At 44.6% G+C, this 115,343-nt stretch carries 93 protein-coding genes, 5 tRNA genes and 1 pseudogene (1 of these 99 running past the window's edge); 27 read left to right on the forward strand and 72 right to left on the reverse strand.

Going from position 1 to position 115,343, the window contains the following annotated elements; genetic code table 11:
* From A8C56_RS15725 to A8C56_RS15840, 23 genes are all read right to left on the reverse strand, one after another.
* Positions 1-76 carry the 5' portion of a RagB/SusD family nutrient uptake outer membrane protein gene (locus A8C56_RS15725; protein ID WP_169818789.1) on the reverse strand. The gene continues 1,448 nt to the left of window position 1, outside the view, so 76 of the gene's 1,524 nt are visible here — the first part of the coding sequence; it begins with the start codon at positions 74-76; the stop codon falls past the left edge of the window.
* A gap of 55 nt (positions 77-131) precedes the next feature.
* On the reverse strand, positions 132-3,434 hold the full coding sequence (locus A8C56_RS15730; RefSeq protein ID WP_084490240.1) for a SusC/RagA family TonB-linked outer membrane protein: 3,303 nt from the start codon (positions 3,432-3,434) through the stop codon (positions 132-134).
* Between the two features lie 207 nt (positions 3,435-3,641).
* A complete protein-coding gene (locus tag A8C56_RS15735) occupies positions 3,642-4,682 on the reverse strand; it encodes a FecR family protein (RefSeq protein WP_067758003.1) in 1,041 nt (346 codons plus the stop codon).
* A 76-nt stretch (positions 4,683-4,758) separates the two neighbouring features.
* The gene (locus A8C56_RS15740) at positions 4,759-5,352 is read right to left on the reverse strand and encodes an RNA polymerase sigma-70 factor (RefSeq protein ID WP_067758005.1); all 594 of its coding nucleotides are present in this window, start codon (positions 5,350-5,352) and stop codon (positions 4,759-4,761) included.
* 85 nt (positions 5,353-5,437) lie between these two features.
* A complete protein-coding gene (locus tag A8C56_RS15745; protein ID WP_067758008.1) occupies positions 5,438-6,862 on the reverse strand; it encodes an alpha-L-fucosidase in 1,425 nt (474 codons plus the stop codon).
* A gap of 282 nt (positions 6,863-7,144) precedes the next feature.
* A complete protein-coding gene (locus tag A8C56_RS15750) occupies positions 7,145-8,290 on the reverse strand; it encodes a PDDEXK nuclease domain-containing protein (RefSeq protein WP_067758011.1) in 1,146 nt (381 codons plus the stop codon).
* Positions 8,291-8,331: 41 nt separating this feature from the next.
* Positions 8,332-9,702, reverse strand: a complete 1,371-nt coding sequence (locus A8C56_RS15755; protein WP_067758014.1) for a polysaccharide lyase 6 family protein — start codon at positions 9,700-9,702, stop codon at positions 8,332-8,334.
* A gap of 54 nt (positions 9,703-9,756) precedes the next feature.
* Positions 9,757-10,599 (reverse strand): hypothetical protein, encoded by an 843-nt coding sequence (locus A8C56_RS15760; RefSeq protein WP_179946944.1) that lies wholly within the window; start codon positions 10,597-10,599, stop codon positions 9,757-9,759.
* 65 nt (positions 10,600-10,664) lie between these two features.
* Positions 10,665-11,864, reverse strand: a complete 1,200-nt coding sequence (locus A8C56_RS15765; RefSeq protein WP_067758019.1) for a glycoside hydrolase family 88 protein — start codon at positions 11,862-11,864, stop codon at positions 10,665-10,667.
* Between the two features lie 4 nt (positions 11,865-11,868).
* Entirely contained in the window at positions 11,869-13,743 is a 1,875-nt protein-coding gene (locus A8C56_RS15770) for an alpha-L-fucosidase (RefSeq protein WP_084490241.1), read from the reverse strand.
* A complete protein-coding gene (locus tag A8C56_RS15775) occupies positions 13,740-14,921 on the reverse strand; it encodes an alginate lyase family protein (protein WP_067758025.1) in 1,182 nt (393 codons plus the stop codon). Before A8C56_RS15775 ends, A8C56_RS15770 begins: the two co-directional genes overlap by 4 nt.
* A gap of 3 nt (positions 14,922-14,924) precedes the next feature.
* On the reverse strand, positions 14,925-17,069 hold the full coding sequence (locus tag A8C56_RS15780; RefSeq protein ID WP_067758027.1) for a glycoside hydrolase family 31 protein: 2,145 nt from the start codon (positions 17,067-17,069) through the stop codon (positions 14,925-14,927).
* A gap of 295 nt (positions 17,070-17,364) precedes the next feature.
* On the reverse strand, positions 17,365-19,932 hold the full coding sequence (locus A8C56_RS15785; RefSeq protein WP_067758030.1) for a glycoside hydrolase family 95 protein: 2,568 nt from the start codon (positions 19,930-19,932) through the stop codon (positions 17,365-17,367).
* 344 nt (positions 19,933-20,276) lie between these two features.
* Positions 20,277-22,754 carry a glycoside hydrolase family 2 protein gene (locus A8C56_RS15790; RefSeq protein WP_067758033.1) on the reverse strand — a complete coding sequence of 826 codons (2,478 nt, stop codon included), beginning with the start codon at positions 22,752-22,754 and terminating at the stop codon, positions 20,277-20,279.
* Positions 22,755-22,785: 31 nt separating this feature from the next.
* Positions 22,786-23,583 carry a hypothetical protein gene (locus A8C56_RS15795; protein WP_157098007.1) on the reverse strand — a complete coding sequence of 266 codons (798 nt, stop codon included), beginning with the start codon at positions 23,581-23,583 and terminating at the stop codon, positions 22,786-22,788.
* Positions 23,584-23,677: 94 nt separating this feature from the next.
* The gene (locus A8C56_RS15800; protein ID WP_067762149.1) at positions 23,678-25,252 is read right to left on the reverse strand and encodes a RagB/SusD family nutrient uptake outer membrane protein; all 1,575 of its coding nucleotides are present in this window, start codon (positions 25,250-25,252) and stop codon (positions 23,678-23,680) included.
* 10 nt (positions 25,253-25,262) lie between these two features.
* Entirely contained in the window at positions 25,263-28,400 is a 3,138-nt protein-coding gene (locus tag A8C56_RS15805; RefSeq protein WP_067758039.1) for a SusC/RagA family TonB-linked outer membrane protein, read from the reverse strand.
* A gap of 1,008 nt (positions 28,401-29,408) precedes the next feature.
* Entirely contained in the window at positions 29,409-30,275 is an 867-nt protein-coding gene (locus A8C56_RS15810; RefSeq protein ID WP_067758042.1) for an AraC family transcriptional regulator, read from the reverse strand.
* A 318-nt stretch (positions 30,276-30,593) separates the two neighbouring features.
* A complete protein-coding gene (locus A8C56_RS15820) occupies positions 30,594-33,320 on the reverse strand; it encodes a M14 family metallopeptidase (protein ID WP_245645529.1) in 2,727 nt (908 codons plus the stop codon).
* Positions 33,321-33,350: 30 nt separating this feature from the next.
* Positions 33,351-34,832 carry a RagB/SusD family nutrient uptake outer membrane protein gene (locus A8C56_RS15825; protein ID WP_067758051.1) on the reverse strand — a complete coding sequence of 494 codons (1,482 nt, stop codon included), beginning with the start codon at positions 34,830-34,832 and terminating at the stop codon, positions 33,351-33,353.
* 19 nt (positions 34,833-34,851) lie between these two features.
* On the reverse strand, positions 34,852-38,214 hold the full coding sequence (locus A8C56_RS15830; protein WP_169818790.1) for a TonB-dependent receptor: 3,363 nt from the start codon (positions 38,212-38,214) through the stop codon (positions 34,852-34,854).
* A gap of 382 nt (positions 38,215-38,596) precedes the next feature.
* A complete protein-coding gene (locus tag A8C56_RS15835) occupies positions 38,597-39,799 on the reverse strand; it encodes a FecR family protein (protein WP_067758054.1) in 1,203 nt (400 codons plus the stop codon).
* A gap of 57 nt (positions 39,800-39,856) precedes the next feature.
* Positions 39,857-40,447, reverse strand: a complete 591-nt coding sequence (locus A8C56_RS15840; RefSeq protein ID WP_067758057.1) for an RNA polymerase sigma-70 factor — start codon at positions 40,445-40,447, stop codon at positions 39,857-39,859.
* 325 nt (positions 40,448-40,772) lie between these two features.
* On the opposite strand from A8C56_RS15840, the gene dnaX reads away from it, so the two are divergent.
* From dnaX to A8C56_RS15855, 3 genes are all read left to right on the forward strand, one after another.
* Complete coding sequence (dnaX, locus tag A8C56_RS25100; RefSeq protein WP_067758059.1) at positions 40,773-41,912, forward strand: DNA polymerase III subunit gamma/tau; 1,140 nt, start codon at positions 40,773-40,775, stop codon at positions 41,910-41,912.
* 86 nt (positions 41,913-41,998) lie between these two features.
* Positions 41,999-42,547 carry a hypothetical protein gene (locus A8C56_RS25105; RefSeq protein ID WP_245645531.1) on the forward strand — a complete coding sequence of 183 codons (549 nt, stop codon included), beginning with the start codon at positions 41,999-42,001 and terminating at the stop codon, positions 42,545-42,547.
* A gap of 75 nt (positions 42,548-42,622) precedes the next feature.
* On the forward strand, positions 42,623-43,345 hold the full coding sequence (locus A8C56_RS15855; protein ID WP_084490244.1) for a DsbA family oxidoreductase: 723 nt from the start codon (positions 42,623-42,625) through the stop codon (positions 43,343-43,345).
* A gap of 93 nt (positions 43,346-43,438) precedes the next feature.
* Here A8C56_RS15855 and A8C56_RS15860 read toward each other — a convergent pair whose 3' ends face one another.
* The gene (locus A8C56_RS15860; protein WP_008585537.1) at positions 43,439-43,660 is read right to left on the reverse strand and encodes a DUF2795 domain-containing protein; all 222 of its coding nucleotides are present in this window, start codon (positions 43,658-43,660) and stop codon (positions 43,439-43,441) included.
* 202 nt (positions 43,661-43,862) lie between these two features.
* Here A8C56_RS15860 and A8C56_RS15865 point away from each other — a divergent pair, with 202 nt between their 5' ends.
* Entirely contained in the window at positions 43,863-44,513 is a 651-nt protein-coding gene (locus A8C56_RS15865; RefSeq protein ID WP_067758065.1) for an ABC transporter ATP-binding protein, read from the forward strand.
* Positions 44,514-44,565: 52 nt separating this feature from the next.
* Here the strand turns inward: A8C56_RS15865 and A8C56_RS15870 are convergent, their stop codons facing one another.
* From A8C56_RS15870 to A8C56_RS15890, 5 genes are all read right to left on the reverse strand, one after another.
* The gene (locus tag A8C56_RS15870; protein WP_157098008.1) at positions 44,566-44,976 is read right to left on the reverse strand and encodes a hypothetical protein; all 411 of its coding nucleotides are present in this window, start codon (positions 44,974-44,976) and stop codon (positions 44,566-44,568) included.
* A gap of 136 nt (positions 44,977-45,112) precedes the next feature.
* On the reverse strand, positions 45,113-45,670 hold the full coding sequence (locus A8C56_RS15875; protein ID WP_067758070.1) for a cob(I)yrinic acid a,c-diamide adenosyltransferase: 558 nt from the start codon (positions 45,668-45,670) through the stop codon (positions 45,113-45,115).
* A 56-nt stretch (positions 45,671-45,726) separates the two neighbouring features.
* Positions 45,727-46,434, reverse strand: a complete 708-nt coding sequence (locus A8C56_RS15880) for an ABC transporter ATP-binding protein (RefSeq protein ID WP_317041075.1) — start codon at positions 46,432-46,434, stop codon at positions 45,727-45,729.
* Positions 46,435-46,725, reverse strand: a complete 291-nt coding sequence (gene gatC, locus A8C56_RS15885; protein WP_067758073.1) for an Asp-tRNA(Asn)/Glu-tRNA(Gln) amidotransferase subunit GatC — start codon at positions 46,723-46,725, stop codon at positions 46,435-46,437.
* Positions 46,726-46,817: 92 nt separating this feature from the next.
* Complete coding sequence (locus tag A8C56_RS15890; RefSeq protein ID WP_067758075.1) at positions 46,818-47,900, reverse strand: anhydro-N-acetylmuramic acid kinase; 1,083 nt, start codon at positions 47,898-47,900, stop codon at positions 46,818-46,820.
* Between the two features lie 181 nt (positions 47,901-48,081).
* On the opposite strand from A8C56_RS15890, the gene upp reads away from it, so the two are divergent.
* From upp to A8C56_RS15905, 3 genes are all read left to right on the forward strand, one after another.
* Positions 48,082-48,732, forward strand: a complete 651-nt coding sequence (upp, locus tag A8C56_RS15895) for a uracil phosphoribosyltransferase (protein WP_067758077.1) — start codon at positions 48,082-48,084, stop codon at positions 48,730-48,732.
* Between the two features lie 100 nt (positions 48,733-48,832).
* Positions 48,833-50,173 carry an NADP-specific glutamate dehydrogenase gene (gdhA, locus tag A8C56_RS15900; RefSeq protein ID WP_067758081.1) on the forward strand — a complete coding sequence of 447 codons (1,341 nt, stop codon included), beginning with the start codon at positions 48,833-48,835 and terminating at the stop codon, positions 50,171-50,173.
* A 107-nt stretch (positions 50,174-50,280) separates the two neighbouring features.
* The gene (locus A8C56_RS15905; RefSeq protein WP_067758084.1) at positions 50,281-50,979 is read left to right on the forward strand and encodes an SAM-dependent methyltransferase; all 699 of its coding nucleotides are present in this window, start codon (positions 50,281-50,283) and stop codon (positions 50,977-50,979) included.
* On the opposite strand, the gene A8C56_RS15910 is transcribed toward A8C56_RS15905, so the two are convergent.
* A complete protein-coding gene (locus A8C56_RS15910) occupies positions 50,968-51,405 on the reverse strand; it encodes a hypothetical protein (protein ID WP_179946945.1) in 438 nt (145 codons plus the stop codon). The two genes, A8C56_RS15905 and A8C56_RS15910, sit on opposite strands and share 12 nt — an antisense overlap.
* 306 nt (positions 51,406-51,711) lie before the next feature.
* Here A8C56_RS15910 and A8C56_RS15915 point away from each other — a divergent pair, with 306 nt between their 5' ends.
* From A8C56_RS15915 to A8C56_RS15935, 5 genes are all read left to right on the forward strand, one after another.
* Positions 51,712-52,422 (forward strand): GNAT family N-acetyltransferase, encoded by a 711-nt coding sequence (locus tag A8C56_RS15915; protein WP_067758087.1) that lies wholly within the window; start codon positions 51,712-51,714, stop codon positions 52,420-52,422.
* A gap of 22 nt (positions 52,423-52,444) precedes the next feature.
* Positions 52,445-53,647 (forward strand): argininosuccinate synthase, encoded by a 1,203-nt coding sequence (gene argG / locus A8C56_RS15920; RefSeq protein ID WP_067758090.1) that lies wholly within the window; start codon positions 52,445-52,447, stop codon positions 53,645-53,647.
* Complete coding sequence (locus A8C56_RS15925) at positions 53,631-53,984, forward strand: cupin domain-containing protein (RefSeq protein WP_067758092.1); 354 nt, start codon at positions 53,631-53,633, stop codon at positions 53,982-53,984. The genes argG and A8C56_RS15925 overlap by 17 nt, the downstream gene beginning before the upstream one ends.
* A gap of 62 nt (positions 53,985-54,046) precedes the next feature.
* Positions 54,047-55,030, forward strand: a complete 984-nt coding sequence (gene argC / locus A8C56_RS15930) for an N-acetyl-gamma-glutamyl-phosphate reductase (RefSeq protein ID WP_067758094.1) — start codon at positions 54,047-54,049, stop codon at positions 55,028-55,030.
* 82 nt (positions 55,031-55,112) lie between these two features.
* Positions 55,113-55,709 (forward strand): hypothetical protein, encoded by a 597-nt coding sequence (locus tag A8C56_RS15935; protein ID WP_067758097.1) that lies wholly within the window; start codon positions 55,113-55,115, stop codon positions 55,707-55,709.
* Positions 55,710-55,774: 65 nt separating this feature from the next.
* Here A8C56_RS15935 and A8C56_RS15940 read toward each other — a convergent pair whose 3' ends face one another.
* The 7 genes from A8C56_RS15940 to A8C56_RS15970 all read right to left on the reverse strand — a co-directional run bounded on the left by A8C56_RS15940 (position 55,775) and on the right by A8C56_RS15970 (position 62,092).
* Positions 55,775-56,236: an RES family NAD+ phosphorylase gene (locus tag A8C56_RS15940; protein ID WP_067758100.1), complete on the reverse strand. Its 462-nt coding sequence runs from the start codon at positions 56,234-56,236 to the stop codon at positions 55,775-55,777.
* Positions 56,237-56,239: 3 nt separating this feature from the next.
* A complete protein-coding gene (locus A8C56_RS15945; protein ID WP_067758103.1) occupies positions 56,240-56,644 on the reverse strand; it encodes an antitoxin Xre-like helix-turn-helix domain-containing protein in 405 nt (134 codons plus the stop codon).
* 101 nt (positions 56,645-56,745) lie between these two features.
* Positions 56,746-57,474, reverse strand: a complete 729-nt coding sequence (locus A8C56_RS15950) for a hypothetical protein (RefSeq protein WP_084490245.1) — start codon at positions 57,472-57,474, stop codon at positions 56,746-56,748.
* Positions 57,475-57,520: 46 nt separating this feature from the next.
* Entirely contained in the window at positions 57,521-58,513 is a 993-nt protein-coding gene (gene mgrA, locus A8C56_RS15955) for an L-glyceraldehyde 3-phosphate reductase (RefSeq protein WP_067758106.1), read from the reverse strand.
* Positions 58,514-58,646: 133 nt separating this feature from the next.
* Positions 58,647-60,017 (reverse strand): D-alanyl-D-alanine carboxypeptidase/D-alanyl-D-alanine endopeptidase, encoded by a 1,371-nt coding sequence (gene dacB, locus A8C56_RS15960; RefSeq protein WP_067762160.1) that lies wholly within the window; start codon positions 60,015-60,017, stop codon positions 58,647-58,649.
* A 96-nt stretch (positions 60,018-60,113) separates the two neighbouring features.
* Positions 60,114-61,067, reverse strand: a complete 954-nt coding sequence (locus A8C56_RS15965; protein ID WP_067762162.1) for a hypothetical protein — start codon at positions 61,065-61,067, stop codon at positions 60,114-60,116.
* 44 nt (positions 61,068-61,111) lie between these two features.
* Entirely contained in the window at positions 61,112-62,092 is a 981-nt protein-coding gene (locus A8C56_RS15970; protein ID WP_067758109.1) for a long-chain-fatty-acid--protein ligase, read from the reverse strand.
* 83 nt (positions 62,093-62,175) lie between these two features.
* On the opposite strand from A8C56_RS15970, the gene A8C56_RS15975 reads away from it, so the two are divergent.
* From A8C56_RS15975 to A8C56_RS15990, 4 genes are all read left to right on the forward strand, one after another.
* Positions 62,176-63,045: a UbiA prenyltransferase family protein gene (locus tag A8C56_RS15975; RefSeq protein WP_067758112.1), complete on the forward strand. Its 870-nt coding sequence runs from the start codon at positions 62,176-62,178 to the stop codon at positions 63,043-63,045.
* 31 nt (positions 63,046-63,076) lie between these two features.
* Positions 63,077-63,349, forward strand: a complete 273-nt coding sequence (locus A8C56_RS15980; protein WP_067758125.1) for a hypothetical protein — start codon at positions 63,077-63,079, stop codon at positions 63,347-63,349.
* A gap of 16 nt (positions 63,350-63,365) precedes the next feature.
* Positions 63,366-64,166, forward strand: a complete 801-nt coding sequence (locus A8C56_RS15985) for a 5'-nucleotidase, lipoprotein e(P4) family (protein WP_067758128.1) — start codon at positions 63,366-63,368, stop codon at positions 64,164-64,166.
* 96 nt (positions 64,167-64,262) lie between these two features.
* On the forward strand, positions 64,263-65,015 hold the full coding sequence (locus tag A8C56_RS15990; protein ID WP_067758131.1) for a pyridoxine 5'-phosphate synthase: 753 nt from the start codon (positions 64,263-64,265) through the stop codon (positions 65,013-65,015).
* 507 nt (positions 65,016-65,522) lie between these two features.
* On the opposite strand, the gene A8C56_RS15995 is transcribed toward A8C56_RS15990, so the two are convergent.
* From A8C56_RS15995 to rpoB, 19 genes and pseudogenes are all read right to left on the reverse strand, one after another.
* Positions 65,523-65,966: a nuclear transport factor 2 family protein gene (locus tag A8C56_RS15995; RefSeq protein ID WP_245645533.1), complete on the reverse strand. Its 444-nt coding sequence runs from the start codon at positions 65,964-65,966 to the stop codon at positions 65,523-65,525.
* Positions 65,963-66,447 (reverse strand): annotated as a pseudogene (locus tag A8C56_RS25535) (SRPBCC family protein). Before A8C56_RS25535 ends, A8C56_RS15995 begins: the two are co-directional and overlap by 4 nt.
* A gap of 2 nt (positions 66,448-66,449) precedes the next feature.
* On the reverse strand, positions 66,450-66,809 hold the full coding sequence (locus A8C56_RS16005; protein WP_218917193.1) for an ArsR/SmtB family transcription factor: 360 nt from the start codon (positions 66,807-66,809) through the stop codon (positions 66,450-66,452).
* A gap of 61 nt (positions 66,810-66,870) precedes the next feature.
* The gene (locus tag A8C56_RS16010) at positions 66,871-67,122 is read right to left on the reverse strand and encodes a hypothetical protein (RefSeq protein ID WP_157098009.1); all 252 of its coding nucleotides are present in this window, start codon (positions 67,120-67,122) and stop codon (positions 66,871-66,873) included.
* Positions 67,123-67,688: 566 nt separating this feature from the next.
* A complete protein-coding gene (locus tag A8C56_RS16015; RefSeq protein ID WP_084490444.1) occupies positions 67,689-68,216 on the reverse strand; it encodes a hypothetical protein in 528 nt (175 codons plus the stop codon).
* 10 nt (positions 68,217-68,226) lie between these two features.
* Positions 68,227-69,747 carry an APC family permease gene (locus A8C56_RS16020; RefSeq protein WP_067758137.1) on the reverse strand — a complete coding sequence of 507 codons (1,521 nt, stop codon included), beginning with the start codon at positions 69,745-69,747 and terminating at the stop codon, positions 68,227-68,229.
* Between the two features lie 214 nt (positions 69,748-69,961).
* Positions 69,962-70,570, reverse strand: a complete 609-nt coding sequence (locus A8C56_RS16025; protein ID WP_067758139.1) for an OmpH family outer membrane protein — start codon at positions 70,568-70,570, stop codon at positions 69,962-69,964.
* Positions 70,571-70,723: 153 nt separating this feature from the next.
* The gene (gene nusG, locus A8C56_RS16030) at positions 70,724-71,317 is read right to left on the reverse strand and encodes a transcription termination/antitermination protein NusG (protein WP_067758142.1); all 594 of its coding nucleotides are present in this window, start codon (positions 71,315-71,317) and stop codon (positions 70,724-70,726) included.
* A gap of 5 nt (positions 71,318-71,322) precedes the next feature.
* Positions 71,323-71,520: a preprotein translocase subunit SecE gene (secE, locus tag A8C56_RS16035; RefSeq protein WP_067758145.1), complete on the reverse strand. Its 198-nt coding sequence runs from the start codon at positions 71,518-71,520 to the stop codon at positions 71,323-71,325.
* 95 nt (positions 71,521-71,615) lie between these two features.
* Positions 71,616-71,686 (reverse strand) — tRNA-Trp (locus A8C56_RS16040).
* Positions 71,687-72,043: 357 nt separating this feature from the next.
* Positions 72,044-73,231, reverse strand: coding sequence for an elongation factor Tu (gene tuf / locus A8C56_RS16045; protein WP_067758148.1), 1,188 nt, complete (start codon positions 73,229-73,231; stop codon positions 72,044-72,046).
* Between the two features lie 125 nt (positions 73,232-73,356).
* Positions 73,357-73,428: transfer RNA gene (locus tag A8C56_RS16050), tRNA-Thr, on the reverse strand.
* Positions 73,429-73,500: 72 nt separating this feature from the next.
* Positions 73,501-73,573 (reverse strand) — tRNA-Gly (locus A8C56_RS16055).
* A gap of 134 nt (positions 73,574-73,707) precedes the next feature.
* Positions 73,708-73,790 (reverse strand) — tRNA-Tyr (locus A8C56_RS16060).
* Between the two features lie 78 nt (positions 73,791-73,868).
* Positions 73,869-73,941: transfer RNA gene (locus A8C56_RS16065), tRNA-Thr, on the reverse strand.
* A gap of 182 nt (positions 73,942-74,123) precedes the next feature.
* A complete protein-coding gene (locus A8C56_RS16070) occupies positions 74,124-74,858 on the reverse strand; it encodes a class I SAM-dependent methyltransferase (protein ID WP_067758151.1) in 735 nt (244 codons plus the stop codon).
* A 10-nt stretch (positions 74,859-74,868) separates the two neighbouring features.
* Complete coding sequence (locus tag A8C56_RS16075; RefSeq protein ID WP_157098010.1) at positions 74,869-75,591, reverse strand: hypothetical protein; 723 nt, start codon at positions 75,589-75,591, stop codon at positions 74,869-74,871.
* A 115-nt stretch (positions 75,592-75,706) separates the two neighbouring features.
* A complete protein-coding gene (gene rpoC / locus A8C56_RS16080) occupies positions 75,707-80,002 on the reverse strand; it encodes a DNA-directed RNA polymerase subunit beta' (protein ID WP_067758158.1) in 4,296 nt (1,431 codons plus the stop codon).
* Positions 80,003-80,152: 150 nt separating this feature from the next.
* Positions 80,153-83,956: a DNA-directed RNA polymerase subunit beta gene (gene rpoB / locus A8C56_RS16085; RefSeq protein WP_067758161.1), complete on the reverse strand. Its 3,804-nt coding sequence runs from the start codon at positions 83,954-83,956 to the stop codon at positions 80,153-80,155.
* Between the two features lie 397 nt (positions 83,957-84,353).
* On the opposite strand from rpoB, the gene A8C56_RS16090 reads away from it, so the two are divergent.
* The 4 genes from A8C56_RS16090 (at position 84,354) to A8C56_RS16105 (ending at position 90,857) form a co-directional block, all read left to right on the forward strand.
* The gene (locus A8C56_RS16090; protein WP_067758164.1) at positions 84,354-85,313 is read left to right on the forward strand and encodes a helix-hairpin-helix domain-containing protein; all 960 of its coding nucleotides are present in this window, start codon (positions 84,354-84,356) and stop codon (positions 85,311-85,313) included.
* Between the two features lie 84 nt (positions 85,314-85,397).
* Positions 85,398-86,891: a DUF3375 domain-containing protein gene (locus A8C56_RS16095; protein ID WP_245645539.1), complete on the forward strand. Its 1,494-nt coding sequence runs from the start codon at positions 85,398-85,400 to the stop codon at positions 86,889-86,891.
* A gap of 14 nt (positions 86,892-86,905) precedes the next feature.
* Positions 86,906-87,496, forward strand: coding sequence for a DUF4194 domain-containing protein (locus A8C56_RS16100; RefSeq protein WP_067758170.1), 591 nt, complete (start codon positions 86,906-86,908; stop codon positions 87,494-87,496).
* The gene (locus A8C56_RS16105) at positions 87,468-90,857 is read left to right on the forward strand and encodes an ATP-binding protein (protein WP_067758173.1); all 3,390 of its coding nucleotides are present in this window, start codon (positions 87,468-87,470) and stop codon (positions 90,855-90,857) included. The genes A8C56_RS16100 and A8C56_RS16105 overlap by 29 nt, the downstream gene beginning before the upstream one ends.
* A 250-nt stretch (positions 90,858-91,107) precedes the next feature.
* On the opposite strand, the gene rplL is transcribed toward A8C56_RS16105, so the two are convergent.
* The 5 genes from rplL to A8C56_RS16130 form a co-directional block, all read right to left on the reverse strand.
* Positions 91,108-91,485, reverse strand: a complete 378-nt coding sequence (rplL, locus tag A8C56_RS16110; RefSeq protein ID WP_067758176.1) for a 50S ribosomal protein L7/L12 — start codon at positions 91,483-91,485, stop codon at positions 91,108-91,110.
* Between the two features lie 152 nt (positions 91,486-91,637).
* On the reverse strand, positions 91,638-92,165 hold the full coding sequence (gene rplJ, locus A8C56_RS16115) for a 50S ribosomal protein L10 (protein ID WP_067758179.1): 528 nt from the start codon (positions 92,163-92,165) through the stop codon (positions 91,638-91,640).
* Positions 92,166-92,215: 50 nt separating this feature from the next.
* Positions 92,216-92,911, reverse strand: coding sequence for a 50S ribosomal protein L1 (rplA, locus tag A8C56_RS16120; RefSeq protein WP_067758182.1), 696 nt, complete (start codon positions 92,909-92,911; stop codon positions 92,216-92,218).
* 30 nt (positions 92,912-92,941) lie between these two features.
* On the reverse strand, positions 92,942-93,385 hold the full coding sequence (gene rplK, locus A8C56_RS16125; protein ID WP_067758185.1) for a 50S ribosomal protein L11: 444 nt from the start codon (positions 93,383-93,385) through the stop codon (positions 92,942-92,944).
* 298 nt (positions 93,386-93,683) lie between these two features.
* A complete protein-coding gene (locus A8C56_RS16130; RefSeq protein WP_067758188.1) occupies positions 93,684-95,501 on the reverse strand; it encodes an ABC transporter ATP-binding protein in 1,818 nt (605 codons plus the stop codon).
* A gap of 136 nt (positions 95,502-95,637) precedes the next feature.
* Between A8C56_RS16130 and A8C56_RS16135 the strand changes: the two genes are divergently transcribed.
* The 3 genes from A8C56_RS16135 to A8C56_RS16145 all read left to right on the forward strand — a co-directional run bounded on the left by A8C56_RS16135 (position 95,638) and on the right by A8C56_RS16145 (position 98,875).
* A complete protein-coding gene (locus A8C56_RS16135) occupies positions 95,638-96,504 on the forward strand; it encodes a glycosyltransferase family 17 protein (protein WP_067758191.1) in 867 nt (288 codons plus the stop codon).
* A gap of 288 nt (positions 96,505-96,792) precedes the next feature.
* Positions 96,793-97,842 carry a CgeB family protein gene (locus A8C56_RS16140; protein WP_067758195.1) on the forward strand — a complete coding sequence of 350 codons (1,050 nt, stop codon included), beginning with the start codon at positions 96,793-96,795 and terminating at the stop codon, positions 97,840-97,842.
* A gap of 172 nt (positions 97,843-98,014) precedes the next feature.
* Positions 98,015-98,875: a glycosyltransferase gene (locus A8C56_RS16145; RefSeq protein WP_067758198.1), complete on the forward strand. Its 861-nt coding sequence runs from the start codon at positions 98,015-98,017 to the stop codon at positions 98,873-98,875.
* Between the two features lie 10 nt (positions 98,876-98,885).
* Here A8C56_RS16145 and A8C56_RS16150 read toward each other — a convergent pair whose 3' ends face one another.
* From A8C56_RS16150 to A8C56_RS16165, 4 genes are all read right to left on the reverse strand, one after another.
* On the reverse strand, positions 98,886-99,998 hold the full coding sequence (locus tag A8C56_RS16150; RefSeq protein WP_067758201.1) for a glycosyltransferase WbsX family protein: 1,113 nt from the start codon (positions 99,996-99,998) through the stop codon (positions 98,886-98,888).
* A gap of 177 nt (positions 99,999-100,175) precedes the next feature.
* Positions 100,176-102,398, reverse strand: a complete 2,223-nt coding sequence (locus tag A8C56_RS16155; protein WP_067758204.1) for a glycosyltransferase — start codon at positions 102,396-102,398, stop codon at positions 100,176-100,178.
* 108 nt (positions 102,399-102,506) lie between these two features.
* Positions 102,507-103,475, reverse strand: coding sequence for a glycosyltransferase (locus A8C56_RS16160; RefSeq protein WP_067758207.1), 969 nt, complete (start codon positions 103,473-103,475; stop codon positions 102,507-102,509).
* Between the two features lie 6 nt (positions 103,476-103,481).
* Entirely contained in the window at positions 103,482-104,282 is an 801-nt protein-coding gene (locus tag A8C56_RS16165) for a glycosyltransferase family 2 protein (protein ID WP_067758210.1), read from the reverse strand.
* A gap of 291 nt (positions 104,283-104,573) precedes the next feature.
* On the opposite strand from A8C56_RS16165, the gene A8C56_RS16170 reads away from it, so the two are divergent.
* Both A8C56_RS16170 and A8C56_RS16175 read left to right on the forward strand, forming a co-directional pair.
* Positions 104,574-105,443: a cupin-like domain-containing protein gene (locus A8C56_RS16170; protein ID WP_067758213.1), complete on the forward strand. Its 870-nt coding sequence runs from the start codon at positions 104,574-104,576 to the stop codon at positions 105,441-105,443.
* Positions 105,444-105,734: 291 nt separating this feature from the next.
* Positions 105,735-106,862, forward strand: coding sequence for a cysteine desulfurase family protein (locus A8C56_RS16175; RefSeq protein ID WP_067758216.1), 1,128 nt, complete (start codon positions 105,735-105,737; stop codon positions 106,860-106,862).
* 33 nt (positions 106,863-106,895) lie between these two features.
* On the opposite strand, the gene A8C56_RS16180 is transcribed toward A8C56_RS16175, so the two are convergent.
* The 5 genes from A8C56_RS16180 to A8C56_RS16200 all read right to left on the reverse strand — a co-directional run bounded on the left by A8C56_RS16180 (position 106,896) and on the right by A8C56_RS16200 (position 113,032).
* Positions 106,896-107,369: a hypothetical protein gene (locus A8C56_RS16180; protein WP_067758219.1), complete on the reverse strand. Its 474-nt coding sequence runs from the start codon at positions 107,367-107,369 to the stop codon at positions 106,896-106,898.
* 175 nt (positions 107,370-107,544) lie between these two features.
* Positions 107,545-108,153 (reverse strand): dihydrofolate reductase family protein, encoded by a 609-nt coding sequence (locus A8C56_RS16185; protein ID WP_067758222.1) that lies wholly within the window; start codon positions 108,151-108,153, stop codon positions 107,545-107,547.
* Positions 108,154-108,262: 109 nt separating this feature from the next.
* Positions 108,263-109,138: an alpha/beta fold hydrolase gene (locus A8C56_RS16190; protein WP_067758224.1), complete on the reverse strand. Its 876-nt coding sequence runs from the start codon at positions 109,136-109,138 to the stop codon at positions 108,263-108,265.
* Positions 109,139-109,428: 290 nt separating this feature from the next.
* On the reverse strand, positions 109,429-111,210 hold the full coding sequence (locus A8C56_RS16195; protein WP_245645541.1) for an ABC transporter ATP-binding protein: 1,782 nt from the start codon (positions 111,208-111,210) through the stop codon (positions 109,429-109,431).
* 274 nt (positions 111,211-111,484) lie between these two features.
* The gene (locus A8C56_RS16200) at positions 111,485-113,032 is read right to left on the reverse strand and encodes a YifB family Mg chelatase-like AAA ATPase (RefSeq protein ID WP_067758230.1); all 1,548 of its coding nucleotides are present in this window, start codon (positions 113,030-113,032) and stop codon (positions 111,485-111,487) included.
* 166 nt (positions 113,033-113,198) lie between these two features.
* Between A8C56_RS16200 and A8C56_RS16205 the strand changes: the two genes are divergently transcribed.
* Positions 113,199-113,618: a DUF5684 domain-containing protein gene (locus A8C56_RS16205; protein ID WP_067758233.1), complete on the forward strand. Its 420-nt coding sequence runs from the start codon at positions 113,199-113,201 to the stop codon at positions 113,616-113,618.
* Positions 113,619-113,685: 67 nt separating this feature from the next.
* Here A8C56_RS16205 and A8C56_RS16210 read toward each other — a convergent pair whose 3' ends face one another.
* Both A8C56_RS16210 and A8C56_RS24520 read right to left on the reverse strand, forming a co-directional pair.
* The gene (locus A8C56_RS16210; RefSeq protein ID WP_084490246.1) at positions 113,686-114,126 is read right to left on the reverse strand and encodes a tail fiber domain-containing protein; all 441 of its coding nucleotides are present in this window, start codon (positions 114,124-114,126) and stop codon (positions 113,686-113,688) included.
* A 75-nt stretch (positions 114,127-114,201) separates the two neighbouring features.
* Positions 114,202-114,489: a hypothetical protein gene (locus A8C56_RS24520; protein WP_157098011.1), complete on the reverse strand. Its 288-nt coding sequence runs from the start codon at positions 114,487-114,489 to the stop codon at positions 114,202-114,204.
* Between the two features lie 285 nt (positions 114,490-114,774).
* Between A8C56_RS24520 and A8C56_RS16220 the strand changes: the two genes are divergently transcribed.
* Complete coding sequence (locus A8C56_RS16220) at positions 114,775-115,254, forward strand: GNAT family N-acetyltransferase (protein WP_067758241.1); 480 nt, start codon at positions 114,775-114,777, stop codon at positions 115,252-115,254.
* Positions 115,255-115,343: the final 89 nt, after the last annotated feature.

A 115,343-nucleotide genomic window follows, 5' to 3' on the forward strand; every position in this document is an offset into this window, starting at 1 on the left:
AAACTTCATTGGTAATTTTATCGGTAGGTTGTTTGTTGAGAAATTCATCCTTATTGCAACTACAGTAAGCAAACAACAGACAGCAGATTATAAATCGAATGCAACTATTTTTTATAAACATAAAACTTCATTTAAAAGGTGGCCTTTATTCCAAATGTATATACGCTTGCCTGCGGATAAATGGCAAAGCGCCCGCTTGTATTATCAGTAATTACCCGTTCCGGGTCTCCGATAAATCTGGAAAAGGTTAAAACATTATCACCGGAAAAATAAACCCTTAAATTCTGAACTTTTATCTTTTTCAGCAGCCCCGTATTAAAGTTATAGCCCAGCGCCACGTTCTTCAGTCTTAAGTAGGAAGCATCCTGCAGCCAGAAAGAGGAAGCCGCCGTAACAGGCAAATACTGGTCTACATACATACCCGGCAGCTGGTTGGTGGGGTGCTCCGGCGTCCAGCGATCACGCCAGAAAGTGGGCGGGGGCGACCATTGGCGGAACGCGCCATAGCCCCATTGATCCGTATATACTTTAATACCCTCTACGCCCTGGAAAAATACGGTAAGATCAAATCCTTTATACGCAAGCCCTATATTAAACCCATAATTAAATTCAGGATACTGACCAGGTATGACCACACGGTCATACGCATCCACTTTTCCATCGGGTGTGCCATCCGGGCCGCTTACATCTGCATAGATCAGGTCACCGGGTTTGGGCGTGTACTGCTGCTTTGGTGAAGCATCGATCTGCTCCTGGTTTTGAAAAACGCCAATCCACTGCCACATATACCAGGAGTTCCAGGGCAACCCTTCCCTTCTTAATTTATTATTCTGTATCTCTTCCGCACCCAGTTTGGTCACCTTATTTTTATAGGTGTAATAATTACCGCCAACGGAAAGCTCCACTTCTCCAAATTTCTGGCGGTAGGTCAAACTAAACTCTGACCCCTTGTTTTGCATACTGCCCGAATTAATGGTAGGAGCCGTCATACCCACAAAAGCCGGTACCTGCGCCGCACGCAGGATGTCGCTCGTATTCTTTATAAAATAATCATAGGTACCTGAAAGCCTGTTATTGAATAATGAAAAATCAAGACCAATGCCTGCAGCAGTTGTGGTTTCCCAGGAAATATCTGCATCGGCCAATGCCCTGCTCACCACTCCTGTTGTTACTTTATCGTAAACATAGGTGCCATAATCCAGCAGGTTCTGATAAGGATAGTTCCCAATGTTCTGGTTTCCTAACCGGCCCCAGGAACCCCGCAATTTTAAATCACTGATCCAGCTGATGCCTTTCATAAACTGCTCCTGTGAAATACGCCAGCCTGCGGAAACAGAAGGGAACAGCCCCCAGCGCCGGCCGGTACGGAACCGGGAGGAGCCATCATCCCTGATGCTGAGCTCTAATAAATAGCGGTTATCATAGGCATAATTCACACGGCCAAAAAACGATTGTAACGCCCATTCATAATCGTAACCATTTGTCGTTTGAGCATCAGTGCCCCCGGCATTCAGGGATAATAATTTATCTGATGGAAAATCTCTTCTAAAACCGGCCAGCTGCTCATACCGGAAATTTTCCTGACTGTATCCTCCAAGCAAAGTCAGGTGATGAACGCCGTTAAATACCCGGTCATAGTTGAGCGTGGAATAAAAGGTGTAATGCACATCTTCTTCCTGCGTTTTTGTTAAGGTAATATAGGTACCCAGGTAATTTTGTTGCGGGTTATATACCCCATTGGCATCGGGCTGGAACAGGTAGGTTGGCAGGGGAATGTTCTGGCGGGTCTGCTTATCCGTATTATAGGTTACACCGCCTTTTACCTGGGCTTTTAGCCCTTTGGCAATATTTACATCCACATAGCTGATCGCAGATATGCCGTATGCCTTATTATAGTCCTTACTGGTTTGCATTACCGCATAAGCGTTCTGGTTGGTTGTTTCAAAATCATATGCTTTACTGGTTACGTGCCCGCTGCCATCCGGCAAATAAGGGCTCCATAAAGGATGCTGTGCATAAATGCTCAGGATCAGGTTTTCCGAATTACTATAGGGGTCCATCCGGTCGCCCTGCATAAAACTCAGGTTGCTTCCGAAGGTTACCACGCGGCTCATCTGCGTTCTAAAATTGAAAAGGGCGTTATATTTCTTATAGCCCGTTTTTATAAGAATACCATCCTGGTTTAAATAGCCTAATCCGAAGTTGTATGTGGTTTTTCCTTCTCCCCCGTTTACACTGAGAAAGTGTTGCTGCATGGGAGCATTTTTAAACATCAGCTTTGTCCAGTCTGTATTCGGGTATTGCGGTGAGCCGTTTCCATTCCGGTAAGCATCGATCTGTTCCTGTGAATACAGCTTACTGGTATTTTGCCCCGTACGGTTGATCCCTTCATTGCTCAGCTCCATAAACTCTACGGAGTTCCAGATCAATTTTGGCACGCCTAACGGTTTCTGAATACCCCAGTTGTACGAATAATCAACATTCAGCCGGCCCTTTGAACCCGCCTTAGTCGTTATCAATATTACCCCGTTAGCCGCCTGAACGCCGTATATAGCCGCTGAAGCCGCATCTTTCAATACGGAGATATTCTCAATCATATTGGGATTGATATTTGTGAGCGATCCCTGTATGCCATCGATCAGCACCAGCGGGTTATTGCCGGCCTCGCTAAAAGTTCCCACACCATGAATCTGTATAGAAGCATTCTCCATACCCGGCTGTGCCGAATTCTGCACCACCTGAAGCCCCGGCACCTTGCCCTGCAACAGCAGGGCCGTATTAGCGGCCGGTCTTTTCACCAGTTCCGGCCCTGCAATAGTAGACACGGCCCCTGTAAGATTTACCTTTTTCTGTGTGCCATATCCCACTACAACCACTTCATCCATCTTTTTATCTGAGCGTTCCAGCACAATATCTGAAGCAAGCCCTTTTACAGCTACCTCCCTGGTCACATACCCAACGCTGGAAAAAACCAGCACAGCTTCTTCATCTTTTACCCGGATGGTAAAATTGCCGCTATTATCAGATACGGTACCATTGGTGGTGCCCTTCTCTACAATATTGACCCCAGCTATAGCGGCACCCAGATCGTCTGTGATATGCCCTTTAACGGAAATGCTGGCCGTGCCCGGATTGGTGCCAATGATCACAATCAGATTGTCCGGCATCATTTTATAGGAATACCCGGTTTGATCCAGTAATTGCTGCATCACATAACCGATGGATGCGTCCCGGGCCAGGATATCAATTTTCCGGCTGCTCAGGGCAACACTATCGCTGTATACAAACCGGTAGGAATACCGGCCCTCAATTTCCTCTAATATGGAAAGGAGCGATGTATTATTACGGCTTAAATTTATTTTCTCCTGTGAATAAGTATTGATGGCTATTGCCTGGCTGCTGCTGAACAGGATAATAAAAACGATAAGTTTCATTACCAGTATACATTTGATGAATAATTGCAGCCCATTACATATGGCGGGGCAATCCTTAATTTTCATACATTTGTAATAATTAAAGTGATGGTATAATTGCCGTTGGAGACAATGATGACTGTCCTTTTTAACAGGCGGAAAATGTTGCGAGCATTTTTCGCCTTTTTCTTTTATCCTTTTTAGCCGCTCATTTTTTATAGTTTTGATTTATTGAAATAATTGCACTTTGCCGCCTTCAATTTTATAGTTGATGCCGGCGGCCAGTTTAAACGTTTCCAGTATGGCTTCCAGGCTTTCCTGCCTGAAGCTTCCGCTCAACCTGCGATCCAGTAATGCCGAATCCCTGATGATCACTTCGCTGTTATAACAACGCTCAAGCTCCCGGGCAATATCCCTTAATTTCATCTGTTTAAAGATCAGCCTGTTTTTTATCCATGCTGTTTCGGGCAAGGCATCCTGCGTGGAATCCTGTATAATTTTTATAACCGCTATTTCAGGAGCCCCTTCTTCAGCTCCGGATGACTGAGGGTACTGCTCATTTTTGACCAGGAGCTTTTCCATTGGCTTTAACCGTATCTTTTCACCGGTTCCCTTTTTCAGGAACACATCCACAATCCCGGTCAGCAACGTAGTTTCCGAAATTCCCTCACCGGGATAGGAGCGCACATTAAACGAGGTACCTACTGCCCTTACATCCGCGGTTGCGGTATGTACTATAAAAGGATGTTGTTTGTCTTTAGCCACCTCAAAATAAGCTTCACCGGTAAGGAATACGGATCGGGTCTTTTCTCCAAAAGAATGATCATAAGTAAGCCGGGTAGCGGCATTGATCCATACGCGGCTTCCATCCGGCAGGGTAATGGTGGTTTTAGACCCTTTTTCAGTAGCTATTTCATTTAAAGAACTGCTTTCCTTTGTTCTGCCTGCTGAATACCAAATGCCCAACACACCCATCCCCAGTAATAATAAAACAGCGGCAGCCACCAACAGGCGCTTTAACACGTGCACCCGTTTCTTAACAGGCGCAGCAAAGATCCTTTCGTTCAGCCGCTTCAGCGCATCATTTACCTCCCGGTGATCCTGTTTATTAAAAAGCGGCTGATCTTCTGACAAAGACTGCAATCTTTTTAATATGGAAGCATACAGCGGCGTATCAGCAACGGCATCATTGAGCTCCTTTAATTCCAGAAGTGATATTTCTCCACCTTCTTTCTTTCTTACCAATTCAATAAACCGTGACTTTTCCATAAAGCATGCGCTTAACAGTAAAGAGTACCCAATAACCGGGAACCCTTAGTCTGTTTCCATTTTTTTTGAAAAATTTTTATTTTACTTTTTTGCGTGCCCGATATGGCTCCGCGTGCTCCGGCATCAACTGCTCCAGGAAGTCTATAATCCTGCTATAAGCAAGCGTCATATGCGCTTCTACCGTTTTTACGGATATTTCCAGCAACTGTGCCACATCCTTATACTTTAAGCCGTCCTCTTTTACCAAACGGAAAACAAGGCGGCATTTGTAAGGGAGCTCATTAATGACAGATTGTAGCTGTTGCAACTGTTCCCGGGCAATAAAAGAAAGCTCGGGGTTTGTTGCATCAAGGGTAATCCGCTCCAGGTCTTCATTTGCAACGGGCGCTGTTCTATTTCTTTTATTGACATACCGGATGGCATTATTTTTTATGGAGCTGTACAGGTAATGGCCGATGTTACCTACGGCGCTAAGGCTGCGCCGGTTGTTCCAGATAGAGAAAAAGAGATCCTGTACCAGATCCCCCGCGGCTTCCCGGTCGCCCACAATCGTTGTTACATAGGCCAGAAGACCCGGAGAAAAATACCGGTATAGCTGTTCAAACGATTCATGATGATCCCGTTCCGCCATATTGATCACCCACTCACTGATCTTTGTTTTCATATTCATGGCACTATGAATTACGGATCATTGTTTGTTTTTAATGCAGGGGGCGTCTTCCTGTGGTGGTCATTCCTGCTTTTAGAATATACTATTAATCGAGCGCCCCGGTTTTCATTTTCCCGGAACCTTTTATATTCACATTCCTTACTTTTCCTTTTACCTGCAACTGAATGAATGTAGCGATTTTGTCCGGTGCATCCTTAGGCAGGTCAATAATGATATTTCCTCCCTGGTTTACGGCTTTTAATGGCTGGGCGGTTGCGATGAGCCGGGCATCAACAACTTTATTCGCAAGCGCCGGCACCACCAGCTTTCCATTTGCAGGCCAGTCAAACACAAACAGGTTCAGCAGGGTGTTATTGCCCGCTTCCTTCATGGTGCAGCGCCCCCAGGAAAGATCCTGCAGGGGGCTGGCTTTGGTAGCATAAATACCGGCGCTGTTCACTTTCATCCATGCGCCTATTTCTCTTAACCGGTCAATACTTTCCTGTGGCACAGAACCATCTTCTTTTGGCCCGATGTTCAACAAATAATTACCGCCTTTGGAGGCAATATCCACCAGGTTATGGATCAGGGTTTCGGCAGACTTCCAGTTATGATCCCAGCTTTTATAGCCCCAACTGCTGTTCATGGTCATACAGGTTTCCCAGTCGGTGCCATCCAGTTCCGCCTGTGTGGGTACTTTCTGCTCCGGTGTTTTGGTATCTCCCGGAAAATTGGGGCGCTTCAGCCGGTCGTTGGTAATAATATCGGGCTGCAGCTTCAGTACGTCTTTCAGTTTTTGTGCGGCTGCATCGGTCATATTCGTAGGGGTATCCCACCACAATACCGCTATATCGCCATAATTGCTCAGCAGCTCCTTTACCTGTGGCACAGACACTTCGTCAATATACTGATCAAAGGTCTTTGTTTCCTGCGCCGGGTCCCAATGGCCGTTATGCGCTTTGGTATAGGCGTCTATTTTTGCAGAATCAGGATTCGGCCACCCTTCCCGCATTTCCTTACGCGCTGCGGCGCCACCGGGGTTGTTCCAGTCCTGGGCCTGCGAGTAATAGAAACCCAGCTTCATACCGTACTTTCTGCAGGCATCTGCCAGGGGCTTTATCAGGTCTTTTCCATAAGCGGTAGCATCCACCACGTTCCATTTGCTGGCGCCGGATTTAAACAATGCAAAACCATCATGGTGCTTGGAGGTAATGATAATATATTTCATACCAGCCTCTTTCGCCATCTTCACCCATGCATCAGGATCGTAGTTTACCGGGTTGAATGTTTTTGCACGCTCCTGGTATTCTGCAACCGGTATTTTACAGCGGTTCATGATCCATTCTGCTCCTCCCCTGGCTTGCTGGTGCCCATGATATACACCGGCCCATTGCGCGTATACCCCCCAGTGAATAAACATTCCAAAACGGGCTGCCCGCCACCATTGCATGCGGGCATCTTTATCAGGAGCCTGGCCTTTTACAATACCTGCCAGCAGGCACAACAGGGCAAACGTAAAAATTCTTTTCATTAGTTCTTTAGAGTTTTTATTGAATATTATTTGTTTTTATTTTTATGTTACCAGCTGCGGTTGCCCTGCTCATCACTTCTTGTGTCACTCACTTCAGCTTCCGGTAATTCTATTCGTCAGATACACAACAACACCGGCTGCTTTATCAGATCATTTGTTATTATAGAACGCACCTACGGCGCTCAAAAATTATTCATCCCGGGTGCTACCCTTATTCTGCCCCTGCTGGGGCGTTGGTATATGGAGCATTTTCATCGCGTATCGATGTGAAATGCTTATACTTTACTCATTATTCTGTTCAAATTTTTTCAATTCATATTCTATTTCTTCTGCGCTTGGCAGGGCTCGCTGTATTTCTTCTGCCAGTTCAGTATAACGGTATGAGCTTACACCAATGGGTTTATTTATGTCTTTTAATGCAAATTCCACATCATAATTATCTTTGTTCTTACATAATAAAATGCCAATCGTGGGATTGTCTGCAGCATCCTTTATCAATTCATTGATAGCAGAAATGTAATAATTGAGCTTACCGATAAATTCGGGTTCAAATCCTTTTGTTTTCAGCTCAATGATAATGTAACATTTTAACCTGGTGTGATAAAAAAGCAGGTCGGTACGATATTCCTTCTTGCCGATTTTGAGCAGGTATTGCCTTCCCATATACGCAAAACCTTTTCCAAGCTCAAGCAAAAAGCGGGAGATGTGATCCACCAGGCTTTTTTCCAGGTCGGCTTCACGTACTTTTTCAGAAAGCTGTAAAAACTCAAAATTATACGGGTCTTTCAGCAATTCGTTGGCAAGGTCGCCCTGTGCCTGGGGTAAGGTTGTTGTAAAATTAGAAACAGCTTTGCCCTGCCGCTGATACAGGTTTATCTCCATCTGGTATTCAAGCACCGACCTGCTCCAGTTATTTTCTATGGTTTTGTTAACGTAAAACAGGGCTTCAGATACGTTTTTTATCTTTTGAATAATTAGTATGTGATGTCCCCAGGGAATAAGTGCTAATTGCGAAACAAGTTGCTGCGCTATTGCATCTTCAGGTTTTTCAAATGATCCAACAGCTTGTTGGACAATTACACTTTCATTCTTCTTAAATATTCCAACAACCTGTTGGAATACTTTAGTCTGTTGAAAATCAACATCTTTATAAAACAGATAGAAATTTCTGATATTGAATAAATTTGTTTTTGACCATCCACCCATATCAGGAAATTCTGCCTGTAAATCTTTGCTTAACTGGCTAATGAAACCGCTCCCCCAGTTTGATCTTTCCTGTTTTTCAACAATTTGCCTGCCCAAATCCCAATAGAGCAAAATGAGCTGGCTGTTTACTACCAAAACTGCTTTTATACGGCTGTTTTTTATCTGTTGTTTCAGATCCTTAAGCCAGTTTCCGTATCCTGAAAGTTGTATTTTGTCTTCCATCTTTCAATATAGATAAAAATCCTCAAAACAGTTTGAGGAAACTATTTTACCAAAGCGCCTGCTTCATCTGCTGTCAGTGCATGTGCCAGCACTTTTTCATTACTGTACTGATCGGCTCCGATATCCCATTTACCGCTCCGGGCCTGCCCGTCCATATCTACTGTTACCACAGCATAAGCAGCCGTTCCGGCACCTATGGCAGGGCTTCCTTTATCCAAACGGCTGATGCCTTTTGCATCTCTGATCAACTTTGGGTCCTGTTCAATAAAACCCGATGCCGGCATGTCTCCACCCTTTGCATCCGCAACGATATTATTTTTCCAGACCGGGTTGCTATAAGGGCCCGAAATATGCGCAGCAACACCGCCGCCCTGTATAATATTGCCGGCTATTATTACAGCAGTGGCACCGATGCCGTTTTTCCGGGATGTCTGCTCTATATTCTTTTTGTTGTTCACCAGGGTATTAAACGCAATCAGCACACGGTCCGGCCGGTCGTGCGCTATCAATGGTGCGCCATCAGCCACCTCGCCGTCTCCGTTACCAATCACAATGGCCGGGTTACAGTTCTCAAAATAATTACTAAAGACAACATGATCATCTCCAAAAATGCGAAGCCCGGGTGTATTGAAAAAACAGTTACCATATACTGCGCATTTATTTCCATGCCGCAACGTAAACTGTGCCGGGCAGTCGCGGATGGTGTTGTAGCGCAGCACAACACCGGAAGCCTTTACAGAGATCAGTTCCGTTTCCCCGGCGCATTTTTCAAAAAGATTATACTCTACAATACTGTTGCTTGCAGAAAGGCTGAAACCGCTGAGGCCAAACTGCAATGTCTCGGCGCCGTTTGCGCCACCCTGATCCGGAAAATTATAGAAATAATTGTGATGGATATGCAGGCGCTCAGCAATCTGGCTCCCTTCTCCCCTTATAGCCAGCATACGCCCCATATTGTTTTTATTTTGAAATGTATTATAGTCGATTTCATGATCATTCCCCGCAATGGTAAGATACTCCCCATTACCCGGCGTTTCAAAAATGTTATGTGTCCAGCGGCAGAAACGGGTTCCTGCGGCAGAACGTGCATGAGAAGCAGCGTGGGTAAACCGGAAGCCTTTGATCACTACATACGCAGCAGTACCAACCAGGTTAAAGCCACCCTTGCCAGTAATAACGGCATCACCCACTGTTTCCGACCGGATCATGACAGGATGCTCTCTGGTGCCTGAGCAGCCGATCTTTATATCCTCATTAGCAGTATAGGTTCCATTCTTTACAATAATGACCGCGCCCGGCCGTGCTTTATTAATGGCCTTTTGCAGTGCTTCCACCGAAGAAACCGTGACCGGCATTGCCGTCAAAGCGGCAGCAAAATGGACGAATAAAACGGTAAAAAAGTAGTTGATCATCTATTCCTGTTATGCATTTTAACCAGATCCACAGTTCCCGTTTGCAAAAAATGTTTAATCATGCGCCACACCGGGATTGGGATTGCTGTTCTTTTCATATATTTTAAAATCTGCAAGCCACAAAGACTCGTTTTTGAGCAGCGGACTTTGGCCTGCCGGGGTTTGATCAAGCTTTCCGCCGGCCAGGCTCCTGTAAATGCCATATTTGTTGCGGATATAAGAGCTGCCAATACGCCACATATCAATATTATTGTCTTTAAAATTGACCAATACTTTGTCATCACGTACGCGGGTAATCTTACAGGAATAGTAGCCATTATGCGTATAATGAATTTCTTCCTGAACCTGCACCCATTCATCTTCAAAATCAGCCAGCGGAATATTGTCCACTATAGTTCCTTTTCCTGTATTGGCTCCGTCTACTGTATGAATGATCTGTATTCTTTTATTACTTCCATTACTGTTGGCGCGCGGTGTAATGGTAATAACCGGGCTTCCGTTATCAGGGCCATCCTGGGCCTTTAATTGATGAATATGACAAAAACTGCCGGTGGGCTGAAAGCCTTTGGGCAACTTAAACTTCCATTCCAAACGTTGCCACTCATCCCAGTTGCCCTGTATCTTGGCCCATTCGGTATTATTGGTAGCCGATTTCATTTCATTGCGCTGGCGGTCTACCGTTTTTGTATTACAGCGGTCGCCATCAATCACCGGGCTATTTATTTCACTATTCTTTTTGCCTGCCAGGGCTGCATCCGCGGGCATAGCAGTTGTAAGGGTATAGCCATCGGAAACGGGTTCGGGAGGCCCCTGCTCAAACAACTTATTACTTTTGCAGGATAAAAAAAGCAGCACCGGCGCCAGGGTTGCTGAAATAATATTTTTGAGCTCTTTCATCTGTTTGTTTCTTATTGTTTTTGCAGCACCCCTTAACACTCCGGAAGGAACCTGCCAGTACATTGTTAGTTAAACAGGCGCTTTTTGTTATTTATCTTTTGCAGCCGCAGCAAGGCTTCCAAGTAATAGTAATCCGCATAGCTTAGTGGCACATCCACTTCACTGTTGAATGGCTTTGACCCGGTGCTGTGCAGTAAAAGAAAACCGTAATCTTTACCAACCGGTGCCCTGTAATGATTAGTAAGGTTTGTAAGTATCTTTGTTGCAATAGCCTTATAAGAATCACCTTTTTTACTATATGTGCTCAGCTCCAGCAACCCCGAGGCAATTACGGCTGCGGCTGATGCATCCCGTGGTTCATCAGGAATACCTGGTGCATTAAAGTCCCAATAGGGCACAAGGTCAGCCGGCAGGTTCGGGTGCTTTAAAATAAAGCCGGCAATATTTTCTGCCATTTTCAGATACTTCGGGTCTTTTGTTTCCCGGTAGCACATCGTATAGCCGTACAGCCCCCATGCCTGGCCCCGCGCCCACGCGGAAGCATCAGAATAGCCCTGATGAGTCGTTCTTTTAATAACCTTACCCGTTGCTGAATCATAATCCACTACATGAAAGGAGCTGTAATCTTTCCGGAAATGATTCTCCATCGTTTTATTGGCATGGCTGACGGCAATATTGTAATAGGTTTTATCGCCCGTGAGCTTTGAAGCTTCAAACAACAGTTCCAGGTTGAGCATATTATCAATGATTACCGGATAATCCCATTTCTGTTTATTATGATCCCAGGAACGGATGACACCTGCGGTTTTATTGAACCGGGTGCTCAATGTTTTAGCAGACTGAATCAATACTTCCTTGTAATGCGCATCATTTGTGAGCCGGTAACCATTCCCCACACTGCAATACACCTTAAAGCCCATGTCATGCGTGCGCCCGTTCCATTGCTCTTTTTCTATATTTGCTGTAAACTGCTCTGCCTGTTTTTTCCATTCTGCGTTTTGAGAATACTCATACAAATACCATAATTCTCCCGGAAAGAAGCCGCTGGTCCAATCGCCCGATTTCACTAATTTCAACCGGTTGTTCTCTATGGTTCTTGGAGACACCAGCTCCCCTGATCCGTCTTTGGCTTTGTCAATTTCTGCCAGCATTACTTTTGTTTGTTGCTCTGCACCCCGGAACACTGCGGGAATATTGAGTTGCTGCGCCTGTATGGCGCCCGTGAATACCCATGTGGCTGCTATAGCAAATATCCTGTTCTTCATCTTCCTATTTTTTTATGAGTTGTAGTTCCAGCGGGCGCATCAGCTCCTGCCCTGAAATGGCCACAGGTTGCATCAATAACTGATGAACGCCGGGTTTTAATATTATCGTTCCCAGTTCCCGGTCTTCAATCTGCTCTCCTTTTATTGTTGGCTCAATCTTTTCTGTAGCCAGCAGCTTACCATCCAGCAATATGCTACAGGTACCACCGGTATTGGTGTCCCTGATCCTCTTCAGTACCACACGGTATGCTGCTGCCGTTTCATTTCTAAAATTCCAGTCAATGGTCTGCGTTGCAGACTTCCATCCACTTACATAATAGCGGTTGGTCTTTCCATCACCAAATCCAAACCCTTTTCCATTCAGCGTGGCATCAAAAGCCAGCATCCGGGTCAGCGGAATATTGGGCGCCAGGTAACGGACGGCGTCAAACTTTTCGGGTATTGCCAGCTCTAACACCACTACTGTGTTTATGGTGTCCGGCGCTGTTCCGGGAAGTTCAATAACCACATCTTTTTTATCAGAACGGCTTATTTTTAAAGACTTCGACCGATCCGTTAACAGGTAAGCGCTTTTACAGGCAGACAACACCCCACCCACATGCAATTTTCCATCGGTGGGATAATTAAACACATGCAGGTATAATTTTCCGGGCCTGGCGGTACTGACGCCCCAGCTTTGAAGCGGCAGCGGAGTGGCTTTTGTTCCATAAATGCTTTCGCCGTTTTTTTGCATCCAGTTACCAATACCTTTTAAGATCACCTCATCTTCAGGAGCCATTTCACCATTACCCATGGGTCCTACATTCATAAGCAGGTTGCCTCCCTTAGCCGCTGCGCTTGCCAGCAGCCTTATAAAATGACCAACAGGCTTGTGCGAATGATCAAATTTACTATAGCCATAGCTTTCATTGGTAGTAGGAATCGCTTCCCAGTCGCCTGTAACCGGGTAAAATTCCGCGGGACGATCGGCTGTGTTCTGATAATCACCAAAGTTATTCCCTGCACTCCTGGCCAGCCGGCCGTTTACCACCACATCCGGATCGGCCTTGCGGATCGCTTCCAGGATGCGGATATTTTCAGATAACGGGATCTTATGCGGCGTATCGAACCATAAAATGTCCGGGTGATATTTTTGAATCAATTCCAGTATCTGGGGAATGGCTTTTTCATCAATATAACGCTGTACCTTCTTCAGCAATTCCGGGTGCAGGTTATACCAGTTCGTCCCGCCATATAGCTGAAGATCACCACCCGGATTTTTATATTCCCAGTCATTGCCCGGGGCGTTGGGATCCTCCCAGTCAAAAGCATGTGAATAATAGAAGCCGAATTTAATGCCCTGTTTTTTACAGGCTTCCCGCAGCTCTGCCGTCGGGTCGCGCTTGAAGGGAGTTTGAGCCGTAATATTAAAATCAGAAACCGTTGAGGGATACATGGCAAAACCATCATGATGCTTTGCAGTAATAATGAAATAGCGCATACCTGCATTTTTTGCAGCAGAGATCCATTCACTGGCATTAAATTGCACCGGGTTAAACTGATGCGCCAGTTCTAGGTATTCCTTACGTGTAATTTTTTCCTTACGCATCAGGTGCTCCGCGTAGCCCTTTACTTCCATTCCTTTCCATTCGCCACCGGGCAGGGAGTAAATGCCCCAATGTACAAACATTCCAAATTTTGCATCGCGCCACCATTGCAACCGCTGATCCCGGTCTTTCATGGAGGCCGTCCACCAGCCGTTGACAGCATTGGCTATTGCAGCAGCATCACGCGCTGCACCTTCTTTATTGAACATTTCCTGATCCTCATCGCCCTTCACCTGCGCCGAGGCTGTCAATAATCCGATACAACAAAAAACAAATACCGCTATCTTTTTCATTCTTCCATCCATATTAAAGGGTTGCGTACCGGCAAATTGCGGATCACTTCTTCCACATCAGGGAAATGTTTCAGTTTTACCCAGGTATTTAACCATTGCCGATTCTTATACGCAGCTGCCCCAAAGATCAGGGACGGCTGTGCCACCGGCCATTCTTCCCAGTACATCACATCTTTTCTGAACGGCCATTTTGATTTATCCCGGATATAGGGATACATATATGCAATCCCTTTTTTTACGGAGCGCCCATCCGGTGTCTGATACTCCCAAAGATCCTCTTCTTTCGTAGACAGGATCTGGCAGAGCGTTGCCATAGCGTCCAGGTTGAACAAGGAATAGCCGTAAGGTTTCGTCCTTGCCAGCTCTTTGGGAAAACCGCCATCAGCGGCCATCTGAGCCGGCAGTAAAACGGTTTTATACCGGTTGCTGCAAAAATCCATTAATTTCTGATTCCCTGTAAATTTTGCAAAACAGGCTACCTGCATCGCCCAGCAGGTACCATGGTTATTGGCAGCATTCATTTCATCTTTACCGTATTGATGAGTGGTGACCCATTGCAGGTACTGTGCAAACCAGTTTTTGATCTGTTGTAATGCCTGCTGATCCATTGCCGGTGCTGACTGCATAATGTATAAACCCTGCGCTACTTCCATTAACTGGATCGCATCAATAATACCAATGCCCCGCCCCGTGGCCCGGCCCTTGATCGCCTGCGCATAGAGCAGGTTGGGATGCATCAGCGTAGCCGTATCCACAAACCAGGCGCAGGCATGCTCCATAGCCTTCTTTACGTATATCTCTTTTTTTGTGATCCGCCAGGCAGCAGCAAGCGTGCCCACAATACGGCTGAAACGGATCATGGCCTGCCGGTGCGCTACAAAATTATCCGGGTTGCTCATTCCGTCTTTTTGAATATACGGACTATCCACGCTTACAGGGTTGGGCCACCAGTAATCGCCTTCGCTGTAAAAATCGTGCCTACCACCAGCGCTGCGCAAACAATGGGAAGCAGTAACGGTAACCGGTGGTTCCCGCAACGCTTTCTCTGCTTCCGCAAGCACCGTTTTACCCAACACTTTTACGGCTGTTTTATAAGCAGCCGGCTGTCCTGTGGCGCTTTCCTGTGCCACCGCGCTAACCGTCATTAAAAGCAACGCTATTGTTATTACTGACTTCATCGGCTATTTGTTATCCGTCATAAAACGGAAGGTTATTTTATTATACGATTGTACTGCTTTGTTATGGGGCGCTTCTACCATTCCCTTTAGCTGCCCGTTGGCCTCTTTTGCTACAGTTACGGTGCGCCAGTCAAAGCGCCCTTTTTCGTAATCCATCGTTACGCCATCATCATCATACAATTTATAAGAACCCGGTTTTGTTCCATACACCCGAATTTCCAGGTCAACCTGCTCCCCTTTCTTTGGTGCATGCAGCATAGGCGCCATCATAGGAATGATGGCCCCGTCTTTTACATAAACGGGAATTTTTTCAATTCCCGGTGTTGCCGTAATGACTTCCCCGTTACCGGCATAGGCACCGGTATAGAAGTCGTACCAGTTTCCTTTTGGCAAAATGACCTTACGGTTCTGCTGACCGGCAAACAAAGGTGCTACCAGCAAATATTCACCCGCCATATACTGGTCTTTTACTTCTTTTGAAACAGCTTCCAGATAAGGATTTTCTTCCAGGTTAGCTTTAACCGAACCGGTGGCTGTGCTTTCAAAGCCAGGCTCCAGGCTCATGCCCCTGAAAACCGGTGTGCCCTCAAAATGATATTTTGCAAATTCTGAATACCAGTAAGGCATCATGCGCATGCGCAATAATGCCAGCTCTTTTATGGGCACTGCAACATCTGCATAAGACCAGGGTTTAGTACCGCTGGACCACGCGTTGATCATGGCCATGGGAGAAAAGATGACCGTTTGAAAACGGCGGATCCATTCTTCCGATGTTTTGGAAGCCCGCACTTCGGGTGTCCATAAAACACCAATATAGCCGCTGTTGATCAGCGCGGTTATAAAATCTTCATGGTTGTAATAGTCGTCATACAGCACATAGGGATAGCTGTTGGCGCCGGCGTTCGATGCTCTTACCAATCCATAGGTACGTTCATTTTTTTTCGCAAACAGTTCCAGGCTGTAACGCATGGCCAGCACCCCATAGGTCTGGCGCATCTGCTCAGCGCTTAAGCCGGAGGGGAATGTGGCCACATCCGGCCACAGGTAATAATCATAGCCATCCACCTCATCAATCTTATAACCACTTACGCCAATATCCACCTGGTCTTTTTTCATCTGGCCAAAGAAGATCCGTCGGGCTTCCGGCAGGGTGAAGTCCGGCACTTCTCCCGTCCATACTGTATGAGAACCGGTGTAAGGGGTTATCTGTTTATAAAACGATGCCTGTTTTGAAATATAGGGATTCATCCAGAGGTTCAGCCGGATGTCCTTGCCGAGCATTTTTTTTACAAAGCCAGCCGGGTCGGGATAACGTTTTTTATCCCACTCAAAAGTTCCGGGATAGGCGCGGCTTTGCCATCCGGGCTCCAGCCCTATAAAATCCAGCGGGTATCCTTTTAGCCGGAAAGAATCTGCTTCGGCAGCCACTTCATCAGCAGTAAATAACGATCTGACGCGCTGGGTAAAACCCAGCCCCCAGCGGGGCGGCAAGGCACCACCGCCATTAAACAGGTTATAACGCCGTATTGCATCTAATGGAGTTGGCCCAGCAAATACATATACTTCTGTGCCGGCAGCAGGCACCTGTATCTCTACCGCATCCGAATAAGGACGGGCGCTCCAGGATTTATCCGTATTCCTGTCTTTTTCAACCGGTGGGTTATGGCTGTCCTTTCTTACTCCTGTACCTATATATACAGTAAGGTATCTGGCGGCATTGATCAGCACGCCATAACCCGCAGAAGAAACATAAAAAGGCACGGGCGCATGGGTTCGCCCATTATCCTTTCCCCCATAATGGTCCACATGCAATTGCAGGATCTTACCCCGCTGGTGCACGGTCTGGAAATTCAATCCTAAACCAAATACCTGTTCTTCTTTTTGTAACGGGAAACGCAGGTTGGTCTTCCCATCGCTTACTGTAGCCGAAACAGCTACCTGTGGAAACGGGAACGGCTGATCGCCCATTTTTTGTAAAGCAGCGATGGAAGGAGCGCTGCCGGCGGCTTTTAGCAGATTGTATGCTTCCGGCTGCCCCGCCACTCCTTTCCATACACCCGGCGCTACCTGTTGCCAGGTAAGCCCCTGTGCGGCTGCTCTATTTAACACAACGAGTAGAAAAAGCGTCAGAATTCCTTTATAAACCATAGTTAAACCCGTGTTTTATAGTGAAGAGTCAATAGTGACCGGTGAGTACTTTTTGACTATTAGCTATCAATGTCGTTTCCTTTGGAGGCCGAATATCTCCCGCTGGCGGGAGTCCCCGCAGGGGGAAGGGTGGATTTCCTCCCTCCGGCCTCCGGCCACCCCCTCTAAGAGGGGGACAATTGCCAGGCCTTCACTAAACGAAAAAAATAGTATACGCCCTATGCACCTGCCAAAGTAGAACTTTACATATGTCGCTTAAGGAAACGACATTGTATTAGCTATTCCCAATTCACTTTTACAGCGGAATGACCGTATATTGCTTTCCTTTTTCAGTTTTAAAATCGATAGTGTATCCTTTATCCGGATTCACCTGCTGCAACACCTTCTTTGCCCTATTATCATAGGGTGTTTTACCATAACCGATCAGCAGTGCATTGCTCACTGTTCCGGACGCGTTTTCCGATTGTACTTCCAGCACTTTTACCGGTTGTAATGTGCGCAAACGGCAAACACCGCCTTTTTCGGAATAGATGGTTGCTTTGCTTAACCTGCCATTGTCCCAGTTAATAGCTACTGTAAAATTCCCGCGGGCTTTTATACCACTGATGACTCCTTTTTTCCAAACAGAAGGCAATGCCGGCAGCAGGAACAAATAACCTTCATGGCTTTGCAGCAGCATCTCCGTCATGCCTGCGGTTGCGCCAAAATTTCCGTCAATCTGAAAAGGCGGATGCGCATCGAATAAATTCGGATAAGTGCCGCCTCCGCTCATCGTTTCCCTCTTTTCACGGGGATCGATATAGGTAAATGCATCACTCAGGATCTTATAGGCATGCTCACCATCATGCAGGCGGGCCCACCAGTTGATCTTCCAGGCCATTGACCAGCCGGTGCTTACATCACCACGAAAGATCAGGGATTGTTTTGCGGCAGCAGCCAGCTCTGGCTCCTGGCTTAAGGTAATCTGGCTGCCCGGGTACAATCCGAATAAATGAGACAAATGCCGGTGCTGATCTTTGGGATCGTCCCAGTCTTTGAACCACTCCTGTAATTGTCCGTACCGGCCAATACGAAAAGGATATAGCTGCGCTTTTGCTTTTAAAAGCGCCTGTGCAAATGCAGCATCTGTTTTTAACAGGGCAGCGGCTTTTATTACGTCAGTAAACAGCTCCCGTATTATGGACATGTCCATAGTGGAAGCCATTGAAAGCTCATGCTCCTGCCCGTTGATCTTAAACACATTTTCAGGGGAAGAGGAAGGATTGGTAACCAGGTACCCGGTTGCGGGGTCTTTTACCAGCCAGTGCAATAAGAACTGTGCAGCGCCTTTCATTAACGGGTAAGCGGTATCCCGTAAGAATCGTTCATTCCCGGAATACAGGTAATGCTCCCATAAATGCGTGCTGAACCAGCCTGCGGCCATGGGCCAGCAGGACCAGCGTGCCTTGGCTGAAGGATCATTCCATCCCTGCCCGCCGGGCGGTGAGGTCTTTGCCCAGATATCGGAGTTATGATGCGCTACCCAGCCTTCATTAATGCCATAGTTCTCTTTTGCGGTTACAGCGCCGTTTACAGCCAGTTCTTTTATAAAATCAAATAACGGCTGATGGCATTCCGGTAAATTGGTGTTCTCTGCCAGCCAGTAGTTCATTTCCGTATTGATGTTGGTAGTGTAATTGCTGCCCCAGGGTGGCTGTACCTGGTCGTTCCAGATACCCTGTAAATTGGTGGGACGGGAACCGGGCCGGGAGGCTGCGATCATCAGGTAGCGGCCATACTGGTAGTACAGGGTTTGCAGGCCAAAATCATCCGGCGCTTTTGCAAATAATTTCAGGCGTTCATTGGTAGGTAGCCCGGCATTGACAGCATCTGAGGAAATACTGAAATCAACACGGCTGAATAATTGCCGGTAATCTTTTACATGCTGCTGTTTTAATAAATCAAATGGTTTTTGAATAACGGTGTTCATAATGGCCGTTGCTGCTGTATGCGGATCTTTTCCATCCCTGCCGGGAGAACGGTTAAAGCCGTTGAAGCTGGTGGCATTGGTTACATAAAAAGTTACGCTGTTTGCCTTATTAATGATGAGCTGTTCCTGTTCACTTTTTACGGTTCCTCTTTCAGCAATTACCTTTAACTGTACTTCAAAATTTGTTCCCTCGCCATCCCAGTTGTTATAGACAACCTGCTGCGGCTCATACACCCTGTTAGCAACGAACTTTGGGGCCTTGCCTTTTAGCAGCAGCCCGTTTTGCCCGTAAGCGGAAACCTTGTATTTTAATTTGCTGCTAAGCGATGCATCCAGACTGATGGCATTTTTTCTATCGGCGGTAATACGGATGATCATTGCCTTATCCGGATAGCTGATAAACGTTTCCCGTTGATAGCGCACACCGTTTAGTTCATAAGACACTGTTGCCACAGCTGTGTTCAGATCCAGATCCCGGTAATATACCCTGGCAATGGTATCGCTGCTGTGAATGTTCAGCCACAGATCGGCCATTGGAAGATACCTTGCTGAATAAGGGCCCTGCATCTTTTTCCATACACGGGTAGCGCTGTCATATAAACCCTGAAAGATCAGCTTCCTTACATCGGCAAGAATTGCCGGCCCGCCCGGTGTATTGCCGGGGTTGGGAGCGCCCGACCAAAGGGTATTATCATTCAGTTGGAAGCGCTCTTTTATCACTCCTCCAAAAACCATAGCTCCTGTTTTGCCGTTACCCAACGGTAAGGCTTCTTCCCATATTGAAGCCGGCTTTGTGTACCATAACTTCAGATCATGCAATGGGTGTGGCTTTTGAGCGCTTGTCACAAGCGCTGTAAGCGATAGAAATAATATAAAAAACAATCTACAATTCATCTACATAAATTAAACACAAAGTCGTATCTGGCTAAAGTTTATTTTCCACTTTTGTCTTAAGACAAAAGTGGAGCAAAAAGTCAAGTCCGCCGAAAGGCGAATCCCCCCTTATCCTTTAAAATTACAAACCGGGCTATTCACCGGCGGTACCGGTAAAATCTGCGTTTCAGCCTTTGTTCCGCCTTCTGCGGAACGCCATTCCACTTGATTTTACCTTTCGCTGTCCGGCGGACACTCTTCTGAGCAAAAACCGTTTCACTAATTCCGTCATCTTTCTTAATAAACTTCTTCCCATCCATCTTGCTCTGAAGAATGTTCATTAAGATAACAAAGTGGCTTCCAATCTATAGATCCAAAAATACCACCGGAAGCTGATCTGCTTTAGCGCTGGCCACTGAACTGCCGCCATTGGTCTTTATACGAATGATGGCCCGGCCATTGTACAACTGTACCCGCCTTGAGCCGGAAGAAGTGCCCAGGTCATCCAGTAAGATGCCATCGCCTGTAATGCCAAGCCGGATCCAGCCGGCTGCATCCAGGCACTGCACCTGTTTTGCATCATATACTTTAGCCTCAATAGTGGCTATACCATTCTCTTCTTTTATCTTTTCCAGCTTTACCTGTGCCGGTTTCCCCCATTGCTCCGTTTGATAAGTAAAACGGATCGTATCCCGGACTGTTTGCTTTCCTTCGCGTGCAATTACATAAGCCGTATTCGCACCTTTTTTGAAAACTACGTTCCAGCGCAAACCCGCTGCCGGGAAGTCCTGGCTGTTCCTTTTTTTAATACCAAAGGAGCTGCCGTTTAGAAATAACTCTGCTTCTCTGCAATTGGAATAGACCTTTATCATTTTCTCTTCTCCCTCCTTACCCCAGCGTACCGGCCAGGAGTGCCCGTAAATATGCGCCATTGGCTTTTTTGTCCAGTAAGACTGAAATACATAATAGGCCTCCTTCTTTGTAAGATCACGCGCTACCACGCCTTTCTGGTTCATATAGGGGATCGGGTTATCCGGTCTTACCGGGGTAGAAAAATCCTTAAAGACCCATTGTGCCGATCCTGTTAACCAGGGCATAGTTTCCTGCTCTTTTAAATGCCAGTCAATCAGGTTACAAATATAGGTCTCGCTCCAGTCACCGTCTTTTGAAGCACGCGCGGCGCCACCATATAAAGAAGCGTCGCCGGCGCGCTCATCCGCAGTACCGGTAGCTTTAATGTTCTGTAAGGATTTATCAGGATTTTCTGAATGACGCCCCTCATGACTGTCGCCTCCCCACTCCACATGCAAAAAATGATCGACTTTGTCAAACTCTGATTTTGAAACTTCTTTGTACTCCGTATAAATACCCCTGTACCAGCCTGCCCAGATAGAGGGTGAATAAACGTCTACAATATCCTTACAAAAATCGCAGCGGCGGATGGCCGTTTTACGGGAAGGATCCAGTGTATGCGCCAGGCTGTTCAGCTCTTTCATATAGGTGCGGATCTTTTCCTGGTCAACCCCGATAGCCGTCGGAGCCGGAAAATCGCCAGGCCAGTCATTTTCATTCCCCAATCCCCAGATAATAACGGAAGGATGATTATAATGCTGCTCTATCATATTCCGCAGCATGCGCTTGCCCTGCTCCTGGTATACAGCGCCGCCCAGGCCACCGCGGCACCAGGGGATCTCTTCCCAAACGAGTATACCCAGGCTATCACATAAATTTAAAATAATGCGCGATTGCTGGTAATGCGCCAGCCGGATAAAATTAACGCCCATCTCTTTTATAGCGATCATTTCCTGCCGCATCAATTCTTCGGTCATAGCTGCGGCCAGTCCGGCATGATCTTCATGCCGGTGGGTACCTCTTAACAGCAACCGTTTTCCATTTAAAAGAAAAGGGCCTTTTTTTACAAATTCAAAATTGCGGAAACCTATACGGGAGCGGCTGGTATGTGCACCTGCTGTGGTAGTTACCGTTGCCTCTACCGTATATAATACAGGTTGCTCCGGGCTCCATAGCTGCGGATTCCTGACGATAAGAGTGGCGGCTTCCACATCCCTGCCGGTCAGTTGCAGTGCTTTTTGTGTTTTCTGTACTTCCCTGCCTGACGGGTCTACCAGGCGTACCAGTAATTGTGCACCGGGCAATTTACCGGGATCTGAAAGCCGCAGCTTTATATTTACCGAACCGGAACGGCCATTGGCTGCCACTACCGGGGTTGCAAATAACTGGTCAATATATAAAGCCGGTTCATACACCAGGTTCACATAGCGGTACAGGCCGCCATACAGGTTAAAATCCGACAGGTTGGAAGGCATCATTTCCAGGTCGCGCGAATTATCACAGCGGATGACAACCGGCACCTTTCCTTTAAACCGTTTTACAAGACTGTCATCTTGCCGGAAGATATTTACTGCATCCGTAATATCTGCTGTCCATTCATCATAACCGCCAACATGGGTGCCCACCTTTGTTGTATAAACATATACTTCTGTTTTCTGCCCGGCTCCTTCAAAATGCAGGATCGTTCGGCCGTTCTTATAAGGGTTGCTGATCTTCAGCTGTGCCCGGTACCACATAGGCCCCTGGTAATAGTTTACATCAGGATCCACAGCATCTCGCTCATTGGCACAATGAGGGAGGATTACTTTTGTCCATAGAGGTACTGATTCAGGATCGCCCTGCTTCACCGGCCTTACGGCTTCCCATACGCCGCCCAGGTCCTGCCTCAGGAATTCCCAGTTACTGATCAGCCGGGTGGATTGCTGGGCGGATGCCCGCTGCGAAAAAATTTCTAAAAAAAATACTGCAATAAAATAGAAAACTCTTTTCAACACTGCTATTTAACCTGATTAAACGTTCCTGTTATCTTGAAGGGTACAAAGCCGCTCCGTATACGTGCACCACTCCGTTGGTAGCTATATAGCCGATAGACCTGCTGCTGGTACGATCATTAAATACGATGGGGGCAATATCTGCATTATTCTGAATATGCAGCGTAAATTTTCCTTCAGGATCAAACCCGTTGCCGCCTGCCACGTTAAACCCGGGCAGCTTGGGATCCCAGTACCCCAGCATTGATTCTTTTGTTGCTTTACTATTAGACGGCAATATCGATTGTATGGTTTTATTCTCTGCATTCAGATCGTAATAGTTAAATACCCCCTCACCGATCAGATACAGGAAAAAGTTCTTTACCGTTTCCCTGGAATAATCTTCCCATTTGGTGGCGGGATGTGTTTGAGGCAGCCCTGTGGCCGGATTGATGATGGGGTTACCATTATCGTCATGGTCCAATATCTGGAAAGTAAAAAACAATCCTTTATCCATTACACCGGAAGTATTAAAGCCGCGTACCGCATCATTGTGCAGGAATATAAAGGTTCTCCCCGGCTTTTCATATTCTGAAAGATCAAACCCGCAATAATCCAGTCCTTTTTTCATCCACCGGAATACGGTATCTGTGGGCGCGTCCGGTGTGCCATCTGCCCGGCTCAGTAAAAATTCCTTGGCGGTCATGTTAATATTGGGATCAATTGTTTGCTTATGATAATCATAATTCTTTTGCAGGCTTAGTCCAAGCAGCTTTTTACAGCCTGGTAAAAAAGTTGCAACAGCTGCAAGCACCAGAATGCTGTTGATGATGAATTTGCACTTTTTCATTCCTATATTTTTTTGTTTTGCCCGCCGCGGCGGGTGATTATTTTTTTTCAATGGCCAGGCAGGGTTCCTGCACAACCGTTTCTGAAATTTATTTTTATCCGCCATAGCCCGGGTTCTGTACCAGTTGCCTGTTTGCATTCATGACACTCCGGTTGATCGGCCATAAAATTTTTCTCGGATCACCAAAACCGGTAGCATCGGTGGCAGCAGATCCCGCTTCTATTTGCCTTCTTTTCAGTATGGGATCCATTATTTTTACCACATTGCCTGTACGTACCAGGTCAAACCATCTTTTACCTTCACCTACCAGCTCCAACTGGCGTTCCTTCAGGATAGCATCGGCCATTGCAGCCTGGCCGGTAACCGGTGCGCTGTCTGCCTCGTAAGCAGGAAGGCCCGCTCTTACCCGAACAAAATTCAGGTATTTCAGCGCATCGGCCGGATTGCCTGTAGCATTCAATGCTTCTGCATATAAAAGATAGATATCCGCCAGCCTGTACATGGGTAAATACACAGGCGCCTCTTTAAAATAGTACGTTGCCAGCTCTGCCGCAGTGGATGCCTTGGTGGGATTGACCGGAGAAGCATACCATTTAACAAACCGGTCGCGATAGGATGCGGTTGGATCATTGTTTCTTGAATACGGATCAATGGTCTGTTTCGGGCGAATATCCACCTCCGCAGGCGCTGCTACCGTTTGTGGTATCACCCAGTTATTATACAGATCAGCGTCCATAACAATCGGTTTGTTATTAGCCGTCCATGAAGTAACCATACAGGCACAATCATTTTTAAGAAAATCCCAGTGAATGCTCCATATAGACTCAATGCTGGTATTGGGTGCTGTGAACAGGCTTTTCCAGGTGGCCTGCGGCTGAAGGTTCGCCCCGCTTGCTCCTGCATATAGGGCGCCGGTAGGGCCTTTAGCTTTAAACAGGTTGTTGATCCAAACGATGGCGTTGGCATAATCATGCTTCCACATATACACGTCTGCAAGTATGGCGCATATGGCTCCCTCACCCAATGTCCATACAGAAGGTGTCTGATTTTTTACAACCAGTGAATAGGCATTGGTAAGATCCGGTATAATCAGCTCATCGATCAGCTTATCTGCAGCCACCCTGGGTTTTTCCAGTGTATCGGTTAAACTCTCCATTGGAGTGGTCCAAACAGGCGCATCGCCCCATACCCTTACAATATAAAAATAGCAGATGGCGCGCATGGCATAACTTTCGGCCAGCGCTTTATTCATGACATCCTGCGTAACCTTGCTATCGGTAATTGCAGCACCCGGAATGTATTTGATATTGGCGTTTGCTCTTCCTATAACTGTATATAAGCCTGACCAGTCGGAAAATTCATTATCGGTTGTTAATGAATTCATCGCCAGTTCTGTAGTTGTAATTGTTGTATAACTTAAAAAACGGTCAAAATTATCAGAGCGGTAATCCCCCCAGTACAATGCTCTTTCCTTGTATTGTGCTTCGCCAATCATTTGCTGTTGAAACCCTGCATACATGCCTGCCACAGCCGCATTTACATCGTAAAGGGTTTTGTAAAATTTACTCTGGGCTACCTGCGACTGGGGCGATACGTCCAAAAATTTATTACAACCGCTGCATACGGTAATGATACACAAAATTATGATGCTATAATTCAGTTTTTTCATGTTGCTCATTTTAAAAATTAACATTGATTCCAAATCCATATTCCCGCCTTTTAGGGTACTTGCCATTATCATAACCCGGCTGCAGTACATTGGATGCGCTGAATTCGGGATCATACCCCCTGTAATTGGTCCAGGTAAGCAGGTTCGTACCATACACATAAACCGTTGCCCCCTTCAGGAATACTTTCCGGGTAATGCCCGGCGAGAACATATAAGAAAGGCGCAGACTGGACAGCCTGATGAAAGAGCCATCCTCAATGAACAAACTGTTGGCATCTTTTTTCTCATTTCCCCTGTTTTTATATTCGGGGTAATAAGGGTACTTGGCTATATCGCCAGGCTGCCTCCATACATTGTAAGTCATTTCCGGGCTTCCGGCGCCGGTATTGGAGGGATAGCTTTGTGCATACAGCAATGCATTATACACATGGGAACCAAAAGAGGCATTGACCAGGAACGACAAAGAGAATTGCCGGTAGGTAAGGTTGTTGAGAATACCCAGGTAAAATTTCGGCTGTGCATTGGCCAGTATCTGCCGGTCGCGGTCATCTATCAGGCTGTCTTTATTCAGATTCTGCCAGATAACATCGCCACCGCGCAGTTTCCCTCCCGGATCGTACATGCTGTGCACGGTTCCGGTGTAACGCTGCCCATTGAAGGTGTATACCGGTAATCCGTTTTCATACAGGGGTTTTCCATCATCGCCCAACACCACTGTAAGCGGCTCCCAGTTATCATTGTAGGCGTTGGACTCGTTCCATTGATACACGCCAAGGTTTTTCCAGCCATAGAAATTACCGATTTTTCCTCCTTCTTCAATGTACCATTTGTTGGCCACAATAAACGGCGTGCCATCGCCCAGCTTTTTAATGATGCTCTTTTCAAAAGAAATATTTCCTCCTATTTCCCAGGTAACGCCCCTGTTGCTGTTTTTTGCGAGGATGGGCGTACCTTTTACAGAAAACTCAAGCCCGCGGTTCTCCAGTGTGCCAAGGTTGACCATCACATTATCAAAACCCGTTTCTCCGGGAAGGTCTTTTTGATACAGCAGATCCTTTGTAGTTTTTATATAGTAGTCTGTTGTAAAGGTTAACCTGCCGCGGAAAAAGGTCAGATCCAACCCGGCATCCTGCTGAATGGTGGTTTCCCAGTGTACCCGTGCATTTCCGAATGTAGGTGTGGTATAAGCGCCTCCCACGCCCGCATAACTTCCGCCGGTAAACGTAACCTTATTGAGGTAATCGTTTGAACCGATGCGGTCGTTACCTACCTGGCCGGTACCGATCCTGAAGCGGCCATCCGTTAATACATTTTTTGCCCAGTTCATAAACGGCTCATCGGAAAAACGCCATCCGCCTGAAGCGGAATAGAAGTTACCGTACCTGGATTCATTACCAAAGCGCGAAGAACCGTCTCTACGGAAAATACCTGCAAGTGTATACTTCCCTTTATAACTATAGTTGGCTCTTGCAAATAAACTTGCGCCGGCGTTGAGATCTGCATCCGTATAAGTTTGTGAAGCGGTAAGATAGGAAGGCTGGGTAATAAATATTTCTTCACTGACAACATTGGCATATTCAGAGTGCGCTCTGTCGTAACGGGTTTTATCTGCACTAACGCCCAGTACTGCCTGCAAGTTATGGGCACCGCCAAAGGTTTTATTGTAATTCAAAAATGACTGGTACTCCCACGAAAATGTTTTTTGCATATCATTGGAACCATTGTTCTGGTCTTTATTGGCCGAAACATAGCGCGGTGAGAAAAACAGGTTCTGGCTGTTATTCAGCATAGCGTTAAAGGTGTTTGTAAATAACAGGTCTTTGGTGATCCGGTATTGCAATGAATTGCTGAATTGTATGGAGAACCGGTCTGTTTTATTGGTTTCAAGCAGGGCGTTTGCCAATGGGTTGCGCTTGGAACCAACATAGCTGGTCAGTGAACCATCCGGATAATAGATCAGCGAATACGCCGGCCGGTCAAATGCAACGGCTACCGTTCTTGCGATCGGTATTTCATTACCGGTCTGGTACATCATGGAAATATTACTCACATATTTAAATTTGGGAGAAGCCTGGTATTCTATATTGCTCCTTACCTGCACCCGTTTTATATAGCTGTTTGGTATGATCGACTTATCATTAAGGTAGTTCACCCCGGTGTAATAGTTCAGCCCTTTTTGCCCGCCACTTACGCCCAGGTTGATCTGCTGCCTGTCTCCAAGGTTACCCAGCAGCAGTTCCTGCAGGTCATTATCCGAGTTAAAACCGGGGTTCAGTGAATCAATATTCCCTCCGGTACTGCCAGTAGGGTTTTTTTGCTGCACTCTCCTGAATTCACGAACCTGGGCTGCATTGTTCTGTGGCAGCTTGTGCGCAAGCTTTCCAAAAATGCGGGAATAGTTCAGGTCAATCCGCGCCTTGCCTTCTTTACCTCTTTTAGTAGTAATAATGATAACCCCATTAGCTGCCCGTGCGCCGTAAATGGCTGCCGAAGCCGCATCTTTTAAAACTTCAATCTTATCAATATCCATGGGATTGATGCTGGCTCCATCCGGGGTAATCACACCGTCAACAAGATATAAGGGACCGTTACCGCTGTTAAGCGTTGATGCACCGCGGATCTGGATGGTACCTTCGGCACCTGGTGCGCCACCACCATCATTGGTTACCAAAACACCCGCGGCCTGCCCCTGCAATGCATCAAATAAATTGACGGGCTGCCGCTCTTCAATATTTTTAGAAGTGATAGAGGAAATGGCGCCTGTAACATCCCGCTTTTTCTGTGTTCCGTACCCGATAACCACTACATCATCCAGGTCTGAAACTGATTCTGATAACGTAACATCCATTGTGGCGCGACCGTTCACTGGTTCTTCTTTTTCAATATACCCTACCGCAGAGAAAGTGAGCACTGCTGATGTTCCCTTTACCTGCAGGGAGAAATGCCCCATGGAGTCAGTTGTGGTTCCGGTGCTGGTTCCCTTCAGGATAACAGAGACTCCGGACAAGGGGGTGCCTTTGGCATTCAAAACCAATCCTTTTACCTGAGTTACCTGGGCATACAAGCCTGTAAACCCGAGGCATTGTAAAAGAAACAGGATACATACTCGTAAAAAGCAGTTACGTGCTTTGGGCAAAATTACAATCATTTAATAATTTTTTTGTTGGTTCAATCGTTAATACTATATGCAATATGAGAAACTTTTAAGGCCAAAGAGTACCACTTTTTGGCCCAGGATTCAATGATCTTACCATCTTACTACAACGTTTTCATAATATCGGGTGAAGGCTTTGATCAGTTCGCAACTAAAAAAATTCGGGAATCTTTATTCCTTCACCCTGCAGGAAGTACATTGATTCAAAATAAATCGTGATCATTATTTGGGGCTGATCAAAAAGTTGTTACTTGGCGTTTTCAATTTGCCGCCCAAAAGTTCAGATGAGGCAATGACAAGTGTTCTTTCCCATTCAGCGCCCTCTAAGGTATATTTATTATCTCCCGGCTGGTCTGAAGTTTCAGGCAGGCAGGTATAGCTAATAATTGCTCTTACTATAATTTATAATTGGCAGCGGAAACACGGCCCCTCAGGCTTCCGCTGCCAATGACAGATGTGTTATTATTTTGAAAATCAATCTTTCTTTTTGTCATGCCGCTCCGATAGTTCGGAATTGTTTCGGCATCTATTGATCGCTCACCTGGACCCTGAAACAAAAACCAGACCCCGGTACAAGTCCGGGATGACATCTTCAGGGTGGCTATAAGAAGGATTGTCATTGCCCCATTAGATTTTGTTTTAAAAAATGGAAAACTCAACATGAGGATAAAGTATAATTGATCTTCAAAACCTATTCCCTATAGCGGGTCTGTACAAGGGCCAGGCAATGCAACCATTTTTCCGGCAGGCGATGAGTTGATCAATGTCGTCTTTGGAGCTCCTGGTTACTATGATGTAATCTGTGTGGTGACCATGAGCGACCATTCTCAGGTCACTTATGCACTTCCCGTAACGGTTACAGAAGAATAAAGGATGCACATCGCAAACGGGCTTCTGTAACAAAAAAGGCTGAACCGGCATTTGCAGTTCAGCCTTTATTTTATAATACAATCAGGAACGATTGGCGGCCTGGTAAAACAGTGATGAAAGCACTTTTGAAACTCAGGTCAGAAACGCCCGTTTATAAGCCTGCGGGCTGCGGCCGGTAATACCTTTAAAATATTTATGGAAGCTGGTGAAGTTATTAAACCCGCTTTCAAAGCACAATCGTTTAAGACAGGTATTGGTTTCTATCAGTAATTTGCAGGCATGCCCTACTCTTAATTCAGTAAGAAATTGTGAGTAGGTCTTATTGGTTCTTGACTTAAAATACCGACAAAAGGAATTGGGGCTGATGTTGGCAACTTCTGCGATTTCCTCCAGCGTTATCTTACGTTTAAAATGTTTTACAGAATAGTCAAAAATGGTCTGGATCCGTTCGTTTTCATCAGAATAAACATCCGGTTTAAAGCCTACAGACGACAGTTGCCTGCAGCATTTTTCTTCAGCAATGATTGTCAGCGCCTCAAACATCAGCAAAATGCGCAGGCTGCCTTCTGCCTCAGAAAGCCGCTCTAATATTGCTCCTACCTTTGCACGCGCTCCTCCTTCTATTTGTAATCCGCGCTTTGCACGTTCCAGTGTATCTTTTATACCCAGGTTTTCCGGCAGATCCAAAAAACCGGCTCCCAGAAAATTCTCCGGAAAATGCGCAACCCGTACATCAGTAATGCTGTCCGTATTTTCTTCAAAAAAAGGATCTGCAAACTTCCAGTAATGAGGAAGATTCGAGCCTACAAGCACCACATCTCCGGCCTGGAATTTTGAAATACTGTCGCCAATAAACTGGGTTCCCTCTCCGCTCCTGAAATAAATCAGTTCCAGTTCTGCATGAAAATGCCAATGATTATTAATATACGGTTCGGAGTCCTTTCTCATGCTAAAAGACCTTTGAGGACCAGGAGCAACTTTAAGTAACTGCGGTTTCATATGACATTATTTTTTCAAACAAACGCTATTTAACAGGCAATAACGTAAAATTATTGTGAACCTTTTTCCCCGAAAAATAAATCTACGCAAACGTTTTCATAATTTTTTAAAAGCGGCTGTTTTCTTACCCCCTGCCCCCGATGTTTTTTCTTTGATTACATACTGGCTGACAGCAGCAGGTTATAAATCCGTCAATTTAAAATCAGGGTATTCTTCATTGGCTGCCGGGCTTTATTAAAAAGAGCCTGCTAAAGCTGGCAGGCTCCCGTTGTCATTGTATTTGTTGAGGAAGATAATCAGATCAGCGCGCTGTTCTTGTTATTGATACAGCTCGTTAAATAACATTTTGAAAGTGCCGTGCGCCTGTCCCCGAAAAGTAATTTCAGGACCAAAAGCATAAAATACACCTTTATTCACTGTTGCTTTAAACGCAGCAATGCCTCCTTTTAAATAAGACTGCCCCCAGGCCCAGCCGCTTCTCAGCGCATCCTTTGCAGCATCAAACGATGCTATTACCTCAATATCATCTGCAGGCGCCCCTAATTTAAAAACAGGACTGTTGTTAAATACAATATCTGTTGTGGACGGCAACCCGTAATTTGCCGGGGATCCTGTATTGATATTGACTTCCAGTATACTGGTAGGAATATAATATTCATCCCCTTTTAAGGAAACGGTTTTTCCTCCTTTATTGGTTTTTACCAGTGCATTGGTTACGGGAAGTTTTAAATGATAGGCAAGCGCTGTATTATTACCGGTTGTAATGATCTTGCCCCCTTTTTCTAAAAAGGCCTTTACCTGCGGAAGCGATTTCTCCAGCGTAAAACTACCCAGCATTTTCTGGTATTCCTGCGGCACCCGATCCGGCTTTGGGCCCGTTCTGCGCCGGGTTGCAGCCGTTGTATCCGCAGCAGGCAGCCCGTCATTCATAAAGAGTATGACATCGTATTTGTCTTTCAGGTTTCCTGCATCAATATCCTGCGGGTAGATCACCGTAAAGGAATAGTGAAATTGCTCCAGCAGCCAGCGCGTCCAGCCAGAAGGTATAGAGCCGCCATAATAATCAAATAAGGCTATACGGGCTTTGTTTATTTTTTCCTTATTGCCGGGAACAGCGGAAGCTGCCATTATGGGAACACCTAAAGCAGTATTACCGGTCTTCAATACAGCAAACCCTTTCGCCGGAATATAAAAGGACCCGGCGGGTAATCCCTGTATGGCATCTTTTACACGAAATACATCAACTCCTGCTTTTAAAAGATCATTGACCAGGATGAACGAATTATTTACAGCTGCGCTCAGCAGGAAGCCGTCTCCGGAAGCAGGTATCACTGATGCCGGAGGTGTTTGTAGGTTGCCATAAGGTACCTGTTCAAACGGCCCTGAAAAATCTTCCATAATACGGTCAAACTGTATGCCCATTTGAAAAGCCAACGTCCACCCCGTTACATCATAAGGCCGGATGGGAGGACCGCCGGGGTATTGAAAATCATTGGGGTAATTCTGCGGCTCAAACATGTCCAGCACATGCGGCCGGAATGCCTGGTTCGTTTTAACAATATAAGATCCTTCAGGGTAGGATTTTCCTGCTACGCTGAATGCACCGGTTGAGCGAAATACCTTAAGCCCTGATTGCAACAAGGCATTTATGAACCGGACGGCTGTAGGAAAATCTGGCTGGTCTGCAGGAATAATATACCCCCGCGGGTCTCTCAATTCCTTTGCTTTTATATACTGATCAAAGTAGCTGACCGGCAAACTCCGCTCACCCCAGCCCGATACATTGTCTTTAGCTCTTCCTGATTTCCTATCCCGTTCATAGGCTGCCAGCAACGTATCAATTTTATACGACTGTACCGTCCAGGTATCTTCAGATCCTTTTTTTATGGAGTTCCGGCCCATCTGGTAAATGTTATACAGCAGTTTATCCTTCATCCGCGCGGCATAATCCAATACCCCGTAATTTAACGACATGGAATAATCAATCGACTTTTGAAAGGTCCAGGCCTGGGGCATTACAGGAAAGGGAGTAGCATTGTCCGGCAAAAGGCGTTTCGGCACCAGGGGAATAGCAGAAGGCGTAGGATTACCAATAATTTCAGTTAACAGGCCGATCATGTTATGGTAATAAGGCGCAGTGCGCAAACCTCCATCCCACCATCCGTTGAATGAAGAGCCTTCCAGCCGGGTATACCCGGGTTTGTTTTCCACGTTTAACCGGTTGATCATTGAGGCCGCCACCCCGTCTATCTGGGTCATCAGCAACGGGTCATAATCATAATTGAACGGCGCACGATACGGCGGGCCTGCAATCACAGATCCTGCAGGACCGGATTGATGATGGTTATAAATGATCTGCGGCATCCATTCCAGGTAATGCTGACGTGTAATATTTTGCGTTTCCTTCATGTTCATCATATAGAAATCGCGGTTATTATCATGACCAATGTATTTATTATACACCCGCGGAATCAGCATATTTCTTTTGGAGGAATCCTTTTCCTGCATATACCAGTTGGCTACCAGCTCCTGCCCGTCGGGGTTTACCTCCGACAAAAGGATGATCACATGATCCAGAATATGCTTCATCTCCGCGTCATTGCGCGTCAGCAGCTCATAATACAGCTGGATCAATTGCTGCGAACCCACTGTTTCCGTAGCATGCAGCCCGCCATCTATCCACACTACCGCCTTCCCCTTTTGCGCCAGCGCTGCCGCTTCCGAAGCACTTATCTCTGCCCTTGCCAGCTTTTGTGAAATCTGCCGGTATGCTTCCAGATGTTTCAAATTCTCCGGTGAAGAAACAATCATCATATATTGCGTTCTCCCCTCTTCTGTTTTACCAATCTCTGTAATCAACGCCCTCTCTGACTGTTTGGTAACCAGCTGAAAGTATTTTTCCGTTTGGCTATAATTAGCCAAACGGTAATTATCCCCTATATTAAAACCAAAAAACTCTTTGGGTGACGTGATCTTTTGCGCAACGGTATTCAGCACAAAAACAGTCAGCAAAAGAAAAGATAATAAAGTCTTCTTTGTCATCATAATTGATTTAATAATTTTAAAAGTAAAATTTTAAAGACCCCTGTTGTAAAGAGCTTCACTGTTGGGGATCGGCCATATATAATTGCTGGTGCCCGGAGCTACTGCGGCCACCGGTGACCCACCACTGGGTGTTTTTGCCGGAACAGGCTTCTGAAGCCGCATCAGATCTGCATTACGGATCCCCTCGCCAAAAAATTCAATATGCCTTTCGGTAATAATTTTATCGATCAGCTCCTGTTTATTACCGGCAGTAATAGTGGTGGCATTGTCTGATCTGTTGCGCACTGCGTTCAGCAATGCCAGCGCTTTATTATCCACGCCGTTGAGGTTGGCCAGGGCTTCTGCTAAATTGAGCAATACCTCGGCGTACCTGATCACCGGAATAAAATCAATATAAGGGGAGCTCAGCCGGTATTTTACACACCACAGCCGCCCGGTGTTAGGCCCGGAGGGCGTTCTGAATACAAAGGACCGCCTTTTGTCATCCGCGCTCCAGGAAGGTTCATTTACTACCCCGTTCTCAAACAAATAAAAGTCGCCGGTACCGGAAGTGCCCAGACCGGTGGCATTTGTTCCATCCGGCAGATAGGCATTGCCCAGGGATGTTCCCGGAACATCAGTGGCACTGAAAGGCATTGAAAATACTGATTCGGCAGAAGTGTACGGCGCTTTAAAAACAGCAGTTATGTCTGCCGCCAATGCATTTGCCACGCCTGAAGGTGCTGCAAACGGTGCACTGGCAGAAACAATTTTATTGGCCTCATACACCACGCTGTCGTATTTTCCCATGCTTAAATATACATTGGTTTTTGCTGCAATTGCTGTGTTCTTATGGGCACGCGTTGTATTGAGCAGTGCGGTGCTGTATTGATCCGGGAGGTTTTGCTCAGCGAAATTCAGATCGCTGATCACCTGATTATATACCTGCGCTACTGAGCTCCTTGCAAGGTTATAATCAGCCAGTCCCCTGTTGGCCGTAAGCCGGAGCGGCAAGGCAGGGCTTGCTCCCGCGTTTTTCGTATAAGGGTCTGCATACAACTGCAGGAGATAATAATAAGCCAGCGCCCGTAAAAATCTTGCTTCTGCAACATAATTTTTACCCGTTTCATCACCCACTACAGCATTGCCCTGCTTTTCCATGCCCTCAATAAAAACATTACATCCGTTAATGACCTGATACCCCTGTTCCCATACATTGGCCACATCTGCCGTGGCAGGATCTACGATCATCTGATAAGAGAGCGCCCCACGGGTAGGATTCAGATTGGTTGCAATAAAATCGCCGGCCCTTGCTTCACTATAATACAGATACCCGCTCCCCCAGAAGCCCCCCTGCTTATAGGTGGCATACAATCCATTTACCTGATTGGAAATCCGGTCCGGGGTTTCAAATGCCGACAGATCGGAGATCAGGGTGGTGGGTAAAGGGTTCAGTTTTTCGTTTTTATTACAAGCGGCTGCTGACACAATGAGTGCTACAACCAGGAATATATTGATCTGTTTCTTTTTCATACAATTCTTTATTAACGGTTTAGAAACCTACCTGTACGCCAACAGCATAGGTGCGCGCATTAGGTGTCATATTTTTATCAAACCCCTGGGTGGCTGTAGCATTACCGGAACTGGTAACCTCCGGATCAGCCCCGGGATAGGGCGTAACAATAGCTAAATTCTGCCCGCTTACATAAAGCCGGATGCTTGAGAATTTAATCGGGTCTAACCATTTGCGCGGAAGATTGTAGCCGATGGAAAGGTTTTTTAAGCGGGCATAGTCACTCTTGTAAACATTACAGGTTAAGGGCGTTGAATATCCCCAGGAAGTTATATCACCATCTACTACTTTCGGAACATCTGTAATGTCGCCGGGCTTTTGCCACCTGTTCAGCACTTTAACCGAGTTGTTCTGAAACCGCATATCCATCAGAGACGCCTGGGTGGCATAATACATATAACCACCCAACTGGTAAGTAATTAAAAAATCAATATCAAAATTTTTAAACCGGAAGGTGTTGGAAAATCCACCAAAAAATTTTGGATTTGTATTTTTGTAAACCACGCCATCCTGTGTTGTAGATACCGGCGGTGCCTCTGATCCGTCTTCATATTCCCATTGGTAACCACCTGAAGCAGGTACCACCTGCTGGTAAAAAACCTTTTTGCCACTGCCATCTAAAAAGATCCTTCTTCCGGTTGCCGGATCCACACCAGCAGTACGGATAGCATAGATCATCCCTACCGGATAACCGGGCAAAGACGCTGAAATGACCCCGGCCCCCGCATCAATAAGCAAACTGGGCACGCCGGGCGCCAGCGCGGTTACTTCGTTTTTATTATAGGAAATATTAAGATTACTGTTCCAGGTCAGGTTTTCTGACTGTATCAGTTTTCCGTTAAGCGAAAGCTCCAGCCCCTGGTTATACATAGATCCAATATTGGATAGCACAGCATTGATCTGGTCGCCCGGAAGCCCTGCAGACGACGGAACCGGAACACTGAAGATCAACCCGTCTATATTATTCTTGTAATAAGACAGGTCTATCATAAACCGGTTATCCAGCAATCCTATATTAAGCCCTATATCCAGCTTCTTACTGGTTTCCCATTTAAGATCCTGATTGCCGGCAGAAGCATAATACAGACCGGGTGCCGTTCCATATAAAATGGCATTATAGGTAGCCAGTGAGGCAAAATCGCCGATCCCGGCAATATTTCCTACTTTACCATAGCTGGCATTCAGTTTTAAATTGCTGATCACCTTTGAAATTCCGGTATTTTCCCAAAACTGCTCCCGGTCAATCTGCCAGGCGCCGGAAAATCCCCAAAAATTGCCATCCTTATTATTAGCTCCTAATACCGAGGTTTCATCTCTCCTGAAATTTGCCGATAAATAATATTTTTTCCCGTAATTGTATTGCAACCTGGAAAACATAGATATCAGGTAATTATAAAAAACACGGTCTGTAGTATTGGAAATAGCTACATTACTAAAACCACCCTGCAGGTTGGAATAGAACGGGTCAGACTGGTTGCTTCTTGTTAACCCAAAACCATCTCCTTTAAAGGTTTGCTCCTCCTCTCCCAGTAACAGGTCAAAATTATGTTCATTAAAATCACGGTTCAGGTTTAAGGTGTTCGTCCATATAGTAGTTTCTCTTTTGGCCGATACGCCTGTAGCACTGCCTTTTGCACTTTGCCCCTCATTGGTACGCGGATCAAAATAGCGTTCTGTGCGGCTGTACATATTATTGATACCATATAAGGATTTAAAGGTTATCCATGAAACCGGCCTGATCTCTACATAGTTGCTGGATTGAATAAAGATATTGGAAGTATTGTCATCATTATAACTGAGGGTTACAACCGGGTTGGTATATCCAAGCCGGGCTGTAGCTGTAAGGTGGCCCTGGTTGTCCATTATACCAATATTCGGTCCCACCACATTAAAGGAACCATCACGGTTATAGGGCCCTACAATAGGAGCCGAAATAAAGCCGAGGCGGTACGCAATAGAATTAGCCGAAGTAGAACTTACACCTTGCCCTGTTGATAATATGGCTGAAGTATAGTTAGACCCGAAGTTGGTTTTGGAACCCAGCTTTAACCAGTTATTTACCTTATGCTCTATATTGTAGTCCAGCGATTTCCTGTTAAAATCATTGCCCCGGACAATCCCGTCACGGTCATTATAACCCGCCGAGAAATAATAGGTGGTCTTATCATTTGCTCCCGAAATGCTGACACTGTGGTTCTGAAACCTGCCGGTGCGGAAAATATAATCGTACCAGCGGGTGTCTACTACCTTTCCGTCAGGCCCTATGGATGTTCCGTAATAATTTTTATCAGGATCATACGTACCGGCATTTTTCAGTCCTTCGTTTTTAATTTCCAGGTATTGTTCTGCATTGAGCACTTCTGCCAGACGGGCCGCTTTATTGATGCCAAAAGAAGCATTATAAAATACTTTCGCCCTGCCGCGCTTTCCTGATTTTGTAGTTACAAATACCACCCCGTTTGCCGCACGGCTGCCGTAGATGCTTGTTGCAGCAGCATCTTTTGCAATATCAATGCTTTCAATATCATCCGGTGAAATGGAAGACAACGGGTTATTGGTGGCGTTTCCCCCCACATTGATATCATCTGTATACATCGGTACTCCATCTACTACGATCAGCGGATAAGAGCTCAGCGACAGGGAATTAACTCCCCTGATCCTGAATACAGGCGCTGCATTGGCTACCCCCTCACTTGACGTCATGCTTACCCCGGTGGCACGTCCGTTTAATGCAGCATCAAAGCTCAGTACCGGTTTGTCTGCCACTTCATCACCTTTCACATTAGCTATACTACCCGTAACTTCTGACCTGCGCATCGTACCATAACCAATGACTACGACCTGATCCATTTCTCCGGCCTTTGCTCTTAAAACAACGTGGAGCCGCCGTTGACCGTTTACATTCACCTCTCTTTCTTCATAACCCACAGAGCTGAAGATCAACGTTGCATTTTCAGGAGCATTAATACTGAATGCTCCTGCAGCATTGGTATTGGTTCCCTGCCGGGTTCCCTTTACCACTACTGATACATTGGCAATGGGCGCTCCTGCTGAATCAGTAACCGTTCCCGAAACAGGAATAGCATTGTTGGCTACCCGGGGTTTAACAGGCGCAGGAGCCGGAATAACAGCCGGTGACTTTATCCGTTTTTCTTTAAGCACTATGGTATTATTGACCAGGGTAAACTCCAGCGGCTGATCGGAGAACACGTTCTCCAGCACCTGCTCTAATGTTGCATTCTTAAGGTCGGCGGTTACCTTATTGCTCTTTTGCAGCATCCCTTTTGTGTAAAATACTGGTATGCCGGTCTGCCGGCTTATTTTATCCAGAACTGTTTGCAAAGAAGCATTTTTTACCAAAAGCGTAATCTTTTGTGCATCGGTTTTTGCACAAACATGCATACAGGTAAAGAAAAGCAAAATGATAGTCAGTCTCATGGTTTTCTGAAAAGTCCTGTCGGGAAATGATTGTAACCGGGCTCCAGGCAGTAATAATTCCTTACTTTCAAATAACCGGAATTTGTTAAAATAAAAACCGTATTGAAGCTTTAGCATAACTTTGCTATGTCCCTATACCCGGGACGAGGTTTGAGAGTTGGCGAATCAATGAATGTCCTATTTAAAATTTGTCAGATCTTACCTCCATCGCTTCAGCTGGCACTGAAGCGATTTTTTTTGAGGATCTTTACCCGGAATCAATTTTCATAATCTGCGTTTTAAGTTTTTAAAGTTTATGAACAATTATCTTACGCCCTTCTATATGAAAGGCTACCTTACCCGTTGCTTCTAAAATCTTCAATATCCGGGACACATCTTCCTGCCTGGATATTTTACCAATAAATTCATCAGAAGGCATTTCGCCCTGGTATACAACATCCATATCATACCAGCGTCCGATCTGCCGCATAACAGACTGGATAGAGGACCCGGTAAATTCAAAATCACCGTTCTTCCAGGCCATGACCGCATTTAAATCAGGTGCATTATTTACCATGAGCTGGTCGTTGACCAAAAGCGCCTGCTGTCCCGGTTTTATTTGCAGCGCATTTACGGTCTTTCCGCCCCGCTTTGCGGCAACGCTTACTTTTCCCTGCAATAACGTAATACTTGGAACAGGATCATCTGCATAAGCAGTTATATTAAAATGGGTGCCTAATACTTTTATTTCCAATCCGTCTTTTTCTACGTAAAACGGCCTGGAAGGATCATGCGCCACTTCAAAATAAGCTTCACCAGACATTTTCACCTTTCTTTCTTTTCCTGAAAAGATCACCGGGTAGCTGATAGAGGAGGCTGCATTCAGCCATACATGGGTTCCGTCCGATAAGACCATATCCACTACCCGGCCACCCCTGGGATTATTAAGCGTATTGCTTTGTTCCTTAACAGCAGCGGTATTGTTCAATTGCTCATAAACAATCCTGCCGTCTGCCAGCTTTAATAATCCGCCATTACCCTGCATAACCAACTGCCTGTTTGTAACGCTGTCCAGCAATACGGTACGCCCATCTGCCAGCGTAATACTGGCGCCATTTCCGGGTGAAATCCTGCCGGCTGTAGCAGTAGTTGGCGCACCGGAGCTTTCTGGTGTTGATGAACGATGCTGCATTTTCAGAAAAAAGAGCCCCGCTCCGGCTAATGCAATGAGCATGGCCGCCACCCGGAGCATCCATCGTTTTCGGGCATTTGCGTTATCAGCTTTCAAAGCCGCTTCTTCCGGATGCAGTATCCTACCGATCTTTCCTGCCCAATAATTTTCATCAAAAGAAGGCTCCTCTTTTCCGGAAGCAAAATAATTTTCCAGCCATGCAATATGATGCGGGTCAGCATCAGGATCCCGCAAATACTCAAACAGCTTCTCTAATTCCCCTTCAGAGGCAGTTCTTTTGACATACTTATCCCATAATTGATCTGGTTCTTCCTGCATAAACGGCCTCTTAAATGACTATTTATATTAAAAAGACGACCAGAACACAATTATGTACTAAGGCACATTTAAAAAAAAGGAAGAAATTAAAATAAAGGTTACTCCCTGCTGTACCATCCATTTCCGTACCATCTGGAGCGATTCAGATAAATGATTACGAACGGTATTTTTTGACAGCTGAAGGTTAGAGGCGATTTCATCATAGTGCAGCCCCAGTTCGTGCCGCATAATAAAGATTTTCTTACGCTGGGGGCTTAGCCGCGTAATGGCCTGTGAAAAAAGCAGTTCCAGCTGCTTTACATCAAATTCCTGCTCCGGGTTTCTTTTATTGATCGCTTTAACAAGCTGTTTTACCTTGTATTGCGATTTTATCTCTACTGATTTATGCTTCAGGTAATCCAGTGTGCGGTTGGCTGCCATGCGGTATAAATAAGCAGCGGGATTATCAATTGCAGCCAGCATAGCCCGGTTTTGCCACAGCTGTGTAAAAACATCCTGAATGATCTCTTCAGCCCATACATAATCGCTCAGTAACTTGCATACATGCGGATAGAGCTTTGCCGTATAACGTAAATATATTATTTTAAATGCTGACTCATCACCCTCAGCTATTTTCTTAAACAGCTCTTTTTCCTGCAACCAACTCAAATTATAATAATTTGTTAATACCCTAAAAATAATGAATGAGCAGAACAATTAAAAATTAAACGAATACTTTTTTCTGAGCCCTCAGCGATTAAAACAATCGCTCATTACATTTTGCAGAAAAATTCTACCGGATAACTTATTTGTCCAAAATTTACTGCCCGTATAGAATTATTGTTTTCTTCCAGACAAAGAATCATTTATCAGGTAACCGGATAGTCCTTACAGTGTACCGCCGGTTAAGTTCCCTTTTTTCCACATCCCTGCCCCCGCCAACAAAATCTACTTCATTTATGTTACATTTGTTGCATAATAGCAGGAGATCTTAATGGATAAATTTATTGTTTCAGCAAGGAAATACAGGCCACAAACCTTTGACACGGTTGTGGGCCAGCAGCATATTACCACAACGCTTAAAAACGCGATCAGACAGAACCAGTTAGCGCACGCCTTCCTGTTTTGCGGACCAAGAGGCGTAGGTAAAACCACCTGTGCCCGCATCCTGGCAAAAACGATCAACTGCGAGCATCCCACCCCAGAAGGTGAAGCCTGTAATGAATGCAATTCCTGCATTTCATTTAACCAGGGCACTTCACTCAATATCCATGAGCTGGATGCGGCCAGCAACAACTCTGTCGACGATATCCGTACCCTGGTAGACCAGGTACGTTTTGCTCCCCAGGCCGGCAGATACAAAGTGTACATCATAGATGAGGTGCATATGCTAAGCTCCTCCGCTTTCAATGCGTTTTTAAAAACACTGGAAGAGCCTCCCCCCTATGCTATTTTTATTTTAGCAACCACTGAAAAGCACAAGATCCTGCCTACGATCCTGAGCCGTTGCCAGATCTTTGATTTTAAAAGGATTACTACCAATGACACGGTAACGCACCTGGAAGCTATTTGCGAAAAAGAAGGCGTAACTGCTGATAAGGCAGCTTTACAAACCATTGCCCAGAAAAGCGAGGGCTGTATGCGCGATGCATTAAGCATTATGGATAAGATCGTAAGCTTTACGAACGGAGAGCTGACGTATTCCAATACGCTGGAACACCTGAATATACTGGATGAAGATTATTATTTCAGGTTGCTGGAAGATATGCTTCAACAGGAGCTGGCCGGCGCTATGCTGCTGTATGATGATATTAACCGCAAAGGCTTTGAAGGAGATCTTGTATTAAACGGGTTTGCAGCATTCATCAGGAACCTGCTGGTAAGCAGCGACGAAAAAGTGGTAGCGCTGCTGGACACCGTTGAAAGCTTCAGGCAGCGATATATGGACATGGCGCGCAGGGTACCGGCACCTTTCCTGATAAGCGCATTAAATATTTTAAACGAGGCAGAGATCAATTATCGCGCTGCGCGCAATAAACGCCTGCATGTTGAACTGACGCTGATAAAACTCTGCTACCTGCAACAGGCCCTGGAAGTAACTTCGGGAGACGGGGAATTACATAAAAAAAAATAGTTGAAAAAGCTGCAGCCCTTCCGTTCAGGAACATTCAGCCGGTGCTGGCCAGAACAAAAACCGCTAAAAAAGCAACGGACACTGCAGTGAAACCGGCAGCCGGGCCGGGCGCCTCCAAACTGATCATTGAAGAACCGGAACCCAGGCCTGTTACAGTGCCTCAATCACCAGTTGCTCCGGCTCCGGCCAAAAAGATCAGCAGTCTTGAAAAATTAAGGAAACAGTTTAAGGAAACACATGTAGAGCAGGTAGATCATCCGCTTACCCGGGAGGCCCTGACAGCTGCCTGGGAGGAATTTATTGTGCACCTGAAACAAAATAAAAACTCTGCGGCACAAAGCTTTAGCCTGGCGCAATTAAAAGTGCTGGATGACAACTCTTTTTATGTTTACACAGCCAATGCTATTGAATACCGTTTTGTGGAAAGCTGCAAAACGGAAGCCTCGGAATTTTTGCAGAAAAAGCTTTCCAACAGCCAGCTGCAATTCTACATTATAAAAAGGGAAAACAAAGAGGCTGCTGAAACTGATGAACCAAAGCCTTTAACTGCGGTTCAGCAATACCAGAAGATGATTGAGAAATATCCCCTGGTAAAAGAGCTGAAAGAAAAACTGAAGATGGAGCTGGACCGGTAAACGGGCTTCCGGCAGAACAAACCGGCTTTTCCGTCTGTTATACATTTTACCGGTAATAAATAAAAATGATCTTATATGAGTCATTCCAAAATGCAGGTGGAAATATGGAGCGATGTTATGTGCCCGTTCTGTTATATTGGTAAAAGGAACTTTGAAGCCGCCTTTGAAAAATTTACAAACGCAAAAAATATAGAGGTCAGCTGGAAAAGCTTTCAGTTAGATCCCACACTTCCTGAAAAAGAAGAGCTGGATCATGAACAGTACCTTATTGAAAGAAAAGGCTTTTCAAAAGAACAGGTAAAAGGAATGCTGAACCACGTAGCGCAAACTGCAAAGAACGCAGGATTGAATTATCATTTTGACAAAGTAATAACCGTTAATTCTTTTAATGCGCACCGTCTGATACAGATGGCAAAAACAAAGGGGCTGGATGATGCAGCCGAAGAACAGCTCTTTAAGGCCTATTTTACAGACGGGAAAGATATTGCCGACAAGGCAACACTGACGGAGCTGGGCAAGGCAATAGGACTTATTGAACAGGAAGTAAATGAAGCTTTGACAAATGAGATATATGCAGCTAAAGTAAACCGTGATATAGACGAGGCACAGCAGATAGGTGTAAGAGGTGTTCCCTTCTTTGTATTTGACCGCAGGTATGCCGTTTCCGGTGCCCAGCCTCCTGAAGCATTTACTCAAACCCTTGAAAAGGCATTTTCAGAATGGCGTGAAAAAAATCCTGAACCGCCTTTTGAGCTTACCGAAGGCCCTTCCTGCACTCCGGATGGGCACTGCGGATAACTCTTTTTAAAGCCTTTTACTTCCTGTTAGCAGGTCATCAATAAAATAAAAAAGCTACCGGCTGGTAGCTTTTAACTTTTTGCTGATTTTTTCTTAATACTCGTCTTCGTTAAAAAGAAAATCTTCCTGGGTTGGGTAGTCAGGCCAGATGTCTTCAATCGTTTCATATACATCTCCTTCATCTTCCAGTTCCTGTAAATTTTCTACCACTTCAATTGGAGCTCCGCTTCTGATTGCATAATCAATCAGTTCATCTTTGGTAGCTGGCCACGGGGCATCTTCTAAATAGGAGGCTAACTCAAGTGTCCAAAACATATTACATTCGGTTTTTTATATTAAACAGAGTTCCTGAAGCAAGGTTCAGGTGGATTCAAAATTTTTGCAAAAGTAACTGTATTCAGTTATTTCTCAAACAGGATTTTTTTTAATGGTGGTACTATTTAGCAATACCCAATATTGTATTTTGCTGTTGAATGCTATTTGCGGATATTTGACAAATCATAAAGTATGATTCTGAATGATTTCCGGCAGGCAAATATATAAGGCATACGGCACCGTACAGGTGCTGAAGGGCGTTAATATTGACATTAACAAGGGAGAAGTCGTGTCTATTGTAGGGCCTTCCGGAAGCGGGAAAAGCACTTTATTGCATATTTTAGGCACGCTGGACAAACCGGATGCAGGCAGCGTTACCATGAACAACATTGCCATCAGTTCCCTGACCGGGAAACAACTGGCAGCGTTCCGCAACAGGAATATTGGTTTTGTATTTCAGTTTCATCACCTCCTTCCTGAATTTTCTGCACTGGAAAATGTTTGTATACCCGCATGGCTGGCCGGGCGCAGGAAAAAAGAAGTTACGGAAAGAGCCAGGGAACTGTTAGCCGTGCTTGGCGTGGATCACCGCCTGGATAACAAACCCAATGAGCTGAGTGGCGGAGAACAGCAGCGGGTGGCGGTGGCAAGGGCATTGATCAACCAGCCCCAGATCGTATTTGCAGACGAGCCTACCGGCAATTTAGACACTGCCAATGCCCGGGAGTTGCATGACCTGTTTTTCAGCCTGCGGGAGCGTTTTCTGCAGACCTTTTTAATTGTGACCCATAACGAAGAACTGGCCGCCATCAGCGACCGTACCCTTCATATGAAGGATGGGCTGATTGTATAAAAAAATCCCGGCAGATCAGCCGGGATACTTTCTATTTTTTATTGTCAAAAATTTAACGGGAGAATGCCTGGGTGGTTGTTATGCCTCCACTCTCATTTTCCAGGGTCAGTGTTTTAAAGCTGCCGGCAAAATTTTCTTTGATCTTATAGGTAACCCCGTCAAAGATCATGGTTTTTGTATCAGAAAAGGAAAAAGTATGCTGGGACCCAGGTACCTGGCTGCCGTCTTTGTTGTATACATAGGCCGTTCCGTTCGACTTGCCAAACTCTACATACTGATCTGCTGCCAGGTTATTGGTAGAGGTTCCGGGGGTAAGCGTTGTGGTCCAGCCATACCACCGGCCGGAAGAAATGGCATTGTACATCGCATCCAGCCCAACCCCGTCTCTTGTACGCTCACAGGACATCAGGCTTAAGGAACTGATAAAGGCAACAGCCAGAAATAATTTTGTTATTGTTTTCATATTTACGATTTTAATTTTACAGGAACTGCTTGTATTTAACCAATATTTATGCCAAGCCATGCAATAAATATTTTACAGGACGCGAATAGCTTTCAAAATCAGACTATTTCAGATTCCAGCCTTCTTTAAAATTTTGTTAAATACGTGGTTTCCAGGGAATATCTGTGATTCCGGACTGCCACGCGGTATAACGGGCTAATACAAATAAATAATCACTGAGGCGGTTTAAATAGCTGAGCACGATCGCTTCAACGGGCGATTCCTCTGCCAGGCGAACCACGGAGCGTTCTGTTCTTCTGCAAACACAACGCGCTATATGTAACTGTGCCACAGGTATACTCCCTCCCGGCAGGATAAACGATTGCATGGCCGGCAGTTTTTCGGTCATGGCATCGATCTCCTTTTCCAGCAATTGAATATCTTCTTTATGCAGATCCGGCAACGCCATTTTTGTTTTTTTACCGGGGTCCTGTGCTAATACAGACCCGATGGTAAACAGGCGATCCTGTACTTCCCGTAAAATTTCTTTTGTATGGATGTCCGGTAAAAGATCTCTACACAGACCGATATAAGCGTTCAGTTCATCGGCATTACCATAGCTTTCAATACGCAGGTGCGCCTTGGAAACCTTGGTGCCGCCTATTAAAACAGTTGTGCCCTTATCTCCTGTTTTTGTATAAATACGAAATGACATGAGGTTAAGAATTGAGAATCGGGATTTGAGATAACAATATAATGATGGACTATCGACTATGAACCATGAACCACCTTTTGCACGGCAAGATCACTTTCAATAACCCCATCGCGCAGGCGCACAATGCGGTTGGCACAGTTGGCAATATCTTCTTCGTGGGTGACCAGTACCACTGTATTACCGGCACTGTGAATACGGTCAAATATATCCATGATCTCGTAAGAGGTCTTTGTATCCAGGTTACCGGTAGGTTCATCTGCCAGCACCAGGGAAGGATCATTGACCAGTGCACGGGCAATAGCCACGCGCTGGCACTGACCACCGCTTAATTCATTGGGCTTGTGATGCGACCGGTCTGTAAGGTTCACCAGTTCCAGCATGCGCAGGGCTTTTTCATTCCGTTCGCTTTTTTTTACACCAGCATAAATTAAAGGCAGCGCTACATTTTCCAGCGCCGTTAACCGGGGCAATAAATTAAACTGCTGGAATACAAATCCAATTTCCCTGTTGCGCACTTCTGCCAGCGAATTGTCTTCCATCTTGCTCACATCCTTACCATTAAGCACATAAGTACCGGATGTAGGCGTGTCCAGGCAACCCAAAATATTCATTAGGGTGCTTTTACCACTGCCCGATGGCCCCATCAGCGCGACGTATTCATTTTTATTGATGTTGAGCGCTACACCTTTCAGCACCTGCAGTTCCTGCTGGCCCATAAAATAGCTTTTGCGCAGATCGCTGATATGAATAATGGATACAGCCACTTATTTCCTGATCACTTTCGGTACTTTAAAAAATACGCCGTCTGTAGCGGGAGCATTCAGCAATGCTTCATCCCGGGATATAGATCCTTGAACGATATCTTTACGCAGTACATTTATTTCATTGCTCATATGCATCAGCGGTTCCACATCGTTCAGATCAAGTTCGTTCAGTTTTTCCACGAAACCGATCATCTTTTCCAGGTCGCCCATAAACTCCTGTTTTTCCTCGCTGGAAAAGGTAAGTTTTGACAAATGTGCCAGTTTATCAATTAAAGCCTCGTTTACTTCCATGGCTCAAAGGTAAAGTATGTTGGTAATATCTGAAATGATATTACTGATTACAATTCAAGTGAAAAGTTCCTGTAGTTGCCAACAGCGGTACATCAGGCAGTTGTGCCCAGCCATAAGGCGCCACCCGCACTGTCCCTGCCGGCTCCCGTTACAGAACTGTATACGTTTGTTTCCTCCCTCCAGCGCAGCACGGCAATCAGCGCCATGATCATGGCCTCCTTATATTGTATAAGATTTATATCCGGCACGGTTACATTTACATGCAGCACAGCGCTCATACGTTCCATTAAAAAAGTATTCAGCGCGCCGCCGCCGGTTACCAGCATCGAATGCGCTTCCCTGTGGTAAGCCGGATCCGTATCCAGCGCTTTACTCACCTGCTGAACGATATGTTCCACATAAGTCCTTAACTGGTCTTCAATGCTACCGCCCTGTCTTTTTATAATGGGAAAGACCGTATCCGTTCCAAAATCATTTGCCAGGGACTTGGGAGCAGGCAACGTATAATATTCCAGCCCGTTCAATTCTCTTAACAGGGCCTCGTTTACCGTACCGCTTTGTGCCAGTGCGCCATCAGCATCAAATTCCTTCCCCACCTCCGCCGCCAGCATATTCAGTACCCGGTTTGCCGCGCAAACATCAAAAGCGGTATACACATTCCCGTTTATAGAAAGATTGGCAATGCCACCAATATTCAGAAAATAACGATGCCGGTTCAGCAATAATTTTTCGCCAACAGGTACAATAGGTGCGCCCTGTCCGCCCAAAGCCACATCCATCCCCCGCAGATCTGATACAACCGGCAAACCGGTTTCCGCGGCAATGGCAGCGCCATCTCCTACCTGTGCGGTCATCTTTTTTTCCGGCATATGAAACGTGGTATGCCCGTGTGAGCCGATTACGGCTACTTTATAATGCAACTGGTACCTGTCTATAAACGCATTGATCTGCTGCCCTATATAATGCCCGTAATCCGCGTGCAGCAGCTGATACTCCAGGCCACTCAGCAGCACCGCCTTCTCCAGTCGTGCCCTCCACTCAGCAGTATAGGGCACGCATTCTGTATGCTGAATTTCAAACTCCCATTTGCCCCCGTTTTCATGGAACTCCACAAACGCAATATCCAGCCCGTCCAGCGAGCTTCCGCTCATGATTCCAATAGCCCTGTAGATCATTCATGCAACATTTAGTGATGTCAAAAATAGAAGATTCAGGGAAATTAGCGGACAGTTAGCAGCAGACAGCATTACGATTGACTGAAAACTGAATACTAATAACTGAAAACTCAATTCTCAAATCCGTATATTATCTTATTTTTATTCTTTCAACGCAACAACTATAAACAACGGAGCAATCATGATCATCAATTTAAGCGAAAAACATAGCCTGATTACTAATTGGGTAAGCGAATTGCGCAATGTGGACGTTCAGAATGACCGGATGCGCTTCCGGAGAAACCTGGAACGGATCGGCGAAGTGATCGCTTATGAAATCAGCAAGGAAATGGCCTGGGAAACCACAGATATAGAAACACCACTGGGCATTGCCCCTTCCCGGGTATTAAAAGAACAACCGGTGCTGGCTACTATCCTTAGAGCCGGGCTGCCTATGCACCAGGGACTGCTGAATTATTTTGATAAGGCAGACAATGCTTTTGTTTCCGCTTACCGTAAGCACCATAAAGACGGCAGCTTTACCATTAATGTGGAATATTTAAGCAGCCCGCCGCTGGATGGCCGTTTCCTGATCATTTCAGACCCTATGCTGGCCACAGGAGCTTCCCTGGTAAAGACCATCCAGTATTTAAAGGATGTAGGTAAGCCAAGGGTCATTCATGTTGCTGCAGCTATTGCCTGCTCAGAAGGCATTGAATATGTAACCCGGGAGCACCCGGATCTGAAGATCTGGTGTGCTGATATTGATGAAGAGATCACCGCCAAAGGCTATATCGTTCCCGGCCTGGGAGATGCCGGCGACCTGGCATACGGAGGGAAGGCACAGTATTGATTTTCGTTGCTTGTAATTCCTCAAAACTAATAACCGTTAAACCGATAATTACGTATTTTCCACGCCTGAATTCTTTCAGTCTCATAGTTAAATCCAAAATATGAACGAAACGATCAGGCATTTTATACAAAAAGCAGGTGTAAGAAATGCCGGGGAGCCGGAGTTTTTACAGGCAGTTACTGAAGTGGCGGAATCCATCATCCCGTATATAGAATCGCAACCCCAATACAAGAAAAGCAAGATTTTAGAACGGATCGTAGAACCGGAACGTGTGATCATTTTTCGCGTACCCTGGCTGGATGATAAGGGAGAAGTGCAGGTAAACCGGGGGTTCCGTGTTCAGATGAACAGTTCCATAGGGCCGTTTAAAGGAGGACTCCGGTTTCACCCGTCAGTAAACCTCAGCGTTTTAAAATTTTTGGCTTTTGAGCAGATATTTAAAAACAGCCTCACCGGTCTGCCCATGGGGGCCGGCAAAGGCGGTGCAGACTTTGACCCCAAGGGCAAATCCGAGAACGAGATAATGAAGTTTTGCCAGAGCTTTATGACCGAGCTTTACCGGCATGTAGGGGATGACATCGATATTCCGGCAGGAGACATTGGTGTGGGCAAAAGGGAAATCGGCTACCTCTTTGGGCAATACAAAAGAATTACCGGTACATTCAACGGCGTATTAACCGGCAAAGGCTATGAGTGGGGCGGCAGCCTGATCCGCCCGGAAGCTACCGGTTATGGCCTGGTTTATTTTGTTGAAGAAATTCTGAAAACCAACAACGATACACTGCTGGGCAAAAAAGTGGTTATTTCCGGCTCCGGTAATGTAGCCCAGTTTGCTGCTGAAAAATGTATCGAAAAAGGGGCTAAAGTATTAACCATGTCCGACTCTGAGGGGTATATTTATGACCCCACAGGCATTGACCAGGAAAAGCTGGAGTATATAAAACACCTGAAAGATAATCTGCGTGGCCGCATCAAAAAATATGCAACCAAATATAAATGCAACTACTTCCCGGGAGAGCGGCCCTGGAAGGTAAAATGCGATATTGCCTTACCCAATGCCACTCAAAATGAGCTGGATATAAATGATGCCAAAGCGCTTATTAAGAACGGATGTTTCTGTGTTGCAGAAGGCGCTAATATGCCCTGTACACCCGAAGCTATTGCAGTTTTTAACAGGGCCCACATATTTTATGCTCCCGGAAAGGCCGCCAATGCAGGTGGTGTGGCCGTTTCGGGGCTGGAAATGTCTCAGAATTCCCAGCGTTACTCCTGGTCCAGGGAAGAGGTGGACCATAAATTAAGAAACATCATGCAGGACATTCATCATTTGTGCCTCAAATTTGGCAAAGAGACCAATGGGCATATTAATTACGAGAAGGGAGCCAATATTGGCGGTTTCGTTAAAATAGCCGACTCCATGCTGGCACAGGGGGTTGTATAAGCACCTGCCGGCAAAGTATATCCTGCGGAGCTCCCGGCTTCGCAGCCTTATTATATACTTTTGCGGTTTCAAATCAGTCACGAACAATTTTATCGTAACATTGCTCTATGACAGCAACGGTTTATTTAATTCCAACCTATTTACATGAAAGCAACCTGGAGGTATTGCCCGCATATATCCTGGAAGCCATTGAAAAATGCTCAGTACTTTTTGTAGAGAATGAGCGCACTGCCCGCCGTTATCTGAAACAGTTGAAAAGGGAGATTATTATCGACAATTTTGAATGGGTAGGGATTCAAAAGGCAGAAGAAGAGGTATTGCAGCAATTCCGTCAGAAATTAAAAGCAGCACAAACCATCGGCATTATCAGTGAAGCAGGAGTGCCCGGAGTGGCAGATCCTGGTCAGTTACTGGTAGCAGCCGCACAGGAAGTCAATGCAACAGTAATACCTTTGGTAGGGCCCAGCTCTGTTTTACTGGCATTGATGGCCAGCGGGCTGAACGGACAGCAATTCAGTTTTGTAGGGTACCTCCCGATAGACAACCAGCAACGTATTAAAGCCATCAAAGAGCTGGAAAATGAATCACAAAAGAAAAACAGCACCCAGATATTTATTGAAACACCTTACAGGAATAACCAGTTGCTCCAAACATTGTTAAAGCATTGTCATCCCCGTACAAAGCTTTGTATTGCAGTAAACATTACGGCGCCGGATGCATCTATTAAAACCAAAACGGTCCGGCAATGGCAGCAGGAAAAAACAGATCTGCACAAAAAACCGGCCATCTTTTTATTAGTACACTGAAACACCCGAATCTGTCATAGAAAGAATACTGTCCACAATATAAACCGTATTGCCTCTCCAGGGCAATACACCCCGGTATTCATTATAATGCAGATCAAAGCGCTTGCCGCTGTGCAGCGCAAGGGTATCATAAATGCGCTTGTTTTCAATAGAAAAAACAAAATTGTTCGACTGTGCGCCCCCACCCACAGCGCCTTTAATGCCCGCCTGTATCAGCTCTCCTTCATATGTTTTAAAGATCTGCCCTTTCCGTACCACATTTTTCAGAATACCGGACTTTACCCCTTCCCCAAAAACATTATAATAATGCCAGTAAATATAAAAGCCTCCTATAAGGGTAACGGCCAGCAACGCCAGCAGCACATACCTGCCGCAGCCCGAACGTCTGTTCGCTTTCTTTTGGTTCTCAACTGGTAATGTTTCCATAAAAAACGGTTTATTATAAAATTTTTAATGTGCAATATTCAAGATTGCATTATTTTTGCTGATCGAAAGTACAATTTGTTTTTAAATGAATAACTTTTTAAAGCATACAAAACATGTTGCCTTTTACGCAGGCATCACCACCGGCATCTACGCAGTGGGGTTTGATGTTATTGTATGTTTTCCACGACCGATGCGCTGTCCTGATTGCTGACAGGACAAACCCCTGACCTGGGCCCTGTCAGTGAAAAATCTCCGCCAAACATCTAATCAGGACTGGTCTTCCGCAATTCAATTCAATTACACATCGTGGACAATCTTAGCAAGGAAATTATCGTTAAAGTAGCAGGTGCTGCCGATAAAAAATTCTCAAAAATCATTACAGATGAAATGGAGGCTTCAGCAAAAGCCCGCGGAACGGGTATTGCCAAAAGAAGCCCAGAATATATTGAAAAAAAGATCGATGAAGGCAAGGCTGTTATTGCCCTTACAACAGACGGGGAATGGGTAGGCTTTTGTTATATCGAAACCTGGAGCCATGGCGAATATGTAGCTAACTCCGGCCTGATTGTATCGCCCAATTTCAGGAAAAGCGGTGTGGCCAAACAAATTAAACAAACTATTTTTAAGCTCAGCCGTCAGAAATATCCTGAAGCCAAGATATTCGGGCTGACCACGGGTCTGGCTGTAATGAAGATCAACAGCGACCTGGGTTATGAACCTGTTACCTATTCAGAGCTCACACAGGATGAAGAGTTCTGGGCCGGGTGCAAAAGCTGTGTGAACTATGAGATCCTTATGGGCAAAGATCGTAAGAACTGTATGTGCACTGCCATGCTTTATGACCCCAAAGATCATTATGAACCGGAAGAGACAAAAGCGTTCTTTGAAGAAAACAAAACCGGGCTGGAGCGCCTGCAGCGCTTAAAACAATGGAAGTTCTTAAAAGCCTTCCGCAAAAAAGACAAGTCCGGCAGCGGGTCCGGAACCATAAAATCATTCTTTAACTTATTTCACTAATTAATATAATTCTACTATCAAAATGGCTAAAAAAGTTGTACTGGGTTTTAGTGGAGGTTTAGACACATCATTTTGTGTTAAATACCTTACAGATGACAAAGGGTATGAAGTGCACAGCATTATTGTAAATACCGGTGGTTTTACTGAAGAGGAGCTGAAAAGAATTGAGGAACATGCAAAAAAACTGGGCGTAAAATCACACAAAACAGTCAATGCCGTAAAAAACTATTACGACTCCATTATACGTTATCTCATTTATGGAAACGTTTTAAAAAACAACACCTATCCGCTGAGCGTATCGGCTGAAAGGCTTAGCCAGGCGCTCCATATTGCAAAGTATGCACGTGAAATAAATGCAGATGCCATTGCGCATGGCAGCACCGGTGCCGGGAATGACCAGGTACGCTTTGATATGGTCTTCCAGATCATGGCTCCGGAACTGGAGATCATTACTCCCATACGGGATATGAACCTCAGCCGCTCCGCCGAAGTAGAATACCTGAAAAGCAAAAGCGTGGAAATGAATTTTGAAAAATCGGTCTACTCTATCAATAAAGGCCTTTGGGGCACCAGCGTTGGGGGGAAAGAAACCCTTTCCTCAAACGGGTATCTCCCGGATGATGCATGGCCTACCCAGGTTACAAAGACCGGAACAGAGCCCGTAACCCTTTCTTTTGAGCAGGGGGAACTAAAAAAAGTAAATGACCTGGCCTTTGATCATCCTGTGGAAGCCATTCAGCATTTACAGCAAATTGCGGGACCTTACGGCATTGGAAGAGATATTCATGTAGGAGATACCATCATTGGCATTAAAGGCCGGGTAGGCTTTGAAGCCGCTGCGCCTATTTTAATTATTAAAGCTCACCATGCGCTGGAAAAGCATGTGCTGAGCAAGTGGCAATTGCAATGGAAAGATCAGATCGCCTCCTTTTATGGTACCTGGCTGCACGAAGGGCAAATACTGGATCCCGTAATGCGCGATATAGAGGCGTACCTGGAAAGCAGCCAGCGCAATGTGACCGGAGACGTTTTTTTACAGCTGCACCCCTACCGCTATCAGGTACTGGGTATTGAAAGCCCTTACGATCTGATGAATAATGAGTTTGGAAGTTATGGGGAGACCAACAGAAGCTTTACCGGTGATGACGTAAAAGGTTTTACAAGAATATTCGGAAACCAGACTTCCATCTATCACCAGATAAAAGAATATGCCAGCCAAAAATAAGGTTGTAAGCGGGGAACAGCCGCTTTATGCTTATACATGGGGCCCGGGATGCAGAGCGGCTGTGTTATCTGCCGATCATTTATCCGTAAAACAGGAAACAATTCCTGCGGGAAGTGGTGAACAGCTTCATTATCACAATAGGGCGGTCCAGTTTTTTTATATATTGAAAGGAACTGCCACGTTCGAGATTGACCAGGTATCTTTTCAGCTTCAGCAACGGGAAGGGATAGAGATACAGGCGGGACAAAAGCACAGGATCTGTAATGAGCATGAGGAATTACTGGAATTTATTGTATATTCCCAACCTTCAACAGAGAAGGATCGTGTAAATTTGTAAGACTGCAAAGCAGCATATTTTATAACACCAGGCTGTTGCCTGGTTCCTGAAAAAAATTAGCAATGAGCATAAAAGCTGGAATTATTGGCGGGGCCGGCTATACCGGTGGCGAGTTAATACGGATACTGATCAATCACCCGTCTGTGCATATTTCATTTATCCATAGCCGGAGCAATGCAGGTAAGCCGGTTACAGATGTTCATAGCGACCTGATTGGTGACACCAGCCTGGAGTTCACCAGTGAAATAGCACAGGATATTGACGTGCTGTTCCTTTGCCTGGGACACGGAGAGTCCACAAAATTTCTTCGGGAAACCTCCATCAACCCATCCATAAAGATCATTGACCTGGCCAATGATTTCCGTCTGAGAAAAGATCGTAAGCAACCGGAACTGAACCGGGAATTTGTATACGGTTTGCCGGAACTGAACCGCGAGGCCATAAAAACGGCTTCAAACATTGCCAACCCGGGATGTTTTGCCACCACCATTCAGCTCGGATTGCTGCCCCTGGCCAATACCGGCGTCCTGAAAGAGATCTATACCACAGGCATTACAGGATCTACAGGCGCAGGGCAAAAGCTGGCCGCCACCTCTCATTTCAGTTGGAGAGCCAATAATATACAGGCCTACAAAACCCTTACCCATCAGCATCTGGGAGAGATCGGCGAATCACTGGATCAGCTGCAACCCGGAACAGAAATTGAATTAAGCTTTGTTCCCTGGAGGGGAGATTTTACACGCGGTATTTTTATAAGTTCTACCGTAACCACTGATCTTTCACTGGATGAGCTTTACGTCATTTTTGAAGACTTTTATAAGGAGCATCCCTTTACCACCGTTAGCCGCGCGCCTATTTTCCTGAAACAGGTAGTGAACACGAATAAAGCAGTGATCCAGTTAGAAAAAGTAGGAACCAAACTGGTAATTCATTCTGCAGCAGACAATTTATTAAAAGGCGCCAGCGGGCAGGCCGTGCAAAATATGAACCTGCTGTTTGGCCTGGACGAAAGAACGGGGCTTAACCTGAAGCCGGCCGCATTTTAAAAGATTTTCAGGGTTTGTTGCGTTTCATAGATCCTGTTCGTTATAACAGTTATAAACCGATTGCTGTTTTAATACAAACAATATGAAAACAAACCTAAGCGCTTTACAGGGATTCCTGCTTATTCTTTTAACGGCCTTATTATTCTCCTGTAAAAAAGACAATATGGCTGACTCCGGCCAGATTAAAAGAGGCAAAGAGACTTATTATTGGTACAATAATAAAAAAATTCCCCTCTATTATGATAATACAGTCTGGTCTGTAAAGGTTAACGGGAATACAGAGCCCAAAAAGGCTGATTTTCCATCATTTGAGAATAAGATAACGCAAATCGGCTCCTTGGGCAACGGGTTTTTCAGGGTAGATTTTACAGAACCCGTAGACCTCCGGTCTGTAAGTGGCAGTATCCTTTTTGCCATCCCCTCTGTGGTAAAAACAAAATACGAAGAAAGCACCAGGGTCCTCCTCACCGGCAACCTCTCCCTTTCCTTAAAAGAAAATGCCGATCTGGAAGCCATTACCTCAAAATATGAACTTACAATAATAGAAAAGGGGGCTTATAGTGTGCTGTTACAAAGCAAAAACCCTATAAACGTTATCGAAACAGCCAATACGATCTATGAAAAAGAGGATGTAACCTGGTGTGAACCCGAATTTTTTGGGAAGTTTACCACTTTTTAAAATATAGCAATCAATGAATCAGCGCTCATCCGGTATAGCCGATGCGTTTTTGAAACAATCCCTTTTTATAACCCGCTATCCAAATACCGGTTATCCAGCCCATACGGCCTGGATGCTGTTATCTTTACTTTTTTGAAATCGGGATGTTGCGGGTTTAGTAAAACATCAGACTCTTCCGGAATTATTGCGGAAGGTACCCGCATCATTAAGTGGGAACGGTGCAGCAGAAACTGGTCGCCCATAAACTGGGTATATTCCATATCCTCCACCCATTTATCCTTTAGAATAGCTGGTTGAACCTGCACCCCGGGGCTTTCGGGCACTTCAATGGTTAACAGGTAGTAGTTCATCCGTAGACTGTACAAACCACGGTCAAAATTTACAACAATCTCCAGTGCAGCCAATGAAATGTGTTCAAAAGTATAAAGCGCATATACTCCTTTTGAATTCCAGCGACCTCCAAATAAAAAAGCGCCAAAGCCGGAAATATCTTCCCTGTAGGGAGCGTTTACCAGGCGATAAACCAAGCATCAGGCAGAAATTCCGTGTTCAAGACGATGAAGTAAAGCAATGACATCCTCTATCCCGGTATGTGTTGTAAGCTGCTCTTTTACTGATGCACCATTTAAAGAAAAAGGCCGGCTGTTTATCCACTGACGGAATCCCTCTTTACCAAAAAAGTCATTTCCAATGTCTATGAGCGTTTCTAGTAAAAGGATCCGTTCAATCTGAAGACCATTAAAACCGCTTCCATCCTTTGCATAGCGGTGCAAAGTGCGTTCATTGATATAAAGCAGATCGGCCCATTCATTTAATGTAAAGGGGCTTTTATCTGCAATTTTTTTAAATTTTGTGAATGTAAAATCCTTTACATCCGGTGCTCTTTTGGAAACTTCCCGGCGGATTTCGTATATGGCTTCAAAATCTGAAACCATTGGAAGCGGAGCGTCTTTGATAAGGGAATCTCTTTTAGTGTGTTTTTTATAACCCGACTTTTGTCACAAAGGTATATGCTTTTTGTCGCCTTTCTTGTATTTTACAATTCTTTTTCCATTTTTGACCACACTTCATAAATAGGCGCTCCTTTTGAGCTAACACCGGTATGTATCCAGTTCTGTCCCTCCAGGTGGTCTTTAAATTCGAGCGTCATTCCCACACGGGAATTATCTCTGGAGAAGAACTCGATCGTTTCTGCATATACGCCATTTTTAAAAGTATACATGCCACCCCCGGTTCCCGAAAATTCTCCTGTTTCAACATTTATAGCCGCCCATTGGAAGCGGTCATTGGTCAGGAATTTTAAGGTGCGGCGGGGAGCCAGTGGCATGTCCTTTACCACATTGCCCTCCTTTCTGCCGGTGATGCGCCATATTCCGCTCATTTTATTATCGGCTGCACCCACTTTCTGCCATTCGCCTTCTTCGCCAGACAAATTACTTATTGCCTTATCTCCCTTTACCTTCCAGGTAAACACCTCGCTGGTCCCTGTTTTTGCCTTATTATCAGAACAGAAGCGGTAATTGATCGTTAAATTACCATTTTCAACAGTATGAAGCCCACCAAATGTTTTATGAAACTTTTTACCAGACAAATCATAATGCGTTATCATACAATAACCATCCATTGCCATCAGTATCCATGTATCATTTCCCTTAGTAAGCCTCCAACTGCCGCTAAGGGAGGTGCTCTTTGCTGCAACGGTAAAACCTAAAGCCAGCACAAAAAAACATACAATAAAAATACGGTTTGCAAAATTCCATTTCATACGGCCTGCTTTTAAATGATATAGTACAATGCAAAACAGTTTCCCGCTATTTTCCGCTATTCAGGATCTGTTCTATATGCAACAACTCATCTCTGGAAAAGTTTTTGTGCTGCAAACATTTTAAGGAATCGAGCAACTGATCACTGCTGCTGGCACCCACCAGCACAGATGTGATTCTTTTATCCTTTAATAACCAGGCAAGCGCCATCTGTGCCAGGCTTTGCCCACGTTTTTCCGCCAGTTCATTTAATGCCTTTATCTGTTCCAGCTTCTCAGGCGTAATTGCCGACTTTTGAAGAAAGCCGTGCTTTTTAGCAGCCCTTGAGTTTTTGGGAATCCCTTTCAGGTATTTATTGCTTAATAAGCCCTGGGCCAGCGGGGAAAAAGGGATGCATCCAACTCCTTCCTTCTCCAGCAGATCCAGCAGCCCCCCCTCCACCCAACGCTCAAACATAGAGTATTTGGGCTGATGGATTAAACAGGGAGTACCCAGTTTTTTTAGGATTTTAAATGCTTTCGCCGCCTCCTTTTCCGGGTAGTTGGAAATTCCCGCATATAAGGCTTTTCCCTGCCGAACAATAAGGTCCAGTGCCGTCATTGTTTCTTCCAGCGGTGTTTCAGGATCAGGACGATGGTGATAAAAGATATCTACATAGTCCAGCTGCATCCGCCGGAGGCTCTGATCCAGGCTGGCAACCAGGTATTTTTTTGACCCCCAGTCGCCATAAGGCCCGTCCCACATGGTATAGCCGGCCTTTGACGAAATGATCAGCTCATCACGGTGCTTTTTAAGATCACTGTGCAGGATCTTTCCAAAATTGGTTTCCGCAGAGCCGGGAGGAGGTCCGTAGTTATTGGCCAGGTCAAAATGCGTGATCCCTGCATCAAAAGCCGTATGTATTATTTTCCGGTAGGTTTTCTCATCATCCACATCCCCGAAGTTGTGCCAGAGGCCCAGCGAGATGGCGGGCAACTTTATTCCTGAAACGCCGCAACGGCGGTATTCCATTTCCTTATATCTTGATGGATTGAATTTCATATGCTTGTGATTTTATGTATTTTTTTTCGGATTTGCCGGAATGGCTCATAGTCCGTCGATAGTCCCATTCCGGATACTTAATACGCAATTTTTATAGCTGATTACTGAAAACTGACCACTGATAGCAGCCTACTCACTTCAGCTCATCCAGTACTTTATACATTTTCCGGATAAGTGCATACTGGCTACCACTGTAATTATTGACCAGCATCGAAAAAATATACTGATCGCCATCTTTCGATTGCTGATAACCAGAGAACCCTTTTACGCGGTTGATCGTTCCGCTCTTCATCTTCATATCATTGTACACCGGGAACGCTTCATAATAGTCTGCAAACCAGGGCTGCTGCTGTGCGTATTTTAAAATAGTGACCTGTGCCTTTGTGGTGATCCTGTTTTGTGGCGAAAGACCCGAGCCATCGTATAAGTGCAGCTCTTCCGGGTCTACTCCTTTATCTTTCCAGTACTCTTTTTCCGCATCGATGCCGTTATCGGTTGTTGCCTGTCCTTTTTGCTTAAGACCAACCGTTTTTAATAATGCTTCCCCGTAAAGGTTCACACTTTTCCGCAAAAACCAATAGATAATCTTAGAAAGATCGGGAGATGCATTTGTAAAAAACCAGTTTACATTTTTTTCTTCTTTAGCTGTAACCGTTATCTTGTCGCTTGCAAAGCTTACGGTTCCTTTCAGGTTGCTGATGACCGTTTTCACAAACTGATTAGCCGGGTCATAAATAGATCCTGAAATAACAAATCCTTTTTTTTCTGCCGGGATGGTTCCGGTCAGTATTCCTTTTTTATTGCCCATAGAAGGATAATACAGATTGGTGTTATCATCAGAGGTCTTACTTCCTGCCGTAGCTTTGGAAGTGATGGCATAATCATATAAATAGGGGTCTGTTTTTACAATCGAAACCGGGCTGCCTTCCGCACCGGATCTCAATATCAGGTCAAACTGGTTCTCGCGCCAGTTCAGGGCCTGCGCGCCCGCACCGTAATAATTCCCCAGGTCCTCCCAGATCCACCCATCCGGGATGGTTTCATCGCCCCAGAGCCCGGTATAGATAATCACAGAGTGCAGCTCTTTTACACCTGTTTGCTGTATGGCAGCTTTTAGTTTGGAAAGGAAAACAGGTGCTTTCGTGTCGTCCCAGCGCCAGCTGGCTAACGTAGGATCCCCGGATGGATCAATATACAGGCTTTTACCCCTGGGTGTATTTACGATCCCGAACCGGGTTTCATATTTAAAATCTTTTCCCAGGATGTCAAACGCAGTAGCTGCTGTAATGATCTTTTCTGTAGATGCAGTAGCCATGCCCATACTGCTGTTCTGATCAAAAACCACTGCTCCGGTCTTTGCATTGATCACGTACAGGGAAACCAGCGCATGGCTTAACTGTGCATCTGCATTAAATGCTTCCATTGCCGTGCTCAGCCTTGTGCTTACCTGGCCCTGTGCTAAAAAGCAGCCCAATAGCGCCAGGGAACAAAACAACCTTCTCATAATAACGATCATTAAGAAGGGAAAATACAAATTTATTCAGGAAGAATGGCACCGTTCATCCTAAAAATTTGCGGGTGTACACAGAAAAGCAGGAATCTATTTGAAGTTGAACAACGTTGCCGTGAACAGGCCGCGCTCCCGTTTTTTAAAGATCACATCCCAGTTGCCGTTATAGCGCAGCACACTGGGAACCAGCAGCCGTCCCGCATGTGTCAGCTCCACTTCCATATGCACATCAAAATCATAAGCGCCGGTGTTATAGCTAAGATCATAGGCCCTGCCCATGATCTCAAAACTGCGGTCATTAAACCATGTGGTCATATTATTATAAACGATCCTGTTACGGTCAGATGCGCTCAGCCCTTCTTTGGCTTTGATCTCAAATTTATACGCATATTGCCCGTTGTAAGAAACATAATCAATGTTATAATCATACAGATCCGCCACACGGGGATCAAAAATGTTGCTCTTTTCACCCATAAACGGAATACCGGGTATTTTCTTTCCAGGGTTAAAGAAAAGCATTTTTAACTGCTCCTTTCTTTTTTCAATGCCCGATTTATCTTTTGGGTTCAACCCTGCATTCCCCACAATATTATTTTCTCCGCAAACTTTTCCGCTGGTAAAGAACAGGCCGGCATACAGCTCTGCCGTATAATAATTATACTGGCCGTTCTCGTCCACCATGTCACCCGTTGTTGTTTCATATTCCTTGCTCATGGTTCTGCACCCCCTACTATAGGTCTGATGCGTTTTGCTGTTTAAAGACGCTATCTGTTTGCCCCGTTTATCTTTCATTACAATATTATTGAGAGAAGAAAAACTGAGCACCCTTAAATTTTTAAATGCCTTGTAAAACGTGGTGTCTTTTTTAACACGATCAATAAAGCTGGGCACATTGAGCCTATTATTGACCACAATTTCAGAAAGCGTAACCATCTGTGCCAGCCGCTCATTATCTAATGAATCCTGTACAGCCTCATTTACCTGGGCATGTAAACCATTTACTGCACCCAGTAATAATATAAGGAACAAGAGTTTTAATCTCATAGCTGCAAAGAAAAACAAAGCCTTGTTAATAGTAATAAAAGATTTTAAAGCGCCAGCAGGCTGCATCCCCTTATATCGCTGTTATCCCTCCTGCCCAGTATTTCAAAAGAGCCATCAGGGTGAACCACCCCCAGGTCATCTGTTGCAATAAAGCTGCAGGAATAAATATTAGCCAGGTCTATAATATTCAGAACGCCGCGTGCCGGCGCGGTCAGAACGGATAGCGGATCTTCTTCCTCCCTTAAAACCACTTTCATCCATGGAGGAGTATTAAAAAGGCCGTTTTCTTTTGAATAGGCCTGGGAAAGCAGCTCCGTCATCCCATATTCAGAATGAATCCGGGAAACGCCTAACCCACTCTTTAATAAATCGTGCACTTCTGCGCGGATCAGTTCCCGCCTCCGGCCTTTCATGCCACCGGTTTCCATAATCAGGGTGTGCTGCAGCTGTTTGGGAAACCGGGCAGCAAAATCGATCAGGGCATAGGTAACCCCTATCAGCAGCGTTTTTTGTCCTGCAGCCTCCACGGCATCCAGGGTACGGGAAAGCTCCTCAAAATTATTCAGGTAAAATCCGCTTTGCGGGTGGCCGCTTTCCCTGATCAGGTCATTGACCATAAAAATCAGGGAAGAATGCCCCCTTTCCAGGTAAGAGGGCAACAGCCCCAGCACACAAAAGTCTTTTACCGGGCCATAGAACCGGGTAAACGCCTTCCTGAAACTTTCCACATATATACCGGCGTCCTTCACCAGGTGCTTACTGTTAATGGTTCCGGTGGTTCCGCTGCTTTCAAAAATGACATCCGGCTCAAACCGGGTTGTGGTAACCTTGTGCGTTTTAAAAAAGCTGACCGGCAGAAAAGGAATATCAGCAAGATGGTTCACTGCTAAAACATTGCAGCCAATCCTATCTGCATAGCTCCGGTACAGGGCATTATTTTCACATTGAAAAAGAAACAGTTCCTTTGCCACTGCTTCAAAGCTTTGTTCATCAACTGAAAATATCCGGTCCCTGAGCTCGTTCATTAAAATTAGAAAATGCGTCTGCAAAGGTACAAATCTGTTTTCAGATGCTTAAAGAAGTTAAGTTTGCAGAGAAATCGGTTTAAATGATCAGCAAAGGACGCAATGTTTTTGATTTCCTTGTTTTCAGCAATCTCTTTATTGCCTTTTGTGCAGTAGCAATGTGCATCTGTACGGTTGCTTCATTCCATCTTGGTAAACTGCCGGTCCATTTTGTAGCTTTTATATTTTTTTCTACACTGGCCAGCTACAGCATCCACTGGTACCTGACCAATGCCGATGTGGAAGTTACCGCTACCCGCACCAGCTGGCTGAAGCATCACAAAGAAGTGCATGCTGCCTTTTTCATCATCAGCGCCATTGGAACAGGTATTTTCCTGCTGCAACTGGCGGGTTACTGGCGCTACATTATTCCTGCCGTTGGCTTAACACTCATGTATACTGCTCCAAAATTTCCGCATCCTGTTTTTAAAAGGCTGGAAAAATACATATTGGGCAAAACCTTCCTGCTGGCAGCCATGTGGACCTATGTAACCGCCGTGCTGCCCTTTTTTATTGTACATGCAGACTGGAAGGCTTCCTTTTATATCTATATCTTTAACCGGTTTACGCTGCTGTTTGCCATCTGTATCTTATTTGACATCAGGGATCGCCAGTTCGACAAACAAACAGGTGTTAAAAGCCTGGTGACCATCTTACCCTTGAACAAAATAAAAATTCTTTTCATTGTTTTTATTGTGCTGAACCTTTTCAGCTCGGGAATATTATATATTTATAATCAATCAATTACAGACCTTATCTTTCTTGCTGCGCCTGGTTTGTTTACCTACTTTTTATACCCGCTTGCGATAAAATCCAAGAATGATTACCTTTTTTATTTTATTTTAGACGGCCTGATGGCGCTTACTGCTGTTTTGTATTTTATGAAAAATGTTTTTGACACATATATACAATAAGAGTTAGCACAAAAATTGATAGAATAAGATTATGCATACTTCATTTAATAAAATAGTCCACTTTACCCGCCTTATTAAAATTAATGGCAGACTGAGAGAGTTTAACTACCGCAAAAATAACAATGCCGGCACCTACGTTTTTGATGTAGACACAGCAGACGACCGGGGCAACCGCCTGTTCTTCAGGCTGGCTAAAGAAGATAATGAATGGCAGCTTACCTCCAAGCTTCCTGTACCTGAATGGATCACAGATAACCGGGAACTGCTCATTACTGAACTGGAAGAAGGTGTGCTGAATAATTAAGACCCAATCAGTTTGCATGAAAAGAGCGTTGTTATTATTGCTTTTAACAGCAGGTGGTGCCTGCACTGCTACAAAGACTACTGTAAAAAATCCGGAACAATCCCACCTTGTTATTGATGGTAAATTATGGGGATCGCTGTTTCAGCAGAAGGCCGCAGAATACGCGGCACTTTGTTACCAGGCTTATAATACCGCCCGTACCAGTCTTGATAAAATACTGCAGGACAGCTCATCCAGGCCTTTGGCAATCGTAACCGATATTGACGAAACCTTTCTGGATAACAGTCCCTATGCCGTTTCCCGTGCTTTGCAGGGGCTTGATTATGAAAATAAAACATGGCATGAGTGGACTGCCAAAGGTGTGGCTACGCCTTTGGCCGGCAGCCTCGATTTTTTTAATTATGCTGCAGCCAGAAATGTAACCGTTTTTTACATTACTAACAGGGATGAGCAGGAGCGGGCAGGCACACTGGCCAATCTTAAAAAATTCAACTTTCCTTTTGCAGACAATGAGCACCTCATACTGATGAAAGACATCAGCTCAAAAGAAAGCCGCCGCCAGGCTGTTGCTGAAAAATACAATATAGTACTATTCTTAGGCGATAACCTTGCTGACTTCAGCGCACTATGGGACAAAAGATCAACGGAAGAGCGCCTGCAGCATGTAAAAGAGCATGCAGCAGATTTTGGTACCCGCTATATTGTACTGCCCAACATTACCTATGGCGGCTGGGAAGATGCGATCTATGGCAATAAGCATACGTTAACCCCTGCACAGAAGGACTCGGCTGTAAAAGCAAACCTTACGGACGATTAGACCTTTCCTCTAGCCTTTCCCGGTAAAAAAGGAACTCAAATTAGTGTACCTTGCAAAGGTTAATACAAGCATTTTTTCCTCATAAAAATTACGGGTATGACAAAATTATCAGTAAATATTAATAAGATTGCTACCTTACGCAATGCGCGTGGCGGTAATAATCCGGATCTGATAAAAATGGCGCTGGACGCGGAGGCTTTTGGAGCTGATGGCATTACGGTGCACCCCCGGCCTGATGAACGCCATATCCGGTATAAGGATGTCCGCGACCTGAAGCCCCTGCTGACCACAGAATTCAATATAGAAGGCAATTGCAGGGAACAGAAATTTATCGACCTCGTTCTGGAAGTAAAGCCCCACCAGGTAACCCTGGTGCCTGATGCCACCGGCCAGTTAACCTCTGACCACGGCTGGGACACTATTCAATACAAAGATTATTTAACGGACATCATCAGGACATTTAAGAAGGCTGGAATACGGGTTTCCATCTTTGTAGACCCCGACGAAAAAATGGTTGAAGGAGCTGCTGTAACCGGAACAGACCGTATTGAGCTTTATACGGAGTCTTATGCCAGGAACTTTTTATCGGATAAAGAAAAGGCAATTGCTCCTTTTGTAAAAGCCGCTGAACATGCCAGGGAACTGGGACTGGGACTAAATGCCGGGCATGACCTCGACTTAAAGAATCTGAATTATTTTAGCAGCCAAATCCCGTGGCTCGATGAAGTTAGCATTGGACATGCAATCATCTGTGATGCGCTTTACCTGGGTTTTGAAAACACCATCCAGTTGTACAAAAGGCAACTGGCTATGCAGGGAGATGTGCAATCTGTAATCATTAATAGCTGATTGGCCAGACAGAATAATTGCCTGCAAACTTTATTTTGTTGTAATAAATATTCGCCTTTGTCAAAAGCCCTGGTCCTTATGTTTTGCAACAATTCGTCTTGTGCCATCGCCTCAAGCGGGGATAATGGGTTGCAATATTGAAGAAAGTTATCCATTGCGGTTCTTTGCTTTTCCTTCGTTATGAATGTTCCGTTATTCTATTGTAATGAGAAACAATAATTCCACATTTGAATGAGATTGCATTTATTAATTTTAGGTTAGAATATTGCTGACGGATTTGTTTAGAGCGGTCTTGGTAGTCAGTCGAGGATTACTTCTGTTGTAACATATGCTGTAAAACCGGATCGCTCTTAATACGCTCTGTTTCGCTTTCAACCATATTCAGAACATCCAGCTTTATCTGTTTGTAGTTGGCTTCAATTTCCTGCTCATATTATCCTTTCCGTTTTCATTGGTAAGAGATAGCATCCGTGGTATCTTTTTTAGTTTCTCGTTTCAGTGGCAATCTTATGGCCTGGAAAACATCAAATAACTACTTAGCTTTTTAATTTTACCGTTGTTCATATGGAAAACATCACAGAAAAAAGCATTAAATGCACCACCGCCTTTTCTTTTTCCTTGTACAGTGCCTTCTGCGATAACAATGTCCAGTTCTTCAACCATACGGATAACTTTTATAGTGGGCTTACCTTCAAATGCGTCATTTTCTATTTCCTTATCAAATGCTACTTTGCCGGAATGATAATAAACTCCCGGCATTTCCCATACAACATCATCTGTTAAACACGACAATATTTTTTGATGGTCACCTGCGTTAAACCCATCCATATAATCCAACACCGTTTTTTTATTTCGGCTGATATCATTGAGATTTTCCCTACAGGCAGTCACTATCATTGTTCCCAACAGTATAGCTATTAAAATAACGTTATGTTTAGTTGATTTTTTCATATTCCGGCAGTTAACTGTTGATTGAGTTTATTAAACATCTTAATCCAGCTTTGATAAGCACCTGTTTTCTTCGCTTCCTCTTCTGAAACGGTTTGGTGGATTGTGGCCTTCGTTTGGTTACCTATTGGTTCAAAAGTTACAGTGGTCAGGATTTCGGCAGGCCATTCTGTTGACTTTCCGGCTGCTATCGCGCCTGTCATATCACCTCTTTCATTAGAAAGCTGCATTGTGAAAACCAACTTCCTTGATTGCAATATTTCCAAATAAGTACCAATAATCCAGCAATCGCCATGCACCGGATCATGAATGCAGGAATGAAAGCGCCCCCCTTTTTAACGTCAATAGATTTGTATTCTATGGTGCATCCATCCGGAGCATACCAACGCCTGAGTTTTTCAGGATCAGTCCATGCATCAAAAACTAGCTTGACAGGCGCGTCAAACAAGTGAGTAATTAAAAGTTCTTTGTCTTGTGATTTCATATCTATTGTTTTTTTGTTTCAGCTAAAAATTTGTCCAATTTTTTAAAGCGTTGGTTCCACAGCTTACGGGATGCGTTTACCCAATCAACTACCTCATCTAATTGTTCCAGCCGAGCTTCACAAACTTGTTCTCTCCCTTTTTGAGTGAGAGCAATCATTCCGCATTCATTTAGAACTTTTAGATGCTTAGCAATTCCCTGTCTGGTAATCCCCGAGTTCTCTACGATTTGGCTTATATTTAATGGCCCACCCGATAGCTTCTGTATAATCATTCTTCTGGTAGGGTCTGCAATTGCTTGATAAACGTCACGCCTTTCTATCATAATACAACCATTTAGTTGCACAAATATAAATACAACCATTTGGTTGCTCAAATTTAATTTTAATTTTTTCTGCAGGAGGCAGATATGTCATGCAGAGGGCTTATTGATGCTGCGCCAAATGCTGTAAATCGGAGCCGTTCTTGATGCGTTCCAACTCGCTTTCAACAATCTGTGTACTATGCAGCTTTACCTGTTTGTAATTGGCTCCTATTTCCTGTTCCCTAATAACCGCTCCGGTTTCATCAGTAAAGGATAATATCGGCAGTATCATTTTGTAGGCCTTGGTTTCGGCGGCCACCTTTTCATTGTCCACCACAATTTCACCGTGGAAACTCAAATAGGGGCTGACCAAAAAGTCCCCTTTGTTATGCTGAATTTATTTCAGCATCTAAAATGGCATCTGATTGCAAATAGATTCTGAAACAAGTTGCCAATGACGTATTTCTAAGAATCTGGGTTACAATATTCTTTTTTATATGATTGGATACGCTCTGTATAATGTAGAGCGGTCCTATTTTTCTTCTGTACCTTTTTGCTTGCCCAAAAAGGTACCCAAAAAATGCCCCCGGAATCGGTTACAGCGCGATTCCGGGAGGGTGCTACTATCGGCTCCTGTGCATAGTAGTAGGTCCGCCAGCTGGCGGACGCTCAGCTTTAGAACTTCTATGTTTAGACCGGAGCTACGCTTTCACCATTGAAGTAACTTTAATTTGGAAGCTCCGAAAAAAACGTCATGGTCTCGTTGATTTTGCTACGCAAATAAAAAACTCAGAACGACAATCCACTATAAACAAACTTCTTGGCCATCCCATCAAAATTACACCAAAGAAATTTAACCAGGAAAGAAGCTCTTTACGCTTATTTTAAATAGCGCTCCCTATGAAGAGGCGGGTTATCCACACTATTCCGTTTTCAGGATCACCGGTTAGAGGAAGAATCCGGCTGCGCCAGGTCTGGTTCTGTGAACATAAAACCATTCAATGCAGCAAACCGTGTTTGGCTGGTTCTCATACGCTCTTCAACATCCTGTTGGGCAGATAACTTCTGATACATATCGTCCGTTGCCTTTAATCGTTCCACCCCGTTAGCGGCGTTGCCTATTTCCTTGTAGCTGCTGTAAACGCTTTTCAAATATTCGAAATACCGGATTACAACGGTTTTAAAATCAGCCCCTCCCTGGAAAGAAGCTGCATCTATTTTATTCAATGTATCAATTTTCCCCTGGATCAATGATTCCATTTTGCCCGCAGCACCAGCCATACCGCTATAATTAGCACTATCTCCAAAAGCTTTGATCTCGTTTTCAGCCTGGCGTATAGGCTCTGCAAGGCTTTGCTGCATCCGGAGCACTTCATCGCTGTACTGCTTTGCGGTAATAGCAGGTTTGTTTTTACAGGCTGCCCAACAAAATATAAAAAGAAAGAAAAGGGGCACTCTTAATTTCATAACCCGGTTTTTATACTGCATTAGTTGCTGCTTGTGAAGCATGTTTCATTTTCTTCGCATAATAATAATAAATAGGTATGCCGATAAATACAATAATCAGGCCGAACAAAGAAGTTTTTGTTTTTGCATAAAGCAACCCCACACCCAGGGTTCCCGCCATCAATAAATAAATAATAGGTATTATGGGATATCCGAAAGCCTTATAGGGTCGTTCCGCATCCGGGCGTTTTTTCCGCAGCACAAATACACCAACAATCGTTAATATGTAAAACACCACAGTAATGAACACCACATAGTCCAGTAACAGGCCGTATTGTCCACTCAAGCAGAGCAGGCTGGCCCAGATGCATTGCGCCCACAGGGCCCATTGCGGCACGGCGTTCTTGTTTAAGGTACCGGCCCGGGGTATAAATAAATGATCTTTTGCCATTGTATAATAAACGCGGGCGCCGGATAAAATGAGGCCATTATTACAGCCAAAAGTGGAGATCATGATCATCACGGCAATAATGGCGGCACCATAGCCTCCAAAAATATTGAAAGCTGCAGCCGTTGCTACCCTGTCCTGCACGGCAAAGGCAATATTGGGGGCGGCCACTTCTGTGGGATAGGCAACCGTTCCTGCTGATGCTGACGGAAGCAAAGGCAATACAAACAGGTACATGATGTTGATCAGCACATATACCACCGTAACGATCAGCGTCCCCAAAAACAGGCTAAGCCCGACATTCCTTTTGGGGTTCTTTATTTCGCTGCCGATGAAAGTAACATTTTCCCATGCCACGCTGCTGAATACGGATCCTACCATTGCCCCGCTGATGAGGCCCAAAGCCACCATCAGGGTGACCGGTTCCTGGAAAGCAGACCAGCCTTTGGCACCGGAAGCATCTGTTACAGGTGTTGTAAATTTCATATTAAAGCCGGTAGCCCAGTTCGTGCTCCAGACATCTGCCTTGGCAGCCAGCAGCAATCCGAAAACAATTAACCCGAACAGGGAGAACAATTTTACCACTGTAAAAATAGTTTGTATGATCTTTCCCTCCTTAACACCACGGGTATTCATAAATGTAAGAAAGATAATCAGTGCAATGGAAACCAACTGGGCGGGAAACAATTTTACCGGGCCCAACTGAAACAAAAGATTTCTTTCGTCCATAGTGAGCGCGGGAATAAAATAACCTGCAAATTTACTGAACGCAACACCCACCGCGGCAATGGTACCCGTTTGTATTACAGCAAAAAAACTCCAGCCATACAGAAAGCCCAGCAGCGGGTTATAAGCCTCTTTTAAATACACATACTGGCCGCCAGCCTTGGGAAACATAGCTGAGAGCTCTCCGTAGGTTACTGCTGCAAAAACGGTCATTACACCCGTAATCACCCATAAGGCAATCAGCCAGCCTGCTGAGCCTACCTGGCGCGTCATATCTGCAGCAACAATAAAGATACCGGACCCGATCATAGACCCGGCTACGATCATTGTTCCGTCAAATAAGTTGAGCGATTGTTTAAATGTAACTTTCTCAGCCATTATTTTAATTTAGTAACTCAAAATAAGATTTAATTATAAAATAATGGCAAAAAAATGAGGCTGTATCAAAAGTCATTTCAGAACATAATGTCGTTCTGAACTTGGTTCAGAATCTATTGAGAATCATAGCTCATTTAGATGCTGAAATAAATTCAGCATGACATTCGTGGACTTTTGATACAGCCCCGTATAGCTATAAAACTTTTAAACAGGATTATTTCTTCTCGTTCGCGTATTGGTCATTGAGCCCCTTTAGCACCTCTTTGGTAATATCATAGGCCGTATCCTTATAATAGAACAGCCCAGGCTCATAGGAAAAAATAAAAGAAAAGGTCTTATCCGCATTAAACACTTTCAAATAATCTTCAATCTTCTTTTTAACAGCAGATATTTTGTTGTTCACAAAGTTATTGTATTCATCTGTTAAGTTCTTTTGCTTTTCAAGGAACTGCTGCTGGCTGGCGTCCACATCCTGTTTTGCAGCCATATACTGCTCTTCGGTCATATTATTACCTTGTTGCTGATAGCCTGCCACCTTTGTCCGCAGCGCCTTTTGCATAGCTTCAAGGCTTGCATTCATTTCATTCTGCTTCTTCCTTATTTCATCCTGCGCGTTTTTTGCAACAATATATTTTTCCTGCAGGGTGTCCATATCAATATAAGCAAACAGCACTTTTTTGTTGAGCATGGAATCCTTGTCCTTTGATAAGACATCACCGGCACGGGGGCCTTTACTGTCCGGGCTTCCGCTGAATTGTTTGTACAGCAAAAATCCTACAGCAATAACCAGTAACCCATTAACGACCAGGAGCGCATTCTTCATTTCTCAATTTTTACAGTAATGATTGTAACAACTTGCAATATACCAATGAATAAAAAACTTTTCAACAAAAAAAAGGATCTTAGGAAAGCGTTAACACCCAAAAAAACCGCCCCGGCTATGCGGGGCGGCTTCAATAGTATTCAATGTCAAAGATTAAACAATTTTTTCAACCTGCATGTAGTTCAGCTCAACCGGTGTTGAACGGCCAAAGATCTTAACTGTTACCTTCAGTTTTTTCTTTTCATCATTCACCTCTTCGATCACCCCGTTAAAATCATTAAATGGCCCTTCAACAATCTTGATCGTTTCACCCACAATGAACGGCTCTACCATGCTTACTCCGCCGGCCTCAGCCATTTCGTCCATACGACCCAGCATTTTGTTCACTTCTGCTTTTCGCAGCGCTATCGGATTGTCTTTACCCAGAAAATGGATAACGCTGTTTGTATTTACAACCAGATCCCTCAGATCATCGGTCATTTTCCCATCCAGCACTTCCACCATTACATAACCGGGATAATAGTTTCGTTCCCGCATTACCTTTTTTCCATTCTGCACTTTGTAAACTTTCTCAACAGGCAGGAACACCTGTTTCACCACCTTATCAAAATCGCTTCTTGAAATTTCTTTATCCAGATACTCCTTTACCTTCCGCTCTTTACCACTAACTACCCGCAAAACATACCATTTGGTATCCTGCTGGGGAGTTTCCGGAGAAGTATTATCTGTTATATTTGTTTCTTCCATTATACTTACTTATAAAGGATTTTGTATAAAAAATTCAACCCGCCGCCGGCCAGGAAGTCCATCAGCCAGATTACAGCAGTAATCAGAATGGTAGCGCCTAATACAATCATAGTAGACTGTTGCAGCTCGCTCCATGTAGGCCAGGATACTTTCTCTGTCAGCTCTTTGTAGCTGTTTTTTAAATAATTTCCAAGCTTGTTCATCTTTCTTTAACTTATAGTTCATGGATCATGGATCATAGCAGATACTATTGTAAAAACTATGAACAATTAACCAATAAACAATGAACTTTTATTAGCACGGGCACAAGGATTCGAACCCTGATCAAAGGTTTTGGAGACCTCTATTCTACCATTGAACTATGCCCGTGTATCGCCGGGAAAAACCCGGCTCAAAGAACTTTTTTACCGACAAACGAATAGGAAGTTACCCTTTGCCTATTCTACCTCCCGATAGCCATCAGGAGAGCCATGCCCGCATAAAGCCCCTCCGGGGCTGACCAAAAAGTAATGTTAGCCTGAGCTTGACGAAGGTTAACCCCCTGATTGTCTATATTTCGTCAGGCGCAATACAACAATCAAGGAGCCTTTTGGCCGGCCTCAAAAGAAGCAAAAATTTAAAGAACTATTTTTAAAAACAAAGTACCCAAGCTGCTGCCTAAGGTACTTTGCAAAAGTATTTGAAGCTTTTCCAAAGTCCTCCCTTCGGGAGGATTTAGGTGGGCTTTTACTTCAAAATTTCAGTTACCTGACCTGCACCTACTGTACGGCCACCTTCACGAATCGCAAATTTCAAACCTTTTTCCATTGCGATCGGAGTGATCAGCTTTACAGTTAAGGAAGTGTTATCACCAGGCATTACCATTTCAGTACCTTCATTCAGGGTAACCTCACCGGTTACGTCTGTAGTACGGAAATAGAACTGAGGACGGTATTTGTTAAAGAACGGAGTATGACGTCCGCCTTCATCTTTGCTCAGTACATATACCTCGCATTTGAATTCAGTGTGCGGAGTGATAGAGCCGGGTTTACAGATTACCATACCACGGCGGATATCTTTCTTTTCAATACCACGCAACAGTAAACCTGCGTTATCACCAGCTTCCCCTTCATCCAGGATCTTGCGGAACATTTCCACACCTGTAACAGTAGAAGTCAGGGGTTTTTCCATCAGACCTACGATTTCAACAGGTTCACCTGTTTTGATCTTTCCTCTTTCAATACGTCCGGTAGCTACTGTACCACGACCAGTAATAGAGAATACATCTTCAACGCTCATCAGGAACGGAAGATCGATCGGGCGGGGAGGAAGCGGAATGTAGCTGTCAACAGCATCCATTAATTCAACAACCGCATTTACCCATTTTTCATCACCAGCCAAAGCACCGGTTGCAGAGCCTTTAATGATCGGAGTATTGTCGCCATCGAAACCACGTTTTGTTAATTCATCACGTACTTCCATTTCAACAAGATCCAACAGTTCAGGATCATCAACAAGGTCAACTTTATTTAAGAAAACCACCATTTTAGGCACACCTACCTGTGCAGCCAAAAGGATGTGCTCTTTTGTTTGCGGCATAGGACCATCAGTAGCAGCTACTACCAGGATGGCTCCATCCATCTGAGCAGCACCAGTGATCATATTTTTAACATAGTCAGCGTGACCGGGGCAATCTACGTGTGCATAGTGACGGGTAGCTGTTTCGTATTCTACGTGAGCTGTATTAATAGTGATCCCTCTTTCTTTTTCTTCTGGCGCTCCGTCAATTTCGTCGTATTTTTTTGCCTGTGCTAAACCTTTTTTAGAAAGAATATCGGTAATAGCGGCAGTCAAAGTGGTTTTACCATGGTCAACGTGGCCAATGGTACCAATGTTTACGTGGGGTTTCTCCCTCTTAAAGGTCTCTTTTGACATTGTTATCTTTTTTAATTGTTTTTACTAAATTTTTACTCTATCAACAAAATCCAGCCAACGGCCGGAATTGTAATGCTTATTTGAATCGCCTGGTCAGGATTTTGCTCTTATTACAAAAAAAGAAGAGCCGTTGATGAGAGTTGAACTCACGACCTCTTCCTTACCAAGGAAGTGCTCTACCCCTGAGCTACAACGGCGATCTCAGTTGATAGCCCCGGATTTGCCAGACAAACCCTGCCTACCGGCAGGCTCAACCACAAACGAAACAGAGCGGGAGACGAGGCTCGAACTCGCCACCTATAGCTTGGAAGGCTATCGCTCTACCAAATGAGCTACTCCCGCTTAATTAATGTGAAAATACGGAAATGTGAAAATGAATTCCAAAATCACAAGAAATTTCACAGTTTTAAAGAACTACAAATAGGTGTGCTGTTTACTTTCACATCTCCACATTAGTACATTCACACATTTTTCTGTGGGCAGTGAAGGATTCGAACCTCCGTACTCCGAAGAGAACAGATTTACAGTCTGTCGCCTTTAACCACTCGGCCAACTACCCTTTTCGTTAAAAGTTGAACGGCTTACAGGTTAATAAGGGCTTTCCTTTTCAACATGCTAACTTGCCAACTAACAAAAGAGCCGAAGAAGGGGATCGAACCCACGACCTGCTGATTACAAATCAGCTGCTCTACCAGCTGAGCTACTTCGGCTTATTAAAAGAACTTCATTTCCAGGAAGTTTACAATTGACAATGCAATACAAACCAACCCCAAAAATTTGGAAAGCAAAGGTAAGGTTTTTTTGCTATCCAATAAATTTTGTCAGCGACTTTTTTTATATTTTTTTATTGATGAAATAAAGTAATAAAAATGCCCTGTTTCCCCTGTATTTCTCATGGTTTTTGAGCCGCGATCATCAGGAAAACGGGCCTCCTGATTTCATCAATCATTTCCGGATACCTGCTGATCATTTCCGGGGCAGGCTGTGGTTCTGCAATATTCATGATCATAAAACCAGCTGTAATCAGCGTATTTACAAGCGTGGCTGTTGTACGGTGATATTTAATGACCTGCTGCCCCAGAAAGCTGGTATGCCGCACACCTTCCTGCTGATACCAGTCTACCGGCCAGTGCAGTATTTTACCGGCTGCATCATAAAACCAGTCCTGTGTAGCCAGTGCAGTAAATACAGGGTGCTCTACGGAAAGCACAAAGCTTCCCCCCGCAGCCAGGAAACGGAATATTTTGCGGCACACACTTTCATAATCCGCTACGTAATGCAAGGCAAGCGAACTGAGAACAACATCGAAAGAACCAGGTGCAAAATCAATATCCTCAATTGATTGCCTCAAATAACGGATCACAGAACCGGTACTATAGCTACGGGCTTTTTCCAGCATTTTTTCCGACAGGTCTATCCCAACCACTTCCCGCGCCTGCTGCCCGGCTGCATACCGGCAATGCCATCCCAAACCGCAGCCAAGATCCAGTACCCGCTTATCTTTCAGGTCGGGCAACATTTGTTGCAGCACATACCATTCTCCCGCTGCATTCAATCCTTCTTTTGAACGGGGCATGCGATTATAGCTTTCAAAAAAGGATGGATCATCGTATTTGTTCTGTTTCATAAGTACAAAATTACCAACAGGCTTTTTTAATTACGGCCCGGAAAAAACCATTTGCTTTCTGCCCGGATGGGGTTCCATACTCATCATAAAAAACAGAACCAAAAGATATATAACCGTACATGCTGTCTCCTGCATTGTAAAAAGAGCGATTTAACTTCAGTCTTTGCCATAACGGAACATTCAGCGGCTCAACTTCTTCCCCGTAAACTATATCAGTGAAATAAAAAGGCATTATTACATAGCGGCCATCATGAACCAGGATATGAAAACCATTTCCTCCAAATCCCGTGTTCATTCCTATCTGAATAATGATGGTGTCATGCTTTATATACGCTCTGCAATTACTCAATTCCTTAAGATTCTTTACGGAATACTGCATCTTCCCCTTAAATAAATCCCTGCTGCTAATATAATGATCGACTGCATTGGAGCGTCTTACAGAATGGTTTGCTTTTGAAGGCTCTATGGGTGAAAAAATTTCCTCAATGCTATCCAGTCTTTTATACACCGGGTTTTCAGGTAACAGTGCATGCACTTCGAACTGCTTCCAGTATTTATTGCTGTGTACAGGCTCAGCCGCAGTCTTAAGGCTATCTGTATCCTGTACAAACACGCTTTCTACGATCGCTTCCGCAACCATTGCCGGGGACCTGCCAGCAAGGCTCTTTCTTTTTTCAAAATCGCAGCTTTGCAGCAAGAGCCCCCATAGACACACAATCACTATTTTTCTCATATTCACATTGTTTTTGTGATAAAGAGATGACAGCTCCGGCTGAATTCCACAAAAAAGGAGCGGCTTAAACCGCTCCTGATATACATCTATAAGGATTCTGAAAACCTTATAGGTTTTATTCTTCTTCGTCAAAAGACATTGCCTCACGTGCTGTTTGCAACAATTCATATTCTTCTTTGCTGCCAACGATCATGTTCTCAAACTCACGCAAGCCTGTACCTGCCGGGATGTGATGACCGGTGATCACGTTTTCCTTTAATCCCAGCATTTCATCCGCTTTACCATGGATGGCGGCAGAAGAAAGCACCTTGGTGGTTTCCTGGAATGAAGCGGCAGAGATCCAGCTTTGTACACCCAAAGACGCTTTGGTAATACCCAACAGCGTTGGTGCAGATGTAGCGGGTTGCGCATCACGGAATTCAACCGGCTTCTTGTCGTTACGGCGCAGCATGGAATTTTCTTCGCGTAATTCCCTTAGGCTGATGATCTGACCGGCGCGCAACTTGGTAGAATCGCCCGGATCAGTGATCACTTTCTTCTCGTATACAAAGTCGTTCTCATCAACAAACTCAAACTTGTCTACCAGGTCATCTTCCAGGAAACGCGTATCACCCGGATCCACAATGCTTACCTTACGCATCATCTGGCGAACGATCACTTCGATGTGCTTATCATTGATGCGCACACCCTGCAAGCGATATACTTCCTGGATTTCATTTACGACATACTGTTGTACGGCAAATGGCCCCTGAATGGCCAGGATGTCCTGCGGAGAGATCTGCCCGTCGCTCAATGCGCTGCCGGCCTTTACAAAGTCACCGTCCTGCGCAAGGATCTGTCTTGTTAACGGTACAAGGTATTTCCGTGTAACACCATCCTTGGCTTCAATGATGATCTCCCGGTTACCGCGTTTAACAGCTCCCATGGTCACCACCCCGTCAATTTCTGAAACAACGGCCGGGTTACTCGGGTTCCGTGCTTCAAACAATTCCGTAACACGGGGAAGCCCCCCGGTAATATCCTTCAGCTTACCCAGTATACGGGGTATTTTTACCAGTACCCTGCCGGCCTTCACCTCATCACCATCATCCAGCATCAGGTGGCTGCCTGTTGGTAAGTTGTAGGACTTATTTTCTTTTCCTTCTACAATAATGGAAGGGATTTTTGTTTTATCACGGGTCTCAATCACCACTTTTTCACGGTGACCTGTTTGCTCATCCGCTTCCTCACGGTAAGTAACTCCTTCAATAACGTTTTCAAACTTCAGGACTCCATCCGTTTCTGCAATGATCACATTGTTGTACGGATCCCAGGAACAGATCGGATCTCCCTTGCTTAATTTCTGGCCATCTTTTACCAGCAATGTAGAACCGTAGGGAATATTGTTCGTAATTAATAAACGGTCATTTTTCGTATCAATGATACGTGCTTCACCGGTACGGCCAATTACAACGCGCACCTCATCTCCTTCTGCATTGGTAGTAACCACAGAACGTACCCCATCAAACTGGATGGTACCTTCAAACTTAGCCGTTAAAGTAGAATCAACAGAAGCAGATCCTGCCACACCACCCACGTGGAAGGTACGCAAGGTTAACTGTGTACCCGGCTCGCCGATGGACTGTGCAGCAATGATGCCCACAGCATCTCCTTTTTGTGCCATGATACCTGAAGCCAGGTTCTTACCATAGCACTTCACACAACAGCCGCGTTTGCTTTCGCAGGTCAGTACGGAACGGATTTCGATCGATTCAATGCCTGCGGCTTCAATTTTGCGTGCTTTTTCCGGAGAAATCTCGGTACCGGCTTCCAGCAACAATTCATCCGTATGCGGATCGTAAATATCATGCAGGGAAGTACGGCCTTCAATACGGTCGGCCAGGTGCTCTATGATATCTTCATTATCTTTCAGGGCGGAGATGGAAATACCCCGTAAGGTACCACAATCTTCTTCGGTAATTACCACATCCTGTGCCACGTCTACCAGACGACGGGTCAGGTAACCGGCATCCGCTGTTTTCAGCGCTGTATCCGCAAGACCTTTACGGGCACCGTGTGTGGAAATGAAGTAATCCAGTACGTTCAATCCGCCTTTAAAGTTGGAAAGGATCGGGTTTTCAATGATCTCAGAACCAGTAGAGCCGGATTTTCTGGGTTTGGCCATCAGCCCCCTGATACCTGCCAGCTGTTTGATCTGCTGCTTGCTGCCACGGGCACCGGAATCCAGCATCATGTAAACAGAGTTGAATCCCTGTTTATCGCTGCTCAGTTCACGGATCAGGGTTTCTGTCAGCCTTGTATCCACACGGCTCCAGATATCAACGATCTGGTTATAACGCTCATTGTTGGTGATCAATCCCATGTTGTAGTTATCCCATACTTCGTCTACTTCACTCTTTGCATTTTCCAATAGCTCCTCTTTGATGTCAGGAATGATCAGGTCATTAATGCTGAAGGATAAACCACCCTGGAACGCAGTGCGGAATCCTAATTGCTTAATATCATCCAGGAATTTGGCGGTCTTGGGCACATCTGTAATTTCAATGATATCCCCGATGATCTCGCGTAAATTCTTTTTGGTCAATAACGCATTTACAAAACCTACTTCTTCCGGAACAAACTGGTTGAAAATAACCCGACCAACAGTGGTCTCGATCAGTTTCTTTTCCAATGCACCGGTATCTTCATTCCGTACAATCGTTTTTACTTTGATCCATGCATGAAGATCAACCCGCTTTTCATTCAAAGCAATGATCACTTCTTCGGCAGAATAGAACGCTTTTCCTTCACCGTTTACTTTTTCGGTTTCGGTAGATTTTTTGCCCTTGGTAATATAATACAGCCCTAACACCATGTCCTGGGAAGGAAGGGTGATCGGCGTACCGTTCTGCGGGTTCAGGATGTTATGAGAAGCCAGCATCAGCAACTGGGCTTCCAGTATAGCTGCATTGCTCAAAGGCACGTGCACTGCCATCTGGTCACCATCAAAGTCTGCGTTGAACGCTGCAGTTACCAGCGGGTGCAGCTGGATGGCTTTCCCCTCGATCAGCTTCGGCTGAAACGCCTGAATGGACAAACGGTGCAGCGTTGGGGCACGGTTTAACATCACCGGGTGCCCTTTTAAAATATTTTCAAGGATATCCCAAACAACAGCCTCTTTTTTATCGACCAGCTTACGGGCCGATTTTACTGTTTTTACGATCCCTCTTTCGATCAGTTTACGGATGATAAATGGTTTGAACAGTTCTGCCGCCATATCTTTGGGCAGACCGCACTCATGCATTTTCATTTCAGGCCCTACCACAATTACAGAACGGCCGGAGTAGTCTACACGTTTACCCAGCAGGTTCTGACGGAAACGGCCCTGTTTTCCTTTCAGCACATCGCTCAGTGATTTCAATGCGCGCCCGCCTTCGGCTTTAACGGCGTTGGATTTCCTGGAGTTGTCAAATAAGGAATCGATCGCTTCCTGGAGCATCCGTTTTTCATTACGCAGGATCACTTCCGGTGCTTTGATCTCCATCAAACGTTTTAAACGGTTGTTGCGGATGATCACACGGCGGTACAGGTCATTCAGATCTGATGACGCGAAACGGCCACCATCCAGAGGAACTAACGGGCGCAGTTCCGGCGGAATGACCGGTATATATTGCATCACCATCCATTCCGGGCGGTTGGTGATCCTTGTATTGGCATCACGGAAAGCTTCCACCACGCTCAAACGTTTTAAAGCATCTGCTTTACGTTGCTGGGAGGTTTCAGTGGCTGCCGAGTTTCTTAAATCAAAGGATAACTGATCCAGGTCGATGCGCTGTAACAGGTCATGCACTGCCTCAGCGCCCATTTTGGCAATAAATTTCTGCGGATCATCATCCGGTAAATACTGGTTGTCTTTGGGAAGGGTATCCAGAATATCGAGGTATTCTTCTTCTGTCAGCAGGTCGCCATAGCTTTGCCCTTTATCTTCGCGCACACCCGGCTGTATCACTACATAACGTTCATAATAAATAATGGTCTCTAATTTCTTGGAGCTCATTCCCAGCAGGTAACCGATCTTATTCGGTAAGGATTTAAAGTACCAGATGTGCACTACCGGCACTACCAGCTTAATATGCCCCATTCTTTCACGGCGCACTTTCTTTTCGGTAACTTCCACACCACAACGGTCACACACAATACCTTTATAACGGATGCGCTTATACTTTCCGCAGGCACATTCGTAGTCCTTTACCGGACCAAATATTCTTTCGCAAAACAAACCGTCACGCTCCGGTTTGTAGGTACGGTAGTTAATAGTTTCAGGCTTTAATACCTCGCCATGGCTTTTCTCCAGGATGGTATCAGGAGAAGCAAGACCGATGGTGATCTTCGAGAACGCTGCCTTTGGGCGATTGTCTTTTTTTGTAGCCATAATTTTATTGAAGATTTGAGTCCCGATAGCTATCGGGATGAGATTTTAAATCTGCGTCCCAATATATCATCGCTCTATTTTAATTATGATTTTTATTTTTGTGCATTGAGAGACCTGTAAGGTTTTGAAAACCTTACAGGTCTTTTTCTCTTATTCAAAACTCAGGTCTAAACCTAAACCTCTGAGCTCATGGATCAATACATTAAAGGATTCCGGCACACCCGCTCTTGGAATATTATCTCCCTTCACAATGCTTTCATAGGTTTTTGCACGGCCTATGATATCATCGGATTTAATGGTCAATAATTCCTGAAGGATATTGGAAGCACCGTAAGCTTCCAGCGCCCACACTTCCATTTCACCAAAACGCTGACCACCGAACTGGGCTTTACCACCCAAAGGTTGTTGTGTGATCAGGCTGTATGGCCCTATGGAACGCGCGTGCATCTTGTCATCCACCATGTGGTGCAGTTTGATCATGTAGATAACGCCCACAGTGGCTTTCTGGTGAAAGCGCTCGCCGGTTTCCCCGTCATACAGGTAGGTATGCCCGAATTTGGGAATGTTGGCATCTTCACAATATTTCTCAATCTCCTCCGGTTCTGCCCCATCAAAAATAGGTGTGGCAAACTTCACTCCCAGCTCTTTACCGGCCCAGCCTAATACCGTTTCATAGATCTGGCCCAGGTTCATACGGCTGGGTACCCCAAGCGGGTTCAGCACAATATCTACCGGGCTTCCGTCCTCAAGGAACGGCATATCTTCCTGGCGAACGATCTTGGCAACAATCCCTTTATTACCATGGCGTCCTGCCATCTTATCACCCACTTTTAGTTTACGTTTTACTGCCAGGTATACTTTAGCCAGCTTTAATACACCAGCCGGTAATTCATCACCAATGGAGATGTTGAATTTTTCCCTTTTATACCTTCCCAGCTCTTCATTGTATTTGATATTGTAGTTGTGCAGTAAGGTATTGATCTGGTCATTGATCTTCTGGTCATTGGTCCAGTTCAGCGGATTGATGTTGGCATAATCCAGGGAAGCCAGGTTCTTTGCATTGAACTTGGCACCTTTACCGATCACGATCTCGTCAAAGCTGTTCGTAACGCCGGCGGATGTCTGATTTTCCAGGATAGTGCCTAATTTTTCCAGCAGCACGTTCAGCAGATCCTGCTCATTCTTCTCATGTGCTTTATCCAGCTTTTCAATAGCAGCTTTTTCACGTACCTTGGCGTTCTTATCTTTTTTAGCACGCTGGAATAATTTTTTACCAATCACCACACCTTCTACCCCGTTGGGCGCCTTTAAAGAAGCATCCTTTGCATCGCCTGCTTTATCACCAAAGATGGCGCGCAGCAATTTTTCTTCAGGGGTCGGATCACTTTCTCCTTTCGGGGTGATCTTACCAATTAAGATATCGCCTTCTTTAACCTGTGCACCAATACGGATGATACCGTTCTCGTCCAGGTCTTTTGTAGCTTCTTCAGAAACGTTCGGGATATCAGATGTTAATTCTTCTTCGCCCAGCTTTGTATCGCGCACTTCCAGCTCATATTCGGAAATATGGATAGAAGTGAACATATCCTCTTTTACCACTCTTTCACTGATCACGATGGCATCCTCAAAGTTATAGCCTTTCCAGGGCATGAACGCCACTTTCAGGTTTTTACCCAATGCCAGCTCGCCATTTCTTGTAGCATAACCATTGGTGAGGAAATCACCTGCCTTTACCTTTTGCCCTTTCCGAACAGCAGGATTCAGGTTCATACAGGTTTCGTGGTTGGTCTTTATGAATTTGGTCAGTTTGTATACTTTCAGGTCTTCTTCAAAGCTTACCAGCTTTTCATTTACATCCCTGTCATAACGAACATGGATCTCGTTGGCATCCACAAACTCCACCACACCGTTGCCTTCTGCGTGGATCTGGATCCTGGAATCCCTTGCCGCTTTACCTTCCAAACCTGTACCTACAATTGGCTCATCCGGGCGCAATAACGGCACTGCCTGGCGTTGCATGTTTGATCCCATCAGCGCACGGTTGGCATCATCATGCTCCAGGAACGGGATCAGTGAAGCGCTCAGGCCCACGATCTGGTTGGGCGCCACATCCATGTATTCTACTTCATGCTTGTCAAGGATCGGGAAATCACCGGTCTCGCGGCTTGCCACGCGCTCGTTCACAAAATTGCCCTGCTCATCCAGCTTGGCATTTGCCTGTGCGATCTTTGCGGTATCCTCTTCTTCTGCGCTCAGCAATTCCAGTTCTTTCATATTTACCTTACCATCCGTTACTTTACGGTAAGGCGTTTCAATAAAGCCCATTTCATTGATCTTGGCATGCACACAAAGGGTGGAGATCAGACCAATGTTCGGACCTTCCGGCGTTTCAATGGTACAAAGGCGGCCGTAGTGGCTGTAGTGCACATCGCGCACCTCAAACCCTGCACGCTCACGGCTCAGACCGCCTGGCCCTAACGCGGAAATACGGCGCTTGTGCGTAATTTCAGATAACGGGTTGGTCTGATCCAGGAACTGTGATAACTGGGAGGTACCAAAGAACGAGTTGATCACCGAAGAAAGCGTACGCGCATTGATCAGGTCAACAGGTGTGAATACCTCGTTATCCCTTACGTTCATGCGCTCACGGATGGTACGTGCCATCCTTGCCAGGCCTACACCAAACTGTGCATATAATTGTTCACCTACGGTACGTACACGGCGGTTGCTCAGGTGATCGATATCATCGATCTCGGCCTTACCATTGGTTAAACGTACCAGGTATTTGATAATTTCAATAATATCTTCCTTGGTCAGCGTTTTTTGAGTGATGGGCGCATCAATGTTCAGTTTACGGTTGATCTTGTAGCGTCCTACCTCACCCAGGTCATAACGTTTATCGCTGAAGAATAATTTATCAATAATGCCGCGGGCTGTTTCGTTATCAGGAGCATCCGCACCTCTTAACTGGCGGTAGATGAACTGAACCGCTTCCAGCTCGCTGTTGGAAGTATCTTTATTCAGGGTATTATAGATGATCGCATAGTCGCCACCTACATCCTCCCGCTGCACAAAAATGCTCTTCACATCCATATCTGCAATAATGTCGATCGCTTCTTCATCCAGCACCACGTCTCGCTCCATTACGATCTCATTCCGCTCAATGGAAACCACTTCACCGGTATCTTCATCCACAAAATCTTCTACCCATGTGCGCAATACGCGGGCAGCAAGACGTTTGCCCAGCTGCTTTTCAAGGGATTTACGGTCACCCGGCACTTCATCAGCCATACCAAATAATTCCAGGATGTCTTTATCCGTTTCATATCCGATGGCACGCAGTAATGTAGTTACCGGGAACTTTTTCTTGCGATCGATGTATGCATACATTACATTATTAATGTCAGTAGCAAATTCCATCCATGAGCCCTTGAAAGGAATGACACGGGCAGAATAAATCTTTGTGCCGTTAGGGTGCACTGATTGCCCGAAGAATACGCCGGGAGAGCGGTGCAGCTGGGAAACCACCACGCGCTCAGCGCCATTGATCACAAAGGTACCACGGGGGGTCATGTAAGGAATGTTCCCTAAAAACACATCCTGAACGATCGTCTGGAAATCAACGTGCTCCTCATCGTTACAGCTTAATTTCAGTTTTGCTTTTAAGGGCACCGCATAGGTAAGCCCACGTTCCATGCACTCGTCAATAGAATAACGGGGCGGATCAATAAAATAATCCAGGAACTCCAGCACAAAAATATTGCGGGTATCTGTGATCGGGAAATTATCCTTAAATACACGGAAAAGGCCCTCATTGTTACGTTTGTCTGGTGTGGTTTCTAATTGGAAAAACTCCTTAAAAGATTGAATCTGAACTTCCAGAAGATCGGGTGTTTCAGCTAAATGCTTGATCTTTCCGAAATTTACTCTTGAATTCACTTGTGTAGATGACATATATATAAACCCGGTTTTTATGATCGATTATAGACAAAACAAAACAAGGATTGCTTTTATTGCTAAAAGAATCCATTGAAATTCAATTACTTGAACATATTTTGTTTAATCAAATTTTTATTGGCCAAAATAAAAGGATAGCAAAGTTAGGGAAAAATCCGGAAAGAAGGAAATGGATCACAATAATTTTGCCAGATTTATCCACAATTGTTTCGCCGTTTTACAAATAGATGATATTCATAAAGTTAAGAAGTTAATTTTATGGGTATTTCTGGTTATTAACCAGCTCATTTCCAGCAAACTAATCGAACATTCCTGTTCCGGAGCAAAATTTTTTATTATCAGGGAAACACGGTAAATTGTAGTAAAATCTATGTTTTCACCTAAAGCTGCCATTATGAAAAAAACAGTATGGAAAGAATACCTGCAATTTTCAAGAAAAGAGCAATTGGGCTTATTAGTGCTGGTAATTATAATTTTTGTGTTTGCGGTCTTCCCGTTTATTCCTTTTCAACAAAATCCGGAAGCAGCAATCGGAAAGCAAGAAGATACAATGCTGCATAAGGCCCTTATAACGTTGGATGAAAAAAAAGAACAGCAGCAAAACTATGACCAGGAAAACGATGCCGTTTCCTATTATCAGAAGGACCCGCGCACAAATGCCTATGCTGCTTTTAACGGACACTTGTTCCGTTTTGATCCCAATACACTGGATAAAAACGGATGGAAAGAACTGGGATTAAGAGACCGTACCATCCAGACCATCATCAATTACCGCAATAAAGGCGGCCGGTTTCGCCGGCCGGATGACCTGCAGAAGATCTATGGCCTGCACCAGAACGAGTTTGAGCGGCTGAAGCCTTATATAGTCATCAGCGGCCAGGAGCTCAGCAGTCAGCGGACGGATAATGCATACCCGGAAAGACCAGATGCCCAACGCCATCCGCAACGTAAAGCCATTGCTCCCATTGATATCAACCAGGCAGATACTGCGGCTTTTATTAGTTTATCCGGTATCGGCAGCAGGCTGGCAGCAAGGATCGTGAACTTCAGGGATAAATTAGGTGGCTTCTATAGCATTGACCAGATAGGTGAAACCTATGGCGTGCCCGATTCAACTTTTCAGAAAATAAAACCCTGGCTGCGGCTGGGCACTTTTCCCGTAAAAAAGCTCAATATTAATACCGCAGCTTATGAGGAGCTGAATGCGCACCCTTATATCAGCAGTAAGCTGGCTTATCTTATCAGCAAACAACGCAGGCTGGCGCCGGTTACCACTATGGAAGCGCTAAAGGCACTGGTAGCGCAAACCAATGACGCTTTTGAAAAGCTGGCGCCTTATGTACGTTTTGATTAATCAGCCCCCGTTCTTTTTCAATCAAAAAAATCATAGAGCATACACCTGTTTTTTCTTGTCATAATCCCTTATTTTGCGGGGCTTTTGAGGAAAGAGCATGGAACGGTTATGACAAAAGATGATGTAGGCTTTTTAATACAATCCTCCCCCGCCCTGCAGATGCTGCGGCTGCGGAATGCGGGCTGGGTATTGCCTTTTTTATATGAAGCGTTTAAGGAACCAAGGAAGATGGTAATCAGGGAAGATCAACTGGTTATGCAGCTTGCTGAAGTCCTGAGTCAGCATGCAGAAGGAACAGAAGATCTGGAAGAAGCCAGAATAGAATTTGGTGAAGATGAGGAAAGCCGCAGCAGGAAATACCTGCTGAGCTGGGTGCAGAAAAGAATATTGCAGGATTTTCCTGATACGGAAGGCCATACCCATTATCAGTTAAGCGCCTATACGGAAAAAGTGTTCCAATGGATGCAGAATCTGCAACTGGGTCAGCACCATGTGGGCACAGAAAGCCGGTTTAAGATATTATTTGCATCCCTGCGGGATATGGTGGAAAACACGGAAGACAACCGTGAAAAAAAGCTGCAGCAGCTCAAAGACCGGCGGGCCGCTGTTGATAAAGAGATCAAAGCACTGGAAATGGGAGTAGCCCCACAACGTTACAATAATGCCCAGGTGCAGGAACGGCTCGATCTGTTTATCAGGCTGTGCTATGAGCTGATCGGCGACTTCCGGGAGGTGGAAGATAATTTCAAACAGATCCACCGCAGTATTGTTGAGCAGCATACAAAAGCAGAACAGAACAAAGGCGCCATTGTGGGCTTTGCCTTTGAGTCTTACGATGCCTTGCGCAACAGCAACCAGGGAAAAAGTTTTTATGCCTTCTGGGATTTTTTAATATCGCGCAGCGGGCAGGAAGACTGGCGCAGGTTAACGGATCAACTGATCCAACTGTTGCAGGACCGGCAACTGGAGGCAGATACGGAGTTCCTGCAGAACATCAAGTCGTTCTTACTGGAACAGGGCAAAGCTGTTTACGAGGCCAATGACCGCATGGCGGAAAAGTTAAGCCGCATTATTACTGAAAAGGAAATTACCCGGCACCGCCGGTTGCGGCAACAGATCAGCAGCATTAAAGAACTGATCTTTGACTATATGGATGATGAAGCCATTCCTGCAGGCATTGTTCTTGATGAGCCCTCTGACATAAAGATGGTTATGGATCGCAAGCTGACCCTGGAGCAGAAGACAGCCACAGGCACCTTAAAGCAGCCCGTTGCTGCTGTTGAAAAGATAGCAGATGTGGAGCGCTTTAACCGGCTGCTGAATACCAGCTTTATTGATAAAAAAGCGCTCTGGCAAAAAGTAGAACAGGTACTGGCAAAAAAGCAAACAGCTACTTTAAAGGAGGTCATAGAATCCACTTCGCTGGAAAACGGGCTGGCGGAGGTGATCAGTTATTACAGTTTTTTAAAGGAAAAATCCAAAAGGGTGCAGGTAGTTGCAGATACAATGGAGCTGATTCCCATTAATTCACCGGCAACAAAATTTGTAGAAGTGCCCTATTTACTATTCAGCAAATAAACAGAACAAAAAAAATGGCGGTTCAGATACATGCATTTACACCCTTATTTATAAAATTACTAAAAGGCCCCATCGAATACCTTGAAAAAAGCAGCTGGGAAAAATTGCTGCAATATAAAACAGAGGTGACCACTTTTCTCCAGCAACTGGGGCTGACCCTGGTACTGGACGAGCAGGATGGTTATGCCTATATACGGCATAGTATTACGGAAGAAGACACTACCAGCATCAGTTGGGTGCAGCGCCGTTCCCTTACTTATGATGAAAGTGTGCTCCTTGTTCTGCTGCGGGATATGATGGCAGAGTTTGAGGTAGGGGCAGCTACCCACCGCGAACTGATCAAAAAGCGCAGGGAGATAAAAGAGTACGCCGAAGTCTTTTTCCGGGAAAACGCCAGCCGTGTAAAAGTATTAAAAGATATAGACCGGCTGATTGACCGGCTGGAGGAGAACGGGTTCCTGGAAAAAACCGAGAACCATGATGTGGCAGACGAACAAAAATTCCGCATCCGCAAGATTATTAAAGCAAGAGTAGACAGTGAGATCCTGGAAGATTTTAAACAGCAACTAACAGCACATGCAGCTAAACGTATTCAGCACGGATAATGAAAAAAGCGGTTTCCGGTTACAATACATGGAAGTATTTAACTGGGGCACTTTTGATGATAACATACATGCCATTGCCCCCCGCGGGGAAACCAGCCTGCTTACAGGCGCCAACGGAAGCGGCAAAACCACCTTTGTAGATGCTTTGCTCACCTTAATTGTACCGGAGAAGCGATATCGTTTTTATAATCAGAGCAGCGGCAGCGAAAAGAAAGGCGACCGGACAGAAGAAACCTATGTGCTGGGCGGTTACGGAACCATTAACAGTGAAAGCGGCGTTACCAGAACCCTGTACCTGCGGGAAACAAAGGAAGAAGCGTACAGCATCCTGCTGGCAAATTTTGCCAATGAGGCGTTCCAGGAAGTAACCCTGTTCCAGGTACGTTATTTTGCCAACGGCGACCTGAAACGGCAGTTTGGCATTGCCCATAAAAGCCTGCACATTGAAGAAGATTTCAGGCCCTTTGACCTGGCAAATGCCTGGAAAAAAAGGATCGATAAACAATACAATAAAACCGGGCGCAAACAGGTAGAGTGGTTTGATGCGGCAAGTAAATATGCATTCCGGCTCATTGAAGTATTGGGCATGCAAAGCATACAGGCGCTTACTTTATTTAATCAGACAGTTGGTATAAAAGTTTTGGGCAATCTGGATGATTTTATCCGGACCCACATGCTGGAACCCAGGGATATGGAATCAAAATTCCAGGAACTGAAAAAGCACCTGGGCACTTTGCTGGATGCGCAGCGGAACATACAGAAGGCAGAAGAGCAGATCCGGCTTTTACAACCCGTACAACAGCATTTTGAAGGCTACCGGCAGTTGCAGACAAAACAGCAGCAATTAAGCCAGGCATTACAAACCGCCACAATCTGGAAAACATATCTGCTGAACCGCCTCCTGCAGGAAGCGATAACAGCAGATACTAATGACCTGAAGTTACTGGAAGCAAAAACTGCCGGCATAAAAGATAAAATAGCGGCACTGTACGAAACAGAAAGAGTTACCCGTAACCAGATTGAGCAAAATGAAGCAGGACAGCGCATTCAACAGTTGGAGCAGGAACTGCAGGCATTAAAAGAACAGCGCAGAAAGGCAGAAAACAACCAGCTTTCATTTATGGAATGGTGCGCGGCGTTGCATCTTGATGCAAAAACGATCCCTAACGAAGACGATTATAAACGCCTGCAAAAAGAGGCCGCCCAGGCTGCCCGGCAGTTGGAGAAAGAGAACCACGTTAATGAAGCAGAGGCCTTTGAAGCAAAAAACCTGCAGAGAGCAGCTGGAGCAGAACAAAAAACACTGGAAGCCGAATTAAACATATTACTGCATACCAAAAGCAATATACCGGCACACCTGGTACAGGTACGAAAAAACTTATGCGCCCATTTAAAGATCGAAATCACTGAACTGCCATTTGCCGGAGAACTGATACAGGTAAAATCAGAAGCGCTTGCCTGGCAACCCGTATTGGAAAAACTCCTGCGCAGTTTTTCTTTAAGATTGCTGATCCCGGAGCAGTATTACAAAAAAGTAACAAGGTATATCAATCATACCCCTATTGGTACAAAGCTGGTTTATTACCAGGTGCGGGATGCCATTGAAATGCTGGCTGAAGACGACACGGTGTATCACAAGCTGGATTTTCATAAAGCGCATCCGCTGGCCGGCTGGGTAGAGCAGCAGATTATTCAGCACTTTTCTTACAGTTGCCTTGAAGACGAAAAGGCCCTGGAACGGTATGACAAGGCCATTACATTAAATGGATTGATCAAATCCCGTGACCGCCATGAAAAAGATGATCGCTATGAAACAGCAGACCCGGGCAGGTATGTAATGGGTTGGGATAACAGGCAGAAAAAAGAAGCCTTGCTGCAACGCAGGAATCAGCTTACTACTGATCTTGCCAATGCTGATGAAATCCTTGCCCGCTGCCAGCACCGTACTGAACGCTTAAAGCAGCAATCCTATGCGCTAAAACGCATACAGGAACATGAGGGATTTTCTGCAATAAATGTTACCGGCATGCAAAGGCAGATCCATAAAACTGAAACCCAGGTAGCAGCGCTCAGCAAAGGCAACAACCAGTTAAAAACGCTAAGGGATCAGCTGGCAGAAATCCGGCAGCAACTGGACCTGGCAGAAAAGCAATGGGAACAGGTTACCAGGGAGACCACCACTTTATCCAATAAAATTGAAGACCGGATAAAACAGCAGCAATCCCTGCAGCCGCTACTGGAGCATCTTACAGCTGAAGATGAAAAACAACTGCTACAGTTCGGGGAGGAAGAGGCTCCTCTGTTTGCTGCCGTTACCCTGGATACTATTGACACAGCCTTCCATTCCTTTAAAGAAGGGCTGGAGCAGGAGCTGTATACGGTACAGCAATCTTTACATAAAGAAGAAACTTTATTGAACCGCAGCATCAGCCATATCAAAAATCCATCCCCCGGGCTGCTGCAACGCTTTCCTGACTGGTATGGCGATGTTCAGTTCTTTACTGATGAAGCAGAGCACGCAGCAGAGCTGCTGGAGTGGCTGGAAAGGCTGACCACTGAAAACCTGCCCAAATACCGGAAGGATTTTGAAAACTTCGTCAATGATACCATCACCTATAAGATTGGCGGGCTGAATGAGGAAATGGAAAAATGGGAGCGTGAGATCAATAACAGCGTCAATAAGCTGAACCAGTCACTGGCAGGCATTAATTTTAACCGGCTTCCGGATACCTATATCCAGTTGGGAAAAAGAAGGGTGCAGGACGCCAGTGTGCATGCCTTTCGCAGCGCATTGCTGGAAGCATTGCCGCAGGCAGCCAACTGGCAGCAAAGCAGCTTTGAGGAAAAAGCACTACACTTCCGGGAAAAAGTACAGCCGCTGATTGACAGCCTGGATGAAAGCGAAAGTTACCGTGCAAGGGTTATGGATGTGCGTAACTGGTTTGAGTTCTGGGCCGATGAAAAATACCGCAATACCGGCGAATTGAAAAAAACCTACCGGCAGATGGGGCAACTTTCCGGGGGTGAAAAGGCCCAGCTTACCTATACTATTTTATGCAGCGCCATTGCCTACCAGTTTGGTATTACGCGTGAAGGGAAAAACAGCCGCAGCCTGCGCTTCATTGCTGTTGATGAAAGCTTCAGCAACCAGGACGAAGATAAAGCCACTTACCTCATGGAACTTTGCAAACAGCTGCACCTGCAATTGCTGGTAGTTACGCCCAGTGATAAGATCCAGATTGTGCAGGATTATATTGCGCACGTGCACCTGGCGCAGCGGGTCAACAACCGCCACAGCATTATGTATAATATGACCATCAAACAATTGCAGCAGCGTTCAGAAGTAAGAAGCGAGAGTTGAGTTATCAGATCTCAATAATCAGTTTTCAGCTTTCAGTTATCCGTTATTAGTTTTCAGCGTTTATCTAACCTGAAAGCAGAAACCTGGAAAACTGAAGCCCAAAGCCGTGATTTGTGTCTGTACAAATCACTTAAGGCCACAATAGTTTGGGAAGGTTTTAACAAAAGGATTCCCGTGTATTAGAAGAGCTTTGATCATAAAAAAAGCAACCCATGCGGATTGCTTTTAAAAAACGTATTAAAAAGTAAAATTAAGCTACTTCTACTTCTGCACCTGCTTCTTTCAGCTTAGCAGCGATGTCATCAGCTTCAGCTTTAGCTACTCCTTCTTTTACAGGTTTTGGAGCGCCATCCACTAATTCTTTAGCTTCTTTCAAACCTAAACCAGTTAAGTCTTTAACTACCTTAACCACGTTTAATTTGTTAGGGCCAGATGCTTTTAAGATTACATCAAATGCTGTTTTTTCTTCAACAGCAGCAGCGCCACCACCAGCAGCGGGAGCTGCAACAGCTACAGCAGCAGCTGCAGGCTCAATGCCGTACTCATCTTTTAAAATCTGAGCTAACTCATTTACTTCTTTTACAGTTAAGTTTACTAACTGCTCTGCGAATGCTTTTAAATCTGCCATTTTTTACATTTTTAAAAACCGCCTTCATCGTTCCAGATTTAAGGACTCCGGCGGAGGTTTATAATTAGTGTCTTCACTACATTCCCGAAGACATAGGATTTCAGATCTGGGATCTCAGGAACCAGCCATCAGGTCTGATAGCTGTTCTCTTTTTAATTAGCCCGCTCTTCCAGCGCTTTTACAAGACTGGCCAGCTTGTTACCTGCGTTCAGGCCGCTGATAACATTTTTGGCCGGAGATTGCAGTAAGCCGATGATTTCGCCGATAACATCCTGTTTGCTTTTCAGGGCGGTCAATACTTCCAGGTTATTGTCTCCCTGGTAAACGCTTCCGTCAATAAAAGCAGCCTTCAGTACAGGCTTATCCAGTTTGCCTTCTTTACGGAAAGAGCTTAAGATCAGAGCCGGCTCTTTCGGGTTTTCAGAAAACAACAGGGCAGTTACCTGGTGCAATGAATCAAATACACCGGAGTATTTCTCGCTATCCAGCGATTCCAGCGCCTTGCGGATCAGCGTGTTTTTTGCCACCTTCATCTCCACATTCTTATCAAAGCAGGCACGGCGTAATTTACCCACCTGGTCAACAGTTAATGACTCAGTATCGGTAATATAAAAATTATCATATTGAGCAAATTTGCCTTTCAGCAATTCGATCACTTCTGTTTTTTGTTCTTTAGTCATTGTATTACGGTTTGACTGTTTTAAAATTAAGACCGGTCAATGCCGGGCGATTATTGCACAAAGGATTTTGTGTCCAGGGGAATACCAGGGCTCATTGTGCTTGCCATGCTGATCCCTTTTAAATAAGTACCTTTTGCGGTAGTGGGCTTTGCTTTGATCAGCGCATTTAAAAATTCCTGACCATTTTCAGCAATCTTATCAGCGCTGAAGCTTACACGCCCTATAGAAGCGTGCACAATACCCGCTTTATCTACCTTAAATGCAATTTTACCGCCTTTTACTTCATTTACAGCAGCAGCTACATCATTGGTAACCGTACCTGTTTTGGGGTTGGGCATCAGGTTACGCGGACCTAAGATCTTACCCAGCTTTCCGATTTTAGGCATTACGGAAGGTGTGGCTATAATTACATCCACATCTGTCCAGCCGCCTTCAATTTTCTGAACATACTCATCCAATCCTACATAATCAGCGCCTGCAGTGGTTGCATCCGCTTCTTTTTCAGGAGTGCAAAGAACCAGCACTCTTTTTGTTTTACCGGTTCCATGCGGTAATGTTACGGTGCCACGAATCGCCTGGTCTGCTTTTTTAGGATCTACGCCTAAACGCACGTGCAGGTCAACAGAAGCATCAAACTTTGCAACATTTATATCTTTTACCAATGCAGAAGCCTCTTTCAGCGTATACGCCTTATTAGCGTCCAGCTTTGCATTTGCAACTTTTCTTTTTTTACTAATGAATGCCATTTTAAATTCTTTTTAGTTCTGTGATGGAGATTAATTTTCCCATGGGGCTTTACCTTCAACATTCAGTCCCATGCTACGTGCGGTGCCCGCCACCATTTTCATAGCAGCCTCAACAGTGAAGCAGTTCAGGTCCGGCATCTTGTCTTTTGCAATAGCCTCAACCTGATCCCAGGTTACCTTACCTACTTTAGCACGATTGCTTTCTTTAGAACCTTTTTGAATTTTAGCAGCTTCCATTAACTGGATAGACGCAGGAGGAGTTTTGATTACAAATTCAAAACTTTTGTCGCTATAAACAGTGATTAATACGGGAAGTACTTTTCCCATTTTGTCCTGGGTGCGCGCGTTAAATTGTTTACAGAATTCCATGATGTTCACACCTTTGGAACCTAACGCCGGCCCAACCGGAGGTGCAGGATTGGCCTGGCCACCCTTTACCTGTAGCTTTACAAAGCCAGAGATTTCTTTTGCCATTTTATTCGATTTATTGGTTCAAGCGACTCATTATCAGCAGATAAGAGTCTCCCAAATTCCTCTGTCCGCCTGTTGGGGCGAACCATAAAAGAACTAATTGGGGATGCAAAGGTAAGGGGAAGAATTTAGAATTTAGAATTTGGAATTTAGAATTCAGAATTTTCAGCAACGAATAAAACTATTTCATTATGAATTTATTAAGAAAATATCTGGAATTTTGCACCGGCGAAAAATTTTTCGCATCAACATCATCCTTTTACATTTTTTATTCCTTCTTTATTGTTTCACATTCCCTTTCTTACACCATCTCCTGCATATCTACCAGCTTGCGGTAGATCCCCCCTTCTATCAGCATTAATTTTTCATGTGATCCCCGCTCAGCAATTTCGCCCCGGTTCAAAACAATAATTTCGTCTGCATGCCGTACGGTGCTTAAGCGGTGTGCAATAACCAGCGAAGTGCGGTTCTGCATCATTTTATTAATAGCGTCCTGCACCAGACGTTCACTTTCTGTATCTAATGAGGAAGTGGCTTCATCTAAAATAAGGATCGGCGGGTTTTTCAGTACCGCCCGGGCAATGGTCAGCCGCTGGCGTTCACCTCCGCTCAGTTTTATACCCCTGTCGCCGATATTCGTTTCAAATTTTTCAGGCTTATTCTCTATGAACCGGTATGCATTGGCCACTTTTGCCGCATTCTCAATAGCCTCCTGGCTGGCATCCGGTTCGGCCAGCGTAATATTGTTAGCAATGGTATCATTGAACAGAATAGGCTCCTGTGTTACAATTCCGATATGTTCACGAACACTCTGAATGCTGTATTCTTTAATATTGACCCCGTCAAAAAGGATCTCGCCGGAAGTAGTGTCATGGAACCGGGGCACCAAGTCAGCCAGGGTGCTTTTTCCTGCGCCGCTGCTTCCTACCAATGCCACTGTCTTACCTTTGGGAATGGAAAAGCTGATGTTCTTTAAAATGGGCGTTTCGTTATAAGAAAAACAAACATTCCGGAATTCAATGCAATCTTTAAATTCTTCAAGCTGTTTTCTACCGTTATCCTGCACCGTAACAGGTGTGTTCAGCAGCTCTTCCAGCCGTTCAATTGCGGCCGAGCCGGCCTGTACGTTAAAATAAGAAGTTGAAAGTGTTTTCGCCGGGTTGATCATCAGGGCAAAAATGGCGATATAAGAAATCAGGTCCCCTGCCTGCAGCCGGTTCCCGTTTAAAATCAGGTTAGCGCCAAAATAAATGATCACGCACAGTACAATCACACCCAGTAGTTCTGTAAGCGGCGATGCCAGGTCCCTGCGGGCACTCATTTTTTTATTAATACCCAGCAGCGTACTATTCATGCGAATAAACCGCGACTCCAGTATTTTTTCGGCACAAAAGGCTTTTACAATGCGGATGCCGCTGAGGGTCTCATCCAGGATGCCAAGCGTTTCTCCTACCCGTTCCGATGCCTCGTTGCTTTGTCGCTTTAACGACCGGCTGATGCGGCCGATAATAAATGCGGTTGCAGGCAGTAAAATAAAAAGAAACAGGGATAGCGTAGGACTGATAAAGATCATGGTAAACAGGTACCCGATCACTGTAATGGGGTCTTTTACAAGCCCCTCCATGGTATTGATTATAGAACCTTCTATCAGTGCCACGTCATTGGTCATCCTTGACATGATGTCCCCTTTGCGCTGCTCGGAAAAATAGCCAACCGGCAGGGTAAGGATCTTTTTATAGACATCATTTTTTAAATGGATGACGATAGAGCTTCTTACCGGAACGGATATATAAGAGGAAGTATATAAAAACAGGTTCTTTAAAAAGGTGGTTACAATGATAAACATACAACAGAGTGCCACTGCAAAAAGCTTTCCATGCTCAGTAATGGCGGTAGTAAGTATATTGGTAACCAGGCGCCCGGTACTACTGCCGCTTAACATTTGCTTGGCAGCATCTCCGCCGCCGGTATCAAAAATAATGGACATCAGCGGGCCCAGCATGGCAACCGACAATACGGACAGGCTGGTAGCTAAAATGGCTAACGAAACATAAAGAAGGATCTTCCATTTGTAATAACCAATGTATTTGAATAACCGACCAAATTTTTTTAGCTTCATTGAAGTAGTAAATAGAAACGTGCAAAGGTAAGAGAAAATAGTACGCTCATCAATATGAAGCTCCATAAAATTCTGTCAAATCCTGTTAATAAGCAATTATGTAGTAAATTAGCCTCCAAAAGCACCCGTTTATTCAATGAAAATTTACGACTGTTTTACGTTCTTTAACGAGCTCGATCTTCTTGAATTCAGATTAAAGCTTTTGGACAAATATGTAGACTATTTTGTTCTGGCAGAATCAAATCTTACTCATTCCGGCAAAAAAAAGGAGTATTTCTATGAAAAAAATAAAGACCGGTTTCAACAATGGCACCATAAAATAATTCACCTGCCGATTGTTCAGAAAACAGAGGGGCTTCATTTTGGTGAAAATGAAACAAAGTATAATACCGAAAACGGGTCCTGGAAACTCGAAAATGAGCACCGGAATGCGCTTCATGCGATTGCCCCGCAGTTGAATAAAGATGATTTGGTTATACTGAGCGATTTAGATGAGATTCCTGCTCCTTCCATACTTGATAACAGAAATGCGCCGGAGACTCCTGTTGTTTTATCAATGCTTTTTCATTATTACTATCTGAATTGTCAGCAAACAGGTGCTTCAAAATGGTGGAAAGGATCCATACTGTCATCCGGGGAATACTTTCAGAAACATACGCCACAATCATTAAGGGATCAGCGTATTGGCCTCTCTGCTATAAAAAAAGGCGGCTGGCATTTCTCCTTTCTCGGGGGAATGGAAAAAATCAAATATAAACTGGAATCCTTTGCCCATACTGAATTTAACAAACCGGAATATCTGGATGAAAAACACATACGCTCTGCCCTTCAGGAAGGGAGGGATTTGTTCAAACAAAATAAGAATCGTTTTCGTTTTGTTTCTATAAATACTTATCCGGAGCCACTAAGAAAACTGGCAATGCAATACCCGGCGTTCCTGGCACCGGGACCTGCTTCCCTGACAACCAGGATCAGAAATTTGTTTATGAAAAATCCTGGTTAATGTAAGCTTTAATTGCAACATTGCTCCGTTTTACATGCTAAACCAGCATACAACTAAACCTGCTATAATTTTAAATAATTACACTGAGGTTTAAGGCATATATATTTACTGAAAAAATTAACATTCTTGTGTTGCGTTCCAGGCCCTTCTGTACGTTTTACCAGAATATAGAATATTTATTATTCAAACTAAGCAACGCTGAATCGAAAAGAACATCGGTCAATTCCCTTTACATGGCAAATTGAGCGGCCATCCTTTAGTTTGAATCATCTATTATCAGAACAGGGTATGAAAAAAGTATTACTATTTGCACCGGATTGGGTTGATTTTATTTCCGAATTTGAAAAAAACCTGAAATATTGCGGATTTGAGGTAGTAACGATAAATCGGGATATTCCCCCCTTTAAATACAAAAATGCCGGGCAGAAAATTTATAACTTTTTAAGGAAAACATTCTTACGCGATTTTTCGTACAAAAAAAGACTTAAAGAAAAGCATATTAAATATCACCAATATAAATTTAGCAGTCCGGCTGATTTTTACGATTATGCGTTTATAGTTCGGGCAGACATTCTCACCATTGATGAATTAAAACTCATCAGGCAAATTTCCGTTAAAATGGTAGGTTATCATTTTGATGCATTGCACAGGTATCCCGGGATTTTTAGCAGAATCAATTATTTTGACCGCTTTTTTGTTTTTGACCCTGAAGATCTTCAAAAATATCCCCAATACCGACTGCAGTTCATTACTAATTTCTATTTTGATTATCCCGGATCTGACATTGACACTCCTTCCACAGGCAGAACAGAATATGACCTTTACTATTTGGGCTCCTATGAACCATCAAGAATGAATGAGATAGTAAAGCTTAGTGATTTTTTAATAAAAAACAATACCCGTTACAAAATTGAGCTGTTCTTTTATAAAGATAAACTTCATAAAATAACCCCTGAACTGGAAAAGCTGATCACCTGCCTTACAAAGAGCATTCCTATGCAAGAGTACCTGCTGCGGGTGAAAAAAGCAGCAGCAATCCTGGACTTTGTTCTTCCGCAACATACGGGGCTTTCTTTCAGAGTGTTTGAAAGCATCAGATACGAAAAGAAACTGGTTACTACTAACCAGCATGTAATGCACTATGACTTTTATATCCCCGATAATATTTTCATTTTAAATGACAACTATGAGGAACTGGCTGAATTTCTGAAAAGGCCGTATGTAAAGCTGCCGGCAAAAATCAGGAAAAAGTATAGCTTTACAAATTGGATCAAAAACGTATTTGAAGAGGGATCATTTGAAAAGATTCATCTAAATACAACCGTAAACGCGGAATAGTTACCAACTTAACCAAACTTAATAAGTTAAGTAACGCCTAAAACAGAAGCTTCTTCAATATATTTCAGGTTGTTCAGGCATTTAATCCAATACAAATCTTTATCTTGAAAATGTACCGGCGCAATGCTATTCTGCCATTAAAAAACTGAACAAACTTCAACGAATTCAGAATATGTTATCCATAGTAGTATCTTCTTATAAAGAACATTTGTACCAGGAGCTAAAGAAAAATATTGCAGCTACTATCGGAAAGGATTTTATATATGAACTGATACAAATAAAAAATAAGAATCGTATAGGGGTTTGCGAAGCTTATAACCAGGGGCTGGAGGCAGCAAAATACCCCCATGTTCTTTTCCTGCACGAGGATCTGGTCTTTAATACAAACAGTTGGGGATCGATCCTGTTAAATATCTTTGAAGCCGATAAAAAGATCGGGCTCATAGGCATTGCTGGCGGAACCTGTAAAACAAAGGCCCCCGCTCCATGGTGGGAGATCAACGAGGCGAACAAATATATATTTGTCCGCCACGGGGGCAAAAATAAAAATGAACTGATCCGGTTGGGCTTTGGCAGGCAGACCAGGGAGCATATTGTAAGAGTCTTGTCTGTCGATGGGGTATTCATCGGCCTAAGAAAATCAACAAACCTGCGGTTTAATGAGCAGCTAAAAGGGTACCACCAATATGACCTTGGCATATCAATGGACGCTTATATAGGAGGCTATACTGCTGTTTGCACAGACCTGATAGATATTACACATTATTCTGCCGGGAATGTTGACAAAAGCTGGATTGAAACCGCTGACGTCTTTTTCGATCTCTATGGCCGGTATTTACCAATCACCATTGCAGATGATATTACGGTAAAACAAAGAAAGCAACTGGAAAAGAAAAACTATACGGTATTTATTAACCGGGCATTAGAAGCCGGATTAAAAAGCATTGCGAAAAAATACTGGTGGCATCTTTTTTGGCTGAAGCCATTATCCGGAAAAACTTTTGCGCTTTTAAAAAAGATCCTGAAAAAATAAAAGTATCAAACTAACCAAACCATTTTTTTAAAACCTCCAGAAAAGCATAGCCGTTAATAGAATCCGGTTCCACATAATTCCCTTCGGCCCATTCATTCCAGGATTTTAAGATAACCAACCGCTCGCTCCTGTTCCTGCAGTTGATATAATCAACTGCTTTGCGGATTTGCACTTCAAATAATTCAGGCGTCGCGTTTTCAATCACTACTCCGTTTTGGCCGCTTCGGGGGGTGTTATCCCAGTTAGGCAATATCATGGGATAGATATCGCCCTCCTGCTCTTCAAACAAAACCTGTTTTACGATCCTGCGCTGATCAACACGGGTTACACCCCGGTAGCTGCGATCTAAAAAAAGTCTGTAAAAAAAACGGCCGAGCTTCTTATGCAGCCGCTGTCTGGACTTTCGCATTAGCCGGTATTGCACTTTATGGTAGGCAAAAGAGACTCTCCCATCGAAACCAGCCTGTACAAAATCCCAATCATCTGTCGTAATATTGGAAGCCAGGATATACAGGCCGCCCAATCCCCTCCTGACGGCTTCAGCCCTTAACTGATCCGTATATTGCTTACTGTCCGGAAGATCAAGTGCATCATAGATCATGAACAGGGGGAGCCCATTAACGCGGATATACCTTGGATCCTTAAAGAGCTTTTCCAGATAATCAAAATGCTGCACAATATCTTCATCACCGGGGTATTCCTGTTTAATTAATACCTTGTCGGGCACGCCATGCCAGATACCGCTCCAGGTCTGATTGGCCCAGCAAATGCAAAATGGGAAATCCGGCGCCTGCATATCCACTATTTCATTTAAGGGCCGCTCTAAAAGTTGTTTTCCATTTCCAAACCAGTAATGATAGTAAATAAACCCATGCACGCCATGCTCCCTTGCCATTTTTGCCTGGGCCTCCCTTACTTCCGGCACTCTCAGATCATAATACCCCAGGTCAGCAGGAAATACAGGCTGTCTGTGGCCCCTGAATAAAGGCCGGGCCTTAGTAACATTTGTCCATTCCGTAAAACCCTTTCCCCACCACAGATCGTTTTCCGGTATGGGATGATATTGAGGCAGGTAAAAGGCCAGGCATTTTATAGCTCCATTATTGTTTTTCTCAGCGTTCATGTATGTATACCTTTATCCGGAAAATGATTACTGAAATTTTCTTATTGCTTAAAGTGGTTAAAAATAAAACAAGTATCGGAATTCCGGCATAAACAGGCAGCCGCCCAACCTTGCGTCAGTAACCGGCCTCACTTTCAGAAACAAGCCAGGCAGCATATGGCACCTTTGCTGATACTGTTACTGTTTAGCCACACCCATTATCAGTTCTTTCACCAGGCCCTGCACTACTTCCGGCGAATACCGCCTGATAGTTTCAACTGAATGACGGGCGATGTTCATCCATCGCTCCCGGTTACTGTATAAGTCCAGTATTTCTGCTGCAAACGTTTCTGCAGTATTTGCTACTGCAATATCCCTGTTCACTTCAAGCCCCATACCCTCAACACCAATATCTGTAGCAACAGCCGGCAGCCCATATTCCATTGCATGACCTATTTTCCCCTTCATCCCCGCACCATATCTGAGCGGGGCTACAAATAAGCGGCTATTATTAAAATAAGAAGATACATCGTGAATATACCCCGGCACTGCAATAAGATCTGACCTCAAAGCAAGCACTTCCGGGGGAGGATGGCTCCCAAGCAATGCAAGCTTTATACCCGGCGCCTGCGTCCATACAAGCGGCATAATTTCCTTAACCAGCCACAATACCGCATCTACATTGGGCAAATGTTCATAGCCTCCAATAAAACAAAGCCCTTCCCGTTCTTCAAAGGAAGGAAAAGCGGTTCCTTTTTTTACAGGATGAATATTCGGAATCACTTTTACATGTTTTGTTCCTGCTTTTATTAAGATATTTTTCTCAAAAGGTGTTACAACAACTGTTACGTCTGCTTCCCGGGAAAGAGCAAGCTCCTTTTCTTTCAATACGTCTATATCCTTTTTGGTAATATGCTGCGACTGGTCATAAGCCAGTGACCGTTCCAGTCGCAAAAAATGGAGATCTACCGTGTCATAAATCCATACAATATTCTTTTGCTCTTTTATTAACGAAGCATGCGCTTCGTTTGAATGGGGCCGGGCCACCCACGCATAATCAATAACAGGCAAAATTTCTCTTAGCATTTCCTGCTTCGATTTTAAATATTGCTGTTCATAAAATACCCGGACACCCCGCGTAACCAATTCCGAGTAATAGGGTTCTACAGCTCCGCCGAATTCCGGCATAAAATACACTTCTAAATCCAGCGAAAAAAAGATCTTTATCAACTCATATACCCTCCTGGACCCTGAGTCTTTATCATAAGAAGGAAGGAACCCTTCAATAATTAATATACGCTTCCTGTTCCGGGAAAACTTATCAACCTGATTATCAAAAAGATTGCTATCTGAAAAACGGTTAAAATAAGATTTCCATGTGTTCACGAAGGTTTTAGCATTGTGCAGCTGATAATTTTTTACATTTCCTTTTTCAGCACGTTTCCCTGAACTTATCCCTTCAAAATGTACCACTTCAGCCAGGGGTTGATAAAACACTTTTTTGCCAAGTCTGAACCGGGCAGCAAAGCAAAGGTCTGTATCTTCATAGTAGGCCGGGGCATATTGCTCATTAAACCCTTTTAAAGTAAGAAAATCCTGTGTTTGTATTAAAATACAGGCGCCCGAACAATAGTCGGTTTCCCTCAGATAATTATATTGATATTCTCTGGGGTCCGTCCATCTGCCATAATTAGCCGGTTCCCCGGTAGCATTGACCAGTCCGCCGGCTTCCTGCAATAATCCATAAGGATAGAGCAGCTTGGCTCCTACAACACCCGCATCATCATGCAGTTTAAAAACATTGACCATATGATACAACCATCGCTGGCTAACCATAGTATCATTGTTCAGAAAACAGATATATTTTGAGCGTACGCCGCCAGCCGCCTTATTACAGGAGCGCAGAAAACCAATATTCTGCTCATTCCGTATAACCGTGATGTTTTCACAATGCTGAAGACAGGAAGCCGTTTCATCGGCAGACCCGTCATCAACAACAACGATATGATAAGGAATATCGCCGGTATGTTCAAGAATAGATTTCAGGCAGTTATAGGTAAACTGCCATTGATTAAAAACGGCAATAATAATTGTTACTTCCGGTGCTTCAAATACAGGAAATACAAGTGACGGATAAGACCTGAGCTTCCGGGGAATACCGGCTTTGTGAAAATGATAAAGTCCCAACAGTCGCTTCGCAAAGTCTTTAGGCATCATGTATTGAACTTTGCGCGGGTATTTATTGAACCGGAAAAGCAGGATAAATAAGTAAAAAAAGCGCTTTGAGAGAAGCCGGATAAGCTGCATATCTACCAGCTTCTTCGTGACCCCTTCTTTCCATAGATAGTATTTATGAACCAGCCGGTAACACACCTTATCGTTCATCTTATCTATCTTCCGGGTAAACTTCTTAGAGGCCATTCCTTTTTATTATGTATACGTAAAATTTAACTGCTGATAAAAAATTCCTTTGAAGGATTCCGCATCCAATAACCAGGGCACAAAAATATATACCATGATTCTGAAGCCTTATACATCTGCAAACGCCCGTATTTTTTCTATAATCCGATCGCTGCCATACAGCTGGGGAAACAAGCATTGTAATGCATTCCGATACCGTGACTTTGACCGGGTATTTCTGGTCCACCACATTCTGAATGGGTTTATAAAAAAAACCTGTGCTTTATAAAGCCAGCCGGCTTTTTGGGTCTGCACTTTAATCACAGTCCGGTACCGGTCTATCACCCCTCCCGATCCATTATAAATATGATTCATTGCATCCCGGTGCTTTGTTGTTAACTTTGCATCATCCAGCATGTGATCAAGTATAAGGCTTTCATCATAGTACAACTGGTAACCTTTTAAAATAAGGCGGGCACAATATTCTGTATCCTCTGAGTTCAATGCTTTTTCTCCTGGCACTCCAATAAGTAAAGAAGGAAACGCTGCATACAGCTCTTTATATAAATCCGTTCTGGAGATCATACCCGCCCCCCATAGTCTTCCTTTTTTTAATGGAACATACCCTGTGTAGCGGGCCTGTTTTCCCAAGGCGTAAGGTTCATAATCTTCCGGCAGCCATTCAGGAGCGTGTTTTCCATCTGGCAGCTTCAACAGGGAACGCCCACCGGCTGCTCCCACTTCAGGATGTTCGTTTAACAGATCAAAAGCCCGGGATAAATAATCCGCATGAAAACCATTATCATCATCGCAAACGATAAAATAATTATAATTGGCCTTTGCTATAGCGGTTTGTAACGCATAGTATTTACCTGGTGCCGATTCTTTATATATATGCAACGGGGCCGGGGCGTTATACTTTAACCAGATTTCCTCCGCTATTTCAGAAGAATGATCCTGAGAATTATTATCTATAAATACAATTTCCCATTCAAAGCGCTGATCCACTTTTTGCCGGGCAAGATATCCCAATGTTGCGGGAAGCCTTAGTGCTCCGTTATGCGTGCAGAGTATTACAGAAATTCCGGGTCTCGTCATATTGATTTACGCCTCCAAATACCCGTTAGGCCGGTAGCTGTACTTAAACCGGACTGTCTCCCGGTAAATGATTTCGTTGGTATCCAGGTTAGCCCGGGAATTAAAGGTATGATAAATATGATAGGTAACCGCTGCCAGTTTGAGCTTCTTTTTTTTCACGCCCAGATTAATCAGGCGCTCCCCCAGTTCTGAATCTTCCCTTCCCCATCCGGTAAAACCGCTATAATAGCCGTTCACTTTTATATAATCGGCCCGCCAGAAAGCCAGATTGCAACCTTTTACATTATGAGATTTCCTGGGGTTTACTACAAACAACCCTGAAAAAACCGGAATCCGCAAAGAATTAAACCGGTTGGTGATTCCCCGCATAAAAGAATGCAAAGAGTCAATGTCCTTGGTACGCAGCAGTTCCCGCGTTCTCCATTCCGAGATAAGCGCCCTGCTTCCCTGTACAAAATACCCTTTTTTTGCTCCTTTTATATGATCTGCTATAAATTCCCGGTGCATAACAATATCACCGTCAATTTCAATGATATAATCCGACTCAATTTCTTTAATGGCCTTGTTGAGGATCAGGCTCTTCCGGAATCCGATATCTTCATGATTAACATGTTTTATCGGAATACCGGTACGCTTTACAAACCGGTCTATACAAAACACTGTAGACGGGTCCTGCCCGTCTTCCGCAATAATAACTTCATCAGGACGCCGGGTCTGATATAATATACTCTTCAATACAATTTCCAATGCTTCCGCCCATTTATACGTAGAAATCAGCAGGGCAACGGTAAAGCGAGCTTCTTTCATATTCGTTTTTCTTTCAGCTTTTTTAATTCAGAAAGTACCTGTTTTTCCTTATTAAAGGGATAACGTTCTTCCCGTTAAGAACGCAACAGCCATTTCTCATTTTTTTGGTTTAACTCTTCTGAACTATTGATCCGGGTCAGATATCGTTACAAAATCATTTCAAGCTACTGCAGAAACACCATCCGCATTAAAACTTTGGGCAAAGATACTCCATCAGAATTTTGTCATAAAAAACAGGGATGTTTAATTTTATTAAAGTATTACTAAATTTGCCGTTTAGTTTTTAAAATCATGCAGTTACAGGAACTCGAAAAATTGGAGTCAATCAGCCCGGAAGACTTTAAAAAGAACTATTATCAGAAAGGGAAACCTGTTGTAATTAAAGATCTTGCGCGTAAATGGCCGGCCATTACCAAATGGAACTGGGATTATTTTATCAAAATTGTCGGCGATAAGGAAGTAGGCGTTTATAATAATATAAAAAGTGACTCCTACACTCCCATTAACACAGCAGACGCCTATATGAAATTTGGCGAATATCTGGAAATGGTCAAAAAAGGGCCTGTGGAACTGCGCATCTTCCTTTTTAATATTTTTCAGCATGCGCCACAGATTGTGTCTGACTTTACCTGGCCGGATGAATATATGAAAGGGTTTGTAAAAAAGTTCCCGATGCTCTTTGTGGGAGGGCAGGGCTCTATTACGCATATGCATTTTGATATTGACATGAGCCATATCCTGCATACCCAGTTCCTGGGCAGAAAAAGGGTGCTGCTTTTCCCGTTTGAAGAACAGCATAAATTATACAGAAAACCCTGGGAAGTCCTTAGCCTGGCCAATTATGCCAACTATTATGACCATTTTGACTATGAAAAATTCCCTGCTGTAAAAAACGCAAAAGGTTTTGAAGTGATCATGGAACATGGCGACACCCTGTTTATGCCTGCCGGCTACTGGCATCATATGGAATATATAGATGCAGGCTTTGCCATGAGCTTAAGGGCTTTGCAGAGCAGTGTGTCAGGAAAGCTAAAAGGAGCCTGGAACCTGTTTGGCATGCGGAATATAGATACACTGATGAAAAAAACTGCCCCTAAATGGTGGTACGACCGCAAAGTGAAGCAATTATACGCGGATGCTGCAAAAACAATAGGGGCTTAAGGTTGCAGATTCAGCGTTAAAAGAAACAGACTTCAGGCAACACCGTGGATCATTGATCAGTTTTCAGTTCCGATAGGCGATCAGGGAGCGGTAACAGTCTCTGTGGCCAGTCTCCAGAACCCCATGAACTATCGGCTATAAGCTGTTCCGGCCCCCTGGAGAGGGCTTCTGCAGCTAAAAATCCTGAAACCTTCTACAGTCCACAAAAACAATATACCAATGCTTTCTTAACTTTGCGAATTATTTTTTGCCGGGAGGAGACATACCGGATAAAAAAGAAGGACAGATTCAATGGAAAAAATATATTTAGACAATGCAGCAACCACCTGCCTGGATAAGGAAGTGCTGGATGCGATGCTCCCTTTTATGACAACCAGCTATGGAAACCCCTCATCAGTGTATTCTTACGGAAGAGAGACCCGCCTGGCAGTGGAAACAGCCCGTAAAACGGTAGCCAGGCACTTAAACGTAAAACCCGGTGAAATATTTTTTACCAGCGGCGGTACAGAAAGTAATAATACGGCTATCAGCGCTTCTATCCGCGATCTGGGTTGCACACATATCATTACCTCCCCTATTGAACATCATGCTGTGCTGCATACGGTAGCGCATTATTGTGATAGCGAACAGATCACGCACAGTCTGGTAAAACTATTGCCTGACGGCCATGTTGACCTGACGGATCTTGAGGAACAATTAGCCGTGGCAGGGAAAAAGACCCTGGTGAGCCTGATGCACGCCAATAACGAAATCGGCAACCTGTTGCCAATAAACGCGGTCAGCACATTATGCAGGAAATACGGGGCTGTTTTTCACTCGGACTGTGTACAAACTGTGGGACATTATCCGATTGATCTGCAACGTATTGACGTAGACTTTATTGCTGCATCCGGTCATAAATTTCATGGACCTAAAGGAACGGGCATCCTGTATGTAAAAGGCGGCCTGCAGATAAAGCCCTTCATTTACGGAGGCGGTCAGGAACGGAACATGCGTGCCGGTACTGAGAATGTCTATGGTATTGTCGGCTTTGCCAAAGCATTGGACCTGGCTATGCTTCATTATGAAGAAGAATCAGGCTACATAAAGGACCTGAAAAATTATATGGTGGAACAATTGCAAAAGGAGATCCCCTCTGTAAAATTCAATGGGGATTATAATGGCAGCTGCCTGTATACGGTATTAAGCGCATCATTTCCGGAAACAGACCGGTCAGAGATGCTGTTGTTCAACCTCGACATTCATAATATCTGTGTTTCGGGCGGAAGCGCATGCAGCAGTGGTGCCAGTCAGGGTTCTCACGTAATTGCAGCTCTGGAAAGCAATCCCGGTTATGTTCCCGTTCGTTTTTCTTTTAGCAAGTATAATAAAAAAGAAGAAATTGACACTGTTATTGAAACATTGAAGGCACTTATATAAGCAGCTTTCAATGTTCTTGGGCAATGACTTTGCTCAGCTACTATGCCCGTTCTTCTTTGAAAAGAAGGCTGCTGCGGAAAATGAAAGCGGCAGGCCAATGCAAATCATTAGTATGATCATATTAATGATGATACCGGATGCACTACCGGGAAACCTGCCGATCCGTGATGCAGGAACTACTAACAAATTCATTACGCACCAAACAAAAGCACCATAAAGGATTGCCGTAAGCAAAAGGTTCTTCTGAAAGAATCTGATGCGGGGATACACTTTAAAAAAAAGGATGGTAAATGCAAAAGCTACACAATAATGGAGTATGAAACCCACCAGGTAATGGCCCCATTGCGACTCCAGCGCTTTCTGCCCCATAACAGCGCTGGATATGTACTGCAAAATAAAAAGCGGGTTTTTACCGGTAGCAATATAAAAATAGAGGAACGCAGCTGAAAGATCCAGGGTCCCGGCCAATAGCCCGGTTTTTACAATAACGGAAGACAATCGTTTCATGATAGTGATTATTGAATCAGAATATAAAAAGAGCTTCTAAGTTAACCAATTAAAATAGTAACGGGTTGGTAAGGCAGATACATCTTAAAAGATCATTAAACACTCCCGCGCTGATCCGTTAACAAATATTTTGTACTCGTAATTTTAATTTTCGCATATCTGATATATTGTTCCCTTAAGCTCCAACATTGCCTGTTATGACCTCTCCGGCCCGCTTGTAATTGGCTATAATAACCCCTTTTGATGTCACCTGGCTTTCTGTTAATGTAAATGCTGCCGGGATCGCGCCATTTTCAAAGAGCTTTTTACCTTCCCCAAGGATCAACGGGTAAATTTTGAGCCGGAGCTCATCCACCAGGTCCTGTTTAAGCAACAGGTGAATGAGCTCACTGCTTCCCCAAACCTGGATGTCAGCGCCCTCAGAATTTTTAAGCTTTTCGATAGCTGCCAGACTTTTAAGTAAAATGGTATTTTTCCACCCGGTGACTATCGGATCTGATTTTTCCAGGGTTTGCGACAGGACATATTTGGCGCCTTCATTGATGCCCGGCCAAAAGTCAGCATGTTGGGGCCAGTAGGATGCAAAGATCTCAAAAGTTTTTCTGCCCAAAAGATAATCTGCCGGTTTCAGCTCTTCTTCCATGATCTTGCTAAAAACCTCATCGCCATAAGATGCGGTCCAGCCGCCATATTTGAAGTCACCTGATTTATCTTCTTCTGGTCCGCCAGGTGCCTGCATAACACCATCCAGTGTAATCATTGACAAAACAATTATTTTTCTCATTTTTTAAAATTTTAAATTGTGAATAATTATTAAGAGCAACTTATGATACCTGTTGTTTCAAAGCCAAATGCCGGCAACGGTTTACTATTTGATATGCAGATCTATTCAGTTATTTTAAAAAACCGTTCAGGTAATTCAAAATTGTTGTTGTCTGCATCATCAGGCTTACATGCCCCTGTGAAGGAACGATGGCCAGTTGCGATTTTGGCATTGACTGTAAGTCTGCAGCAACACCTCCTCCCAGCAATTGATACGTTTTCGCCAACTCAATTTTATCCAGTCCGTCATTGTCACCGGATATGATTAATACAGGCGCAGCAATTTTCGCAATATTGGAGTCACCCAGGTTAAAGGGTGTTGCAGCGCAAGCGATCATTTGCTCCAGGAACTTCGTCCATTTTGTTGTATCAGGTGCCACTGCATCGTATGCAGCTTTCATAGGAGTGTTTGCAAAAAGTTCAGGCTTCATTGCTTTAAATCCATTGTTTATTGCAGGAAGCCAGCCATCACTTTTATAAGTAGCAGAAATGATCACTAATTTTCTTAACCGCTTAGGGCTTTGTATGGCAAACTGGTAAGCCACAGCACCGCCAAAACTATATCCTGCCACATCCGCACTGTCAATTTTCAGGTAATCCATTACACCTTCCACATCCTTTGCCAGCGTAGCATGGGATAGTTTTCTGTCTGAAAACGGTGTATGTCCATGCCCCTGCAATTCAACGGCAATTACTTTCCTGGTTTTTGATAGTTCAGGGATCAATGCGCCCCAGTTTCCGCTGATTGTCATAAAAGCGCCATGCAGTAAAATAACAGGCCGGCCTTCACCATATACTTCGTAATAAACTTTGATGCCGTTAACAGGTGCGTAGCCACTGTCGGAAGGATGGATCGGTTGTCCGTTTGATTGAGATGTTGCAAACATAATGATTGCAATCAGCAGCACCGATTTAAGAGGGTTACATGTATTGAATAGTTTTTTCATACCAATTTAATTTTTGCTTTACTGTTATTCATTGACAACACAAAGATGAAACCCTTTTCAGGATTTCATACAGTATCGAAACGACAACTTAAGGGGTAAATCCCGTCAGGACATTTTCATCTTTACAAAAAGAAAATACTAATGAAAAAGTGTGTAGTGCCAGCCAGGCATTATGCGTAAAAATGCTTCCCTTAAAAAGGCACTTGTTCTCAGATGAGTTCATTCCCCCTATGGAGATGGATTTTCAATTTATGTGTTCAACACATTCAACCCAGCTCTCCTTTCAGTTATTAACCCGCCACAGCCTCCTTTCTCCGTTCGCCTATCTGCTGCCGCCACATGGCATAATAAAGCCCTTTTCGTTCCAGCAAGGCTTCGTGGCTGCCTGTTTCCACTATTTCACCACGCTCCAGTACGTAAATACGATCTGCATGCATAATGGTGCTCAGGCGGTGCGCGATCAGTACAGTGATCTGGTTCCCCTTTGAAGAAACCGCCCGTATCGTTTTTGTAATTTCTTCCTCGGTAATAGAGTCCAGCGCTGAAGTCGCCTCATCAAAGATCAGCAAATGCGGATTCCGGAGCAATGCCCGGGCAATGGCAATGCGCTGCCGTTCTCCCCCGCTTAACTTTAGGCCGCCTTCTCCAATAACCGTATTAATACCATTATCTGCCCGCTCCAGCAGTTGCAAACAACTGGCTTTTTCCAATGCTTCGTTTATTTCCGCTTCTGTGGCTTTAGGGTTTACAAACAATAAATTGTCCTTAATAGGTCCTGCAAACAACTGTGTGTCCTGGGTTACAAAGCCTAACTGCCCGCGCAGTTCATCAAAGTCGATCGCATCGTCATCAATTGTATTGTAATAAATCTTACCCTTTGCCGGCCGGTACAAGCCTACCAGTAATTTTACCAATGTGCTTTTACCGGAACCGCTTGGTCCCACAAAGGCAATTGTTTCTCCTTTTTTTACGTCAAAGGAAATATTATTTAACGCATTGAAATGCGCTGTCTGATGCCGGAAAGCAACATTCACAAACTCCAGTTCTTCTAAAATACCAATATGCCTGGGGGCAACCGGCTTCAGCTCGGCTTTTCGCAACATCAGGTTATGAAAGTTGTTCAGAGAAGCCTCTGCTTCCCGGTAGGAAATAATAATATTTCCTATTTCCTGCATCGGGCCAAAAATAAAGAATCCATAAAAGGAAAGGGATAAATACTGCCCGGGGGTGATCGCATCCCGGTAGATGAGCCACAGCAATGTAAAAGCGATAACCTGCTGTAAAAAATTCACCAATGTTCCCTGTATAAAGCTAAGCGCCCGGATGCTCTTTACTTTTTTAAGCTCCAGCCCCAGTATTTTAAACGTATTATTGTTCAGCCGCTTTACTTCCTGTTCTGTCAGCCCCAGGCTTTTTACAATTTCAATATTGCGCAGGCTTTCTGTTGTAGTGCCCGCCAATGCAGTTGTTTCAGCTACAATTCTTTTCTGAATCAGCTTAATACGCCTGCTTAGTAAGCTGGTTACAACAGCAATGATAAAAATGCCCACCGTATACACCGGCATAATAGACCAATGCAGCTGGAATGCGTAGATAGAAACAAAGACGATGCTTACAATAATTACAAAGAAAACATTAATAAAACTGGTGATGAACTTCTCTGTATCTGTCCGCACTTTGGTCAGTATGGAAAGCGTTTCGCCACTGCGCTGGTCTTCAAAATCCTGGTAAGGTAGCCGCATAGAATGCTTTAATCCATCTGTAAAAATAGTAGCGCCAAATTTCTGAATGATCACGTTTACAAAATAATCCTGAAAGGCTTTGGCTATACGGCTTACCATTGCGGTGCCGATCAGCAGCAAGAGGAAAAAGAAAAGCCCATGATACCCATCCCCGCCAAACAGGTATTCGTGCTCTGTACGAGGCTGCTTACCTACTTTATCAAAAGAATACGGATGATTGGCAAAAAGATCCAGCAGCTTTCCGCTGATCATTGGAGCAAAAAGAGAGAACACCTGGTTAACCGCTGCCAGCAGCAAGGCCAGTACGACCAGCCATTTATAGGGTCTCATATATTGAAAAAGAACGCGCATAAAGTTTCAAACAATTTGAATAATAAAGCGGTACAAAATTGCAGCGCAGATCTGGAATAACAAATAATTTAGATTAAGGTTTATTACATTATTCAAAGCTGCTGCAGTTATAAGAAAACAGGGCGCAGTATCTGATCCATAGCGGGTAACATTATCGTCTGCCAATGTTACGCATCTCCTCACCTGGCAGGCACACAAAAAATACGCCCCTCCCTTTTACATTTCTTATTTTATATTAATTATTTTTCATTCTCTACCCAGCCCACCCTTCCCGGTCCAGGCTGCGGTATTGAATGGCTTCGGCAAGAAACTCCGGTTTGATACTTTCACTTCCTTCCAGGTCGGCAATGGTACGGGAAACCTTCAGGATGCGATCATATGCCCTTGCAGAAAGGTTCAGCTTTTCCATTGCTTTTTTCAGAAGCAGTTGCCCTGCCTGGTCAATCCGGCAGATTTCATTTAACTGCCTGCTGCTCATTTGAGCGTTGCAGTAAATACCCTCGTCCTGTTTATAGCGTTCCGCCTGCACCTCTCTTGCGCGTATTACTTTTTCACGGATCTCTGCAGAGTTTTTTTCCGGTTTTGCTATTGATAATTCGCTGAAATGAACGGGCGTTACTTCTACATGCAGGTCAATCCGATCCAGTAAGGGGCCGGAGATCCTGTTCAGGTATTTCTGAACAGCGCCAGGCGCACAGGTGCATTCCCTTTCCGGATGGTTGTGAAAACCACAGGGGCAGGGATTCATAGAGGCTATCAGCATAAAGCTTGCGGGAAAATCGATCGCCAGCTTTGCACGGGAAATGGTCACCCGGCGTTCTTCCATGGGCTGCCGCATCACTTCCAGTACTGATCTTTTAAATTCAGGAAGCTCATCCAGGAACAGCACCCCATTATGCGCCAGGGAAATTTCTCCGGGCTGCGGCACACCTCCTCCCCCTACCAGGGCTACATCAGAAATAGTATGATGGGGAGACCGGAAGGGCCTGCGGGAAATCAGCGTTGCATTTTCAGGCAGCTTTCCTGCAACAGAGTGGATCTTTGTTGTTTCCAGGGCTTCCTGCAGGGTCAGCGGTGGCAGAATGGTAGGCAACCGCCTGGCCAGCATGGTCTTGCCTGCCCCTGGCGGGCCAATTAAAACGGCATTATGCCCGCCTGCTGCCGCAATCTCTAATGCGCGTTTAATATTTTCCTGGCCCTTTACATCCGCAAAATCCACTTCAAAATTATATTGGGAATAAAAAAACTCTTCGCGTGTATTCACCACAACAGGCGTCAATCCCTTTTCTCCGTTCTCAAAAAAATCGACCACCTCTTTTATTGTTTCCACTCCATATACATTCAACTGATTCACCAAACCGGCTTCACGGGCATTTACTTTGGGAACGATCAGGCCCTTAAAATCCTGCTTACGCGCCTGTATAGCTATAGGCAAAGCCCCTTTAACCGCCCGCAACTGACCATCCAGGCTCAGTTCCCCCATAATCACATAACTGGCCAGGGCTTCTGTATTTTGCAACTGCTCTGTTGCAGCCAGGATGCCTATGGCAATAGGAAGATCAAAAGCAGTTCCGCTTTTCTTAATATCAGCCGGCGCCATATTTACCACCACTCTAGTACGTGGCATCTCAAAACCATTGGTCCTGACGGCATTTTCTACCCGTTGCAGGCTTTCCTTTACAGCGCTGTCTGGTAGTCCCACAATCATAGGATCTTTTCCTGATGCCATCCAGTTAACTTCTATAATGATGGGTATGGCGGTAACTCCATACACAGCACTACCATTGATTTTCACCAACATATTATGAAGTTAATGCATTTTTGCGGAAACTCTCCGGGGATTTGCATAAGGAAACAGGAAAGCTACCCGTTTACAGGAATACATTCCTTAAATTAAACAATCGTTACACTTTCCGTACAGCGGTATTTTTCCTGACAATTGCTTACCTTTCCTTAAAATATCTCCTATGTACAATCAACCTTATTTCTCAGCTGGTTCCATAGTTATCTGCTTAGGCATTGGAATCATTGTTATTATTGCCCTGTGGAAAATTTTTGAAAAGGCAGGGCGTTCCGGCTGGGAAGCCATCATTCCTATTTACAATATGTATATACTGCTGAAGATCGTTGGTAAGCCCGGCTGGTGGCTGATCCTAATGCTTATCCCCTTTTTAAACTTTATCTTTTCAATATGGACAATCAATATGCTTTCAAAAAGCTTTGGGAAAGATGAGGGTTTTACCGTAGGTCTTATTCTTTTAGGATTTATCTTTTACCCAATCCTGGGTTTTGGAAATGCAAGATACCTGGGGCCATATGGAGATCCCCGGGCATTTCAGGCATATCAACAGGGAAACCGGTTTGATTTTGAGAAAAAAAATTTTTGATTGCTCACAGCTAAAAAAACAGGCGCCGGTAAAAAACGCCTGTTTTCAGTACCATTCCTGATACCGGTTATTTTACTGCGATCTCTTTTTTCAGTTCCGCTACCTGGGTCTTTAATTGCTCAATGGTTTCCTGTTGTTGCTTTATAGACGCCACCAGTACGGGAATAAGAGCTGTCTGATCAATTGTGCTTACCCTTGCATACCGGTAAGCATTCTTACCAAAAGGGCGGGATATTTTTTTTTCTTTTACAAGATCCGGAAAGATGCGCTTCATATTATCAGCTATAAAACCGTATTGCTGTCCTTCATTCAGCTTCAGGTATTTATATTTGTGGGAATTGTACAGAAACTGCCGGGGCTCTAACTGCATCAGTTTCTGCAAAGGGCTTTCTATTTCGGTAATATGGGTTTTTATATCCTTATCAGACAGGGTCTGTGCTTTCATTGTATGAGTGGCGCACATTCCCGTCATCAGGCAGAGCATGTATATAACAGTTCTGTTGTTCATTGTCAGAATGAATTAAGTGTTTGAAAAAAAATAAGGCGGAAATTATTTTAGTGCACAGGAAAAACCGTGCAATTTCTAAAAGCTTCGGGGAGGAGGTGTAGGCACACTGGTAAACAGGGCACCAATAAAAGGGTAACGAAAGCCGCTGAAGATCTTTTCAAAAACAACTGCAGCCATTGTTGCTACCATAAAAGGGGCTTTTCCTATAAATTCTTTTTCAGATAATTCCTTTGCTGTACGATCCTTTTTTTCCGGTTCCGCATCCTGTATGCTTTTTTCCTTTTTGACTGATTCTTCACAAAGGAACCTGATGCCCGGCGCAAAAGCAGCAAAAACAACGGCCATTGATAAAAAGCCGGCCATAATATACTTTATAAGGTCACCCCTCATCATAACAAAGATATAATACGGAAGCGTCATTTTAATCAGACCGGAAAATTGCCCGCAAAGACGCTCCAGATATCCGGAAGCGCGTGCTTTGTATAAGTCTGTAATGAATTTTACTTTCGCATAAGAACCTGTTCCAGCAGGCAAATCGTTCAGGAATGCGCTCCGGATATTGTATTAACAGCCGTCTTTTTCATTTGCTGACGCAGGCTATAATAATGATCTGTGCAAAAGGTGCACTAAAATACTTAATTTGCAGGCATGGAAATAACAATCAGAAGAGCAGTTGCAGCAGATTGTAAACGGATACTGGAGCTGGTACGGGAACTGGCGGTATATGAAAAAGCACCTCAGGAGGTAACAGTATCCTTAGCTCATTTTACGGAAAGCGGGTTTGGCCCCAATCCTGTATGGTGGGCCTTTGTAGCAACCTCCTTCAGCCTTTCTGCGGGAGGAGAGCCAAAAGAAACGATCCATGGTTTCGCATTATATTATATCCGTTTTTCTACATGGAAAGGGAAAGCTATGTACCTGGAAGACATTCTGGTTACTGAAAAAATGCGTGGCCATAAAATTGGCACATTGCTATTTGACCGGCTTTTTGAAGAAGCAAGGGAAAAGGGCTTCAGGCGCATCTGCTGGCAGGTACTGGAATGGAATGAACCTGCGATCAATTTCTACAAAAAATATAACGCCAGCTTCGACGGGGAGTGGATCAATTGTGCTGTGGATGTTCATTAAAAAGCCGGGCTAAGAGCCCGGCGGTTTTCAGCAGTAGTAATTGCAACCCTGCTTTTGCAGGAACGATTGATAAATCGCTGTTTTTCTCA

The sequence above is a fragment of the Niabella ginsenosidivorans genome (genome assembly GCF_001654455.1).
GTDB classification, from domain to species: domain Bacteria; phylum Bacteroidota; class Bacteroidia; order Chitinophagales; family Chitinophagaceae; genus Niabella; species Niabella ginsenosidivorans.

What these genes read in the sequence shown, in the direction of transcription:
- A8C56_RS15730 (WP_084490240.1), bottom strand. Translation starts at nt 3,434, where the DNA reads ATGAAACTTATCGTTTTTATTATCCTGTTCAGCAGCAGCCAGGCAATA.
- A8C56_RS15735 (WP_067758003.1), bottom strand. Translation starts at nt 4,682, where the DNA reads ATGGAAAAGTCACGGTTTATTGAATTGGTAAGAAAGAAAGAAGGTGGA.
- A8C56_RS15740 (WP_067758005.1), bottom strand. Translation starts at nt 5,352, where the DNA reads ATGAATATGAAAACAAAGATCAGTGAGTGGGTGATCAATATGGCGGAA.
- A8C56_RS15745 (WP_067758008.1), bottom strand. Translation starts at nt 6,862, where the DNA reads ATGAAAAGAATTTTTACGTTTGCCCTGTTGTGCCTGCTGGCAGGTATT.
- A8C56_RS15750 (WP_067758011.1), bottom strand. Translation starts at nt 8,290, where the DNA reads ATGGAAGACAAAATACAACTTTCAGGATACGGAAACTGGCTTAAGGAT.
- A8C56_RS15755 (WP_067758014.1), bottom strand. Translation starts at nt 9,702, where the DNA reads ATGATCAACTACTTTTTTACCGTTTTATTCGTCCATTTTGCTGCCGCT.
- A8C56_RS15760 (WP_179946944.1), bottom strand. Translation starts at nt 10,599, where the DNA reads ATGAAAGAGCTCAAAAATATTATTTCAGCAACCCTGGCGCCGGTGCTG.
- A8C56_RS15765 (WP_067758019.1), bottom strand. Translation starts at nt 11,864, where the DNA reads ATGAAGAACAGGATATTTGCTATAGCAGCCACATGGGTATTCACGGGC.
- A8C56_RS15770 (WP_084490241.1), bottom strand. Translation starts at nt 13,743, where the DNA reads ATGAAAAAGATAGCGGTATTTGTTTTTTGTTGTATCGGATTATTGACA.
- A8C56_RS15775 (WP_067758025.1), bottom strand. Translation starts at nt 14,921, where the DNA reads ATGAAGTCAGTAATAACAATAGCGTTGCTTTTAATGACGGTTAGCGCG.
- A8C56_RS15780 (WP_067758027.1), bottom strand. Translation starts at nt 17,069, where the DNA reads ATGGTTTATAAAGGAATTCTGACGCTTTTTCTACTCGTTGTGTTAAAT.
- A8C56_RS15785 (WP_067758030.1), bottom strand. Translation starts at nt 19,932, where the DNA reads ATGAATTGTAGATTGTTTTTTATATTATTTCTATCGCTTACAGCGCTT.
- A8C56_RS15795 (WP_157098007.1), bottom strand. Translation starts at nt 23,583, where the DNA reads ATGAAAAAGTGCAAATTCATCATCAACAGCATTCTGGTGCTTGCAGCT.
- A8C56_RS15800 (WP_067762149.1), bottom strand. Translation starts at nt 25,252, where the DNA reads ATGAAAAAACTGAATTATAGCATCATAATTTTGTGTATCATTACCGTA.
- A8C56_RS15805 (WP_067758039.1), bottom strand. Translation starts at nt 28,400, where the DNA reads ATGATTGTAATTTTGCCCAAAGCACGTAACTGCTTTTTACGAGTATGT.
- A8C56_RS15810 (WP_067758042.1), bottom strand. Translation starts at nt 30,275, where the DNA reads ATGAAACCGCAGTTACTTAAAGTTGCTCCTGGTCCTCAAAGGTCTTTT.
- A8C56_RS15820 (WP_245645529.1), bottom strand. Translation starts at nt 33,320, where the DNA reads ATGATGACAAAGAAGACTTTATTATCTTTTCTTTTGCTGACTGTTTTT.
- A8C56_RS15825 (WP_067758051.1), bottom strand. Translation starts at nt 34,832, where the DNA reads ATGAAAAAGAAACAGATCAATATATTCCTGGTTGTAGCACTCATTGTG.
- A8C56_RS15835 (WP_067758054.1), bottom strand. Translation starts at nt 39,799, where the DNA reads ATGCAGGAAGAACCAGATCAATTATGGGATAAGTATGTCAAAAGAACT.
- dnaX (WP_067758059.1), top strand. Translation starts at nt 40,773, where the DNA reads ATGGATAAATTTATTGTTTCAGCAAGGAAATACAGGCCACAAACCTTT.
- A8C56_RS15855 (WP_084490244.1), top strand. Translation starts at nt 42,623, where the DNA reads ATGAGTCATTCCAAAATGCAGGTGGAAATATGGAGCGATGTTATGTGC.
- A8C56_RS15860 (WP_008585537.1), bottom strand. Translation starts at nt 43,660, where the DNA reads ATGTTTTGGACACTTGAGTTAGCCTCCTATTTAGAAGATGCCCCGTGG.
- A8C56_RS15865 (WP_067758065.1), top strand. Translation starts at nt 43,863, where the DNA reads ATGATTTCCGGCAGGCAAATATATAAGGCATACGGCACCGTACAGGTG.
- A8C56_RS15870 (WP_157098008.1), bottom strand. Translation starts at nt 44,976, where the DNA reads ATGAAAACAATAACAAAATTATTTCTGGCTGTTGCCTTTATCAGTTCC.
- A8C56_RS15875 (WP_067758070.1), bottom strand. Translation starts at nt 45,670, where the DNA reads ATGTCATTTCGTATTTATACAAAAACAGGAGATAAGGGCACAACTGTT.
- gatC (WP_067758073.1), bottom strand. Translation starts at nt 46,725, where the DNA reads ATGGAAGTAAACGAGGCTTTAATTGATAAACTGGCACATTTGTCAAAA.
- A8C56_RS15890 (WP_067758075.1), bottom strand. Translation starts at nt 47,900, where the DNA reads ATGATCTACAGGGCTATTGGAATCATGAGCGGAAGCTCGCTGGACGGG.
- upp (WP_067758077.1), top strand. Translation starts at nt 48,082, where the DNA reads ATGATCATCAATTTAAGCGAAAAACATAGCCTGATTACTAATTGGGTA.
- gdhA (WP_067758081.1), top strand. Translation starts at nt 48,833, where the DNA reads ATGAACGAAACGATCAGGCATTTTATACAAAAAGCAGGTGTAAGAAAT.
- A8C56_RS15905 (WP_067758084.1), top strand. Translation starts at nt 50,281, where the DNA reads ATGACAGCAACGGTTTATTTAATTCCAACCTATTTACATGAAAGCAAC.
- A8C56_RS15910 (WP_179946945.1), bottom strand. Translation starts at nt 51,405, where the DNA reads ATGGAAACATTACCAGTTGAGAACCAAAAGAAAGCGAACAGACGTTCG.
- argG (WP_067758090.1), top strand. Translation starts at nt 52,445, where the DNA reads ATGGCTAAAAAAGTTGTACTGGGTTTTAGTGGAGGTTTAGACACATCA.
- A8C56_RS15925 (WP_067758092.1), top strand. Translation starts at nt 53,631, where the DNA reads ATGCCAGCCAAAAATAAGGTTGTAAGCGGGGAACAGCCGCTTTATGCT.
- argC (WP_067758094.1), top strand. Translation starts at nt 54,047, where the DNA reads ATGAGCATAAAAGCTGGAATTATTGGCGGGGCCGGCTATACCGGTGGC.
- A8C56_RS15935 (WP_067758097.1), top strand. Translation starts at nt 55,113, where the DNA reads ATGAAAACAAACCTAAGCGCTTTACAGGGATTCCTGCTTATTCTTTTA.
- A8C56_RS15945 (WP_067758103.1), bottom strand. Translation starts at nt 56,644, where the DNA reads ATGGTTTCAGATTTTGAAGCCATATACGAAATCCGCCGGGAAGTTTCC.
- A8C56_RS15950 (WP_084490245.1), bottom strand. Translation starts at nt 57,474, where the DNA reads ATGAAATGGAATTTTGCAAACCGTATTTTTATTGTATGTTTTTTTGTG.
- mgrA (WP_067758106.1), bottom strand. Translation starts at nt 58,513, where the DNA reads ATGAAATTCAATCCATCAAGATATAAGGAAATGGAATACCGCCGTTGC.
- dacB (WP_067762160.1), bottom strand. Translation starts at nt 60,017, where the DNA reads ATGAGAAGGTTGTTTTGTTCCCTGGCGCTATTGGGCTGCTTTTTAGCA.
- A8C56_RS15965 (WP_067762162.1), bottom strand. Translation starts at nt 61,067, where the DNA reads ATGAGATTAAAACTCTTGTTCCTTATATTATTACTGGGTGCAGTAAAT.
- A8C56_RS15970 (WP_067758109.1), bottom strand. Translation starts at nt 62,092, where the DNA reads ATGAACGAGCTCAGGGACCGGATATTTTCAGTTGATGAACAAAGCTTT.
- A8C56_RS15975 (WP_067758112.1), top strand. Translation starts at nt 62,176, where the DNA reads ATGATCAGCAAAGGACGCAATGTTTTTGATTTCCTTGTTTTCAGCAAT.
- A8C56_RS15980 (WP_067758125.1), top strand. Translation starts at nt 63,077, where the DNA reads ATGCATACTTCATTTAATAAAATAGTCCACTTTACCCGCCTTATTAAA.
- A8C56_RS15985 (WP_067758128.1), top strand. Translation starts at nt 63,366, where the DNA reads ATGAAAAGAGCGTTGTTATTATTGCTTTTAACAGCAGGTGGTGCCTGC.
- A8C56_RS15990 (WP_067758131.1), top strand. Translation starts at nt 64,263, where the DNA reads ATGACAAAATTATCAGTAAATATTAATAAGATTGCTACCTTACGCAAT.
- A8C56_RS15995 (WP_245645533.1), bottom strand. Translation starts at nt 65,966, where the DNA reads ATGAAAAAATCAACTAAACATAACGTTATTTTAATAGCTATACTGTTG.
- A8C56_RS16005 (WP_218917193.1), bottom strand. Translation starts at nt 66,809, where the DNA reads ATGGTTGTATTTATATTTGTGCAACTAAATGGTTGTATTATGATAGAA.
- A8C56_RS16015 (WP_084490444.1), bottom strand. Translation starts at nt 68,216, where the DNA reads ATGAAATTAAGAGTGCCCCTTTTCTTTCTTTTTATATTTTGTTGGGCA.
- A8C56_RS16020 (WP_067758137.1), bottom strand. Translation starts at nt 69,747, where the DNA reads ATGGCTGAGAAAGTTACATTTAAACAATCGCTCAACTTATTTGACGGA.
- A8C56_RS16025 (WP_067758139.1), bottom strand. Translation starts at nt 70,570, where the DNA reads ATGAAGAATGCGCTCCTGGTCGTTAATGGGTTACTGGTTATTGCTGTA.
- nusG (WP_067758142.1), bottom strand. Translation starts at nt 71,317, where the DNA reads ATGGAAGAAACAAATATAACAGATAATACTTCTCCGGAAACTCCCCAG.
- secE (WP_067758145.1), bottom strand. Translation starts at nt 71,520, where the DNA reads ATGAACAAGCTTGGAAATTATTTAAAAAACAGCTACAAAGAGCTGACA.
- tuf (WP_067758148.1), bottom strand. Translation starts at nt 73,231, where the DNA reads ATGTCAAAAGAGACCTTTAAGAGGGAGAAACCCCACGTAAACATTGGT.
- A8C56_RS16070 (WP_067758151.1), bottom strand. Translation starts at nt 74,858, where the DNA reads ATGAAACAGAACAAATACGATGATCCATCCTTTTTTGAAAGCTATAAT.
- A8C56_RS16075 (WP_157098010.1), bottom strand. Translation starts at nt 75,591, where the DNA reads ATGAGAAAAATAGTGATTGTGTGTCTATGGGGGCTCTTGCTGCAAAGC.
- rpoC (WP_067758158.1), bottom strand. Translation starts at nt 80,002, where the DNA reads ATGGCTACAAAAAAAGACAATCGCCCAAAGGCAGCGTTCTCGAAGATC.
- rpoB (WP_067758161.1), bottom strand. Translation starts at nt 83,956, where the DNA reads ATGTCATCTACACAAGTGAATTCAAGAGTAAATTTCGGAAAGATCAAG.
- A8C56_RS16090 (WP_067758164.1), top strand. Translation starts at nt 84,354, where the DNA reads ATGAAAAAAACAGTATGGAAAGAATACCTGCAATTTTCAAGAAAAGAG.
- A8C56_RS16100 (WP_067758170.1), top strand. Translation starts at nt 86,906, where the DNA reads ATGGCGGTTCAGATACATGCATTTACACCCTTATTTATAAAATTACTA.
- A8C56_RS16105 (WP_067758173.1), top strand. Translation starts at nt 87,468, where the DNA reads ATGCAGCTAAACGTATTCAGCACGGATAATGAAAAAAGCGGTTTCCGG.
- rplL (WP_067758176.1), bottom strand. Translation starts at nt 91,485, where the DNA reads ATGGCAGATTTAAAAGCATTCGCAGAGCAGTTAGTAAACTTAACTGTA.
- rplJ (WP_067758179.1), bottom strand. Translation starts at nt 92,165, where the DNA reads ATGACTAAAGAACAAAAAACAGAAGTGATCGAATTGCTGAAAGGCAAA.
- rplA (WP_067758182.1), bottom strand. Translation starts at nt 92,911, where the DNA reads ATGGCATTCATTAGTAAAAAAAGAAAAGTTGCAAATGCAAAGCTGGAC.
- rplK (WP_067758185.1), bottom strand. Translation starts at nt 93,385, where the DNA reads ATGGCAAAAGAAATCTCTGGCTTTGTAAAGCTACAGGTAAAGGGTGGC.
- A8C56_RS16130 (WP_067758188.1), bottom strand. Translation starts at nt 95,501, where the DNA reads ATGAAGCTAAAAAAATTTGGTCGGTTATTCAAATACATTGGTTATTAC.
- A8C56_RS16135 (WP_067758191.1), top strand. Translation starts at nt 95,638, where the DNA reads ATGAAAATTTACGACTGTTTTACGTTCTTTAACGAGCTCGATCTTCTT.
- A8C56_RS16140 (WP_067758195.1), top strand. Translation starts at nt 96,793, where the DNA reads ATGAAAAAAGTATTACTATTTGCACCGGATTGGGTTGATTTTATTTCC.
- A8C56_RS16145 (WP_067758198.1), top strand. Translation starts at nt 98,015, where the DNA reads ATGTTATCCATAGTAGTATCTTCTTATAAAGAACATTTGTACCAGGAG.
- A8C56_RS16150 (WP_067758201.1), bottom strand. Translation starts at nt 99,998, where the DNA reads ATGAACGCTGAGAAAAACAATAATGGAGCTATAAAATGCCTGGCCTTT.
- A8C56_RS16155 (WP_067758204.1), bottom strand. Translation starts at nt 102,398, where the DNA reads ATGGCCTCTAAGAAGTTTACCCGGAAGATAGATAAGATGAACGATAAG.
- A8C56_RS16160 (WP_067758207.1), bottom strand. Translation starts at nt 103,475, where the DNA reads ATGACGAGACCCGGAATTTCTGTAATACTCTGCACGCATAACGGAGCA.
- A8C56_RS16165 (WP_067758210.1), bottom strand. Translation starts at nt 104,282, where the DNA reads ATGAAAGAAGCTCGCTTTACCGTTGCCCTGCTGATTTCTACGTATAAA.
- A8C56_RS16170 (WP_067758213.1), top strand. Translation starts at nt 104,574, where the DNA reads ATGCAGTTACAGGAACTCGAAAAATTGGAGTCAATCAGCCCGGAAGAC.
- A8C56_RS16175 (WP_067758216.1), top strand. Translation starts at nt 105,735, where the DNA reads ATGGAAAAAATATATTTAGACAATGCAGCAACCACCTGCCTGGATAAG.
- A8C56_RS16180 (WP_067758219.1), bottom strand. Translation starts at nt 107,369, where the DNA reads ATGAAACGATTGTCTTCCGTTATTGTAAAAACCGGGCTATTGGCCGGG.
- A8C56_RS16185 (WP_067758222.1), bottom strand. Translation starts at nt 108,153, where the DNA reads ATGAGAAAAATAATTGTTTTGTCAATGATTACACTGGATGGTGTTATG.
- A8C56_RS16190 (WP_067758224.1), bottom strand. Translation starts at nt 109,138, where the DNA reads ATGAAAAAACTATTCAATACATGTAACCCTCTTAAATCGGTGCTGCTG.
- A8C56_RS16195 (WP_245645541.1), bottom strand. Translation starts at nt 111,210, where the DNA reads ATGAGACCCTATAAATGGCTGGTCGTACTGGCCTTGCTGCTGGCAGCG.
- A8C56_RS16200 (WP_067758230.1), bottom strand. Translation starts at nt 113,032, where the DNA reads ATGTTGGTGAAAATCAATGGTAGTGCTGTGTATGGAGTTACCGCCATA.
- A8C56_RS16205 (WP_067758233.1), top strand. Translation starts at nt 113,199, where the DNA reads ATGTACAATCAACCTTATTTCTCAGCTGGTTCCATAGTTATCTGCTTA.
- A8C56_RS16210 (WP_084490246.1), bottom strand. Translation starts at nt 114,126, where the DNA reads ATGAACAACAGAACTGTTATATACATGCTCTGCCTGATGACGGGAATG.
- A8C56_RS24520 (WP_157098011.1), bottom strand. Translation starts at nt 114,489, where the DNA reads ATGGCCGGCTTTTTATCAATGGCCGTTGTTTTTGCTGCTTTTGCGCCG.
- A8C56_RS16220 (WP_067758241.1), top strand. Translation starts at nt 114,775, where the DNA reads ATGGAAATAACAATCAGAAGAGCAGTTGCAGCAGATTGTAAACGGATA.